Annotated in this window: 90 protein-coding genes, 1 other RNA gene and 2 pseudogenes; 57 read left to right on the plus strand and 36 right to left on the minus strand. The window is 61.3% G+C overall.

Going from position 1 to position 110,025, the window contains the following annotated elements; translation table 11 throughout:
• Nucleotides 1-377 precede the first annotated feature (377 nt).
• Nucleotides 378-1,304, plus strand: a complete 927-nt coding sequence (locus NPX02_RS08850; protein WP_260293164.1) for a DMT family transporter — start codon at nucleotides 378-380, stop codon at nucleotides 1,302-1,304.
• Nucleotides 1,305-1,383: 79 nt separating this feature from the next.
• Here the strand turns inward: NPX02_RS08850 and NPX02_RS08855 are convergent, their stop codons facing one another.
• From NPX02_RS08855 to aceE, 5 genes and pseudogenes are all read right to left on the minus strand, one after another.
• Nucleotides 1,384-1,524, minus strand: coding sequence for a hypothetical protein (locus tag NPX02_RS08855; RefSeq protein ID WP_260293165.1), 141 nt, complete (start codon nucleotides 1,522-1,524; stop codon nucleotides 1,384-1,386).
• A gap of 697 nt (nucleotides 1,525-2,221) precedes the next feature.
• Nucleotides 2,222-3,175 (minus strand): annotated as a pseudogene (gene lipA, locus NPX02_RS08860) (lipoyl synthase); the annotation flags it as partial.
• A 17-nt stretch (nucleotides 3,176-3,192) separates the two neighbouring features.
• Nucleotides 3,193-5,277, minus strand: coding sequence for a dihydrolipoyl dehydrogenase (lpdA, locus tag NPX02_RS08865; protein ID WP_260293167.1), 2,085 nt, complete (start codon nucleotides 5,275-5,277; stop codon nucleotides 3,193-3,195).
• Between the two features lie 33 nt (nucleotides 5,278-5,310).
• Nucleotides 5,311-6,651 (minus strand): annotated as a pseudogene (gene aceF / locus NPX02_RS08870) (dihydrolipoyllysine-residue acetyltransferase); the annotation flags it as partial.
• Nucleotides 6,652-6,670: 19 nt separating this feature from the next.
• On the minus strand, nucleotides 6,671-9,358 hold the full coding sequence (gene aceE, locus NPX02_RS08875; RefSeq protein ID WP_260293169.1) for a pyruvate dehydrogenase (acetyl-transferring), homodimeric type: 2,688 nt from the start codon (nucleotides 9,356-9,358) through the stop codon (nucleotides 6,671-6,673).
• A 509-nt stretch (nucleotides 9,359-9,867) separates the two neighbouring features.
• Between aceE and NPX02_RS08880 the strand changes: the two genes are divergently transcribed.
• On the plus strand, nucleotides 9,868-10,578 hold the full coding sequence (locus NPX02_RS08880) for a GntR family transcriptional regulator (protein WP_260293170.1): 711 nt from the start codon (nucleotides 9,868-9,870) through the stop codon (nucleotides 10,576-10,578).
• A 393-nt stretch (nucleotides 10,579-10,971) separates the two neighbouring features.
• Here the strand turns inward: NPX02_RS08880 and NPX02_RS08885 are convergent, their stop codons facing one another.
• Nucleotides 10,972-13,980, minus strand: a complete 3,009-nt coding sequence (locus NPX02_RS08885) for an ATP-binding protein (protein ID WP_260293172.1) — start codon at nucleotides 13,978-13,980, stop codon at nucleotides 10,972-10,974.
• 118 nt (nucleotides 13,981-14,098) lie between these two features.
• Nucleotides 14,099-15,055 carry a diguanylate cyclase gene (locus tag NPX02_RS08890; protein ID WP_260293173.1) on the minus strand — a complete coding sequence of 319 codons (957 nt, stop codon included), beginning with the start codon at nucleotides 15,053-15,055 and terminating at the stop codon, nucleotides 14,099-14,101.
• 560 nt (nucleotides 15,056-15,615) lie between these two features.
• Between NPX02_RS08890 and NPX02_RS08895 the strand changes: the two genes are divergently transcribed.
• The 5 genes from NPX02_RS08895 to NPX02_RS08920 all read left to right on the plus strand — a co-directional run bounded on the left by NPX02_RS08895 (nucleotide 15,616) and on the right by NPX02_RS08920 (nucleotide 24,772).
• Nucleotides 15,616-16,866, plus strand: a complete 1,251-nt coding sequence (locus tag NPX02_RS08895; protein ID WP_260293174.1) for an efflux RND transporter periplasmic adaptor subunit — start codon at nucleotides 15,616-15,618, stop codon at nucleotides 16,864-16,866.
• Complete coding sequence (locus NPX02_RS08900) at nucleotides 16,863-19,964, plus strand: efflux RND transporter permease subunit (protein ID WP_260293175.1); 3,102 nt, start codon at nucleotides 16,863-16,865, stop codon at nucleotides 19,962-19,964. Before NPX02_RS08895 ends, NPX02_RS08900 begins: the two co-directional genes overlap by 4 nt.
• Nucleotides 19,961-21,103 (plus strand): exonuclease SbcCD subunit D, encoded by a 1,143-nt coding sequence (locus NPX02_RS08905; protein WP_260293176.1) that lies wholly within the window; start codon nucleotides 19,961-19,963, stop codon nucleotides 21,101-21,103. The genes NPX02_RS08900 and NPX02_RS08905 overlap by 4 nt, the downstream gene beginning before the upstream one ends.
• On the plus strand, nucleotides 21,103-24,195 hold the full coding sequence (locus NPX02_RS21355; protein ID WP_335342543.1) for an SMC family ATPase: 3,093 nt from the start codon (nucleotides 21,103-21,105) through the stop codon (nucleotides 24,193-24,195). Before NPX02_RS08905 ends, NPX02_RS21355 begins: the two co-directional genes overlap by 1 nt.
• Nucleotides 24,196-24,433: 238 nt before the next feature.
• The gene (locus NPX02_RS08920; RefSeq protein ID WP_260293177.1) at nucleotides 24,434-24,772 is read left to right on the plus strand and encodes a hypothetical protein; all 339 of its coding nucleotides are present in this window, start codon (nucleotides 24,434-24,436) and stop codon (nucleotides 24,770-24,772) included.
• A gap of 327 nt (nucleotides 24,773-25,099) precedes the next feature.
• Here NPX02_RS08920 and rssA read toward each other — a convergent pair whose 3' ends face one another.
• Nucleotides 25,100-26,020, minus strand: coding sequence for a patatin-like phospholipase RssA (gene rssA, locus NPX02_RS08925; protein WP_260293178.1), 921 nt, complete (start codon nucleotides 26,018-26,020; stop codon nucleotides 25,100-25,102).
• A 387-nt stretch (nucleotides 26,021-26,407) separates the two neighbouring features.
• Here rssA and NPX02_RS08930 point away from each other — a divergent pair, with 387 nt between their 5' ends.
• Nucleotides 26,408-28,525 carry a TonB-dependent receptor family protein gene (locus NPX02_RS08930; protein ID WP_260293179.1) on the plus strand — a complete coding sequence of 706 codons (2,118 nt, stop codon included), beginning with the start codon at nucleotides 26,408-26,410 and terminating at the stop codon, nucleotides 28,523-28,525.
• A gap of 204 nt (nucleotides 28,526-28,729) precedes the next feature.
• Here the strand turns inward: NPX02_RS08930 and NPX02_RS08935 are convergent, their stop codons facing one another.
• Nucleotides 28,730-29,731, minus strand: a complete 1,002-nt coding sequence (locus NPX02_RS08935; protein ID WP_260293180.1) for a DUF6976 family protein — start codon at nucleotides 29,729-29,731, stop codon at nucleotides 28,730-28,732.
• Between the two features lie 2 nt (nucleotides 29,732-29,733).
• Nucleotides 29,734-30,483 (minus strand): hypothetical protein, encoded by a 750-nt coding sequence (locus NPX02_RS08940; protein ID WP_260293181.1) that lies wholly within the window; start codon nucleotides 30,481-30,483, stop codon nucleotides 29,734-29,736.
• Between the two features lie 498 nt (nucleotides 30,484-30,981).
• On the opposite strand from NPX02_RS08940, the gene NPX02_RS08945 reads away from it, so the two are divergent.
• Nucleotides 30,982-31,512, plus strand: a complete 531-nt coding sequence (locus NPX02_RS08945) for a BON domain-containing protein (RefSeq protein ID WP_260293182.1) — start codon at nucleotides 30,982-30,984, stop codon at nucleotides 31,510-31,512.
• Between the two features lie 89 nt (nucleotides 31,513-31,601).
• Here the strand turns inward: NPX02_RS08945 and gcvA are convergent, their stop codons facing one another.
• Entirely contained in the window at nucleotides 31,602-32,474 is an 873-nt protein-coding gene (gene gcvA / locus NPX02_RS08950; RefSeq protein WP_260293183.1) for a transcriptional regulator GcvA, read from the minus strand.
• Nucleotides 32,475-32,629: 155 nt separating this feature from the next.
• On the opposite strand from gcvA, the gene NPX02_RS08955 reads away from it, so the two are divergent.
• From NPX02_RS08955 to NPX02_RS08965, 3 genes are all read left to right on the plus strand, one after another.
• A complete protein-coding gene (locus tag NPX02_RS08955) occupies nucleotides 32,630-32,860 on the plus strand; it encodes a hypothetical protein (protein ID WP_260293184.1) in 231 nt (76 codons plus the stop codon).
• A 53-nt stretch (nucleotides 32,861-32,913) separates the two neighbouring features.
• Complete coding sequence (locus tag NPX02_RS08960) at nucleotides 32,914-33,585, plus strand: cysteine hydrolase family protein (protein WP_260293185.1); 672 nt, start codon at nucleotides 32,914-32,916, stop codon at nucleotides 33,583-33,585.
• A 309-nt stretch (nucleotides 33,586-33,894) separates the two neighbouring features.
• Nucleotides 33,895-34,620 carry a DUF169 domain-containing protein gene (locus NPX02_RS08965; protein WP_260293186.1) on the plus strand — a complete coding sequence of 242 codons (726 nt, stop codon included), beginning with the start codon at nucleotides 33,895-33,897 and terminating at the stop codon, nucleotides 34,618-34,620.
• A gap of 134 nt (nucleotides 34,621-34,754) precedes the next feature.
• Here the strand turns inward: NPX02_RS08965 and NPX02_RS08970 are convergent, their stop codons facing one another.
• Both NPX02_RS08970 and NPX02_RS08975 read right to left on the minus strand, forming a co-directional pair.
• Nucleotides 34,755-35,132 carry an EF-hand domain-containing protein gene (locus NPX02_RS08970; RefSeq protein ID WP_260293187.1) on the minus strand — a complete coding sequence of 126 codons (378 nt, stop codon included), beginning with the start codon at nucleotides 35,130-35,132 and terminating at the stop codon, nucleotides 34,755-34,757.
• Nucleotides 35,133-35,142: 10 nt separating this feature from the next.
• Complete coding sequence (locus NPX02_RS08975; protein ID WP_260293188.1) at nucleotides 35,143-36,336, minus strand: hydrogenase small subunit; 1,194 nt, start codon at nucleotides 36,334-36,336, stop codon at nucleotides 35,143-35,145.
• Between the two features lie 350 nt (nucleotides 36,337-36,686).
• Between NPX02_RS08975 and NPX02_RS08980 the strand changes: the two genes are divergently transcribed.
• The 6 genes from NPX02_RS08980 (at nucleotide 36,687) to NPX02_RS09005 (ending at nucleotide 43,355) form a co-directional block, all read left to right on the plus strand.
• Complete coding sequence (locus tag NPX02_RS08980) at nucleotides 36,687-39,269, plus strand: acyl-CoA dehydrogenase (protein WP_260293189.1); 2,583 nt, start codon at nucleotides 36,687-36,689, stop codon at nucleotides 39,267-39,269.
• 296 nt (nucleotides 39,270-39,565) lie between these two features.
• On the plus strand, nucleotides 39,566-40,105 hold the full coding sequence (locus NPX02_RS08985; RefSeq protein WP_260293190.1) for a DUF3750 domain-containing protein: 540 nt from the start codon (nucleotides 39,566-39,568) through the stop codon (nucleotides 40,103-40,105).
• A 199-nt stretch (nucleotides 40,106-40,304) separates the two neighbouring features.
• Nucleotides 40,305-40,721: a rubrerythrin family protein gene (locus NPX02_RS08990; protein WP_029132750.1), complete on the plus strand. Its 417-nt coding sequence runs from the start codon at nucleotides 40,305-40,307 to the stop codon at nucleotides 40,719-40,721.
• A 371-nt stretch (nucleotides 40,722-41,092) separates the two neighbouring features.
• Nucleotides 41,093-42,424 (plus strand): heterodisulfide reductase-related iron-sulfur binding cluster, encoded by a 1,332-nt coding sequence (locus NPX02_RS08995; RefSeq protein ID WP_260293191.1) that lies wholly within the window; start codon nucleotides 41,093-41,095, stop codon nucleotides 42,422-42,424.
• Nucleotides 42,425-42,441: 17 nt separating this feature from the next.
• Nucleotides 42,442-42,729, plus strand: coding sequence for a ferritin-like domain-containing protein (locus NPX02_RS09000; RefSeq protein WP_260293192.1), 288 nt, complete (start codon nucleotides 42,442-42,444; stop codon nucleotides 42,727-42,729).
• A 35-nt stretch (nucleotides 42,730-42,764) separates the two neighbouring features.
• A complete protein-coding gene (locus tag NPX02_RS09005; RefSeq protein WP_260293259.1) occupies nucleotides 42,765-43,355 on the plus strand; it encodes a DUF3501 family protein in 591 nt (196 codons plus the stop codon).
• A gap of 76 nt (nucleotides 43,356-43,431) precedes the next feature.
• Here NPX02_RS09005 and NPX02_RS09010 read toward each other — a convergent pair whose 3' ends face one another.
• Entirely contained in the window at nucleotides 43,432-43,827 is a 396-nt protein-coding gene (locus NPX02_RS09010; RefSeq protein WP_260293193.1) for a phasin family protein, read from the minus strand.
• A 456-nt stretch (nucleotides 43,828-44,283) separates the two neighbouring features.
• On the opposite strand from NPX02_RS09010, the gene NPX02_RS09015 reads away from it, so the two are divergent.
• From NPX02_RS09015 to NPX02_RS09050, 8 genes are all read left to right on the plus strand, one after another.
• On the plus strand, nucleotides 44,284-44,904 hold the full coding sequence (locus NPX02_RS09015) for a hypothetical protein (RefSeq protein WP_260293194.1): 621 nt from the start codon (nucleotides 44,284-44,286) through the stop codon (nucleotides 44,902-44,904).
• A 226-nt stretch (nucleotides 44,905-45,130) separates the two neighbouring features.
• Nucleotides 45,131-45,331, plus strand: coding sequence for a cold-shock protein (locus NPX02_RS09020; protein WP_260293195.1), 201 nt, complete (start codon nucleotides 45,131-45,133; stop codon nucleotides 45,329-45,331).
• A gap of 98 nt (nucleotides 45,332-45,429) precedes the next feature.
• The gene (locus tag NPX02_RS09025; RefSeq protein ID WP_260293196.1) at nucleotides 45,430-45,693 is read left to right on the plus strand and encodes an RNA recognition motif domain-containing protein; all 264 of its coding nucleotides are present in this window, start codon (nucleotides 45,430-45,432) and stop codon (nucleotides 45,691-45,693) included.
• Between the two features lie 500 nt (nucleotides 45,694-46,193).
• Nucleotides 46,194-46,391: a DUF1059 domain-containing protein gene (locus NPX02_RS09030; RefSeq protein WP_260293198.1), complete on the plus strand. Its 198-nt coding sequence runs from the start codon at nucleotides 46,194-46,196 to the stop codon at nucleotides 46,389-46,391.
• Between the two features lie 104 nt (nucleotides 46,392-46,495).
• On the plus strand, nucleotides 46,496-48,181 hold the full coding sequence (locus NPX02_RS09035; RefSeq protein WP_260293199.1) for a tetratricopeptide repeat protein: 1,686 nt from the start codon (nucleotides 46,496-46,498) through the stop codon (nucleotides 48,179-48,181).
• A 332-nt stretch (nucleotides 48,182-48,513) separates the two neighbouring features.
• Nucleotides 48,514-49,449, plus strand: coding sequence for a carbon-nitrogen hydrolase family protein (locus NPX02_RS09040; protein ID WP_260293200.1), 936 nt, complete (start codon nucleotides 48,514-48,516; stop codon nucleotides 49,447-49,449).
• A 9-nt stretch (nucleotides 49,450-49,458) separates the two neighbouring features.
• On the plus strand, nucleotides 49,459-49,647 hold the full coding sequence (locus NPX02_RS09045) for a hypothetical protein (RefSeq protein WP_260293201.1): 189 nt from the start codon (nucleotides 49,459-49,461) through the stop codon (nucleotides 49,645-49,647).
• 58 nt (nucleotides 49,648-49,705) lie between these two features.
• Nucleotides 49,706-50,161 carry a GFA family protein gene (locus tag NPX02_RS09050; protein ID WP_260293202.1) on the plus strand — a complete coding sequence of 152 codons (456 nt, stop codon included), beginning with the start codon at nucleotides 49,706-49,708 and terminating at the stop codon, nucleotides 50,159-50,161.
• A gap of 55 nt (nucleotides 50,162-50,216) precedes the next feature.
• Here the strand turns inward: NPX02_RS09050 and NPX02_RS09055 are convergent, their stop codons facing one another.
• Together NPX02_RS09055 and NPX02_RS09060 are read right to left on the minus strand one after the other, a co-directional pair.
• Entirely contained in the window at nucleotides 50,217-52,322 is a 2,106-nt protein-coding gene (locus NPX02_RS09055) for a nitric oxide reductase activation protein NorD (RefSeq protein ID WP_260293203.1), read from the minus strand.
• A gap of 1 nt (nucleotide 52,323) precedes the next feature.
• Entirely contained in the window at nucleotides 52,324-53,130 is an 807-nt protein-coding gene (locus NPX02_RS09060; RefSeq protein ID WP_260293204.1) for a CbbQ/NirQ/NorQ/GpvN family protein, read from the minus strand.
• Nucleotides 53,131-53,369: 239 nt separating this feature from the next.
• Here NPX02_RS09060 and NPX02_RS09065 point away from each other — a divergent pair, with 239 nt between their 5' ends.
• Nucleotides 53,370-55,208 (plus strand): PAS domain S-box protein, encoded by a 1,839-nt coding sequence (locus NPX02_RS09065; protein WP_260293205.1) that lies wholly within the window; start codon nucleotides 53,370-53,372, stop codon nucleotides 55,206-55,208.
• Here the strand turns inward: NPX02_RS09065 and NPX02_RS09070 are convergent.
• Nucleotides 55,181-55,768 carry an ANTAR domain-containing response regulator gene (locus tag NPX02_RS09070; RefSeq protein ID WP_260293206.1) on the minus strand — a complete coding sequence of 196 codons (588 nt, stop codon included), beginning with the start codon at nucleotides 55,766-55,768 and terminating at the stop codon, nucleotides 55,181-55,183. The genes NPX02_RS09065 and NPX02_RS09070 overlap by 28 nt on opposite strands.
• A gap of 599 nt (nucleotides 55,769-56,367) precedes the next feature.
• On the opposite strand from NPX02_RS09070, the gene NPX02_RS09075 reads away from it, so the two are divergent.
• The 3 genes from NPX02_RS09075 to NPX02_RS09085 all read left to right on the plus strand — a co-directional run bounded on the left by NPX02_RS09075 (nucleotide 56,368) and on the right by NPX02_RS09085 (nucleotide 61,366).
• Complete coding sequence (locus NPX02_RS09075) at nucleotides 56,368-56,586, plus strand: hypothetical protein (protein ID WP_260293208.1); 219 nt, start codon at nucleotides 56,368-56,370, stop codon at nucleotides 56,584-56,586.
• Nucleotides 56,587-56,602: 16 nt separating this feature from the next.
• The gene (locus NPX02_RS09080) at nucleotides 56,603-58,870 is read left to right on the plus strand and encodes a sensor domain-containing protein (RefSeq protein ID WP_260293260.1); all 2,268 of its coding nucleotides are present in this window, start codon (nucleotides 56,603-56,605) and stop codon (nucleotides 58,868-58,870) included.
• Nucleotides 58,871-59,341: 471 nt separating this feature from the next.
• Nucleotides 59,342-61,366: a methyl-accepting chemotaxis protein gene (locus tag NPX02_RS09085; RefSeq protein WP_260293209.1), complete on the plus strand. Its 2,025-nt coding sequence runs from the start codon at nucleotides 59,342-59,344 to the stop codon at nucleotides 61,364-61,366.
• 102 nt (nucleotides 61,367-61,468) lie between these two features.
• Here the strand turns inward: NPX02_RS09085 and hspQ are convergent, their stop codons facing one another.
• The gene (hspQ, locus tag NPX02_RS09090; protein WP_260293210.1) at nucleotides 61,469-61,777 is read right to left on the minus strand and encodes a heat shock protein HspQ; all 309 of its coding nucleotides are present in this window, start codon (nucleotides 61,775-61,777) and stop codon (nucleotides 61,469-61,471) included.
• Between the two features lie 86 nt (nucleotides 61,778-61,863).
• Nucleotides 61,864-63,267: a class II fumarate hydratase gene (locus NPX02_RS09095; RefSeq protein ID WP_260293211.1), complete on the minus strand. Its 1,404-nt coding sequence runs from the start codon at nucleotides 63,265-63,267 to the stop codon at nucleotides 61,864-61,866.
• 174 nt (nucleotides 63,268-63,441) lie between these two features.
• Between NPX02_RS09095 and NPX02_RS09100 the strand changes: the two genes are divergently transcribed.
• Nucleotides 63,442-63,909, plus strand: coding sequence for a DUF4863 family protein (locus NPX02_RS09100; RefSeq protein WP_260293212.1), 468 nt, complete (start codon nucleotides 63,442-63,444; stop codon nucleotides 63,907-63,909).
• Nucleotides 63,910-64,491: 582 nt separating this feature from the next.
• Here NPX02_RS09100 and NPX02_RS09105 read toward each other — a convergent pair.
• Together NPX02_RS09105 and NPX02_RS09110 are read right to left on the minus strand one after the other, a co-directional pair.
• On the minus strand, nucleotides 64,492-64,998 hold the full coding sequence (locus NPX02_RS09105; protein ID WP_260293213.1) for a hemerythrin domain-containing protein: 507 nt from the start codon (nucleotides 64,996-64,998) through the stop codon (nucleotides 64,492-64,494).
• 128 nt (nucleotides 64,999-65,126) lie between these two features.
• A complete protein-coding gene (locus NPX02_RS09110) occupies nucleotides 65,127-65,588 on the minus strand; it encodes an Rrf2 family transcriptional regulator (protein ID WP_260293214.1) in 462 nt (153 codons plus the stop codon).
• A gap of 150 nt (nucleotides 65,589-65,738) precedes the next feature.
• Here NPX02_RS09110 and NPX02_RS09115 point away from each other — a divergent pair, with 150 nt between their 5' ends.
• Nucleotides 65,739-66,488, plus strand: a complete 750-nt coding sequence (locus tag NPX02_RS09115) for an FAD-binding oxidoreductase (protein WP_260293215.1) — start codon at nucleotides 65,739-65,741, stop codon at nucleotides 66,486-66,488.
• Between the two features lie 103 nt (nucleotides 66,489-66,591).
• On the opposite strand, the gene NPX02_RS09120 is transcribed toward NPX02_RS09115, so the two are convergent.
• The 9 genes from NPX02_RS09120 to NPX02_RS09160 form a co-directional block, all read right to left on the minus strand.
• Nucleotides 66,592-67,233 (minus strand): V-type ATP synthase subunit D, encoded by a 642-nt coding sequence (locus NPX02_RS09120; RefSeq protein WP_260293216.1) that lies wholly within the window; start codon nucleotides 67,231-67,233, stop codon nucleotides 66,592-66,594.
• Between the two features lie 17 nt (nucleotides 67,234-67,250).
• On the minus strand, nucleotides 67,251-68,630 hold the full coding sequence (locus NPX02_RS09125; RefSeq protein ID WP_260293217.1) for a V-type ATP synthase subunit B: 1,380 nt from the start codon (nucleotides 68,628-68,630) through the stop codon (nucleotides 67,251-67,253).
• Between the two features lie 10 nt (nucleotides 68,631-68,640).
• Nucleotides 68,641-70,440 (minus strand): V-type ATP synthase subunit A, encoded by a 1,800-nt coding sequence (locus NPX02_RS09130; RefSeq protein WP_260293218.1) that lies wholly within the window; start codon nucleotides 70,438-70,440, stop codon nucleotides 68,641-68,643.
• A complete protein-coding gene (locus tag NPX02_RS09135; RefSeq protein WP_260293219.1) occupies nucleotides 70,437-71,081 on the minus strand; it encodes a V-type ATP synthase subunit E in 645 nt (214 codons plus the stop codon). The genes NPX02_RS09130 and NPX02_RS09135 overlap by 4 nt, the downstream gene beginning before the upstream one ends.
• 2 nt (nucleotides 71,082-71,083) lie before the next feature.
• Nucleotides 71,084-71,434: an ATPase gene (locus NPX02_RS09140; protein ID WP_260293221.1), complete on the minus strand. Its 351-nt coding sequence runs from the start codon at nucleotides 71,432-71,434 to the stop codon at nucleotides 71,084-71,086.
• Between the two features lie 9 nt (nucleotides 71,435-71,443).
• Complete coding sequence (locus tag NPX02_RS09145; protein WP_260293222.1) at nucleotides 71,444-71,887, minus strand: ATP synthase subunit C; 444 nt, start codon at nucleotides 71,885-71,887, stop codon at nucleotides 71,444-71,446.
• A 103-nt stretch (nucleotides 71,888-71,990) separates the two neighbouring features.
• Entirely contained in the window at nucleotides 71,991-73,868 is a 1,878-nt protein-coding gene (locus NPX02_RS09150; RefSeq protein ID WP_260293223.1) for a V-type ATP synthase subunit I, read from the minus strand.
• 10 nt (nucleotides 73,869-73,878) lie between these two features.
• On the minus strand, nucleotides 73,879-74,922 hold the full coding sequence (locus NPX02_RS09155) for a V-type ATPase subunit (RefSeq protein ID WP_260293224.1): 1,044 nt from the start codon (nucleotides 74,920-74,922) through the stop codon (nucleotides 73,879-73,881).
• A gap of 18 nt (nucleotides 74,923-74,940) precedes the next feature.
• Nucleotides 74,941-75,264: a V-type proton ATPase subunit G gene (locus NPX02_RS09160; RefSeq protein ID WP_260293225.1), complete on the minus strand. Its 324-nt coding sequence runs from the start codon at nucleotides 75,262-75,264 to the stop codon at nucleotides 74,941-74,943.
• A 202-nt stretch (nucleotides 75,265-75,466) separates the two neighbouring features.
• Between NPX02_RS09160 and NPX02_RS09165 the strand changes: the two genes are divergently transcribed.
• The 6 genes from NPX02_RS09165 (at nucleotide 75,467) to NPX02_RS09190 (ending at nucleotide 79,482) form a co-directional block, all read left to right on the plus strand.
• Nucleotides 75,467-75,838 (plus strand): hypothetical protein, encoded by a 372-nt coding sequence (locus tag NPX02_RS09165; protein WP_260293226.1) that lies wholly within the window; start codon nucleotides 75,467-75,469, stop codon nucleotides 75,836-75,838.
• Nucleotides 75,839-75,918: 80 nt separating this feature from the next.
• Nucleotides 75,919-76,389 (plus strand): c-type cytochrome, encoded by a 471-nt coding sequence (locus tag NPX02_RS09170; RefSeq protein ID WP_260293227.1) that lies wholly within the window; start codon nucleotides 75,919-75,921, stop codon nucleotides 76,387-76,389.
• 3 nt (nucleotides 76,390-76,392) lie between these two features.
• Nucleotides 76,393-76,773 (plus strand): hypothetical protein, encoded by a 381-nt coding sequence (locus NPX02_RS09175; RefSeq protein ID WP_260293228.1) that lies wholly within the window; start codon nucleotides 76,393-76,395, stop codon nucleotides 76,771-76,773.
• Between the two features lie 104 nt (nucleotides 76,774-76,877).
• Nucleotides 76,878-77,291: a c-type cytochrome gene (locus NPX02_RS09180; RefSeq protein WP_260293229.1), complete on the plus strand. Its 414-nt coding sequence runs from the start codon at nucleotides 76,878-76,880 to the stop codon at nucleotides 77,289-77,291.
• A 385-nt stretch (nucleotides 77,292-77,676) separates the two neighbouring features.
• On the plus strand, nucleotides 77,677-78,855 hold the full coding sequence (locus tag NPX02_RS09185) for an acetyl-CoA C-acyltransferase family protein (protein ID WP_335342544.1): 1,179 nt from the start codon (nucleotides 77,677-77,679) through the stop codon (nucleotides 78,853-78,855).
• A 36-nt stretch (nucleotides 78,856-78,891) separates the two neighbouring features.
• Nucleotides 78,892-79,482, plus strand: coding sequence for a trimeric intracellular cation channel family protein (locus NPX02_RS09190; RefSeq protein WP_335342545.1), 591 nt, complete (start codon nucleotides 78,892-78,894; stop codon nucleotides 79,480-79,482).
• Between the two features lie 178 nt (nucleotides 79,483-79,660).
• Here NPX02_RS09190 and NPX02_RS09195 read toward each other — a convergent pair whose 3' ends face one another.
• A complete protein-coding gene (locus NPX02_RS09195; RefSeq protein WP_260293231.1) occupies nucleotides 79,661-80,014 on the minus strand; it encodes a hypothetical protein in 354 nt (117 codons plus the stop codon).
• Nucleotides 80,015-80,268: 254 nt separating this feature from the next.
• Here NPX02_RS09195 and NPX02_RS09200 point away from each other — a divergent pair, with 254 nt between their 5' ends.
• On the plus strand, nucleotides 80,269-80,667 hold the full coding sequence (locus NPX02_RS09200) for a hypothetical protein (RefSeq protein ID WP_260293232.1): 399 nt from the start codon (nucleotides 80,269-80,271) through the stop codon (nucleotides 80,665-80,667).
• 5 nt (nucleotides 80,668-80,672) lie between these two features.
• The gene (locus NPX02_RS09205; protein WP_260293233.1) at nucleotides 80,673-81,275 is read left to right on the plus strand and encodes a TlpA family protein disulfide reductase; all 603 of its coding nucleotides are present in this window, start codon (nucleotides 80,673-80,675) and stop codon (nucleotides 81,273-81,275) included.
• Nucleotides 81,276-81,348: 73 nt separating this feature from the next.
• Here the strand turns inward: NPX02_RS09205 and NPX02_RS09210 are convergent, their stop codons facing one another.
• On the minus strand, nucleotides 81,349-81,732 hold the full coding sequence (locus tag NPX02_RS09210; RefSeq protein WP_260293234.1) for a glutaredoxin family protein: 384 nt from the start codon (nucleotides 81,730-81,732) through the stop codon (nucleotides 81,349-81,351).
• Nucleotides 81,733-82,193: 461 nt separating this feature from the next.
• Here NPX02_RS09210 and NPX02_RS09215 point away from each other — a divergent pair, with 461 nt between their 5' ends.
• The 3 genes from NPX02_RS09215 to NPX02_RS09225 all read left to right on the plus strand — a co-directional run bounded on the left by NPX02_RS09215 (nucleotide 82,194) and on the right by NPX02_RS09225 (nucleotide 87,276).
• Nucleotides 82,194-84,014: a PAS domain-containing protein gene (locus tag NPX02_RS09215; protein WP_260293235.1), complete on the plus strand. Its 1,821-nt coding sequence runs from the start codon at nucleotides 82,194-82,196 to the stop codon at nucleotides 84,012-84,014.
• Nucleotides 84,011-86,455, plus strand: coding sequence for a sensor domain-containing protein (locus NPX02_RS09220; RefSeq protein ID WP_260293262.1), 2,445 nt, complete (start codon nucleotides 84,011-84,013; stop codon nucleotides 86,453-86,455). The genes NPX02_RS09215 and NPX02_RS09220 overlap by 4 nt, the downstream gene beginning before the upstream one ends.
• 338 nt (nucleotides 86,456-86,793) lie before the next feature.
• On the plus strand, nucleotides 86,794-87,276 hold the full coding sequence (locus tag NPX02_RS09225; protein WP_260293236.1) for a GNAT family N-acetyltransferase: 483 nt from the start codon (nucleotides 86,794-86,796) through the stop codon (nucleotides 87,274-87,276).
• Nucleotides 87,277-87,636: 360 nt separating this feature from the next.
• On the opposite strand, the gene moeA is transcribed toward NPX02_RS09225, so the two are convergent.
• The 4 genes from moeA to NPX02_RS09245 form a co-directional block, all read right to left on the minus strand.
• Nucleotides 87,637-88,902 (minus strand): molybdopterin molybdotransferase MoeA, encoded by a 1,266-nt coding sequence (gene moeA, locus NPX02_RS09230; RefSeq protein ID WP_260293237.1) that lies wholly within the window; start codon nucleotides 88,900-88,902, stop codon nucleotides 87,637-87,639.
• 547 nt (nucleotides 88,903-89,449) lie between these two features.
• A complete protein-coding gene (locus NPX02_RS09235) occupies nucleotides 89,450-90,175 on the minus strand; it encodes an energy-coupling factor ABC transporter ATP-binding protein (protein WP_260293238.1) in 726 nt (241 codons plus the stop codon).
• Entirely contained in the window at nucleotides 90,172-90,873 is a 702-nt protein-coding gene (locus tag NPX02_RS09240; RefSeq protein ID WP_260293239.1) for an ABC transporter permease, read from the minus strand. The genes NPX02_RS09235 and NPX02_RS09240 overlap by 4 nt, the downstream gene beginning before the upstream one ends.
• 6 nt (nucleotides 90,874-90,879) lie before the next feature.
• A complete protein-coding gene (locus NPX02_RS09245; protein ID WP_260293240.1) occupies nucleotides 90,880-91,686 on the minus strand; it encodes an ABC transporter substrate-binding protein in 807 nt (268 codons plus the stop codon).
• Between the two features lie 640 nt (nucleotides 91,687-92,326).
• On the opposite strand from NPX02_RS09245, the gene NPX02_RS09250 reads away from it, so the two are divergent.
• From NPX02_RS09250 to NPX02_RS09315, 14 genes are all read left to right on the plus strand, one after another.
• Nucleotides 92,327-92,806, plus strand: coding sequence for a 4Fe-4S dicluster domain-containing protein (locus tag NPX02_RS09250; RefSeq protein ID WP_260293241.1), 480 nt, complete (start codon nucleotides 92,327-92,329; stop codon nucleotides 92,804-92,806).
• Between the two features lie 15 nt (nucleotides 92,807-92,821).
• Nucleotides 92,822-94,672 carry an aldehyde ferredoxin oxidoreductase family protein gene (locus NPX02_RS09255; RefSeq protein ID WP_260293242.1) on the plus strand — a complete coding sequence of 617 codons (1,851 nt, stop codon included), beginning with the start codon at nucleotides 92,822-92,824 and terminating at the stop codon, nucleotides 94,670-94,672.
• 118 nt (nucleotides 94,673-94,790) lie between these two features.
• Nucleotides 94,791-96,047 carry an NAD(P)/FAD-dependent oxidoreductase gene (locus NPX02_RS09260; RefSeq protein WP_260293243.1) on the plus strand — a complete coding sequence of 419 codons (1,257 nt, stop codon included), beginning with the start codon at nucleotides 94,791-94,793 and terminating at the stop codon, nucleotides 96,045-96,047.
• A 246-nt stretch (nucleotides 96,048-96,293) separates the two neighbouring features.
• Nucleotides 96,294-96,566 carry a sulfur carrier protein ThiS gene (gene thiS, locus NPX02_RS09265; protein ID WP_260293244.1) on the plus strand — a complete coding sequence of 91 codons (273 nt, stop codon included), beginning with the start codon at nucleotides 96,294-96,296 and terminating at the stop codon, nucleotides 96,564-96,566.
• Nucleotides 96,563-96,898 carry a hypothetical protein gene (locus NPX02_RS09270; RefSeq protein ID WP_260293245.1) on the plus strand — a complete coding sequence of 112 codons (336 nt, stop codon included), beginning with the start codon at nucleotides 96,563-96,565 and terminating at the stop codon, nucleotides 96,896-96,898. Before thiS ends, NPX02_RS09270 begins: the two co-directional genes overlap by 4 nt.
• Nucleotides 96,899-97,447: 549 nt before the next feature.
• An RNA gene (gene ffs, locus NPX02_RS09275) (signal recognition particle sRNA small type) lies at nucleotides 97,448-97,544 on the plus strand.
• Between the two features lie 192 nt (nucleotides 97,545-97,736).
• Entirely contained in the window at nucleotides 97,737-99,452 is a 1,716-nt protein-coding gene (gene dnaX / locus NPX02_RS09280) for a DNA polymerase III subunit gamma/tau (RefSeq protein ID WP_260293246.1), read from the plus strand.
• A gap of 452 nt (nucleotides 99,453-99,904) precedes the next feature.
• Complete coding sequence (locus NPX02_RS09285) at nucleotides 99,905-100,228, plus strand: YbaB/EbfC family nucleoid-associated protein (protein ID WP_260293247.1); 324 nt, start codon at nucleotides 99,905-99,907, stop codon at nucleotides 100,226-100,228.
• A gap of 13 nt (nucleotides 100,229-100,241) precedes the next feature.
• Nucleotides 100,242-100,838 carry a recombination mediator RecR gene (recR, locus tag NPX02_RS09290; protein ID WP_260293249.1) on the plus strand — a complete coding sequence of 199 codons (597 nt, stop codon included), beginning with the start codon at nucleotides 100,242-100,244 and terminating at the stop codon, nucleotides 100,836-100,838.
• 77 nt (nucleotides 100,839-100,915) lie between these two features.
• Nucleotides 100,916-101,227, plus strand: a complete 312-nt coding sequence (locus tag NPX02_RS09295) for a hypothetical protein (protein WP_260293251.1) — start codon at nucleotides 100,916-100,918, stop codon at nucleotides 101,225-101,227.
• A gap of 610 nt (nucleotides 101,228-101,837) precedes the next feature.
• Nucleotides 101,838-106,676 (plus strand): NAD-glutamate dehydrogenase, encoded by a 4,839-nt coding sequence (locus tag NPX02_RS09300; protein WP_260293253.1) that lies wholly within the window; start codon nucleotides 101,838-101,840, stop codon nucleotides 106,674-106,676.
• A gap of 311 nt (nucleotides 106,677-106,987) precedes the next feature.
• On the plus strand, nucleotides 106,988-107,260 hold the full coding sequence (locus tag NPX02_RS09305) for a hypothetical protein (protein ID WP_260293255.1): 273 nt from the start codon (nucleotides 106,988-106,990) through the stop codon (nucleotides 107,258-107,260).
• Between the two features lie 469 nt (nucleotides 107,261-107,729).
• Nucleotides 107,730-108,437 carry a response regulator transcription factor gene (locus NPX02_RS09310; RefSeq protein WP_260293256.1) on the plus strand — a complete coding sequence of 236 codons (708 nt, stop codon included), beginning with the start codon at nucleotides 107,730-107,732 and terminating at the stop codon, nucleotides 108,435-108,437.
• Nucleotides 108,431-109,918, plus strand: coding sequence for a sensor histidine kinase (locus tag NPX02_RS09315; RefSeq protein WP_260293257.1), 1,488 nt, complete (start codon nucleotides 108,431-108,433; stop codon nucleotides 109,916-109,918). Before NPX02_RS09310 ends, NPX02_RS09315 begins: the two co-directional genes overlap by 7 nt.
• Nucleotides 109,919-110,025: the final 107 nt, after the last annotated feature.

Consider the following 110,025-nt stretch of genomic DNA (forward strand, 5'->3'; position numbering starts at 1 on the left):
CGAGTTTGGGCAGGCGCTGAAAAAGGGGCCGGATTCGAGGAAGCAAGCCATCACGTGAGGCCAGCAAGGCAGGCCAATCGCACCCTGAATAGTTGCCATTAGAGTTCGTAATTAATCCTATTATGATAATTCGTTTTAATAATACATGATGGCGGCGTATAAGATAGTTTTAGGACCTGGAAAGAAATCACTGTTACGGATTGCGCCGGCCACAGGTTTTATTGAAGAGGCCGTTTGCCTTCAAGGCACGGCAAGGCGCGCATAGTCGTTCTATGTAAGTCTTGCCGTAACGCCGAAGGCGGACGAAAAGACCAACAAGATGTGATAGTTATTTGTTGACAGGTCCTTAACTCCAACGAATGGACTCAGGCCCGCCCATGCTCACCCACTCCGTCAGTCTCTATTTCGCGGCCGTCTTCATCTGGGGCTCCACCTGGTATGCCATCAAGTTCCAGCTCGGTAGCGTGCCTCCCGAACTGTCGGTCGCCTACCGCTTCGCCCTGGCGGCGCTGATCCTGTTTGCCTGGTGTTGGCTGCGCGGCCTGCCGCTACGCTTCGAACGGCGCGAGCATCTGTGGATGGCGCTGCAGGGGCTGATGCTGTTCTGTCTCAACTACCTGATCTTCTACTGGGCCACCGCCGAGCTCACCAGCGGTCTGATCGCGGTGATCTTCTCCACCATCGTGTTGATGAACATCGTCAACAGCGCGCTGTTTTTCCGCAAGCCGATGGATACCTCGATGGTGATCGGTGCCCTGGTCGGCCTGCTCGGCATCACCTTGGTGTTCTGGCCCGAGGTGGCCAGTCTGCAGCAGAACGGCGGCGCCCTGAAGGGCTTGCTGCTGAGCCTGCTGGGGACCTTTATCGCCTCGCTGGGCAACATGCTCTCGGCCAGGAACCAGCAGCGGCGGCTGCCGGTGATCCAGAGCAACGCCTTCGGCATGACCTATGGTGCGCTGATCCTGTTCCTCTACGCCCTGGTGCAGGGGGTGGAGCTGGTTTACGAGCCGTCGCTTCCCTATAACCTGTCGCTGCTCTATCTGGCCCTGTTCGGTTCGGTGCTCGCCTTCGGCAGCTACCTCACCCTGCTGGGCCGCATCGGCCCGGAGAAGGCGGCCTATGCCACCGTGCTGTTTCCCCTGGTGGCGCTGGGCATCTCGACCCTGTTCGAGAACTATCACTGGAGCCTGATGGCCGGCGCCGGAGTGGCGCTGGTGGTGCTGGGCAATGTGCTGATCATCATGCCCAGGCGGCTGCTGCGGCGCTGGATCAGGCGGCCGGGGCTGCAGGAAGAGAACCCGTAGCGCTGATGCGTCGCACCGCACAGGGGGCGGCAGTTTTAGTCGCCGGAAAGTGGTGGGTGATGGCGTGGGGAACTGTCGGTTACTGATCCAGGGAGTCGAAATACTCCTGCACCTCCTCGTCGTCCAGGTCATCCAGGTTGTCCAGATCGATATAGCCATAATCGAACTCGTCCTGTTCGAAGCAGGCCTCGGAAAAGCCGTGGGCGAGGGTCTCATTCATGGTTTCATCTCCCGTGCTGATGGCATCGGGTTCAGGTTAATGAATGAATGGGTCAGCTTGATGACAGCAGGGGAGAGGTCAGAAACCCCGTTGGGGTTCGCAGGCTCACCCCAACCTACGCGACTAAAGCAGCTGTTTCGGAACACGGGGGTAGTCATAGGGCGCCCCATGGGCGCCGTCGGCGGGCACGGCCCGCCCTATGGTTCTCGAGCATCGCCGGCATAGCCTTGTTGGGGTTCGTTCCTCACCCCAACCTACGAGTTACATCAATGACGGCAAGCTTAGTAGAGTGGGCACGCTTTTTGTGCCCACCCTTCTACGCGACTCAGGTCCGTAAACGGTACATTGCATCCTCGGCTCCGTTATCGGTACATCCCTGTACCACTCCTCACCCATGCTCACGGGGTGATTGGCCTGTCTTGTTGGTCGATCTTGATGGCGCCTCGAATCCGGCCCCTTTTTCAGATTCAAGCCTGCCCTTGTTTGAGCGAAGCGAGTTTGGGCAGGCGCTGAAAATGGGGCCGGATTCGAGGATACAAGCCATCACGTGAGGCCGGCAAGGCAGGCCAACCGCTTACAGGCCAGGTGAGTAGTTACGAGAACATTAAAGCAGGTCGGCGTCGTGCCAGGTGACCACCTGGGGAACGCTGTCGGGATTGCGCGGCCGGTCCGTGTCACGGGTCGGGGCCGGTTCCACCAGTCCGGCGGCTTGGGCGTCGGCGTGGTAGGAGGAGCGCACGAAGGGGCCGCTCGCCACGTGGGAGAAGCCGAGTGCCTCGCCGTAGCGTTTCAACTGATCAAACTCGGCCGGGGTGACATAGCGGCTCACCGGCAGATGGTGGGGGCTGGGTTGCAGGTACTGACCCAGGGTGAGCAGTTCGCAGCCGTGGCTACGCAGATCCTGCATCACCTGGCTGATCTCCATCACGGTCTCCCCCAGTCCCAGCATCAGGCCCGATTTTGTCGCTACCTCGGGGTTTTCCCGCTTGAATTTCTGCAGCAGATCGAGCGACCACTGGTAATCGGCACCGGGCCGTACCGATTTGTACAGCCTCGGCACCGTCTCCAGATTGTGGTTCAGCACATCTGGGGGCGTTTCGCCAAGGATATTCAACGCCGGTTCCATGCGGCCGCGGAAGTCGGGTACCAGGATCTCCACCTTGATGCCCGGATTGGCCTCGCGCACCGCCCGGATGCAGGCGGCGTAGTGGCCGGCGCCGCCATCCGCCAGATCGTCCCGGTCCACCGAGGTGATCACCACGTAGCGCAGGCCCATCTTTTTCACCGCTGCGGCCAGCCGCGCCGGTTCCCCCTGGTCAAGGGCCAGCGGCCGGCCGTGAGCCACGTCGCAGAAGGGACAGCGGCGGGTGCAGATGTCCCCCATGATCATGAAGGTGGCGGTGCCGTGATGGAAGCACTCCGCCAGGTTGGGGCAGGCCGCCTCCTGGCAGACCGTGTGCAGCCCGGTCTCCGCCACCAGCGCCTCGACCCGGCGCCGCTGCGCCGGGTCGGGGAGCTTGATGCGCAGCCACTCCGGCTTCGGCAACGGGGTGGCGGCGGGCACCACCTTGATCGGGATACGCGACACCTTGTCGGCATCGCGCAGCTTCTCGCCCGCCACCACCTGGCGTTTTACCCTGGAGTCTGTCATTTGGCTGGCCTGTCTGGTTACTTTTTGCGTTTCGGAATGAACAGGTCGGTAATGCTGCCCTCGAACGCCTCGGCCGCCATCGCCACCGTCTCCGACAGGGTCGGGTGCGGGTGTACGGTAAGACCGATATCGGAGGCGTCACAACCCATCTCGATGGCCAGACAGACCTCGGCGATCAGATCGCCGGCGTTGGGGCCGACGATGCCGGCACCGATCACCTGGCCGCTCTCCTCGTCGAAGATCATCTTGGTCAGCCCCTCATCCCGTCCCAGGGAGAGGGAGCGGCCGCTGGCGGCCCAGGGGAAGGCCCCCTTGCCGAACTTGATCCCCTCTGCCTTGGCCTCCGCCTCGGTCTTGCCGACCCAGGCGATCTCCGGATCGGTGTAGGCGACCGACGGGATCACCCAGGCGTCGAAGAAGGTGCTGAGTCCGGCGCACACCTCGGCCGCCACCTTGCCTTCGTGCACCGCCTTGTGCGCCAGCATCGGCTGGCCCACCACGTCGCCGATGGCGAAGATGTGCGGCACGTTGCTGCGCTGCTGCTTGTCGACGTGGATGAAACCGTGGTCATCCACCGCCACCCCGGCGTTTTGGGCGTCGATCTTGTGGCCGTTGGGCGAGCGGCCGACGGCGACCAGGATGGCGTCATAGAGCTGCGGCTCGGGGGCCTTGGCACCCTCGAAGGTGACCCGCAGTCCCTCGTCCAGGGCTTCCACTTTGCTGACCCGGGTCTGGGTGAGGATCGCCTCGTACTGCTTCTCCAATTTCTTGTGCAGCGGCTTGACAATATCCTTGTCGGCCCCGGTGATCAGGCCATCGAGCATCTCCACCACGCTGATCCGGCTACCCAGGGCGTGATAGACCGTGGCCATCTCCAGGCCGATGATGCCGCCGCCGATCACCAGCATGCGCTTGGGGATCTGTTTCAGCATCAGCGCGCCGGTGGAGTCGATAATGCGCTCGTCATCCGGCAGGAACGGCAGCTTCACCGGTGCCGAACCCGCGGCAATGATGCACTGGGTGAAGCCGACGGTGGTGGTCTGGCCCTCGGCGTCGGTGACCTCGATATTGCTCTGGTCGATGAACTTGCCGTAGCCGTTGACCACCTGCACCTTGCGCTGTTTGGCCAGCCCCATCAGGCCGCCGGTGAGGCGGGTGACGATGCCGTTCTTCCAGTCGCGCAGGGCGTCCAGGTCCACCTCCGGCTCAATGAATTTGAGGCCGTGGTTGCGGAAATCGCGGGCCTCCTCCAGCACCTTGGCGGCGTGCAGCAGCGCCTTGGAGGGGATGCAGCCCACGTTGAGACAGACGCCGCCGAGGCTGCTGTGGCGCTCGATCAGGATCACCTTCTTGCCCAGATCGGCGGCGCGGAAAGCGGCGGTATAGCCGCCGGGGCCGGCACCCAGCACCACCACGTCGGCCTGGATGTCGGCGTTACCGATATAGGTGGTCGGCTCCTGGCTGGCCGCCACCTTGGGGGCGGCCGGGGCCGGGCCGGTTCCGGCCGACGAAGCCTTGGCGCCGGCCCCGCCGGGACTGGCCACCTCCAGGGTGAGCACGAGATCGCCCTGGGAGACCTGTTCACCCACCTTGACATGCACCGAGTGCACGGTACCGCTGCTCGGGGAGGGCAGTTCCATGGAGGCCTTGTCGCTCTCCAGGGTGAGCATCGGGGTGTCCATACTGATCTTGTCGCCGGGCATCACCAGCACCTCGATCACGTCCACATCCTGGAAGTCGCCGATGTCGGGTACATAGACGTCCTGCAGCACGGTCTTGCCGGCATCGCCCGGTGCCGCGCCATGGTTGGCGTTTTTCTGCAGCAGCGGTTGCGGCTCCTGCACCGCCACCTTGGGTTCCACCGCCTTGTCCAGGCTGAGGATCAGGCTGCCGGTCGATACCGTGTCGCCCAGCTTGACGAAGAGTTCCTGCACCGTGCCGGAGAACGGCGACGGGATCTCCATGGAGGCCTTGTCGCTCTCCAGGGTGATCAGCGGGTCGTCGATATTGACGGCATCACCCACCGACACCAGGATCTCGATAATCTCCACATCTTCGAACTCCCCGATGTCGGGGACATGAATCTGTTCAATGTTGCTCATGATCTTAATTCCGTTTGTTGTGGTGTTGGGAGGTCAGAGCAGCAGCCGCCGCACGTCGTTCATCAGCATGCCGAGGTGACGCACGAAGTGCGCGGCCTGGGCGCCGTCGATGACCCGATGGTCGTAGGAGAGCGACATCGGCTGCATCAGCCGGGGGATGAACTCGCTACCGTTCCACACCGGTTTCATCTGCGAGCGGGTGAGGCCGAGAATAGCCACCTCCGGCGCATTCACGATCGGGGTAAAGGCGGTACCGCCGATGCCCCCGAGGCTGGAGATGGTGAAGGTGGCGCCCTGCATGTCGCCCGGTTTCAGCTTCTTGTCCCGCGCCTTGGCGCTCATCTCCATCAGCTCGGCGGAGATCTCGAAGATGCTCTTGCGGTCCACGTCGCGGATCACCGGCACCACCAGGCCGTTGGGGGTGTCCACGGCGACACCGATGTTGATGTACTTCTTCAGGATCAGGTTTTCGCCGCTGCCGTCCAGGGAGGAGTTGAAGGTGGGGTAGGCCTTCAGGGTGGCGGCGCAGGCCTTCATGAAGAAGCTCAGCAGGGTGACCCGCACCCCCTGTTTTTCGGTTTCGGCCTTGAGCGATTTGCGGAACGCCTCGACCTCGCTGATATCGGTCTCGTCGTGGTGGGTGACGTGGGGCACGTTGAGCCAGGACCGGCTCAGGTTGATGCCGGTGAGGCGCTTGATCTTGCTCAGCGGCTGGAACTCCACCTCACCGAACTTGGAAAAGTCCTGTTCCGGGATGGGCGGGATGCCGGCGCCGGTCCTGGCAGGGGCGGTCGCGATGGCCTGCGGCTCATCGAACTGACCGCTGGCCAGGGCCTGCAGTACCCGCTGTCCCGCATTGGAGAGATCCTCCCGGGTGATGCGGCCCTTGCGGCCGGTGCCCTGCAGGGTGTTCAGGTCGATGCCCTTTTCGCGGGCGATACGCCGTACCGCGGGGCTGGCGTGGGTGCGCTCGAATGAGACCTCACGGAGGTCGGCGGCCGGCTCGGTGACCGGTGCGGCACGGCTGGGGGCCGCGGCGGCAATCGGGGCGGCGACCGGGGTGGCAACCGGCTCAGGGGCCGGCGCCGGTGCGGCTGCCGCGGTGGGTTCAGCGGCCGCGGCGGCCCCTTCAACCTCCAGCAGCAGGATCAGGCTGCCCTCGGAGACCTTGTCGCCCAGCGCCACCTTGATCTCTTTCACCACGCCGACATCGGCCGAGGGGATCTCCATCGAGGCCTTGTCGCTCTCCAGGGTGATCAGCGGATCATCCACGGCAATGCGGTCGCCGGGGGCGACCAGGATCTCGATCAGTTCAACGTCGCTGAAGTCGCCGATGTCCGGCACACGAATTTCTTTAATAGTCACGTCTGTTTCTCCTTGTTCTGGGCGCGGCTTAAACGCTTACCGGATTGGGCTTGTCGGCATCGATGCCGTACTGCTCAATCGCCTGGCTGACCAGTTTGACCGGGATGGTGCCTGCGTCGGCCAGCGCCTTGAGGGCGGTGATGGCGACATAGTGGCGATCCACCTCGAAATGGCGGCGCAATCCCTCGCGGCTGTCGGAGCGGCCGAAGCCGTCGGTGCCCAGGGTGTGGTAAGCGGCCGGGACGAAGGGCCGGATCTGCTCGGCAAAGTTCTTCATGTAGTCGCTGGCGGCGATCACCGGACCCTCGCGATCCTTCAGGCACGCCTCCACGTGGCTGACCCGAGGAGCCTGCTGCGGATGCAGCCGGTTCCAGCGCTCCACGTCCTGGCCGTCACGGCACAGCTCGTTGAAGCTGGTGGCGCTCCAGATATCGGCGGCGATGTTGAAGTCGTTCTTCAGCAGCTCGGCGCCGGCGATCACCTCGTTGAGAATGGTGCCGCAACCCAGCAATTGGACGCGGGGGTTCTTCTTCTTGCCCTTCTTCTCCACCTCGCTGCTCTGCAGGTGGTAAAGGCCCTTGAGAATGCCCTCCTCGGCGCCTTCCGGCATGTCGGGGTGGCTGTAGTTCTCGTTCATGGTGGTCAGGTAGTAGAAGACATTCTCCTGCTCCTGGAACATGCGCCGCATGCCCTCGTGCACGATCACCGCCACCTCGTAGTGGTAGGTGGGGTCGTAAGAGATGCAGTTGGGGATGAAGCTGGCAAACAGCTGGCTGTGGCCGTCCTGGTGCTGCAGACCTTCGCCGTTCAGGGTGGTACGGCCGGCGGTGCCGCCGATCAGGAAGCCGCGTGCCTGCAGGTCGCCGGCGGCCCAGGCCAGGTCGCCGATACGCTGGAAGCCGAACATGGAGTAGTAGATATAGAACGGCATCATGGTGACGCCGTGGCTGCTGTAGGCACTGGCGGCGGCGATCCAGGAGGACATGGCGCCGGCCTCGTTGATGCCTTCCTGCAGCAGCTGGCCCTGCTTGTCCTCGCGGTAGGGCATGATGTCGCCGGAATCCATGGGCGTGTAGAGCTGGCCTTCGGGGGCGTAGATGCCCATCTGGCGGAACATGCCCTCCATGCCGAAGGTGCGTGCCTCATCCGGCACGATCGGCACCAGGCGCGGGCCGATCTCCTTGTTGCGGGAGATGGCGACCATGGCCCGCACCAGCGCCATGGTGGTGGACATGGTGCGCTGACCGGTGCCCTTCAGCAGCAGGTCGAACATGGAGAGCGGCGGGATGGTCAGGATATCGCCCTGGGTGCGCCGCGCCGGCAGGTAACCGCCCAGTTGCCGGCGCTGGCCATGCAGGTACTGCATCTCCGCGCTGTCGTCGGCCGGCTTCAGGAAGTTGGCCTGCAGCACATCCTCCTCGGAGATGTCGAGCTCCAGACGGGCGCGGAATTTTTTCAGCTGGTCGTTGCCCAGTTTCTTCTGCTGGTGGGAGATGTTCTGGCCCTCGCCGGCCTCGCCCATGCCATAGCCCTTGACCGTCTTGGCCAGGATCAGGGTCGGCTGGCCGACGGTGTTGACCGCCTCGGAGTAGGCGGCGAACACCTTTTGCGGATCGTGACCGCCACGGATCAGATCGTGATAGATCTGATCATCGGTCATGTGCTCCACCATCTTCTTCAGTTCGGGGTACTTGCCGAAGAAGTATTCACGCACATAGGCGCCGTCCTTCGCCTTGAAGCTCTGGTACTCGCCGTCCACGCACTCTTCCATGCGCTTGCGCAGCAGGCCGTTGTGGTCCTGCGCCAGCAGCTTGTCCCAGGAGGCGCCCCAGATCACCTTGATCACGTTCCAGCCGGTGCCGCGGAAATTGCCTTCCAGCTCCTGGATGATCTTGCCGTTGCCGCGTACCGGGCCGTCCAGGCGCTGCAGGTTGCAGTTGATGACGAAGATCAGGTTGTCCAGCTTTTCGCGCACCGCCAGGGCGATGGCGCCCTGCGCCTCCGGCTCGTCGGTCTCGCCGTCGCCCAGGAACACCCATACCTTGCGGTTGGATTTGGGGATCAGACCGCGGTTCTCCAGGTACTTCATGAAACGCGCCTGGTAGATCGCCATGATCGGCCCCAGGCCCATGGAGACCGTGGGGAACTGCCAGAAGTTCTTCATCAGCCAGGGATGGGGGTAGGAGGGGAGGCCCTTGCCGCCGGTCTCCATACGGAAGTTGTCCAGCTGTTCCTCGCTGATACGCCCCTCCAGGAAGGCGCGGGCGTAGATGCCCGGTGCCGCATGGCCCTGGAAATAGATTAGGTCGCCGCCGTGCACGTCGCTGGCGGCGCGCCAAAAGTGGTTGAAGCCGGTCTCGTAGAGCACCGCCGAGGACTGGAAGCTGGCGATGTGCCCGCCGGGAGCGGCCGGCTTGCGGTTGGCCCGCACCACCATGGCCATGGCGTTCCAGCGGACGATGTCGCGCAGTCGGGCCTCGACGGCCGGGTCGCCGGGGAGCTTCGGCTCGCGGCTGACCGGAATAGAGTTCAGATAAGGGGTGCGGGAGCAGTCCGGCGGCTCGACCCCGGCCGCCGTGGCCTTGTCGATGGTGCGCTTGATCAGGAATTTCGCACGCTCCGTGCCCTCCCGCTCCAGCACCACATCGATCGCTTCCATCCACTCCAGGGTCTCCTGGGGATCCACATCCCGGTACTCGCTCGAACGATTGATCATGGCTTCTCTTCCTCTACTGGTCAGTGCTTGTTGGAATTATTAGTATGCGTTGTTAGTAATATCAATGGTCCGACCATTAAAAGGTAAGTTATTTTATATGTCAAATAATTTTATTGTAGATAGAACAATCATTTAGGAAGTTACTGGAGCAATGGAATTTATTATTTATAAAACAAATATTTATTATTGATTTATTATCGGTGACATTTATTGTTAAAACAATGGTCAGACAAATAATTGGTCGTATATAATGCGAATAATCCTGACTTATGTCTGTCGGGAGGTGGTTAAGGCCCTCGACTCCAGGAGTCGGTCGGGCCCTTAGGGCTCGCGCAAGAATAATTTCTCAGTACCGACGACGTCACTGGGCCACGCTGGCAAGGCACGCTTTGCAGGCAATGGCCGTTCCCTTGCCAAAAAGCGTAACGCCGCCAGCGGGGTCCAGAGGCGACCGAATACCGAAACTTATTTTGCGCGAGCCCTTAACACTGATCTACTGGAGAAGTGCCATGCTGTTGCAACCCATCAAACCCGCCCGGGTCTCGGACTCGATCGTCGAGCAGTTGAAGACCCAGATTATCAAGGGGGCGTTAAAACCCGGTGACAAGCTGCCGGCGGAACGGGAACTGGTGGACCAGCTCAAGGTGTCCCGCCCCTCGGTGCGCGAGGCGCTGCTGAAGCTGGAGGCCCAGGGCCTGATCTACAGCCGCCAGGGGGAGGGGACCTTCGTCCTGGACGCCCTCGGCACCACCATCACCAACCCGCTGGCCAATCTGCTGAAAGACAACCCGGAGGCACTCTCCGATGTGATGGAGTGCCGGCACGGACTGGAGGAACTGGCGGCCAGTTACGCGGCCGCGCGGGCCACCGAGCGGGACCGGTCGGTCATCCGCGAGCGCTTTCAGGCGCTGCAGGCGGCCCATGAGTTGCGGGATCTGGAACTGGAGGCACAGGCGGATGCGACCTTCCACATGGCCATCGCCGACGCCTCCCACAATGTGGCGCTGATCCATCTGACCCAGAGCCTGTTCGACCTGCTGGGCGACATGGTGCTGCACCACTGGGAGAAGATCTACACCATGGAGGAGAGCTATCAGGCGATCCATGCCCAGCATGGGGAGATCTACCAGGCGATCTGTTCCGGCGACTCCACCCAGGCGCGGCATGCCGCCCACGAACATCTGGCCTATATCGGAAAATGCCTGCGTGGCGCCGGCTGACGCTTTATCCTTAACTCATCATCGAACCCGGGAAAAGTCTTGTAGTCTTGCCTGGTTAGCCATCAGACTCCTGGGATCGGATACCGTTTATAACGTCGCGAGGAGTGGTGCAAGGACGCACCGTTTACGGACCTAAGGATGGAATGGACGCAGATAACAGCTCGCTCCTTCAGTAGGTTGGGGTGAGCGGAGCGAACCCCAACAGACGGTGGATCTGTCTAACGCCATTCGTTGGGGTTCGCAAGCTCACCCCAACCTACGGCCTGGCCATCAATTCCACCTGTGCATTGCATCCTCGGCTCCGTTATCGGTACATGGCATCCTCGGCTCCGTAAACGGTACATCCCTGTACCACTCCTCCTGTACCACTCCTCTTGCACCGCTCCTCGCGGCTCAACAGGGTTTTTCAGCCTCCAGTTCGGCGATCAGTTGTTGCAGTAGTTTCAGCGCCGCCGGGTAGTCGAATGCCCGCAACTGCTGCACCAGCAGGCTGATCGTTTCCGGGTGAGTGGCGTTGTCGATCTCCCGCTCGATCAGATCGACCGTGCCGCTTTCGACCAGATCGTACTGACCCAGTCGCTCCTGCAGCCGCAGTATCAGCGGCAGCAGATCGATGGTGGTGTGATCGATCGTCGCACCGTTTTGCGGGCTGCGCTCCTCTGCCAGCTGTTCGGAGAGGATGCTGATACGCTTGATCACCCGATCCAGTTCGTTCTCCAGCGCTTGGTAATTGGTGGCGAGCTGATCGGTTTCGCCGCTCGCCAGGGCGGATTCCATGGTGACGCAGCGATGGTACAGCCCCAGGGTCGCCATGTTGCCGGCGGCACCCTTGAGTCGATGCAGGGCCTGGGCCAGGCATTGCCAATCCTGCGACTCCAGGCAGTGCCTGATCTGCAGCAGGTCGGACTGGAAGCTCTCCTCCGCCTGCAGCAATAGACGCAGTACCCGGTTCTCATCTCCCTCGAAGCGTTTCAGCAACAGCGCCAGATCGACGCACTGCAGCGCCTGCGGCTGCGCTGGCCTGCTTTGCTGCGGTATCGCCACTTCCTGGTCGCCGCCGGTCAGCCGCGGGGTCTGGCGCAATACCCGGATCAGCTCATCGCGGTCGATCGGCTTGGCCAGGTAGAAATCCATGCCGGCGGCCAGGCACTGTTCGCGGTCGCCGGTCATGGCATTGGCGGTCATGGCGATCACCGGTATTGTTTTCAGCAGAGGGTGATTGCGTATGCGGCGGGTGGTTTCGAAGCCGTCCATGATCGGCATGTGGATGTCCATCATCACGGCATCGAATGCCTCTGCACCCTGATCCTCCAGCAGGCTCAGGGTCTCGCGTCCATTGTTCGCCACGGTAACCGAGATATGCAGCTGATCCAGCAGTTCAATGACCACCTGCTGATTGAGCAGCGTATCTTCGGCCAGGAGGATATGCATGCCGGTCAGCACTTCGATTTCACCCCGCTGCCAGCCGGCGTGTTTTGCCCGGGCAGGAGGCTGGTCCGGGTTGAACAGTCCCAGCAAGGCGCTCTCCAGCCGGTCCTGAGTCAACGGTTTTTGTACCGCGGCAACGGTAGCTTCCGTGTGTTCGTCTTCATAATGGTACAGCAGCAGCGTTTGGATTCCCCGGTCTGCCGCACCCTTGTACAAACCTTCTGTCAGGCTGACATGGTTTGGCCCGACAGCCGATGTGTCGACCAGAAGTGCATCGGGGGTGTCGGGCAGGAGGGCGTCGCCCAGGGCGTCCTCAAACGCCTCGATACGGTTGAAGTGATGGGTCCGGCAGTGGAAGCTTTTGAGATACCTGAGCACGGTGTCGGTGATGACCGGATCGTTGCAGATCAGGACGATGCTTTTGTTCTTCAGTTCGCTGTGGCCGCTCTCAGGGCTGATGTCGGGCGGCTCCAGGCGACCGAAGCAGGCGCTGAAGCTGAAGCGGCTGCCTCCCTCCGGTCGCGTGGCGACCGTAATCTCTCCACCCATCTTTTTCACCAGTCGCTGACAGATGCTGAGACCCAGTCCGCTGCCGCCGTAACGGCGCGTGGTGGAGGCGTCCGCCTGGGTAAAAGGGTGGAACAGCCGCTCGATCTGGTCCGGGGCTATCCCCGGCCCGGTATCTTCGACGGCGAACGCCAGTGTCAGGCGCTCCGGGTCCCGCTCCTGCACCCCGACACGCAACAGCACCTGTCCTTCCCGGGTAAACTTCACGGCATTGTTTATCAGGTTGGTCAGCACCTGTTTCAGGCGCAGGCTGTCACCGATGATCTGGTCATCGATGTCGAGTGAGATGTCATACACCAGTTTCAGCCGCTTCTGCGCCACGGCCGGAATCATCAGGTCGGCAATCTCTTCGAGTACCTGATTCAGGTTGAACGGGCTGGCTTCGAATTGCAGCTCACCGGCTTCGATTTTTGAAAAGTCGAGAATGTCGTTGATGATCATCAGCAGCGAGTTGGCCGCCGCACTGATGGTGTTGAGATAGAGTTGCTGCTTCTGGGTGAGGGGGGTCGACTGCAGCAACTGGCACATACCGAGCACGCCATTCATCGGTGTGCGTATCTCATGCGACATATTGGCGAGGAATTCACTCTTGGCCTGATTGGCCGCCTCCGCCAGCTCTTTTGAGTGACGCAGCGCAAGGGTCTGCTGATCGACACGCTGTTCCAGATTGGAAACCAGGTCGTTCAATGTTCCGGCCATACTGTTGACGCCATCCTGGATCTCACCCAGCTCATCATGGACAGGGGCCGGGATACGGGTATCGAGGTGACCCTGCTCGATCAGCTTGAGCGCCTCCAGTGTCCGGTCGATGCGTTTATAAAATCGTTGGTAGAAGATGATTGAAAGCAGGGCTACGCCAACCAGGGGTGTCAGCGTCAATAACAGGGCAAGCACGGCAAATAGATCGCGCTGGGCGAACATTTCCGATTCGCTGATGCTCAGGATGACGATCCAGCCCCATTCCGAACGCTCGAACACCGCGAACATGGACTCGCCGTGCGCTCGGAAGCTGAAGTTCCCGGTCTGTCGATCCGGCGCGATCTTGCCGATCAGGCCGACGTCGGGCAGGGCGTCTCCGTTGGGGCGTGATTTCAGCAGCGGATGGCCGGTCCGGTCCAGGATGATCAGGCCGCCGGTGTCGCCGAAACGGTACTGCTGCAGTTCGGCAATCAGTTTGTTGCCCTCCAGCTTCAGATACTCGTCCTGGGAGATGATGCCGGCGCGCTTGAAGCCGCGGGCGCTCTCCCGGATGGCGGTATCGATATTCCCTACTTCCCGGGTGAAGCTGTGTTCATACAGATTGAATATAATCCGGTTGATGATCCAGAAGCCGCCGGTGGCCAGCGGCAGCATCAACATGACGACCATGCCAAGGATGAACAGGATGAATTTCAGTCTGATATTCATGCGCTAAACGGACTCCGGCTGATTTGCATGAACGGATGCGGGTTGGCATGCCCTTGCCAATGTGCGAGCGGTTAGCTATCTGTATATCCGATCATTCGCCTCACGACTGTGACGGGGGTCATGCACCGGCCGGATCCAGGTCATAGTCGGTTTCACCATTGAATACCTTTCCCATGACGCAGTTTCTGCCGGCGCTCTTTGCCGCATAGAGCATCTTGTCGGCCAGCTGTACCAGAGTTCGTGGCGTGCTGCGTGAGTTGGGCGTGGTGGTGGTTACTCCCAGGCTGACGCTGATATAGGGGTGGTTGGTGCTGCTGTAGGCGTGCGGAATCAACAGTTTCGCCACCTGGGCGCGCATCTCCTCGGCCAGATTCAGTCCGACACTGTGATCCGTTTCCGGCAGTACCGCGATGAACTCCTCGCCGCCATAGCGAAAGACGCTGTCGGCGGGCCGCTTCAGCGGTATCGGCAGTGCCCGGGCGACCCGGCTCAGGCAACGGTCTCCCGCCAGATGACCGTAATGATCATTGAACTGTTTGAAGTGATCGATATCGAGCAGGATGATCGATAGCGGTTCCTGGGAGCGACGACAGCGCGCCCACTCGCGTTTCAGTATCTGTTCAAAGCGGCGGCGATTCGGCAGGTTGGTCAAGGCGTCGATCATGGCCAGTTTTTCCAGCAGATCGCTGTTATGTTTCAGTTGGATATGGTTCCTCACCCGCGCCCGGACAATCGGTGTGCGAAAGGGCTTGGTGATGTAATCGACGGCACCCAGCGTGAGTCCGCGGGTCTCGTCCTCCATTTCATTTTTGGTGGTGATAAAGATGATGGGGATTTTGCGCGTCGCATCGTCCGCCTTGAGTCGGCGGCAGACTTCATACCCGTCCATATCGGGCATGACGATATCCAGCAGGATCAGATCCGGTAACTGATTGCGGGCCGCTTCGATGCCGGGTCCGCCGCTGTTGGCCACTTTTATGTTGTATTCCGATTTGAGTACCTGGGCGAGGTGTTCAATATTGATTGGACTGTCGTCGATAATCAGAACCGTTTTATCCCTATGTACTTCTGTCATCATAGTGGGCTGCAACCTGTGCATGAAATTGATTGATCTCCCCTATCCTCCCTCCACATAGGATAGTAAAAATATGTGACAGAGGGAGTGGTCGGGCGAAATAGGAAATAATTTATCCGTGAATGGCACTAGGTTAAGGCAGGAGTCCATTTTTTTGTCATTCCGGCGCAGGCCGGAGGAGTGGTGCAGGGATGCACCGTTTACGGACCTGAGGATGGAATCCATAAATTCACCGCGGATGCGGGTTCTGGATCCCGGCATGCGCCGGGATGACGGGGGCTCTGGGCTTAACTTAGCACCATTCATTTATCCGTCAACCGGTCTGTTTGTGTGGGGCGGTTCGTGACGGGGTTGCCGTGCCGCGTGGATGGCCGCCGGATGGGTCATCGACGGGTAAACCGACACGGCCTCGTGGTGGGGCCGGAACCGATGCGCAAACGGGGTGTCTTTTCATGGGTAAGGGAAGGGCATAGAATGGCCGGCCGGACGCGCTTGTATCTGCAGGCCGTCCCCATCCGCTGAAGTGTCACATTATAAAAATCTGTCTGTTGAGTATGATGATGCGCAAGCTCTTGCCGTTGCTATTGCTGGTCCTGTTTTTCGGCGCCACACAGCTGATCTCTCACTTCAAGCCGGTTGCGACAAAGCGTGAGGCTCCCCCCACGCCGGTGATCGTGGTCGAGACTGCGCGGGTGGTGCCGCGCGATTATACCCCGGTGATCCACTCCTTCGGCCGGGTGCAGCCACGCACCGAGGGTGAACTGGTGGCCCAGGTATCGGGACAGATCATCGCCGTCAGTCGCAATTTCCGCGATGGCGGTTTTTTCGAGGCGGGCGAGACCCTGCTCACCATCGATCCCCGCGACTACAAGATCCAGGTGGATATCGCCGCCGCCGAACTGGCCAACGCCCAGGTGAATCTGCAGGAGCAGCAGGCACTGGCGGAGCAGGCCAGAAAGGATCGGGCGATCCTCAACCAGCGCGGACAGGCGTCGGATTATGCCCTGCGTAAACCGCAGATGGCGGCCGCCCGTTCCCAGATCGATGCCGCCCGGGCCAAACTGGCTCAGGCCAGGCTGGCGGTGGAACGCACCGAGATCAAGGCACCTTACGCCGGGCGGATCCTCTCGCGCGGCGTCGACCGCGGCGTGGTGGTCTCCGCCAACCAGGCGCTGGCGCGGATCTATGCTACCGACCGGGTGGAAGTGCGGTTGCCGCTGAAAAACAGCGAGCTGGGTTATGTGGAGCTGCCGGAAAATTATCGCAATAACGGCGCCGGCCAGAGTCATCTGCCCGCGGTCGGGATCATCAACAATCTGGGCAGCGCGCCGGAGCAGTGGCCGGCCACCCTGGTGCGTACCGCCGGGGCCATCGATGAGCAGAGTCAGCAGCTCTATGTGACCGCGCAGATCGACAACCCCTATGAAGAGGACAGGGACGGGCGGCGTCCACTCAAGATTGGCCAGTATGTGACCGCCCAGATTCAGGGTCGCACCCTGACCGATGCCATTGTCATCCCCAACTCGGCCATCTATCAGGGCAGCTATGTCTATCTGTTCGACCAGGGGGTGTTGCAGCGCCGGGAGATCACGGTGGCCTGGCAGAACAGCCGCGAGGCGCTGATCGGCAGCGGTCTGAAAGCGGACGAGCAGCTGGTGCTTACGCCCCTCGGCCAGGTCAGCAGCGGCACGCCGGTAAAACGCATGGGCGGCGACGTTGCGGAGCGGGGACCGGGGACTGCTGAACGGGCCAGCCGATCCGTGGAGCGGCAGGCCGAAGCCGCCGGCACGGCCGGCCGGACCCACCCATGATCGCCTGGTTTGCACGTAACCATGTGGCCGCCAACCTGCTGATGGTGAGCCTGCTGGTCATGGGCCTGATGTCGCTCTATCAGCGCATCCCGCTGGAGGTGTTTCCGACCCTGGAGGCGCAGCACGTCGATGTGGTGATCAACCTGCGCGGCGCCACCCCGGAGGATGCGGAACAGGGCATCGCCATCCTGGTGGAGGAGGCGGTGCAGGACCTGGAGGGGATCAAGGAGATCGTCAGCCGCTCGGCCGAGGGCACCGCCAGCATCGGCCTGGAGATCGACAGCGGTTACGATCCCCGGGAGCTGCTGGCGGATATCAAGAGCCGGGTCGACTCCATCAACAACCTGCCGGTCGAGGCGGAGAAGCCGGTGGTCAGCCTGGTCACCCGCCGGCGCGAGGTGATCACCGTGGCCGTGGCCGGTGACTACCCGGAGAAGGAGATACGCAACCTGGCCGACCGGGTGCGCAACGATCTGTTGCGAATCCCCGGCATCACCCAGGTGGAGCTGGATTCGGTGCGGGCTTATGAGATCGCCATCGAGGTAGCGGAAGACAGCCTGCGCCAGTACGGCATCAGCCTGCGCGAGGTGGCCGATGCAATCTCCCGCAGCGCACTGGATCTGTCGGCGGGCAACATCAAGGCCGAGGCGGGCGAGATCCTGATCCGCTCCAAGGGCCAGGCCTACCGGCGCGACCAGTTCGACGACATCATCGTGCTGACCCACCCCGACGGCAGTATCGTGCGGGTACGCGACCTGGCCCGGGTCAATGACGGCTTCGAGGAGGCCGCGCTGCGCAGCCGTTTCAATGGCAAGCTGGCCGCTTTCGTGGATGTGTACCGGGTGGGCGGGCAGAGTGCCATCGACGTGGCCGACAAGGTGAAGGCTTACGTGGCCGAGCGCCAGGCCGCGCTGCCCCAGGGGGTTGAGATGACCACCTGGCGCGATCGCTCCCGGATTGTCAAGAAGCGCCTGCGGACCCTCACCAACAACGCCATCCAGGGCGGTGTCCTGGTGCTGCTGCTGTTGACCCTGTTCCTGCGCCCCTCCATCGCCTTCTGGGTGTTCATCGGGGTGCCGGTCAGCTTCATGGGGGCCTTCGTGGCGATGCCGTTTTTCGATGTCAGCCTGAATGTGTTCAGCCTGTTCGCCTTCCTGCTGGTGCTGGGTATCGTGGTGGATGACGCCATCGTCACCGGCGAGAATGTCTACACCCATCTGCGCCACGCCGAGAGCGGGCTGGAAGCGGCGATCCGCGGCACCCGCGAGGTGGCCATTCCGGTCACCTTCGGCATCCTCACCACCATCGCGGCGTTTCTGCCGCTGGCCTTCATCGAGGGGCACCGCGGCCTGCTGTTCGCCCAGATCCCCATCGTGGTGATCCCGATCTTCCTGTTTTCGCTGATCGAATCCAAGTTCGTCCTGCCGGCTCACCTCAAGCACATCAAACTGCGTTCCGAGCGCGGCCGGCCGGGGCTGCTGGAGCGTTTCCAGCAGGGCTTCGCCGATGGTTTCGAGCGGGCGATCCTGCGTTATTACCGGCCGCTGCTGAAGACCGCCCTGGACAATCGCTGGGCCACCCTGGTGCTGTTTGCCGGCATCCTGCTGATTATGGTCACCCTGGCCACCACCGGCTGGACCCGCTTCACCTTCTGGCCGCGGGTGCAGAGTGAATTGGCGCGGGCCTCGCTCACCATGCCCACCGGCACCCCGTTCGAGGTGACCGACCGCTATGTCCGCAAGATCACCGATGCCGCCTTTGAGTTAAAGGAGAAGTACCGGGATTCGGACGGGCTGGATCTGGTACTGGATATCCAATCCACCACCGGTGCAAGTGGTTCGCGCGGCTCCGGCTCCCACACCGGGCTGGTGATGTTCGAGATCGTGGCGCCGGAAGATCGTACCTCGACGGTCACCAGTATCGAACTGGTACGCGAGTGGCGCAAGATGATCGGGGTGATTCCCGGCGCCGAGAACCTCACCTTCCGGGCGGAAATCGGGCGCATCTCGGACCCGATCGAGATCCAGTTCTCCGGTCTCGATTTCGCCACTCTCTCGGAAGTGGCGGACCAGACCAAGGCGCAGCTGGCGCTCTACCCGGCGGTGTTCGATATCAGCGACACCCTGTCGGACGGCAAGGAGGAGCTGCAGATCGAGTTGAAGGCCGAGGCCCACGCCCTCGGCCTGAGCCGATCCGACGTACTCAACCAGATCCGCAACGCCTTCTTCGGCTTTCAGGTGCAGCGTATCCAGCGCGGCCGGGATGACATCCGGGTGATGGTGCGGTATCCCGAGAGCGAGCGTAAATCGGTGACCAATCTGCAGGATCTGCGCATCACCAGCGCCACCGGCCTGAGCGTGCCGCTGGGCCAGGTGGTCACCCTGAAGCCGGGCAAGAGCCCCACCTCCATTATCCGCATCGACCGCTACCGCACCGTCAAGGTGGCCGCCGACATCAACAAGGCGACCGCCAACATGACCCTGATGCAGGGTGAACTGACCGATTACCTCGACAACCTGCTGTTGCAGTACCCCGGGGTCAACTACAGCTTCGAGGGCGAGCTGCGGGAGCAGCAGGAGTCGTTCGCCTCCATGGGTATCGGCCTGGGGATCATGCTGTTTGTGATCTATGGCCTGCTGGCGATTCCGTTCAAGTCCTATGTGCAACCGCTGGTGGTGATGTCGATCATCCCGTTCGGTGCCATCGGTGCCCTGGGGGGGCACTGGATCATGGGCATGGATCTCACCATGCTCAGCCTGCTGGGGATGATGGCCCTGGTGGGGGTGGTGGTGAACGACAGCCTGGTGCTGGTGGATTTCATCAACAACCACAAGCGCTCCAACGGCCTGCATGACGCCATCCTGAACGCCGGGGTGGCGCGCTTCCGTCCGGTGATGCTCACCTCCCTGACCACCTTCATCGGCCTGATGCCGCTGCTGTTCGAGCAGTCCACCCAGGCCCAGTTCCTGATCCCGATGGCGATCTCCCTCGGCTTCGGCATCCTCTTCGCCACCTTCATCACCCTGCTGCTGGTGCCGGTGAACTACCTGCTGATGGAACAGGGCATGGCCGGCTGGCACCGGCTGATGGGCCGATGAGGCTGCTGCATACCGCCGACTGGCACATCGGCCGTCAGTTCCATAACCTGTCGCTGCTGGAGGACCAGCGCCATGTCCTGGGGCAGATCACCGATCTGATCGAATCGCGACAGGTGGACGTGCTGCTGGTGGCCGGTGACATCTACGACCGCTCGGTGCCGCCGGCCGCCGCCGTGGCGCTGCTGGACGAGGTGTTGAACCGCATCTGCCTGGACCTGGGGGTGCCGGTGATCATGATCGCGGGCAACCACGACGGTCCGGAAAGGCTCGCCTTCGGCGCCCGCCACCTGAGTCGGGCCGGACTGCACATCGTCACCCACCTGTCGCCGGAGCCGGAGCCGATCCTGCTGGGTAAACCGGGCCGTGAAGTGGCCTTCTACGCCCTCCCTTATGCCGATCCGGCCAGCGTCCGCCAGCTGTTCGACAACGACGTGGCCAGCCATGATGAGGCGATGGCATTCCTCACCCGGCGGATCCTGGAACACCATGCCGGGCGTGGCCCCTGCGTGCTGTTGAGCCACTGTTTCCTGGCCGGGGGCGAGGTCTCGGAGTCGGAACGGCCGCTCTCCATCGGCGGTGCCGAGTGGGTCTCAGCGGACCATTTCAAAGGCTTCGATTATGTGGCCCTGGGCCATCTGCACGGGCGCCAGTGCCGCGGCGCGGAGCATATCCGCTACGCCGGCTCGATCCTCAAATACTCCTTCTCCGAGACCCGCCATCACAAGTCGGTGACACTGGTGGATCTGGATGATGCCGGTGCGAGTCACATCGAGCAGGTGGAGCTGCAGCCGCTGCACGACATGCGCATCCTCGAAGGTGAACTGGATCCGCTGCTGGCACAGGGCCGGGATGACCCGCAGCGCGACGACTACCTGCTGGTGCGCCTCAACGATCGCCACGCCATCCTCGATATCATGGGCAAGCTGCGGACGGTCTATCCCAACGTGCTGCACCTGGAGCGTCCGGGACTGATGGTCGGTGGAGCGCAGCGCAGCCTGCAGCGGGACCAGCTCAAACGTGGTGAACTGGCCATGTTCCGGGACTTCTACCGCCAGGTCCGGGGAGAAGAGCTGAGTGCGGAGCAGCAGTCCCTGATTTCCGGACTCCTGGAACAGATCCACCGGGGAGATGAGGCCTAGTGCGCCCCCTGAGCCTCACCCTCTCCGCCTTCGGGCCGTTCCAGGCGTCCGAAACCATCCCCTTTGAACGGCTGGGCGAGAGCCCGCTGTTCCTGATCAACGGCCCCACCGGCTCGGGCAAGACCACCCTCCTCGATGCCATCTGTTTTGCCCTCTATGGCCGCACCACCGGCAATGAGCGGGAGGGGAGCCAGATGCGCTGTGACCATGCCGCCGCCGATACCCTGACCGAGGTGATCTTCAGTTTCGAGCTGGCCGGCCGTGGTTACCGGATCCGCCGGGTGCCGGAACAGCAACGGCCCAAGGCCCGCGGGGAGGGCACTACCACCCAGGCGGCCGAGGCGCAGCTCTGGGCCATCGATCCGGCGGGGGAAGAGCAACTGCTGGTCCCCGCCAAGGTGACCGAGGCAACCCGGGAGATCGAACAGCTTACCGGACTCAGCGTGGAACAGTTCCGCCAGGTGATGGTGCTGCCCCAGGGCAAGTTCCGCGAGCTGCTGCTGGCGGAATCGAAGGCGCGGGAGGAGATCTTCAGCCAGCTGTTCCAGACCCGCATCTACCGCCAGCTGGAGGAGCGGCTGAAGGCGCAGTCGGCCGGGATCCGGCGCGAGGTGGAGCAGGGCAGGCATGTCCAGCAGGGGATCCTGCGGGGAATCGGTCTGGAATCCCGGGATGAACTGGATGAGGCACTACGCGACCTTCAGCCCGCGCTGGCGGAGGCCGCTGACGCGCGCCAGGCGGCGGAGCGGCAGCATGGCCAGGCGCAGCAGGCGCTGCAGCAGGCCAGGCACCTCCAGGAGGGATTCGGACGGCTGGATAAACTGCTTCAGGCGCAGGCCGAACTGGTGCGGCACCAGCCGGAGATCGAATGCCTGCGGCAGCGGCTGCTGTGGGCGGAGCAGGCCGAAAGAATCAAGCCCCGGTGCGACGGCTGGCTGGCCGCGCATGAGACGCTGAAAGCGGCGGCAAGCAAGCGGCAACGGGCGCAACAGGTGCTGGATGATGCCGTCAAGGTGCTGACCGGGTCGGCAGCGGCACTGCAAGACAGCGAGCGGCTGGACGGCTTGCTGGATAACGCCAAGCAACAATTGACCAACCTGCAGGGATATCAGCAGCGTGCCGTCCAGCTGGCGGAGGCGACCCGTCGCTTGCAGGAGACCCAGGCCGTCGAACAGACGGCCCTGGAGGTACAGCACCGGCAGCAGGCGGAACTGCAACGGATCAGCCGGCAGCGCGAGCAGCTGCACAGCGAACGGAGTCAACAGCAACAGTCCCTGAACCAGTTGACGGACGCCCCGCTGCAGCTCAAGCAGATCAGCGATCAGGTGCGGGACCGGCGCGCGCTGGATGAGCTGACCCGGCAACGCGACCGGCAACGGCAGAGCCTGGAGGCGGCCGAACAGGAGGGCAAGCGGCTGGCCGCCGACCATCTGCAGCGGACCAACCAGTGCAAGCGGGTCGAGCTGGCCTGGCATCAGGGGCAAGCGGCCCTGCTGGCCCGGGAGCTGGAGCCCGAGCGGCCCTGTCCGGTCTGCGGCAGCCGGGAACATCCGGCGCCCGCCGAATCGCCCACCGAATCGCCCGCCGATCTGCCGGGCGATCTGTCGAGCGATCTGTCTAGTCAGGCCGCCCTGGAGCAGGCGCGCCAGGCCGTACAGGCGGCCCAGGAGCGGCTGAACGAGGCCCGCGATGCCTACACCCGAAAAAAGGGCGAGGCGACGGGGCTGGAGGCCCGCATAAGCGAACTGGAGCAGCGGCTCGGCGCGGCGGTGGCCGAATCCCTGGCGGCGTTGCAGGACCGGCAGGCGCACCTGCAGCAGGCGTTGGAGACGCTGCAGTCGGTTCGGCAACGCTTGCAGGCACTCGACGCCGACGAGAGCCGGCTGAAGCAGGGCGAGGCGTCACGACGTGCGGATCTGGAAACCGCCAACGAACGGCTGGCGGCGGCGCACGCCGCCGTGGCCGCCGCCGCCAGTGAGCTGACGAGTGCTGGGCAGGAGCTGCCGACCGCCTACCGCGAGCCGGGTGCGCTCGAGCGGGCGATCGCCGAGAGCGGGGCCGAGGTGGAGCGGCTGAGCGCCACCATTGCCGCCGTGCGCTCGCAATACCAGCAGGCCACCGAAGCGCACGCATCGGCGCGGGCCACCTGTCAGTCAGCCGACGAGTCGCAGCTGACGGCGCAGGCGGCGCTGCAGCAGGCGGAAACACAATGGACCGAGGCGCTGGGCGCCAGTCCCTTTGCCGATCAGGGGGCGTTTGAGCAGGCCCGGCTCGAAGCGCGGGAACAAACGGCACTGCAGCAGGCGCTGCAGGAGCATGAGGCGTCCTGCCAGCAGACCGCCGGGGCGCTGCGGCAGCAACAGGCCGCCCTGGAGGGACACTCCGCACCGGATATCCCGGCCCGGGAGCGGCAACTTGCAACGGCCACCGAACTGAAGGAGCAGGCCGATCAGGCGTGGCGGCAATTGGACAGTCGCCAGGGGCAGTTGCAGGGTGCGGCGCAGAAGCTGGCGGAGAGCGAGCGCCAGTGCGCCGCGCTGGAGCAGCAGTACGCACTGATCGGCACCCTGAGCGAGGTGGCCAATGGCCAGACCGGCGACAAGATCAGCCTGCAGCGCTTCGTGCTCAGCGTGCTGCTGGATGATGTGCTGGTGGAGGCGAGCCGGCGCCTGCAACTGATGAGCAAGGGGCGCTACCAGCTGTTGCGCAAGAGCGAACGTGCCAAGGGCAACCTCGCCTCGGGCCTGGAGCTGGAGGTGGAGGACGCCTATTCCGGCAAGTGCCGCCCGGTGGCCACCCTCTCCGGCGGGGAGAGCTTCCTGGCCGCCCTCTCCCTGGCGTTGGGACTCTCCGACGTGGTGCAGGCCTACTCCGGGGGGATACGCCTCGACACCCTGTTCATCGACGAGGGCTTCGGTTCGCTCGATCCCGAATCCCTCGACCTGGCGATCCGTGCCCTGATCGACCTGCAATCCTCCGGCCGCATGGTCGGCGTCATCTCCCATGTGGCCGAGCTGAAGGAACAGATGTCGCTGCGCCTGGATGTCAGCAGTAGCCGTGCGGGGAGCCGGGTGACACTGGTGGCTCCCTGAACGGCTCCCTCATCGGCCGAGGGCCAGGCACCGACCGCTGCGCAGAACTGATCTACAATGGGATAACCGATTGGATGGGGTTGCGTAAGGGGTCGGAGTCAAATTTGATCAAGGAAACGGGGCATCTCATACGACAATGTCCATCAAATTTGACTCCGACCCCTGTCCTGTACCGACCCCTGTCCTGAGATTGAAGTAGTACCAGGCGAAACCCGAAGGCGATGACAGAGGAGCAGTCATGAACAAGAGATGGGTAGCACTTCCCCTGCTGGTATTGACGACCGGCGCGGTGATAGCCGCCGGCGGCGTCAGCGTGATCAGCGTCAATGGCGCCAATGGCGCCTGGATCGGCTATAGCGACGGCAGCGTGCGCTTCTGTACCGGGGGTGGCGGCACCGCCATACCGTACTGGCAAAACTGCACCATCGCGGTCGAGGCGAACGGCTCTGCCGTGACCGATATCGGCAACAGCGACCAGCGTGCCTGGATCGGCCATGCCGATGGCCGCCTGCGCTACTGCAAAGAGAGCGGCAGTGACCAGAATCCGGTGGCCGAGTGTGTCGATGTGAAATCCTGAGCGATCATCGCCGCGGGGGCGCCGCTCCTACTGGTGAACCGCCCACCTGGCCCTGCCCTTTACCCATTAAGTGGGCTGGACTGTATCCGGACGTAGGATGGGTGGAGCGCCCCCCATGAACTCTCCGCCGGCTCCGTCTCCGGCGCGCAACCCTTCGCGCATCTGCTCCGCATCCGAAGATGGGTTACGGCGCGTCCGACCACCGCGAACAACCGTCAACAAGGGTTCCGCGCCTCCACCCATCCTACACGTGTGTTCATGGGCATTTGTGGGTAAAGGGTAACCTGGCCTGTAGGAGGCTTGCCCCGGGCCGATGGGCCGGCACACTCAGCTGTTTAGGACATGCCGGAGAGTAGTTTCCATGCGTTGCACGCTTTCATAGCCCTCGGCAATCGCCTCGCCGGCACGGTCAAACTCCAGCAGGCCGAGCTGGCCCAGCCGTGGCGACAGCAGGACATCGGGCGGGTCGCCCGCCATCCGGCTTTTGGTGATGCGGTCCTGCATGATGTTGATCGAACTGGCCATGACCTCGAATAGTCCCGGTGCCGTCTCCCCGCCTCTTTTCTCGCGGGTCCATTTGGCCAATGTCGATTCGAGCATGCCGGAGTTGAGTTTCTTCAGCAGCTGATTGAACAGGTCCCGCTCCTGGCCGCCGAAGAGCTGTTTCTGTTGTGCCCGGGTTTTCAGGTGGCGCCCGATAAGGTCACTGTTGAGATTGGCCGCAATGATCACATCGGCACCCATCGCCCGGCACAGCGAGATCGGTACCGGATTGGTCAGGCCGCCGTCCACCAACCAGCGGTCGTTCAGGTGAATGGGGGAGAACAGGCCGGGCAGCGCGATCGAGGCACGCACCGCGGTGGGCAGCGGGCCCTCCTGCAGCCATACCTCACGACCGCTGGCCAGATCGGTGGCCACGGCGGCGAAGGGCAGGGGCAGCTCCTCAATATTGGCATCCCTGAGCTTGTCCTCAAACGACGCCATCAGGCTGTCGCCTTCAATCAGCCCGCCCGCCATCTTTACATCCAGCAGCCGTACCACATCCCAGAAGCTGAGTCCCTTGACCCACTGCTCCAGGGCGTCGAGATGGCCGCCGCAGTAGGCGGCGCCCACCAGTGCGCCGACTGAGCAACCGGCGACGATATCGGGTTTGATTCCCTGCTCCTCCAGCGCTCGAATCACGCCGATGTGTGCCCAGCCACGGGCTGAACCACTGCCCAGGGCCAGGCCGATCTTCATGTTTTTCATGGCCTCTCTTCCCGATCACCGAACTCCCATACAGGAAAGATTACACGGAGAGTGTGGAATTGGGTACTGCCGTTGACCCGCTTCCGCTTGCTACTATTGGTCAGGCCCGCCGGGAGCATTACACGTTCGTCTGGAGATGCCAGCCCCGCCACCGCGAATTCAGAACAATTGTGTAATACGCCCAACCCCCCAGACTCCCGGTCCTCATTCCATCCGCATGCGGCCTTCTTAGACTTTTGTTGTATTGAGCAGCTCCTTGCAGCGGGCTTAATGTTCACCGGTCACGATATAACCATACAAAATATATGTTATTGGTCGTCGGAATCGGGGTGTTCTGGCCGTCGGCTGGCGGCGTTGATTGCGGCGAATTAATTTAACGGAGGAAGTGTGTTGCGAAGAATAACGCTGAATGTGAGCGGGTTACTGCCGGTACCCCTGGCCTTATTGCTGGCGGGCGCCGCTGTATCGGCACAGGCACAGGATGCTGATCTCCTGAGAGATATCACGGTCCAGGCAACGCGTGTGGACAAGTCGCTCTACAAGGTGCCTGCGTCCGTCGGCTACGTGGACGCGGATGATATCCAGTTTGGCAGGCAGCAATTGGGACTCGACGAATCCTTGGTCAAGATCCCGGGATTGTTCATGCAGAATCGCTACAACTTCGCGCAGGACCTGCGTATCTCCATTCGCGGTTTCGGTTCCAGATCGTCGTTCGGTATCCGCGGCATCAAACTCTACGTGGACGGGATTCCGGCCACCCTGCCCGATGGTCAGGGCGGGGTTGACAGTATCGACATCGGCTCCCTGGATCGTATTGAAGTGGTTCGCGGTCCCGCTTCCTCACTCTACGGTACCGCCTCCGGCGGTGTTATCAACATGTATACCGAAGATGGTCCCGAGGACCAGCCGTTTATTGAGGCGCGCACCAGTTTTGGCTCGTACAAGTTTCGCAAGCATCAGCTCAAGGCCGGGGGGCAGGCGGATCGGCTCAACTACCTGGTGAACTTGTCCAGGCTGGAGCTGGATGGCTACCGGGATCACAGCAAGACCGAAAACGTGCTTCTGAACACCAAGTTTCGTTACGATATCGATCCGAGCTCCGATGTGACCCTCACCTTGAATGCCGTCGACTCGCCGGAGGCGGATGATCCCGGCGGGTTGCGCAGAACCGGCAATGCCTTCAATGTGGATATCTCCACGCCCAGTGCCGCGCAGCGCAACAATCTGCGCTTCGATGCCGGGGAGTCGGTCAAGCAACAGCAACTGGGACTGCTCTACAACAAGTCGATCGGTGACCGGCACCAGTTCACGCTTCGCAACTACTACGTGTTTCGTGATTTCGATGCCAAACTTCCGTTCGGCTATTTTGGCGGCCCACTGGTGCCTTCGGGAGGTATTATTGACCTGCAACGCTTTTTCGTCGGTGGCGGCGGTCAGTACAGCTATACGGACGTGCTCTCCGGAATGAAAAACCGCTTTACGGTGGGACTGGATATTGATAACCAGATGGATGAGCGGGTTAACTTCACCAATATTATCGACAGCAATGTGATCGGGCCCAAGTCGCTCGACCAGGACGAGGATGTCTTTAGTTGGGGGCTCTTCATGCAGAATGAACTGGCCCTCAGTGACTCGTTGGAACTGACCCTGGGGGCTCGCTATGACGAGGTGGAGTTTGACTTCAGCGACCACCATTTTGTGGATGGTAGCGATGATTCAGGAAACATCACGTTCAGTGAGATAAGCCCGCGAGTCGGCCTGATGTGGAGTCTCGGCAACGCGCTCAATGTCTACGGCAATCTGGGTACTTCGTTCGAGACGCCCAGCAGCCGTGAATTCGCCAATCCCACCGCGGCGGGTGGATTCAATCCGGATCTGAAGGCACAGACCGCGGTCAACTACGAGCTGGGTATCAAGGGTGCGCTCTCTCCCCGAAGTGACTACGAGCTGGCGCTGTTTCGCATCGAGACCGACAACGAATTGATCCTGGCGGGGCAGAATCCGGGCGGATCGGATTTCTACACCAACGCCGGTGAGACCTTGCGCCACGGCCTGGAGGCCAGTGTCAACCTGCAGCCAATGCCGGGGGTGAATTTGTCGCTCGCCTATACCTACTCAGACTTTGAATTCAGCCGTTTCACAGATGCTGGCGGCACCTCGTTCAAGGACAACAGGATTCCGGGTATCCCCGAGCACGCCGCCTTTGCCGAGCTGGCCTACTATGCCCCTTCCGGTTTTTATGCCATCTGGGATACCCAGTATGTGGACAAGGTGTTTGTGGATAACGCCAACTCCGACAGCGCCAGCAGCTACGCCGTCTCGAACCTGCGCCTTGGCTATAGCCGGTATTACGGCGATACCGAGGTCACCACATTCCTGGGGATCAACAACATTTTTGACAAGCAGTATATCGGCAGTGTGCGGGTGAACGAGGCCAATAGCCGTTACTTTGAACCGGCACCCGAGCGGAATCTGTTTGCGGGTATCGCGGTGCAGTTTAATTAGGGTTTGCGCAAGGTAACTTCACCCGGTCTATAAGTGATTGGCCTGCCTTGTTGGCCGATCTTGATCCAGCCATCGTGTGAGGCCGGCAAGGCAGGCCGATCACTCCGTGAGTAGCTACCGCGCAAGAATAATTCCGTAGTCAAGTAGGGTGGGCACGTTTTTTGTGCCCACGCGGATGAAACGGCACAGAGTCAGCGCCGTCACCTACTGATCTTCCACCGTCAGATAAACCAGCGTCTGATTCAACAGTTGATAGGCAATTTCACCAAATGTGAAAGGGCCGGTGATATTGGCTGTTCGTTTCCCCTCCAGGTCCATATAGAGATAGTTGAGTATGCAGTTACAGGAGAACACCCAACTGCCGCCCGCGTCGGGCGTGACCGCCATGAATTCATCAATATAGTCAACCACTGGTGCGGCCAGCTTGTAATCCACGCCACTGAACACCGGGGCGTAAAACTCCACCATGCCCCGCTCGCTGTCCGAACCCTTGATGCTGACATTGACCATGGCACCGCTGTAATCCGCGACCAGCGGCAGGCGCGTATCGATCTCTTGTTGCCGCAGATAATCGGCGAAGTTTCCCGTTGCGCCATCAATCAGACAGTCCCCCGCGCTAAAACCGGAATCAGCAAAGCGGAAGGTGTGTCCTTCACCCTGCTGGAAGAGGTTGACGATATCCAGTTGCGCCATTTTTGTTTCCGGGAGTCTGACGTGCATCGCCACCGCCCGGTTGTCCCAAGGCTCACCATCCAGGCCATTGATCACCTTTGGGGTGACTGACCCAGCGTCATCCAGGTGATGCCCGGATACCCAGCCGATAATCGGTTTTAAGAAAATATCCTCGTAGTCCGGCGCATTTTTTGCGTAGGACGAAAGAATCTCACTGCCGCCGGGAAGGATAATGAGAGAGAAGCCGTTATCCGGTGCCTCGTTCACCAGTGCCGGCAAATTGTGTGTGCTGTAACTTCTGATATCGATCCTGCTCCCGATGCCGGAGAGATCATTGATATACAGCTTGTCGCGGGTCACCGTGCCGCCGCGCTGATCCATGAAGTAGGGTATGGTTCCACCAATCCAGTTGCCCCGGGGCAACTGTTTTAGCAGCGATTCATCACCGGCGATGGCCAGCGCACGGCCGTCGTCGATCAACTCAACGGCCCGTTGTAGTGAGACCAGGCCTTGAGATCCGCTTGTGGCTTGCATTATCACATCTGCTCCATCTGTTGTCGCGCCCGGCTGAAGGGTTTGAGTTGTCCGAGTTCATGTTGCAGGGATCGCTGGTGCCGGACAAAGTACTTGCGCAGTTCCCGGCGGCGCATGTTTCTGACCTCGTCCGAATCAGCATTGACATACTGGCTGCGCACCCGGCTGATCAACAGTTTCAGGCCCAACTGGCGTATGTTGATCTCGCTCTCATTGCTGATGACCCGGTGCCATACCGGGTCCTCGGCGATTGGGATGTCGCTTTCCGGTTCGGGCGTTGTGATGGTGGCTGTATCGCGAATGTCCGGAGCCCGGGGCGCGGGCTCCGGCTTCTGTACGGTGCCGCCATCCAGTGAGTGCTTCAGCCGCCAGACATCCTCCAGGTCCACGTTCAGCAGGCCGCAGACCACGCCATAGGCTGTTCGCTCGCCGAGCAACTCCAGTATCCGTTGGGTAAGCGCGCGGGTAAACGGCAGGCCCTTCCTGCCAATCCAGGGGCAGTCATGATCGGCGCTCTGTTCACTGATTGCGGTATGGATATAGGTTCTGAATCCGCCCATCCCCAGATGCTGCCAGACCTGCTCTTCGCCGGCAGCGGCCCGGCCGCCAGGGATCGGTTTGAACCAGCGGTTCCGCTCCCGTTCCCCGATCCAGATATCGACCCGCTGACGGTTGATATCCTGTTTTGCCCTGGTGATGCACCACGGCGCCTCTATCCCCAGAATGCGTTCACAGAACACAAGATCAAACATGGTTCCTCCCTGTGTTTATGATTGTCATGGCAAGAGCCGGTGTTGCAAGCGGGCGGCCCTCTCCCTGTCCACGGGTGGGTTCCAGCCTTCATCGCCCGAATAAACCACCTATTCCCGTATGGTAACCCCGCATCAGCCTGCAACCATTCAACTTTAGGTGAAGAGGGGGCCACAGGCTTGAGACCGGGTTATCACATTGCTACCGGGGCCTGTCGAAGTCCGGAGGTTTGAATCCTTTCGCGTTCAGTGTTGTCGCCAAACACCGACATTATTTATCCCCTGATTCAACAGTTTGCCGGCAAGCCCCCGCCGATGTCGCCGTGTGGCAACAAAAAACGGCGAAACTGCATGAGGGGGCGCCATGGGAGTGGTTGCAAGCCATTGTTGTTGTTTGATTACCTGGATTGGCATGGCACTTGAATGGGTGGTGTCAGTGGCACAGTTTGCCTGGTACTTTTGGCATGGTGGTTCAAGAGAACCACACAGGAGGAAGTGAATATGAATACCATTAACAGATGCGGATTACCTTTGGTCACGGCATTCATGGTCGGTCTGGCGTTGACGGCACAGGGGACCGGTGCCACCGAGAACTCGACGGCTCCGGCTGAGCGTGCCGAACAGCCTGAAAATCCTGCCACACAGTTTACGGAGATCGACAGTAACGGTGACGGACTCCTAAGTCAGGCCGAGTTTTCTGCCCTTGAGTTCAAGGAGGGATCGTTTAACGCCGCCGACACGGACGGCAACGGTTCACTCGACCAGTCGGAGTTTGTCAAGGCACGCTCTATCAGTGAGCGTCTGGCGGTGAAGGAGTATGCAACCGACAGCTGGATCACCACCAAGGTAAAAGCGGTACTGATCAAGGAAGACATGCTCGAAGGAATGACGATCGGAGTGGAGACCAGGGACGGCGTGGTGCAACTTTCAGGGTGGGTGAAGAACCGCGACCAGATGGAAAAGGCCCAGTCCCTGGCCAGTGAGGTGAAGGGTGTGCGCCGGGTTGAGAACGACCTGAAGATTGAGGGGTGATCGACTCCTCAAATACACGCTTTGCCGATTAACGACCGATTGAGGCGACGACGGGAATCCCGCGCAAGCGGGATTCCCGAATCATCCGGTTAGTCCGTTACCTGGCTCAACAGCCAGTCCCTGAACAGCGCCACCTTGGGGTCGTCGACGCGGCTCTCGGGATAGACCAGGAAGTAGCCGTTGCTGCCGGTGGCATTGATCTCCAGCGGCATTACCACCCGGCCGCTGGCCAGCTGCTGCTGGATCAGGTGGCGGCTAACGATGCCGTAACCCAGCCCGGCCTCCACGGCATCCAGCATCAGCGGCGAACTCTGAAAACCGATGCCTCTCTCCAGATCAACCGCTTCGATACCGGCGGCGGCGAACCACTCCTGCCAGTCGGTTACCTTGGGCCTGACGTGCAGCAGCGGCAGCCGCCTCAGATCATCGGCCGATTTCGGGCCCCGGCCCTCCTCCAGCAGTTTCGGGCTGCACACCAGCACCAGCTCCTCGCGAATCAGCAAGTGGCTCTTCAGGCCTTGCCACTGCCCCTTGCCGTAACGCACCGCCAGGTCCACATCAGAGTGGCTGAAATCCACCAGTCGCATGGAGGTGGTGATCTCCACCTCCACCCCCGCATGGCCGGCGTAGAAGTCGTAGAGGCGGGGGATCAGCCAACCACCGGCAATGGCCGGGGCGACGTTGATGCGGATTACCTGATCCTGGCGGCTCATGATTCTTCGGGTTGCCTCGCCGATCTGCTCCAGGCTCAGGCGGATGACCGGCAGGTAGGCCTCGGCCTCCGGCGTTAACTCCACCTGGCGCGTGCGGCGTCGGAACAGCCGTACCCCAAGGTACTCTTCCAGGCTCTTGATCTGGTGGCTGACCGCCGAGGCGGTGACATGCAGCTCGGCGGCCGCCTGGCTGAAGCTGAGGTGGCGGGCGGCGCATTCGAAGGTGCGGACGGCGTTCAGTGGCGGCATGGTCATGGCTTCATATAGATGAGAAAAATTCACCAATAATTGAAAATTGATCGTTTGTCTAGTGCTTTGTGTATGAATACAGTTCAACTCATGAAGGATCCATCGGGCCATTCCCAATCCTTCGTCCAGTGTTTTGAACTGTCCAGGAGGTCATCATGAACCAGCGTCAGCTACAGCCAGCAAGATCCTGCCGTGACGCGGCGGGAACCACTATCCGCCGTTCCCTGGACGGCAGTATCGATATGCGTTTCTACCGCCACCGCGCCCACTGCCTGCGATCCGAGGCCGCCTGGGATATCATCAGCCACATGAGCCGGGTGTTGCCGTTTTTCCGCCGTGATGACGCGATGCCGCGTCCCGCCCGGACAGACTGCACTATGCTTTAATTCTGCACAGGGATTCTGCAGGGGATTTCGCACAGGCACCAAACGGGGGGAGTATGGGCTGGAAAACCGATTATCGTTCGTTCTATTACCAGGGCGCGCCGGAACCCGAGGATCTGCTCCTCCCCCCCGGGGAGACGGCGCTGCTCACCATCGATATCCAGAATATCTACCTGCAGCTGGCGGACGACCCCACCGAGCGGGCGCGCTGGGCGCCGTTCCAGCAACGCATGCGGGAGATCGTCATCCCCACCGTACAGGGGTTGCAGGCCCGTTTCCGCGCCCGCGGCATGGATGTGTTGCATGCCCGTATCGCCTGCCTGCTGGAGGATGGCCGGGACCGCTCCCTGAGCCAGAAGAAACCGGGCTGGAACTACCTGCTGCTGCCCAGGGACGAGCCGAGTTCGCAGTTTGTCCCGGAACTGACCCCGCCGCCAGGCGAAGTGGTGGTGACCAAGACCACCGACAGCGCCCTGACCGGCACCAACCTGCGCCTGGTGCTGCACAATATGGGGATCAGGAACGTGGTAATGACCGGCATCTTCACCGATCAGTGCGTCTCCTCCACGGTGCGCAGCCTGGCCGATGAGAGCTTCAATGTGATCGTGGTCGAGGACGGCTGTGCCGCCGGCACCGAGGAACTGCATCGGCGTGAGTTGGAGATCATCAACATGATCTATTGCCACGTCCTCTCCAGTGCCGAACTGGTGGAGATCATGGGCCTCTGACCCTACCGCATCAGCCAATGATAAACCGCCACCAGTGCTCTTCCAATGAGGGCGGCGAGTCTCTCCTATACTTCTACAGACACTAAGGGCCCGCGCAAGAATATGTTCCTGTATTCGGTCGTCCCTGAACCCCGCTGGCGGCGTTACGCTTTTTGCCAAGGGAACAAGCCATTGCCTGCAAAGCGTGCCTTGCCAGCGTGGCCCGGGAACGCCCTCGGTACTACGGAATTATCCTTGCACGGGCCCTAAGGTGTGTCTATATAGGTGGATCAGCCTCGCCTCGTTCGACGAACTGTCAGGGAGAGAACTATGTCGCAACAGACAAATCAACAACTGGCGGAGGAGCTGACCAGCGCATTGGCGCTGCAGCATCAACCGCTGGCGATCAGTTTTACCCAGGCGCCGGTACCCGGCGTCGAACCGTTCGCGGAGGCCATACCGGAGCCCACCGAAGATGGCCGCAGCGGACGTGTCCCGGCCGGTTGCGTATTCTGGATGAAGGCCGCCGAGCGCACCTTCAGTACGGTGGCGGAAGACCATGGGAACTGCAGTGTCGGCAGTGTCACCCACGGATTCAAGACGCTCGAAGAGGTCGGTAACCTGTCCGATGTGGGTGCGCTGGTCGGGGCCGGCTGGGTGGCACCGGAGATGTTCCCGCAGATTCCGGTGGTGACCGAGCGTTTTCGTTATGTCACTTACGGGCCGTTAAAGGATTCACCGAGGCTGCCGGATGTGGTGTTCCTGCGCATCAATGCGAAGCAGGCCATGACCCTGTCGGATGCCATCCCGGGCCTGCGTTTCGAGGGCAAGCCGCAGTGTCATATCGTCGCCATTGCCAAGGAGCAGGAGATGGTGGCGGTAAGCGTCGGCTGTATGCTCAGCCGCGTCCGGACCGGTCTGCCGAACAGCGAAATGACCTGCGCCATACCGGGTAGCCGGCTGGCCGAGGTGACCCAGATGATCAAAACGACCGCGGTCATCGATGGCACCGTGGCGAACTATGCCAGTGAGGATTCCAGGCGTTTTCGCCTGTGACGTTGTTCGATTGATGCGGTGGCAGGCTCGGCGCATCTGATTCGCCGGAGGAACACCCTTGGCGCGAACGGTTTCTGGCGTTCGGCTCTGCTCGGGTTCAAGCTAATGACCTCTCGACTCCAATTCCCGATCCTTCACCAGCGACCGGTGCGGTTGCGGCTGCGTTTGTGCCGTTGCAATCGCTGGTTGAGGGCGGAGGTCATCTCATCCTCGTTCAGATAACCATCTCCATTATTGTCGATCTCCTCGAAGCGGAGCGGGGGGAGATAACTCCGGGGTTGTTCCGCCGTTTTGCGCCGGTGCTCCACCCCGGCGAGAAAGCGTTGGTACTCGTCGCGGCTCAGCACCCCGTCCCGATCCAGATCATGGATGGAGAACGGGCCGGGGCCGGGCTGAACCTCTGGTGGTGTGACGGCCGGGGGGGCAGCAGAAGCCCCGCCGAGGCTCAAGGTGCCGGCCAGAAACAGTACCGCCGCCAGTGGGGCAGGTCGTGACGCGCGTGATCCGTTCATAGTGGCTCCCTCATTTTTTCGACCCCAGATACTTTCCCAGGATATTCAGCTGGTCATCGGAAAAATCCAGGCGCTTGTGTGAGCGGATACTCCCGGAACGGAGCAGCTCGGGGATCTGATCCCCCGGGGTCTCGAACCCGGCCGGGTCGGCCGAATGGCAGTAGATGCAATTCTCTTCATAGAGCTGCCGGCCGGCATCTCTGGCTACTGCGGGCGGTTCGTTGCGGGGCGGGGCGGGGGGCAGTATCTCATCCAGGCTGACGTAGAACCCGCCAGCATCCCAGAACCCCGGTTCCGAACAGCCCAGGCAGGGGTGGCCTGCATCGATGGGCGAGCTGGTCCCCTCATTCCACTTGTAAACACTGCAGGCGTTGCGGGTGACCGGACCCCTGCAGCCCAGCCTGTACAGGCACCAGCCGTTACGCGCGCCCGCATCGTCGAATCGTTCGGCGAATTTCTGTTCCTGGTAGTAATGGAATCGGGGGCAGCGTTCATGCACCGTGTGGGCATAGAAACTCAACGGTCGACACCGCTCATCCAGTGCCGGGAACTGGTCGAAGATCAGGTAGTGTGCCAGTACGCTGCTGATGGCGATAGGGATGGGTGGGCAGCCGGGCAGGTTGATCAGCGGCCGGGTGTCGATCCGCCCGCTCTCCATCAGTTCGGCCACCCCGGTGGCGCCGGTCGGGTTGGGACTGGCCGCCGGCAGGCCGCCGAAGGCGGCGCAGCTGCCGATGGCGATTACCGCCGCCGCGCCGGCGAGGCACTCCTGCAGCAGTTGCAGATTGCTCTTGCCGGCGATGGTGGAGTAGACACCGCCATCCGCCACCGGGATGGAACCATCGACAATCAACAGATAGCTGCCGAAGCTGTTCTTCATCGCCTCCAGCCGGGTCGCTTCCGCCGCCTCGCCGGCCGCGGCCTGCAGGGTGTGGTGATAGTCCAGCGAGAGATAGTCGAACATCAGTGACTCGATGGTGGGGGCGTGGGCGCGGGTAAAGGACTCGGTACAGCCGGTACACTCCTGAAAGGAGAGCCAGATCACCGGCGGACGTCTGGCGCTTCCCAACCGCTCTGCCAGCTGCGTTGCGGCTGCGCCGGGCAGGGCAAGCAATGATGCCACGGCGGTGCAGAACTTTAGCAGCGATCGCCGGCTGATCCGGCGCTGATCCAGCGACGCGCCCAGGGAGATGGGTTTCGACATGGCAATGTTTTCCGAACGGTGTCACGGGTTACAACAACCGAATGATGGGGAGATCCGGCGTGCGGGTTGGTGTTTGTTCTGTCGGCAGAACAGATTCTACGTCACGCCCGGCAGAATGGAATATACCCGTCGGCGCCATTTTCACACCGGGTGACTTGGGTCAATCAGCGGCCGGAAGTGTCTGTGCCGGCTGGGTGGTTGTCGATAAAACCGCCAGGTAGTCTCTCCTGATCGTCCGGTTGATTCGTTATTCATTTACTGCCTATTTAATCTGGCCTACTCTAGGCTTAATGGATCGCGCACCGGTGTGCGGTAGATATCACTCAAGTCTGATCTTCAGGGGGAAGGGGATGTTGGCAACGCTTTTCTGGTTTCTGCTGTTTCCGGTGGTGGCGGTTACACTGGCCTATCGGCGGGAAAGTCTCAAACGCTCCACCCTGGTCATGGGCGGACTGCTGCTCGCCTATACCCTGTTCGGTGATGGTGGGGCTTTCTGGTTGCTGCTGCTCTGGCTGCTCTTCCTCGGCTTGCTATTGCTCAACGTCGAGGATTTTCGGCGCACAGCGATCTCGCGCCGGCTGCTGGCCTTCTATCGGCAGATCCTGCCGCCCATGTCCGCCTCCGAGCGCGAGGCGCTGGAGGCGGGCACGGTCTGGTGGGAGGGGGACCTCTTCTCCGGTGCGCCGGATTGGGAGAAGCTGTATCAGATGCCGGCACCCCACCTGAGCCGTGAAGAACAGGCGTTTCTCGACGGCCCCACCGAGACGCTCTGCCGGATGTTGGATGACTGGCAGATTACCCACGAACTGGCGGACATGCCGCCAGAGGTGTGGGCCTATATCAAGCAGGAGAAGTTCTTCGCCATGATCATACCGAAACGGTATGGCGGGTTGGAGTTCTCCGCCCTGGCCCAGTCCTGCGTACTGCGCAAACTGGCCAGCCGCAGCCTGGTGGTCGCCTCCACGGTGGGGGTGCCCAACTCCCTGGGACCGGGCGAGCTGCTGCTGCACTACGGTACCGAAGCGCAGAAGGAGTACTATCTGCCGCGCCTGGCGGCCGGTGACGAGATCCCCTGTTTCGCCCTCACCTCGCCCCGGGTCGGCTCGGATGCCACCGCCATTACCGATACGGGGGTGGTCTGCCGGGGCGAGTATGAGGGGCGGGAGATCATCGGTATCCGGCTCAACTGGGACAAGCGCTACATCACCCTGGCGCCGATCGCCACGGTGCTGGGGCTCGCCTTCAAGCTTTATGATCCGGACCACCTGATGGGGGGCCGCGACGCCTACGGCATCACCGCCGGTCTGGTGCCGACCCGCCTGCCCGGCGTCACCATCGGCCGCCGCCACTTCCCGCTGAATATCCCGTTTCAGAACGGTCCCACCCAGGGCCGGGACGTGTTCGTGCCGCTGGACGCCATTATCGGTGGACCGGAACGGGCCGGGGAGGGGTGGAAGATGCTGGTGCAGCAGCTCTCGGTGGGCCGCGGTATCACCCTGCCGTCCAATGCCGTCGGCAGCGGCAAGGCGGCGGTCTACGCCTCCGGTGCCTACGCCAGGATTCGCCGCCAGTTCGGCCTGCCGGTGGGCAAGTTTCACGGGGTCGGTGAGGTGCTGGCACGGATGGCCGGGCGCACCTATATCATGACCGCCGCGGCCGATGTCACCATCGGCGCTATCGATGCCGGGGAGAAGCCCGCGGTCCCCGCGGCCATTCTCAAATACCACAACACCGAAATGGGGCGTGCCATCGCCAACGATGCCATGGACGTACAGGGCGGCAAGGGGATCATGCTCGGTCCGAAGAACTACCTGGGGCGCAATTACCAGGGCATGCCCATCGCCATCACGGTGGAGGGGGCCAATATCCTCACCCGCGGCCTGATCATCTTCGGTCAGGGGGCGATCCGTTGCCATCCCTATGTGCGGAAAGAGATGGAAGCGGCCGGGGCCGACGGCGAGGCGGGGCTGCAGGCGTTTGACCGGGCGCTGTTCGGGCATCTCGGTTATGCCGTCGGCAATGCCGCACGCTCCCTGGTGATGGCCCTGACCCAGGCGCGCTATGTGGAGGCGCCGACGCAGGACGGAACACGCCGCTACTACCAGCACATCTCCCGGTACAGCGCCTCCTTCGCCCTGGCGGCGGATGTGGCGATGCTCACCCTGGGGGGAGCGCTGAAACGCAAGGAGCTGCTCTCGGCCCGGTTGGGGGATGTGCTGAGTGCCATCTATCTCGCCTCGATGGTGCTGAAGCATCACGTCAATCAGGGTAGCCCGGAGGAGGATTTACCTATTGTCGAGTGGGCCTGCCGCTCGCTGCTTTATGACGCCCAGGAGCAGCTGCACGGGCTATTGCGCAATCTGCCCAACCGTTGGGTGAGCACCCTGTTGCGCCTGTTCGTCTTTCCCCGGGGCCGTACCTACTCCGCGCCATCGGACGAACTGGGACTGCGGATTGCCGAGCTGATCATGAAACCCTGCGCCAGCAGGGAGCGGCTTTGCGAGGGCATCTATCAGACCGTCGAGCCCAACAATCCGTTGGGCCTGCTGCAGGAGGCGCTGGAACTGGCCGAGTCGGTCAAGCCGCTGGAGCGCAAGGTGTTTAATGCCCGCCGGGACGGACTTTTCGAGTCCGAGGACACCCCCTCGCAGATCAATGAGGCGGAGCGCAAGGGTATCCTGACCGCTGACGAGGCCGCGCAACTGAGAAGTTTCGATGCCAAGGTGATGGCGCTGATCGATGTGGATGATTTCGCCGCTGCCGAGCTGGCTGTCCGCAAAACCGCTGCAACGGCCGGGGCCGCGCGGGCCCCGGTGAAAAAACCGCTGGCGAAAAAGAAGGCCGGCAAGAAAAAAGCCAGCAAGAAGCGGGTGGTGAAAAAGGCGGTTGTCACTAAGCGTACCACCGAACCGGCGGAAAAACAGGGCGACTAAGGGCTCGCGCAAGAATAATTTCGCAGTACCGAGGGCGTAACTGGGCCCCGCTGGCAAGGCACGCTTTGCAGGCAATGGCCGTTCCCTTGCCAAAAAGCGTAACGCCGCCAGCGGGGTCCAGTTGCGACCGAATACCGAAACTTATTTTTGCGCGAGCCCTAAGGACCCGCGGGGCGGCATCGTCGGGGACAATGCTCCCGGTGTCCCGTTGAAAAAGCGCTAAACTGTACACTGATCAAACCTCTATTCATGCCGCCCCACGGTTACTGTCTGGTGGAAAAGGGAAACGGCAATCGATGACTAAACGGCAGCGATTATTGGCGATTATTCTGCTGGGACTGGTGTCGGCGGGGTGTTCTTCCCCCAGGGACTGGCGGACTGCCAGCCGGGAACCGGCGGGCATCGCCCCCGCCCCCGCGGTGACCCCTGAAGCGGTCCTGCAGGTCTACGGTGCCGATGCCTGGGGCTGGCGCGGCTGGTTTGCCATTCATACCTGGATCGCCGCCAAACGGACGGGTGCGGACACCTATACGGTGTACGACGTGGTCGGTTGGCGGGGCCGTAGCGGTCAACCGGTGATGCGGATCGCCCGGGACGTTCCGGACCGCTACTGGTATGGAGAGCGTCCCCGCGTCATCAAGGAGCACCGGGGGAAGGACGTCGACCGGCTGATCGATGCGGTGGAAAAGGCAGCGCGCGACTATCCCTGGAAAACCACCTACCGGGCCTTCCCGGGCCCCAACAGTAACACCTTCACCGCCTGGATCGCCAAGCGGGTGCCGGAGCTTGGCCTGAAACTCCCGTTGTCCGCGATCGGCAAAAGTTACGTCGACTAGGCGTCGCGTGCGAGCCCTGAGTGCTTCATGAGCAAAGCGAAGCGGTCCCCGCTGTTTAGCAACGATAGCACTTATAAATAGAAAAAAACGATAAATAAGTAATATAAAATCAATTAGATAAACTAAATTTCATCATCTATCCTTTCTACACGTACTGAGGTGAGTGCGTGAATAGCAGAACTATGACGAGGAGAAAGATATGGAACTGAAAGGTAGTAAGACTGAACAGAACCTGAAGGATGCATTTGCTGGTGAATCCCAAGCCAATCGTCGCTACCTCTACTTCGCCTCCAAGGCGGATGTCGAAGGTTACAACGATATTTCCGCACTGTTCCGCTCTACTGCTGAAGGTGAAACCGGACACGCCCATGGCCATCTGGAGTACCTGGAAAGCTGTGGTGATCCGGCAACTGGTATGCCGATAGGCGGCACCGCGGACAATCTGAAAAGTGCGGTCGCCGGTGAAACCCATGAATACACGGATATGTACCCCGGGATGGCGAAAACCGCGCGTGATGAAGGCTTTGACGAGGTGGCCGACTGGTTCGAGACCCTGGCCAAGGCGGAACGCTCCCATGCCAACCGTTACCAGCGAGCACTGGACGAGATGGACTGATCTCGCATTCGGAACAGGACCGGGATGGGTCCAGTCCCGGTCCTCCTGTACCACCCCAGTTTTGATCTCAGCCCGTAGGTTGGGGTGAGCGGAGCGAACCCCAACGGACGATGGTTGCGTTCAACACCACATGTTGGGGTTCGCAGGCTCACCCCAACCTACGGCTTGGTCATCAAGCTTGGTAGGGTGGGTACGCTTTTTGTGCCCACGCGGAAGGTACGGCACGGGGCAAAAAGGTGGGCACAGACTACGTGCCGACCCGACGCGACTGCCTGATAAATGTTTTTATGGACTGGATGCAGATTGGACTTGCATTGGAACAGAGTATCTACGGGCTAACACCGTTATCAGGATTTCAGGAGGCGGACAACATGGCAGTAAAAGAGGGTAATCTGGAGGCGCCGACACGCCACCCGATCGATTGGAAGAATCCCGATTTATATAATGAATCCTCGCTCATGGCCGAGTTGGAACGGGTTTATGAAATCTGCCATGGCTGCCGTCGTTGTGTCAGCCTCTGTAACGCCTTCCCCACGCTGTTTGACCTGGTCGACGAGTCCCCGACCTACGAAGTGGACGGGGTGAAAAAGGATGATTACTGGGGTGTGGTGGATCACTGTTACCTGTGTGATCTCTGCTTCATGACCAAGTGTCCCTACACGCCACCCCACGAGTGGAACGTGGACTTCCCGCACCTGATGCTGCGCGCCAAGGCGGTGAAGTACAAAAAGGGCGAGATGAAGCTGCGGGACAGGATTCTCACCAGCACCGACGCGGTCGGCTCGATCGCCGGCATCCCGGTGGTGGTGGATGTGGTCAACGCGGCCAACAAGGCGAAACCGACCCGCAAGCTGCTGGAGTCGGTGCTTGGGGTGCACGCGGATGCCCGGCTGCCGGAGTTCCACTCGCGGACCATGCGCAAGCGCCTGGGACGGAACGTGGGCGCTTCCGCCGACGCCGGGCCGGCCGGTCCCACGCAGGGCAAGGTCGCGCTGTTCGCCACCTGTTACGGCAATCGCAACGAACCGATTATCGGCGAGGATCTGGTGGCGGTTTTCGAGCACAACGGGATTCCGGTGACGCTGGCACGGAAGGAGCGGTGCTGCGGTATGCCGAAGCTGGAGCTGGGTCATCTGGAGGCGGTGGAGAAGGCGATGCAGGCCAATATTCCGGTACTGGCCGAGCTGGTGGATGAGGGCTGGGATATCGTCGCCCCGGTTCCCTCCTGTGCCCTGATGTTCAAACAGGAGCTGCCGCTGCTGTTTCCCGACAATCCCGCGGTGAAGAAGGTCAGCCAGGCGATCTTTGACCCGTTCGAATACCTTTTCCTGCGCCACAAGCACGGCAAGCTGAAGACCGATTTCAGCCAGCCGCTGGGCAAGGTGGCCTATCACGCGGCCTGCCATCAGCGGGTGCAGAACATCGGCGCGAAAACCCGTGATGTGCTGGCGCTAGTTCCCGATTCCACGGTCGAGGTGATCGAGCGCTGCTCCGGTCATGACGGCACTTATGCGGTGAAGAAGGAGTGCCACGAGATCTCGATGAAGATCGTACGACCGGTGGTCAACCGGGTAAAACAGGCGACTGCCGATCATTATGGCAGTGACTGCCCGATGGCCGGCCATCACATCGAACACGGCATGGGTGACGGCAGCCGGACCGAGCACCCCATGAGTCTGTTGAGAAAAGCCTACGGCATATAATTCCAAGGAGATAAACCATGGCAAATGAAGGCTACCACGAACCGATAGCGGAACTCTCGGTGGAGACCCGGGACATGCACCGCGCGATCATTTCGCTGATGGAGGAACTGGAGGCGATTGACTGGTACAACCAGCGAGTCGATGCCTGCAGTGATCCGCAACTGAAGGCGATCCTGGCGCACAACCGGGACGAGGAGAAGGAGCATGCCTCGATGGTGCTGGAGTGGATCCGCCGCAACGATCCGCGATTCGAACGTGAGCTGAAGGATTACCTGTTCAGCGACAAACCCATTACCCACGAGTAGTGGTGCAAAAGGATGGAATGAACATTAGCGAGGAGATGTCAGACATGGGCAAATTGTCACACGAAAATCTCTACAGCCTGGAAGAGTATGCCCGTATCCGCCCCGAGTTCCGGGCCCAGGTGATGGCGCATAAAAAGGACCGGCGGGTCGCCATTGGTGAGCACGCCGCGCTCTATTTTGAGGATGCCCTCACCATGCAGTACCAGGTGCAGGAGATGCTCAGGATCGAGCGGATCTTTGAAGCCAGGGGGATTCAGGATGAACTGGATGTCTACAATCCACTGATCCCGGATGGGCAGAACTGGAAGGCCACCTTCATGATGGAGTACGCCGATGTGGAACAGCGGCGGCGTGAACTGGCCCGGCTGATCGGCGTGGATCAGGCGCTCTGGGTTCAGGTGGAGGGTTTCGACAAGGTTCACCCGGTGGCCAATGAAGACCTGGAACGCACTACCGAGGATAAAACCTCATCGGTCCATTTCGTGCGCTTCGAGCTCACCCCGGAGATGGCGGCGGCGGCCAAGGGCGGCGCCGCCATCCGCGCAGGCATCAGCCACCCGGCCTATAGCGCGGAGACCGTGCTGGATGAAAATGTGCGCAACTCGCTGGTGGGTGATTTGCACTAGGGAGAGGCTTTAACCCATAAAAAAACCGCCACCCGAAAGTTCGGGTGGCGGTTTTTATTCGATCAGAAAGCGCTGATTAAGCGGCTTTCTTTGCAGCGGCAGGGGCCTTCTTGGCGGCCGGTGCCACGGCAGCGGTCGCCACCTCAATGCTCTTCTCGGCGATTTTCTGCGCCTCGGTTGAGAACTGGCTACCGATACTGGCCACAGCCTGTGAATCGGCAATCACTTTTTCGCCGATCAGCTTGAAGGTCTCGCCCTGCTTGGTGAAGAATGCTTCCAGTGCCTTCTGGTCGGTGATCTCGGAAGCGGAACGCAACTGCTCAAGGCAGATATCAGTATATTCGCGTACGCTGCCCAGCTGGATTTCGGCCAGCTTCTCGAAGTTGTAGATATACAGCTTGTTCAACTCCTGGACCGGAGAGAGAACAGTCTGAACCTGTGCGGTAAACTTTTCAAAGATTTCGTTTGTCATGACAATGGCCTTCCTTAGTAGAGGGGGATTACCTAGATGGTGCGATGCAGCATAACACTGGAATTGTTGCAGTGCAATAATTATTGGGTTAATTTTTTGTGAACTGGTTATTTGTTTAAAATTAACTACTCACGGGGTGATGGGCCTGACTTGCCGGCCTCAGGTGATCGCTTGTCTCCTCGAATCCGGCCCCATTTTCAGCGCCTGCCCAAATTCGCTCCGCTCAAACCAGGGCAGGGTGGATTTTGAAAATGGGGCCGAATACGAGGCGCCATCAAGATCGGCCAACAAGGTAGACCAATCACCTACAGACCGGGAGGGTAGGTATGTCTAAAAAATTCACGGATGACCACCCCGTTTTCGGGCATTTAGGCATCAGGACCGATTGCTCTTCCCATTGCGGAGACAGGGAAACTCTAATATCGTGCTCCGCAATCGACCATTCAGGAGTAACCCATGTCCGCTAATCCGCAGATCCCCCTCACTGATGTCAGAGGCATTGGCCCCAGCGCGGCGGTCAGGATGAGGCAGAGTGGCATCCAGACGGCCAACCAGCTGGCCGGGATGTCCATCGCTGAGTTCAAACAGCGCTGTCCCACGCTGGAGAAGCGGGGAGAGGCCTTCGTAAAAGGGGCGCGCAAACTGCTCAAGCGGATCGGCGGGTCCGATATTGCACGTGACCCGGCACCGACCGGTCAGCCGGGTGATCCGGCACGAAATGCCGCTGCCGGCCGGCCGTCCAACGCAACCGGGGCAGCGCTGCCGACAGAAGGGCGGAAAACGCCCAAGGCGGAAAAGAGCCCCCTGCAAGCGACAACCGCCGACGCCATGACGCCCGTGGATGAGAAGCCCCAATTGGAGAAGAAAGAGAAATTGAAAAAGGAAAGCAAGTCGGACGCGCAGGAGAAGAAGGAGAAAAAGGAGAAGAAGGCGAAAAAGGGCGATAAGAAGGAGAAAACCGAAAAGCAGCAATCGGACAAGAAAAAGAAGTCGCCCAAGAAAGACAAGCTGGATAAAAAAGACAAATCATCCGACAAAAAGAAAAAGAAAGAGAAGAAACGTGATAGAAAGGATTAGCGGCTTGGGTTCTGAGCGGAACCGGGGTGGCGGGGCGATCGGGAGTATCTGACCGAAATGTCAAAATACTCCTGGCTAATCTTATAGACATGGCCTATAGTGTCTCCAGCTACAGATTTTGTTATCAGCAGTTTTGGTCGTTCCATTCTTGTTACCCCCTCAATTCCTCGTTTCATTACCTGTAAGCAGCAAGCACATTGTTTAATTTATTTCAGGTAAAAGTTATATGGCTACAGGTACTGTAAAGTGGTTTAACGAGTCCAAAGGTTTTGGGTTTATTTCTCAGGATGATGGCGGCCCCGATGTATTCGTACATTTCAATGCCATCCAGGGTTCGGGTTTCAAGACCCTGGCCGAAGGCCAGCCGGTCACCTTTGATGTTGAGAAGGGTCCCAAGGGCCTGCAGGCGAGCAAGGTTAGCGCCTAAGCCTCACCTTATCGGCTAAACCGATATGCAGAACCCCGCTTCGGCGGGGTTCTTTATTACCGCAGTAACAGTTTGCATGATGCAAAGGGGGAACCTCATTGAAAAAGATATTTATCGGGAATCTGCCATCCGATACCAGCGAACAAGATATCCAGACCCTGTTTTCCGAATTCGGTACGGTGCGCGCATCCAAGCTGGTTATGGATGTCTTTTCCGGCCAGTGCAAGGGCTTCGGCTTTATTGAGATGGAAGGCCACGAGGCGCGTGCCGCCATCGCCGGACTGAATGGTAGAGAGTTCAACGGCAAGTCGCTGAAGGTCAACTTCGAGACCCCCAAACCAGGTGGCCGTCGCCGCCGCTAAATGGTGGGCTGTCCCGAGGGAATCCTGGGGAAGCGCAAGCTGGAATACCGATTGAACAAACCTGTTGATCCGAAGGTGATCCACCCTCGGGCCAAATGGGCGAGATAGCGGAAATGACGGGGCGCCGCCCGTTCAAGAGCGACGCCCTTTACCCGGAACGAATTAACCAACACCCATACACAAGTACTTGATCTCCAGGTACTCCTCGCTACCGTATTTGACCCCCGCGACCGATACCCGATGCCTTGACCCCACTGAACGGGGAACCTCGGCGTAAATGATCCCCTCGCTAATCCCCCTCCATGCCGTATCCAGGGTTTCGTCGGACCTGCCAGTTGCGACCGATTTCCCGCGCATAGGATACCGAACCGGGCGGGTCGGGGGAGATTCTGACTATACTCAATCTGTCGTTACGGGATTGGCGCCGTTCCGACAAGCGGGGCGGCCGGCCCCAAACCGCCGCCTCAAAACCCTCACGACGGTGTTGGGAGGTATTGATCATGTCAAGATACTATATAGATTGCCGCGACTACCCGAGCGACTCGAAATGCACGGTGGCGCTTTCCGCGGACACCAAGGAAGAACTGCTGGAGGCGGCGGTGCAACACGCCAGCCAGGTGCACGGCCACCAGGACAGTCCGGAACTGCGGGACCAGATGCTCAAGATGTTCAACGAAGGGGAGACGCCGGCAAGCTGACGGCGTAACCCCCGGGATGGGCCAGGGACGGCCCGCCTCCTGCCGGTCCGTTGCGGACAATTCTCAGACAAACCGGATAGCGAATCACGAAACGGGACAGCTGATTGAGTCCATCCCAACCAGAAGCGTTCAACCTGGGTGCCTGGCGGGTAGTGCCGGCAGACAATGAGCTGTGCCGTGACGGCAAACGGGTCCCGCTCGAACCGAAAGCGATGGGACTGCTGCTGTACCTGGCGGAGCTTGCCGGGAATACGGTGAGCCGTGAGCAGCTGTTTGAGGCCTTGTGGCCGGGCGTCGTCGTCAGTGACGACACCCTGACCCAGGCGGTGATCAAGCTGCGCAAGGCGTTGGGCGATAGTGCGAAAAATCCCCGCTATATCCAGACGGTAGCCAAGCGCGGTTATCGTCTTTGTGTCACGGTTGACCGCTCCCCGCCCGCGGCGCCAGCCGCGCCGTCGAATCGCCAGCGCTCCGGTTGGGCGTTGCTGGTGGTGACACTGGTCATTCTGATTGGTGTGCTGGGTTATCGCACGCTCTACATGCCGCAACCGATGAGCGGGCTGCCCGATGTCTCCGCGCTTAAGCCGGTGCCTGCCGAGGGGTTGCCGACGCTGACGGTGCAGCCTTTTCAATTACTCGGGGAGGATGCCCCACAAGCCTACCTGGCCCAGGGTCTGACATTCGACCTGATAACCGATCTGTCGCGTCTCTCCGGTCTCTGGGTAATCGGGTCCCGCTCCATTCTGGGACAGAAGGATGACGGGAAGGGGGCGCTGCCGGTGCGCTATCGGGTCACCGGTGAGGTGCAGCGTGCCGCGGACGAACTGCGCGTGCAGGTCCATCTGCAGGACATGCAGAGCGGTCGTCAGCTCTGGTCGGAACGCTATCATCAACCGATCGACAACCTGTTCCAGATCCAGGAACAGATCAGCCGGCAAATCGCCGCGACCCTGTCGCTCAAGGTAAGTGAAGCGGAGCAGCGGCACCTGGCACACCGCTATACCCACAGCGTACCGGCCTACGAGCTTTTTCTGCGGGCCCAGTCGCTACTGCTGGTCAGATTGCGGGAGGAGAATGAGAAGGCCCGCACCCTCTACCGCCAGGCCATTGCACTGGACCCTTCGTTCGCCCGCGCCTATGCCGGTCTGGCGCTCAGCCATGCGGCGGATTACCGCAATCAGTGGATATCCAGCGGGAGCGTTGCCCTGGAAAAGGCCCGCGGCATGGCCAGGACAGCACTGCAGATCGACCCCGACATTCCCGAAGTTTATTGGGTGCTGGCCTATGTGAGTGCCCAGCAACGGCAGCACGAGAAGGCGATCGGGTTGCTGAAAAAGGCGACCTCCCTGGATCAGTCATTCGCCGATGCCTATGCCCTGATGGGCGGGATCAATACCTATCTGGGTCGATCGGACAGGACCCCCGCGCTGATCCGCACCGCCATCCGCCTCAACCCGGATGCCGGTTATCTCTATTACCTGCTGCTCGGTCGCGCCTATTTCTATCTGGGGGATTGGGAGCAGGCACTGATCAATCTCAACGAGGCGCTGATGCGCAATCCCGCCAATCTGGAAGGGCATATTTATCTGGCCGCCGTGCTGGAGGCGTCCGGCGATCACGCCGGGGCACTCTGGGAGGCGGATGAGATACTCGCTCTGCAGGATGACTTCAATGCCGATAGTTGGTTGCAGACCTATCCGATGACCGACAAGGGGCAGGCCCGGCAATTGCGAACCGCACTGGCGTCATTGGGTCTGGTGGAAACGGCCGTGCGTGTGCAAAAGCCGTAATCGGTCTCTGCAACGACGACAAGCCACGGTTCGTTTTCTTCTTTACTCCTTGCGAAACCTATTGAAAAACAACTGAAAACTGTTTCTTCGTGATTTCTTAGGGAATCATTCGGGACTTTTCGGGCGTCTCCGTCTATACCCTGAATTAAGGCAGCGCAGGCTCGCCCGGGTTGTCCTGAATTAACCCAGAGGAGAGACGCCATGATGAATACAGCACAGCAAGCGCGGTTTGATCCCATCACTTGTAAACAGGCCCCCGTCCGGCAGTGGGACAGGACAGTGGCGGTGTGGCACCGCTGCGGACCGTGGTTATCCAACGGAGGAGAGCGGCCATGAGTAAATTGGCGATAGTACAGATACCACCGGTATTTCTGGACCGGGCCAAAACCCTGGAGCTGGCTGTCGGGCAAATCGCGCTGGCGGCCTCCCAGGGGGCGGAACTGGTGGTTTTTCCCGAGGCCTTTATCCCCGGTTATCCCGCCTGGGCCTGGCGTCTCCGACCGGGCGCCGACTGGGGAGCGTGCGAGGCATTGCACGGTCGTCTGCTGGATCAGTCGGTGGACCTGAAACGGGGCGATCTGGAACCCCTCTGCGCGGCGGCGCGCCAGCATCAGGTAACCGTGATGTGCGGGATCAATGAGCGGGACAGTGATTTCAGCCGCGCCACCCTCTTCAACAGCTACCTGGTGGTCGGCCCGGAGGGGACGGTGCTGAACCGTCATCGCAAGGTCATGCCCACCAATCCGGAACGGATGGTATGGGGCTTCGGCGACGCCGCCGGGCTGAATGTGGTGGATACCCCCTGTGGCCGGGTGGGTGCGCTGCTCTGTTGGGAGAACTATATGCCGCTGGCGCGTTATGCCCTCTATGCCCAGGGCGTGGAGCTCTATGTGGCCCCCACCTATGACAGCGGCGACGACTGGATCGGCAGCCTGCGCCACATCGCCCGCGAGGCAGGGTGCTGGGTGGTGGGTAGCGGGACGCTGTTGCGGGGAGAGGATCTGCGGGTGGACGTGGCCGATCTGGCTGCTCTCTATCCTGATCCCGATGAGTGGGTGAATCCGGGGGACTCGGTGGTCATCGCCCCGGGTGGCGGGGTGGTGGCCGGACCGCTGCGGCGCGAGTCGGGTATCCTCTACGCCGAGGTGGATGCGGCCAAGGTGGGGCTGGCCCGTCGTACCCTGGACGTGGCCGGTCACTATGCGCGGCCGGATCTCTTTCAGCTCAAGGTCAACCGGCAGCCGCAGCGCCCGGTGGATTTCTCCTGAGTCCGGGCCGTGATAAACCGGCGCCATTTCAACGGCTGGCTGGCCGCCATCCTCTGCGCTGGATGGAGCGGTGCGGTACAGCCGCAGACCACCGCCGGCACCCCGCTGCGCGTGGCCGCCCTGCAGATGGAACCCAGGTTGGCCGATCTGCAGGCCAATCTGGCCCAGGCGGAACAGTTATCTGTACAGGGGCAGTGATCGATGCTGGCGATAGTGCCGGTGTCAATTCAGTTCCTCTGGGTATGAGGAGAACATCATGAATGCGACAACGACCTATCATGCAAGCTGCTTTTGTGGCGGGGTAGCGATGACCCTGACCGGTGAGCCGGAAGTGATGGCCTACTGCCATTGTGACTCCTGCCGCCGCTGGTCCGCCGGCCGGGTCAGTGCCTTTACCTTGTGGAAACCGGAGAGCCTGGCGATTACCCGGGGTGCGGAACAGATAGCCAGTTATGAGCAAAATCCCCGTTCTGATCATCGGCAGGTGGTCAGCAAACGCAAGTGGTGCAAAGTATGCGGCGGGCATCTCTATACCGATCACCCCACCATGGGCTTGATTGATGTCCCGTCAGCGGTGATTGATCATTTTCATTTTGAGCCGGCATTCCATGTGCACTATCAGGAGTCCGTACAACCCATTCGGGATGGGTTGCCCAAGTTCAAGGATTTACCCAAGGAGGCCGGCGGCACCGGGAATCGGCTGGCTGAGTGAAGTGCGGTTTCACCCCAGCGTTTTTTTCCGTGTGGGCGCGGTCGACTGACGCCGTTCAGCGGGTCAACCGCCGGTAGATGTCGGAGACCTTCAGCGGCAGCGCGCGCACATCGTCCACCACGCTGTAGGCGGCCGGGCCGTAGAGGTGGGGCAGGTAGTCCCGCGCCTCCTCGTCGATGGTGATGCAGTAGGGGTGGATGCCGCCGCGCCGCGCCTCGATCAGGGCGCGGCGGGTATCCTCGATACCGTATTGACCCCGGTAGCCGTCGTAGTCATCCGGCTTGCCGTCGGAGAGGGTGACGAGCAGGCGGGTCTTGGCCTCGGTCTGCTGCAATACCCGGGTGAGGTGGCGGATGGCGAAGCCCATGCGGGTATAGTCCTGGGGTTCGATGGCGCTGATGCGTGCCCGGATCAGTTCACCGTAGGACTCCTCGAAGTGCTTGATGTGGAACAGCTCGCAGCGCTTGCGGGTCATGCCGGAGAAGCCGTAGATGGCGTAGCGGTCACCCAGGCTCTGCAACGCCTCGCACAGCAGCAGCAGGGATTCGCGCTCGGCGTCGTTGATCCAGCCCTTGGTGGAGCCGCTCATGTCCACCATGAAGACCACCGCGATGTTACGTTCGTTGCGCTGCATTTTGGTGAGCAGGCGCTCGGTCATCTCGAATCCGAGGTGGGCATCCGCCAGCGCCTCCACCAGGGCGTCGATATCCACCTCATCCCCTTCCGGCTGGCGTTTCAGCAGCCGGTTCTCGTGGCGCATCGCCTCGAAGGTCTTACGCAGGTGCTTGATCAGGCCGTGGTGCTTGGCCAGGGTGCGGGCCGCGAAATCATCATACAGCGGGGTGATCTCGCGCTCCCGCACGGCACACCAGTTTTTCCGATAATGGCGGCGCTGGAAGTCCCACTCGTCGTAGAGGTGAGCCCCCTCCTCGTGATAGCTGCCGCGCCACACGTCATCGGCATCACGCTTCGGATCGCGCAGCAGGGCCGGGTCATAATCACCTGGCCCGGCGGGTTGCAGGTAGTCATCCGGGATCTCCCCCAGGTCGAGCAGGATGGAGCGTTGCAGCGCCTGCACCTCATCGGGCAGCGGCGCCGGCATATCGTCCAGCAGGATCTCGACGCGGAAACCCTCCGGCACGGACGGGTCCTCCTCGCGCTGTTTGGTAAAGCGGGAGGGTCGCTGCTCCCGCTCACCGCGCGGCAGCTCCTCCAGCAGGCTGTTCAGCGCCACCTTGAAGCGGGCCCGCTCCTTCTCCATGCGGGCCGGCATGCAGGCGCGCACCGCCTCCAGGTCCAGGAGGATCGGCTGTCCGGCGGACGGGTAGGGTGTGAGTCGGCCGAGTTGCTGCCGGGCCAGCGCCAGCACATCGGTAGCCTGGGTTTCCGGTGTCTCAAGCCGCGCCAGTAGCCCTGTCCACTCGGCCGGCAGGGCCGCCTCACCGAGCGCCTGGCTGATCTGTTCCAGCTGCCGATGGAGCCCCGGCAGGGCGCGTCGCAGACACGCCTTCAGGCGCAGCAGCTCCATGGCGTGATAGAGCGCCAGGAGCCCGGGATCGGGAGCGTTGAGGGACAGCAGCGGGCGGAAGGAGCCAAAGCGGATCTGCGCCCAGAGCAGGGCGCAGGTGACCTTGTAGTGCTGGAAGTTTTGCTCCGGGGTCGGCAACCCTGCCAGCAGTGGCGGCAGGAACAGGGTCTCGCTGTCGGTATGGATGGTGTCCGCCGCGCTGAGCTTGAGCGGCCGCCCGGAGAGGCCCCGGAGAAAATGGCTTAGCACCCCCTCGTGTTCCTGCAGCAGGGCGCCGCGTGACCGGGCCTGCTGCTGCCCGGCAAATTGCCGGTACTGTTCGATCACCCGCAGGGCCGGGCGCAGTCCCTCGGCATCGTAGCGATCCATGCTGTGGAAGATCCAGGCCTCGAAGTCGTCCGGCGCCATCAGCGCCTGCGCCGCCACGCCGCGACAGGCGACCTGGTAGCCCAGCTCCACGTGGGTACTGGCGATGCGTCGGATCCAGCTGATCAGGCGGGCCTGGCGCTCTGCCGGGAGGGCTGCGATAGCGGCGGCCGGTTGCGCCGTGTCGCGGAACGAGAACTCCACCTCCAGCAGCTGGTCCAGCAGCTGGCGCACCGCGGATGCCGGGAGCGGGGCGGTGGAGGCCATCTCAGAACAGGGAGGAGGAGAGTTCGTTCACCGAGGCGAGCATCTCCGGGTCGTCGGTGAGGGCCTGGGCGATCGCCCCCTGGCAGGCGGAGACCGGATTGACCCCGGCCACCATCAATTTGGCGGCGTGTACCAGCAGGCGGGTGCTGGCCCCCTCTTCCAGACCGCTGCCCTTGAGGTTGCGGGTCATGCCGGCAAATTTCACCAGCCGTCCGGCCAGCTCCCAGTCCAGTCCCGATTCGCGCACCACGATCTCGCTCTCCAGCGCCGCCCCGGGGTAGTTGAACTCCAGCGCCACGAAGCGCTGCCGGGTACTCTGTTTCAGGTCCTTGAGCACGCTCTGGTAGCCGGGGTTGTAGGAGATGGCGATGGCGAACTCCGGATCGGCCTCGATCAGGGTGCCGAGCTTCTCTATCGGCAGCACCCGGCGGTCATCGGCCAGGGGGTGGATCACCACCATGGTGTCCTTGCGCGCCTCGACGATCTCATCCAGGTAACAGATGCCGCCCGCCTTGACCGCCTGGGTCAGGGGGCCGTCGATCCAGTTGGTCTCGCCGCCCTTGATCAGGTAGCGCCCCACCAGGTCGGAGGCGGTCAGGTCGTCATGGCAGGAGACGGTGATCAGCGGTCGCTTGAGCCGCCACGCCATGTACTCCATGAAGCGGGTCTTGCCGCAGCCGGTCGGCCCCTTCAGCAGCAGCGGCAGCTGGTTGCGGTAGGCCGCCTCGAACAGCTCGATCTCGTCGCCGGTGGGCTGGTAATAGGGCTCATCCTCGATCCGGTACTCATCCAGTCTGAAGGTGCGCATCCGTGGGTACTCCTGGGTTACTGCGTCAGCACTCAAGTCTGCTGGGGAAAGGTGGGGATATCAACAAGCGGAAAGTAAGGATTTTCCGCCCGGGCACCCCGTGCCATACGGTGGTCAGTGGCGTTGCCTGCCGAAGTGTGATGAACCTTTTACCGGGCCGGTGCATAATCCCGGGTTATCGACAAGCCGGATCATGATCGACGGGCATCCAGGTGGAGGGGTGGTATGGAGCAGAAGGGGTGAACAGCGGTGACACAGCAGTAGAGCGCCAGGACCGGTATGTGCGCAGTCTGGCGTTTGCGGACATCGGCACCTGGGACTGGAACATCCGGACCGGCGAACTCTACTGGAGTGAACGTATCGGACCGCTGTTCGGTTATGCCCCGGGCGAGCTGGAAACCACGTACGAAAACTTCCTGGCGGCGGTGCATCCGGATGACCGGCAGGCGGTGGTCAATGCCGTCAATGCCTGTATCGAACGGCGTGACAACTACGAGATAGAACACCGCGTGGTCTGGCCCGACGGCAGCGTCCGTTGGGTACTGGAGCGGGGGGATGTGCAATGTGACGAGGCCGGTGTTCCGTCGCACATGCTGGGTGTGGTGCAGGACATCACCCGTCGCCGGGAAGCGGAACATGCCTTGCGCGAGAGCGAGGCACGTTTCCGCAGTCTGGTAGAGAGTACCAGTGACTGGATCTGGGAAGTCGATCCTCTGGGTCGATACACCTATGTCAGCCCGCAGGTGGAGCATATTCTTGGTTATGCGCCGGACTCACTGCTAGGGAAAACGCCGTTCGATCTGATGCCGTCGTCCGAAGACCTACGCGTGCGAAGAGCGTTTTTTTCTCTGGTTGAGCGGCGGCTGCCCATCAATCGCCTGGTCAATACCAATACCCATGTCGCCGGCTACGAGGTCATACTGGAGACCAGCGGAGTCCCTTTCTATGATGGCAACCGCCGGTTTGCGGGTTACCGTGGCATTGATCGCAATATCACGCTGCGCGTGGCCGCGGAAAAGGCACTGAAGGAACAGACCCTGCGCAATCGCCTGATCCTGGAAAACAGCCATGACGGGTTGGTCATTTTGAATCTGGACGGCTCCATACGAGAGGTAAACGGCGCCTATTGCCGTATGGTGGGGCACGAGCGCAATGTGCTGTTGCAGATGACGCTGAGCGATCTCGAGGTCAGCGAGACGGATACCGAAGCGGCGCGGCACATCAAGAAGATTAGCGAACACGGGCACGACCATTTTGAATCGAGCCACCGTTGTCGGGATGGCCGTGTGATCGACCTGGACATCAGTGCCACCCTGGCAAAGGTCGGCGATGATCAGTTTATCTTCTCATTCGTCAGGGATATCACTGAACGCAGGCTGAAAGAGCAGAAACGGTTGCACGAGATACAGGCGCAGCGCGATACCCTGGTGCGGGAAGTGCATCACCGGATCAAGAATCACCTGCAGGGAATTGTTAATCTGCTGCGGAACCATATCCGGGATAAACCGGAGTTGGCGGAAGTGATGGAGTCGGCAATCGGTCAAGTCGAATCCATCGCACTGGTGCATGGCCTGCAAAGTCGCTTGAACCAATGGCGTGTTGAATTGCCTGTGCTGTTGGAATTGATCAGCAAGGCGGTCGGTAACGTGGCATCGGCCGCGGTTCAACTGGAAATCGATGAAGTCACACCGGATATCAGTGTCAGGCCGTCTGACGCCGTGCCGTTGGCACTGATTATTAATGAACTGTTGCTGAATGCAGTGAAGCATAGCGGATCGACGATGGCAATGCGGTCGGCAATAAAGGTGAATCTCCTGGTAGAGAGTGAACGGGTAATTCTGCGTGTGAGCAATTTCAGCGCTGTACCTCTGCCCGCGGGTTTTGATCTACAGCAGGGGATAGGTCTGGGTACCGGACTGACCTTGGCCAGGGACCTGCTACCTCATCGAGGGGCAACACTTTCCGCGGCGGCGAATGGAGATAGGGTGACTTTACAATTGGCCCTGGAGAGTCCCGTGGTCAGGCTGGAACAGAAGCTGGATGCAAAGGACTACCCCACACCGAACCGATTGATGTAGTCGGTGGCATCCAGTATCTCACGTGCTATCTCTTTCACCTTGCGACGTTCCGACCGAGCTTGATCGCGGATCATATCAAACGCCCGGTCGCGGTCAATGCGGTGGCGTTCGGAGATGATGCCGACGGCAAAGTTGACCACGTTGGCGGTATCCAGCGCCCGGGTCAGACGTCCCTCCGTGGCTTGCAATCTCTGCAGATCAGCGGCCCGCTTCAGAGCGGTTTCGATGGCCGGTATGGCCTTGGCCACATCGATCGGCTTCACCAGATAACCCAGGGCCCCCTGCTCCAATGCGGCATTGAGTGTCTCCTGATCGTCATAAGCGGAGAGGTGGATAACCGGGATGTCCTGATCATGCAGATGCCGTGATACATCGATGCCGGAGATGCCCGGCATGCGGATGTCCAGGATGGCAAGATCCGGAGAATCGCTGGCGGCCGTCTCCAAGGCTTCCTCCCCGGTTGCCGCGACCAGTACGGTATAACCGGCATCTCGCAGGCCACGACTGAATGTGGCCAGTACCAGTGCATCATCATCAACCAGAAGAAGTTTTATTGTCATTGGGCATCCCCTGAACTGCTTGCGACTTGTTTTGCCACGTTGTTATTCCATGGTTCCTGTCAGGCATTGGATCACCTTTGATATGTAGGATGCGTTCCTCTGTTCTCTACATTACATACAGTTGGGAGACCTATATCTCCAGCGCTTGCCAGGTTGGGAAAAAAGATCACATGGGACTTGCAGCGCTTCCCTACAGCCAGTTCAAGGTTGCAGTGAGGAGCGCGGAAAAACCTTGCTCTAGATCAATTTCCAAAATAGTCATTAATATCCCTGGGCATCTCAAGCCCATGCTCCTCTCACACTAAAACGGTAATTAGCGGGTTTATATTCGTTCTATATGATGGTATAAAATAGCGCGTTTGTATTTCATTGTTCCTGAAATATAAATTTATAAAGCTTTCAGTGTTGAGCCGCTCTTCGCGTAGCGTTGAACATAATAATAGAAAGCCAGGCCTTTCCCCCGCCTTTAAAATCATTCGAATTACCAAAACGGTCAGCCATTGATTGCTGTTGCCGACGAGTTTCTGGCGTTCTCATCGTGCCGTCAGCAGCGCGGTCTTTGGGCTGTATGCGTTATGAATTCAGGTTGGAATATAGAAATGTCCATCAATATTCGCGGATTTCATTTAAATGAGAGGGCTGAATTGGCCGAAAATGATCCCGAGAGGTTCGACAATCTGTTCGGAGGGGCACCCTCGGTGGGAGAAGTGCTGCTCGCAAGGGAAGCACGGCCATCTCGCGCTGAGATAATCACCGCCAACATTCCTGTGGATCACGGTCGAACCCGCATTTGTCGCAGAGGTGGCGGTGAAAACTGATGATGTGCTGACACAGATGCCGCACAATCCGGCGCACGTTGTACCTGGGGAACTTCAGGAAATTCGGCCTGAATCACCGAGGGAACACTACCTGGAGAGCATCCTCAATGGTTCAGGGATGATTGCAATCATCGCCCTGGACACCGATTTTGTCGTCCGATACCACAATCCATCAGCCCGGAAGCTGCTTGGCTACGAAGCGTCTGAGCTGGATGGCAGGCGGCTCAGCCAGGTTTCTGTCCTGGGACTTGACGATGTCGAGCGGTTCGGGGCTATGCACCAGGGTCTTGATAGTGACGGCGAGTACCACTACTCGCTGGGATATCAGTTACATGGAAAAAACCGGCAGATCGAGTGTGCTATATCCGCTCTTTATGATCATCGGCAGGAGTTGCATGGTTTTATCCTGAACGCACGGGATATCACTCGCCGCGCGAAACAGCAGGAGCGGATTACCCGCAAGGCGGCGGAGGAGCAGTGTTTGGGGGTTTTGCTGCGGCTCTCCCTGGAAGACAGGGATGTTGAGTCATTTCTTCAGCAATCTCTGGAATCCCTGCTGCAGTCGATTCCCTGGCTCAATTTGCTGCCAAAAGGGGCTGTCTTCCTGGGCGAATCCCATCGGCAGCAGAAGACCCTTCGCCTGGTGGCCAGCTACCACCTGACCGATGCCGTGACCCAAACCTGTGAGCGGATCTCTTTCGGTTGGTGTATCTGCGGGCGTGCAGCGGCCCGGAAGGAACTGCTCTACATCCCCGATACCGATGATGCCAGGCATGATGTACGCTATCCCGGCATGGAACCGCATGGACACTACGCGGTTCCTATCCTGTCAAACCGGGACATCCTGGGCGTGCTGACCCTCTACCTGCCGCCCGGACATGGGGAGAAGGAAGGCGACAAGACCTTCCTGAGACGGGTAGCCGATGTGTTGAGCATGGGCATCTCCAAGCGGCGTGCGGAGCAGACCCTGGCATTCCAGGCGCAATTCGATGATCTTACGGCGCTGCCGAACCGCAGCCAGATGATTTGCCACATCGACCAGGCTCTGGTCCGGTCCCGCCGACACGGCCATGTCGGCGCGGTGTTGTTCATCGACCTGGATCATTTCAAGAATATCAATGACTCCCTGGGCCATACGGTGGGTGATGAGGTATTGCGGCAGGTCTCCAGTCGCCTGACAAACACCTTGCGCAAAGAAGATATGGTGGCCCGATGGGGGGGTGATGAATTTGTAGTCCTGCTGACCGAGTCCGGCCGCCAACCGAGAGATGTGGCCCGGCAGGCCCAACTGGTGGCGGAAAAGATACGTGACGCACTTTCTATTGCCTTTGTCGTCGGCGGCTATCCTCTGAATGTTTCAACAAGTATCGGCGTGGCCCTGTTTCCGGATAACAACGAAACGACCACCGAGATACTGCAGCAGGCCGATACCGCAATGTACCGAGCCAAGGCGGAAGGACGGAACTGTGTCAGATTCTTTCTTCCGGTGATGCAGATGCTGGCCAACGAGCGCCTTGTGGTTGAGCAGGATCTGCGCTGGGCGCTGGCGCAGGGAGAATTGCAACTCCACTATCAACCCCAGGTGGACGCATCGGGATGCCTGGTCGGCGCCGAGGTGCTGTTACGATGCCCGGATCGGAAAGGGGGCTTTCATCGTGTTGATCTGTGTATCGATGTGGCGGAAACCACCGGCCTGATTCTGCCTGTCGGCGAGTGGGTATTCCGCGAGGCGTGTCAAAAGCTTAAGGCCTGGACGGATAGCGGGGTTGCGGGCGGATTGCGGCATCTGTGCATAAATATCAGCCCAAAGCAGTTTCTGCAAAGGGATTTCGTCTCCCTGATCCAGCGCATAATCGACGAAGCCGAAGTGGCTCCCGGATGTCTGGTATTGGAGATCACTGAGAACATCCTGATAGATGCGAAAACGGATGCCGTCGAGACCATGGATGCGCTGAAAGGGATCGGCATCCGTATTGCCATGGATGATTTCGGCACCGGTTACTCATCGCTTGCCTATCTGACCCGGCTACCGCTGGATATCCTGAAGATTGATCGCTCCTTTGTCACCGGTATCAGCCTTGATGAGAGAAACGCCGCCGTGGTGGAAGCGTTGATGGCCATGGCGCGCCAGCTCCGTTTGCAGGTCATTGCCGAAGGCGTCGAAAATGATGATGACCTGGGCTTTCTGATCCTTAAGGGCTGCGAATATTTTCAGGGATTCTATTTCAGTCCGCCGCGGCCGACTAGCGAGTTCAATGCTTACCTGGAGCAGCGGTCCTTATGACACCCAAAGCCAGCGGTTGCCTTGGCTGATGTTGACGTCAAAACAGCTGTGGAAGAAAAACTGGAATCCGTTAAAGGAACGCTGCCACAGGCCGATATAGTGGAACCATAAATGGAAGTGACCCCAGCGGTTGCTGTCAGTTTCCGTCGCCAGTGTCACCCTTCCCTTCGTGATGCGGCGGTGTATTGCTGAGTTGGCGGATCAATCCGTATTCAGCCACGGGTAATGTTTCACATCGCCAGATTTTCAAGGCCGTTCCCCCGCCTTGCGATAGCGCAAACCGACATGCTGTCGTTATCGTCTCTGTTTCCCATGGTTCCACGGGTACGGGCAGTTCTCCGTATGCCGTCAGCTCCTGGCGAAACACCCCGTTGGTCCTGTGATAACGTTCTCAAAGCTGCTTGAGCGAACCAGGGGCTAACGACAAAATAATTACATGACGTTCGATGATCCAAAAATGGAGAGTGTGAGATGAAGGCTATTCTACTTCCGGCCATGGTTCTGATGGAGCGGTTGCGATACCCGTTCAAATTCGGTTTGATCTTCCTGGTGGTCCTGGTCCCGCTGGTGTTGTTGTCGATCAATCTGATCACCCAAATCAATGAAGGGGTTGAAGTGGTCAGGCATGAGCGTCAGGGATTGGCGTATATAAGAGCCATTCGCCAGCCAATAGAACACATCCAGCAGCATCGCGGGATGACCAGCGCATTTCTCAACGGGGCGGACAGCTTTCGTGACCGCATCCTGAGTAAACGCAGCGAAATCGACCGTCTCATGGCGGATCTGGCGGCGCTGGACAGGGAGTTGGGAAGTGCGCTGGAGACGGCCGGAAAGGTGAGTCTGCTGCTGCAGAAGTGGGAGGCGATCAAGGCTACCTCGATGCAGCAGGAGTCCGCACTGGCGATCAACGCACACACCGGACTGCTGACCGACATGATTGATCTGATGAGCCGGGTGGCCGACGTTTCCGAGATTACCCTGGACTCGAGGCTGGACACCTATTATCTGGGTGACGCGGTGGTCAATAATCTGATTAACCTGACCGAAAATATGGGACAGGCGCGGGCGGTCGGTTCCGGCGCGGCTGCCAGGGGCAGCCATAGCCGGCAATCTTTCGTCCGGCTGTCGGTACTGGCGAATAACATCAATGCCTACGCCAAGCGCTCGGCGGCGGGGCTGGATGCCGCCATCAAGGCAAACAGGGGGATCGGCGTGACATTGAGCGACGCGGTCGCCGCCAACAATCGGGCGATCGCGGAGATGCAGACGCTGCTGGATAAGGTACTGCAGGATCAGGAACGGATCGACGTCGACGACAAGACCGTATTTGATACGGCCACGGTTGCCATCTCCGGGAGTTACCGGCTGTATGATGCCATTGCCGCTGAGCTGGACCGCCTGTTTGTCGAGCGCATCGAGTCTGAAATCGCGGTAAAGAACGCCACCGCGCTGACCGTGATCTCGGTATTGGCACTGGTCATCTACCTGTTTGCCGGACTCTATTATTCGGTAGTCGGCAGTATCAACCTGATTGGCGCTGCCACGCGTCAGATGGCCCGGGGCGATCTGAATACGCGGTTGAGTCTGGATACCCGGGATGAGCTGCAACGGGTGGCCACGGATTTCAATGACATGGGGGCGGCGTTTAAAGGGGTGGTATTGCAGATTGCCGATGCAACCACCCAGTTGGCAACCATGGCGGAACAGACCTCGGTGATCACCGAGCAGACCCATCAGGCGCTGCAGACCCAGCTGAGCGAAACCACCCAGGTGGCCACGGCGATGAACGAGATGAGTGCCACGGTGCAGGAGGTGGCCTCCAGTACCGGCCGCACCTCTCAGGCGGCCAGCGAGGTGAACCGCCAGGCGGTGGAAGGGCAGCAGGCGATGCATGAAACCATCGCCCGGATTCAGGAACTCTCCGAAAAGGTGGAGGGCGCCGGGGCGGTCATCCAGCAGCTGGAACAGCACAGCGTGGAGATCGGCGGCATCCTGGATGTGATCAAGGGTATCGCCGAACAGACCAACCTGCTGGCCCTGAACGCGGCCATCGAGGCGGCCCGGGCCGGCGAGCAGGGGCGTGGTTTTGCGGTGGTGGCGGACGAGGTACGCAACCTGGCGAGCAAGACCCAGGTCTCCACGGAGGAGATCAACCGGATGATTGAAAAGCTGCAGGCCGGTTCCGCGCAGGCGGTGGCGGCGGTTGACAGCAGCCGGCAGCTGGCCCGCTTTGCCGTGGAACAGGCCTCCCGGACGGGGGAGGCGCTGACCAACATCAGCGGCTCTATCGAGCGGGTGAATGACATGAGCACCCAGATCGCGAGTGCCGCGGAGGAGCAGAGCGCAGTGACCGAAGAGATCAACCGGAATATCGTACAGATCAACGAGATGACCGAACAGACGGCGGTGGGAGCCCAGCAGACCTCGTCCGCCAACAGCGATCAGACGCGACTGGCCGCGGAGCTGCAGGGCCTGGTGGGTCGCTTCAGGGTGTAGGTGATGCCGGTGTGAGGAACGAACCCCAACTGTCTGGCGCACACGCAGAGAACCCGTTGGGGTTCGCAGGCTCACCCCAACGGGTTGAAAGCATAATCGGCGCTAGTTCGGTTGTTCGGACAGGTAACGGTCACCGGTAAAGGCGGTAAAAACTCTTTTGATATCCGGGTGTTGGATCGGTTCGTGGCGGCCGTCCGGCTCCAGGTTGCACTGGGCGACGTAGGTCTCGAAGTCGGAACCGTCCACCAGTACCCGATACCAGGGCTCGTTCTTGGGTGGGCGGCTTTTGGCCATCTGCTCATACCACGCGTCGGTCAGCATGAATTCGGCATCCACATCGTAGATTACCCCACGATAACCAAACAGTTTGTGGTGAACCAGTTGTCCGACGTTCAATTTTGCATATTTCATCTCATTCTCCCCGGCATGGGTCGCATGCGGATGATGCTTCATTATCTCTAAGACCCCGCTGTCGGGCGTTCCGTTTCATCGCCTTGTCATTTCTTTTTCGCTGCCACTCCCTGGATTCCACCCAGGGTGAGCAGCACCGGGTCGAGGAGTTTTTCCAGTTCGCCGCGACTGAGGGAGGTCTGCTCCTCCGCCACATCCACTACCGCGCGTCCCTCCCGATAGGCCTGTTTACAGATGGCGGCCGCCTTTTCATAACCGACCAGCGGATTGAGCGCGGCCACCAGAATCGGGTTCATGGAGAGGCGCTGTTTCAGGTTCTCCTCCTGGACCTTGAAGTCGGCAACCGCCTTTTCCGCCAGCAGTTTCGCAGCATTGGCGAGCAATTCGATGCTCTGCAGCAGGTTGTAGGCGATCAGCGGCAGCATGGTATTGAGTTGAAAATTGCCGGACTGGCCCGCCATGGCGATGCTGGCGTCATTGCCGATCACCTGGGCCGAGACCATCATCACCGCCTCGGGTATCACCGGGTTGACCTTCCCCGGCATGATACTGGAGCCCGGTTGCAGGGCGGTCAGTTCGATCTCGCCCAGTCCGGCAAGGGGACCGCTGTTCATCCAGCGCAGGTCGTTGGCGATCTTGTGCAGGCTGATGGCGGTGACCCGCAGCTGTCCCGACAGCTCCACGGCGCTGTCCTGGCTGCTGAGTCCCTCCATCAGCGAGGGCTTGGCGGTCAGCGCCAGGCCGGTGTCCTGGCTCAACCGCTGCAGGATGCGCCGGGAAAACTCCGGATGGGCGTTGATCCCGGTGCCGACCGCGGTACCCCCCAGGGGCAGTTGCCACACCCGCCGCCGGCACTCCTGGATACGTTCGATGCCCTGGTCCACCTGGCTGGCCCAGGCGTTCAGTTCCTGATCCATCCTGATCGGCATGGCATCCATCAGATGGGTACGTCCGGTCTTGCAGACGCCGTCCAGGGTTTCGGCGCGCTGTTTTATCCGGTCCGAGAGTTGCTTCAGGGACGGCAGCAGCTGCTGCTCCAGGGCGAGGGCGGCACTCAGGTGGATGGCGCCGGGGATCACATCATTACTGCTCTGGCACATGTTCACATGATCGTTCGGGTGCACCGGCGTGCCGCCGCGGCTGGCCAGCGCGGCAATCACTTCGTTGAGGTTCATGTTGCTGCTGGTGCCGGAACCGGTCTGGAATACGTCGACCGGGAACTGTTCCATGGGCAGCTCTTCGAGCAGCCGGTCGCAGGCCTTGACGATGGCATCCGCGAGAGCCGGATCGAGCAGGCCCAGTTCCCGGTTGGTCGCGGCGGCGGCCCGTTTGATCAGCACCCCCGCCTGGATAAAACGCTGCGGCAGGCGGATGCCGCTGACCGGGAAATTGTCCACGGCACGCTGGGTCTGGGCCCCATAGAGGGCATCGCTCGGCACCCGCAGTTCGCCCATGCTGTCTCTTTCGATGCGATAGTCTGATTGCGTCATCCTGCGGCTCCTCGCTGAAATGGTGCGTGTCTACCACTAGTATGAACCCGATTTCTGAAAATGCCGCGACGAACCGGTGGTACCACGCCCAGGGCAATCAGCGACCGGCTTTCACATTCAACCCAAACCGTCTATCCTCAGGACGTTTCGACCTTCGCAAAACAGGATAGCCAGATGAATGTAGAACAGTTTCAACAGTTGTTAAAACCGATCACCAGCCTGGTTGACGGGATGCCGGTCGATCAGGGGCTGGAGGCCGCCCTGGAGGCCAAGTTCCCCGCCGGGAGTGAACTGTTCAATGCCATCGACCGGGCCTGTCATGAGGCGATTGCCGCCGGCTGGATGTGCGCGCAGGGCGGTGAGGGGAGGCGTTTCGGCCGGGTGATCGAGCCGTCCGACGAGACTGCGCGCCTGAGTGTCGATGTGGTGGATCTGGTCGATATCGCCGGACCTCATCACCGCCATCCGTTGGGCGAAATCTGCATGGTACTGCCGGTGACGGAGGGGGCGCTGTTCGACGGCAAACCGCGCGGCTGGTGTGTTTATGAGCCGAATTCCCAGCATCGGCCCACCGTGACCCAGGGCCGGGCGCTGGTGCTCTATCTGCTGCCCGAGGGGCAGATCGAGTTCACACGCGGTTGAACCCAGGAGTCTGCTGGGCTTGACCGATCGTAGCGAGGGAAAGCCGGTTTATTCCTGGAAGAACAACGTTAAGTCCGACAGACTCCTAGAGATAGTGCAGTCACTCTGGCGCCAAACCACGGATACACACAGATGGGCACGGATGGGGTAGATCACGCTACGTGTGACCCTGCGCGTTCATGACCTCCGGTGTACGGTAGCCCGCCTGTTGCGATGTTTCAGTGTAACTGCTCACTCGGGGGGCATCAAACTTCCTCCCTTGCACCACAGAGGCACAGAGGACACAGAGGTTAACTGAACAATACATCGCCGCGGATACCGTAGGGTGCCGGTGAGCTTGCGAACCGCATGCCGCCCCCATGCGATGCGGTTCGTTTTACTCACCGCATCCTACGATTTCGCGGGAGAATCTTGTGGATTCACTGTGCTCTCTGTGTCTCCGTGGTGCGGACAGGAGCGAGTAGTTACGTTTCAGTAACTAAAAATCCGTGTTTATCCGTGTCCATCCGTGGTTCATTCCCAAGGTTGAACCCGCTCCGCTATCCCTGTCGTGAGCGGCAGGGATGGTGAACACGGTGGCCCTCAGGCGGTTTCGCGGGGAATATCGTAAAGCGGGTACAGCGCCTCTTCCTCGGTCTGGATCCGGGCGACCAGGGCGCTGCCGATCTGCTCCAGGTCGCCGATGAATTGTGCCTCCATCCCAGCATTCCAGGGCCAGACATCGTAGCGCTCGATGAACTGGTTCACCGCCTTGCCGATGTGGCGCATTTCCCGGCGCATCCCGCTGACCAGCCGGCACTGTTCGCTATCCGCGGGCAGGCTGCGGGTCAGGTAGACGTAGAGCTTCACGTTCTCCAGCAGGATATGTTGGTGGAACAGGCTCTTGAACTGGTTGAGTTCCGCGCGCACCTCTTTGAAGTGTTGCGCCCGCGCGCTTTTTTCCACCCGCTGGTAGTGTTCCAGCAGGATCTGGTGATCCTCAATCAGGGTTTCGATCAGATCGGCATCATAAGTTATGGTGGTATTGGGTGCGGTAACGGTCGAGGACGCGGCTTGCGGACTCCTCTTCTTCTTGAAAAAGCTGAACATGTATCCACCTGGCTATACGCGCTGATGTGATCGAGCCGCCATCTCTGACGCTATGTCATCGGAGTTTATACCATTGGATGCCGCTCCAGGGTGATGAACGGGGCAAAACGGTATTTGTGTGACCAGTGTCAGGTCGGTGGTCCCCGGCCGGCAAGGGTCTGGTCCGGCAGCAGCCGTTCGAGTTGCCGCTTGTTGCTGATCAGGTCAGCCAGGGTGTATTGATCGAGCACGGCATAAAAGGCGTTCAGGGCTTCGTTCAGCATCCCCTTCATCCGGCAGGCCGGACTGATGCGGCAGTCACAGTCGCTATCCGTGAAGCATTCGACCAGCGTGGTGCGCTGTTCGGTATCGCGTATCAGGGCGCCGATATTGATCTTCTCGGGAGCCCGCGCAAGCAGAAAACCACCCCCCTTGCCACGCAGGGTCTCGATATAGCCGGCCTGTCCCAGATGGTGTACCACCTTCATCAGGTGATTGCGCGAGATTTGGTAGACATCGGCCAGTTCAGCAATGGTCGCCCGTTGTCCCGGCCGCAGACCGATGTAGATGAGTACCCGAAGTGTATAATCGGTGAACGTGGTTAGCCGCATATCCGGATTGGGTCCATAAGATGTATTTAATATATTGATTATCGACCAGTGGCGTGATATATAAAAGATGTATTTGATATATTTTTTATGGAGCAGATTGTCGGCACCCGATTGTTGTAGGCAACGGGTGGCGGCCGGAGGAGTTTTGTCATGGTCAGTCCCCGCTACCCGGTGATTCTGAAAGAGAAGAGAGTGCTGGCGCCCAATACGCTCGAGCTGACCTATATACGCGAGGACGAGGAGGCCATCCGCTATCTTCCAGGGCAGTTTTTCTCTATCGATTTCTTGCATCAGGGTGAAGAGAAGACCCGCAGCTACAGCGCCGCGGGTCGGGTGGCCGATCTGAAGAACAACCGGGAGTTCCGCTTCGCCATCTCAGCGGTGCCGGACGGTGCCGCTTCTCACTATTTCTTTAATGCCAGTCCCGGTGAGCGGGCGAAAATGAGCGGCCCGTTCGGCGCCCTGGTGCTGCCGCGTAGCGACCCCGCCCGCTATCTCCTGATCGGCACCGGCACCGGTGTGGCGCCCTATCGGGCGATGCTGCCGGAACTGGAACAACGCATGGCGCAGAATCCGGAGCTGAACGTGGAGCTGGTGATGGGGGTCCGCCGTCCGCAGGAACTGATCTATGGCGAGGAGTTCGAGGCGGTGGCGGAACGCTACCCCGGGTTCCGTTTTCACGCCTGCTACAGCCGGCACATGCCGGAGACACCCAGGCCCCATGAGCGGACCGGCCGGGTGCAGGTGCTGTTCGAGCCGCTGGCTCCCGAGCCGCAGCGGGACCTGGTCTATATCTGCGGCAATCCCGACATGGTCGACGAGGCCGGCTCCTGGTTCCTGGCGCGCGATTTTTCACCGCGCAGCGTGAAGCGTGAGAAGTACAAGTTTTCCACCTTCTAAGAGATACCTTCCTCAGGAATCGTAGGATGCTGGTGAGCTTGCGAACCGCATCGTTTGCGGAAAGACTCGATGCGGTTCGTGTTACTCACCGCATCCTACCTTGCTACCAACTGCCGCTGTTCTGCTCCTCCTTTTCACGCAGCCGCTTGATCTGAAACAGCACGTTGCGCTCCTCCTCCTCCAGTACCGATTCGATATAACGGATGGTCTCCCGGTAACGCGGGATGATGTTGTACTTCAGGGCATTGACCCGTTTCTGCGCCTTGCGCTGTTCCGCCATCAGGCGGCTCAGGGCCATCTCCGATTCCCCCAGGCGGGTCAGCAGCAGGGCGGTCTCCGTCAGCTCCTTGCGGGTCTCGTCAAAGCTGGTGTCGGTGCCGAGCAGCCCGACCGGTTCCATCGGCAGGCGCTCGCTGGAGATGGCGGGGTACTCCACCCCCATGCTGCGTTTGGGGATGATGTTGATCCGCAGCGTCGGGGCGATTCCCAGCCCCGCCTGCTGCAGGGCGCGGCTGCCCATGCGCAGATGGGCCATACCCAACCAGTGGTAGGCGGATTTGATGGCGGCATGGGTCTCCCGGCGCAGCTGCTGGTACTCACCCACCCGCTCGTAGACCAGCCGGGTCAGCAGCTCCCGTTTCCGTTCCAGCAGCGCGTGACCGTCCTCCAGGAAGCGCACCTGCTTCTTCAGCTCCAGCAGGGTGTTCTTGGTCGGCGGGACCTTGATCAGCTGGTGTCGACTCATCTGCTTCGCTCGTCTCCCTACTTGTCGGAGCGGTGGTACCTGGCCAGGTCGGTCTCGCTGACCCGGGTGAGCATGTCCTTGGGAAACATGCTCAGCAGCTCCCAGGCAAGGTTGAGCGTCTCGATGATAGAGCGGTCCTCATCCTCGCCCTGGCCGATGAACTGGCTGTCGAACGCCTCTGCAAAGCGCAGATAGCGGCGGTCCCGTTCCGACAGCTCCTCGGCGCCGATGATGGCCGCCAGGTTGCGTGTCTCCAGCGCCTTGGCATACAGGGCGTAGAGCTGGTTGGCCACCCGCGGATGGTCTTCCCGGGTATCCCCCTTGCCGATGCCGTCCTTCATCAGGCGCGACAGCGAAGGGGAGATGAAGACCGGCGGATAGACCCCCTGGTTGTGCAGCTCCCGACTCAACACGATCTGCCCCTCGGTGATGTAGCCGGTCAGATCGGGGATCGGGTGGGTGATATCGTCCGAGGGCATGGTGACCACCGGCACCAGGGTGACGGAGCCGTGGCGGTCCTTGATCCGGCCCGAGCGCTCGTAGAGCTCCGCCAGGTCGGAGTAGAGGTAGCCGGGGTAGCCCTTGCGCGACGGTACATCGCCCTTGGCGGTGGCCACCTCGCGCAGTGCCTCGGCATAGTTGGTCATGTCGGTCAGCACCACCAGCACGTGCCGGTCCAGGTCGAAGGCCAGGTATTCGGCGGCGGTCAGCGCCACCCGCGGCAGCGCCAGGCGTTCCACCGGCGGGTCGTCGGCCAGGTTGATGTACATCACCACGTTGCCCAGCACCCCGGAGTCGGCAAACTCCTCCTGAAAGAAGCGGGCATCCGCGTAGGAGACCCCCATAGCGGCAAACACCACTGAGAAGCTGCTCTCCTCATCCACCAGCCTGGCCTGGCGCACGATCTGCGCGGCGAGCCGGTTGTGCGGCAGGCCGGAGGCGGAGAAGATCGGCAGCTTCTGGCCCCGCACCAGCGAGTTGAGGCCGTCGATGGAGGAGATGCCGGTCTGGATGAATTCCCGGGGATAGGTGCGCGCCGCCGGGTTGATGGCGGAACCGTTCACGTTGCGCCGGACATTGGAGAGGATCGGCGGCCGGTTATCCTTCGGTTTACCCAGGCCGTTGAAAATGCGGCCGAGGATCTCCGGTGCCAGGTTGATCTCCAGCGGCTGGTCGAGAAAGCGCACCCAGGTGTTCTCCAGGTCCAGGTCGCCGGTACCTTCGAACACCTGGATCAGCGCCTCCGCCTCGCTGCAGCGGATCACCTGGCCGTGGCGCAACTGGTTGCGGTGATCGCGGATCAGCACCTGGTCGCCGAAGGCGACGGCGGGCGCCTGGCGCACCACCAGCAGACTGCCCTGGGCGGATGAAACGGTACGGTACTCTCGGGCACTCATTGGCGGGCACTCATTGGGTGTGCTCCTTGAACTTGGCGTATTCGAGGCGGATCTTGGCGAAGGCCTGCCGGAACTCCTCCATCAGGGTGCGAATCTGGTCGCACTGCTCACTGCTGTAGGTCTGCTTGGCGCGCCGTGCCCGGGCCATCAGCGGCAGGTCGGTCAGCTCCTGCACCGAGATGCCCAGTTCGATCAGTTCCGCCCCCCGGTCATAGATGGTCAGCATCATCTCCAGCAGCAGGAACTGCTTCTCTGGCGAGGCGAAGGTGTCCACTGGGTCCAGGGCGCTCTGCTGCAGCACGCCCTCCTTGATCAGGGCCGCCCCCTCCAGCTCCCAGCGCTGGGCGGAGGAGAGCGCCTCCGGTCCCACCAGGTTGACGATACGCGCCAGCTCAGCGTCCCGCGCCAGCAGCCCCAGTGCCTGTCCGCGCCGCCGCTGCCAGTCCGGGCTGATCTCCCTGTGCCACCACTGGGCGGCCGTGGCGACATGCTCGGAGAAGCTGCCGACCCAGTCGATGGCCGGATAGTGGCGGGCATCCGCCAGCTCCTTGGAGAGTGCCCAGAAGGTCTGGATGATCTCCTTGGTGTGGGCGGTGACCGGTTCGGAAAAATCGCCGCCGGGGGGAGAGACCGCACCGATCAGGGTGACCGAGCCCGTGGCACCGTTTTGGGCTTCGACCCGGCCGGCGCGCTCATAGAAGGCGGCCAGGCGGGAGGCGAGGTAGGCCGGATAGCCATCCTCCACCGGCATTTGGCCGAGCCGGCCGGAGACCTCGCGCAGCGCCTCGGCCCAGCGGCTGGTGGAGTCGGCCAGCAGCACCACATCGTAGCCCTGGTCGCGGTAGTACTCGGCCATGGTGATGCCGACGTAGATCGACGCCTCGCGGGCCACCACCGGCATGTTGGAGGTGTTGGCCACCAGCAGGGTGCGCTCCATCAGGCGGTGGCCGGAGTAGGGGTCCTGCAGTTGCGGGAAGGTCTCCAGCACGTCCACCAGTTCATTGCCGCGCTCGCCGCAGCCGACATAGATGACGATATCGGCGTTGGACCAGCGGGCGATCTGTTGCTGAACCACCGTCTTGCCGGCGCCGAAGGGGCCGGGTACGGCGCTCTTGCCGCCCTTGAGCAGTGGAAAGAAGGTGTCGAGAATGCGCTGGCCGGTAATCAGCGGCGAGAGGCCGTGGTCGCGTCGCCGGTAGGGCCGGGGGGTGCGCACCGGCCAGTTGTGATAGAGCTTCAGTTTGCGGCTTCTGCCGTCGCTCAGTTTCAGCTGGCCGATCGGATCATCCAGCCGGTAATCCCCCTCGGGGGCCAGTTCCAGCAGCTCGCCCGACAGGTCGGGCGGCACCAGGATCCGGTGCTGGATAATGGCACTCTCCTGGACCCGGCCGATCAGTTGTCCCGGGGAGAGGGTGCTGCCGATTTCACTGGCCGGTTCCGGAACAAAGTGCCAGAGCCGTTCCCGGTCCAGTGCGGGCAGATGGATACCGCGGCCGATATGGTCGCCCGACGCCAGCAACACCTTGTCCAGCGGCCGTTGCACGCCGTCGAAAATGCTGCCCAGCAGTCCCGGGCCCAGCTCGACCGAGAGCGGCCGGCCCAGGCCGATCACCGGTTCACCCGGTCGCACTCCCTCGGTCGATTCGTAGGACTGCACCAGGGCGGTCTCGCCCTTGAGCGCGATCACCTCGCCGAACAGTCCCAGCTCGCCGATCTTTACCTGCTCGCCGTTGCGGATGCCGGGCAGCCGTATGGTGAGGATCGGGCCGTTGATTTCGCGGATTATGCCCTGTTTTTCGCTCATGCTCATCGCCTGCCGCCCAGGTTGTCGTGCAGGGTGCCGGCGGGAAAGAGGCGCTCCAGGATGAGCTGGTGCAGGCGGTCGGCCAGCCGCTCCTCCCGTCCCTCGAAACTGTTGTCGAAGCGGATCAACCCATCCTCGCTGCTGACGATCACGCCACCGATACAGCTGACGGGTGTGGGATCGAGGGCGAGCTGTTTATCGGCGGCGGCAGCCCCGGCAAACTGTTCCCAGACCGGCCGCAGCCGGCCCAGGTCGCGGGCATTAAAACTGGCCACCAGCTGGCGCCGCTCGAAGGCGCCGGCGGCACGGGCCAGGAGTGCCTGCAGCAGCGGCAGATAACGTGCCTCATCTTCCACCAGGGCGAGTATCCGGTCGCGCAGCTGGTTTTTCACCGCCACCACCAGATTCCAGCGCAGATGGTCCATCTCCTTCTGCAGTCGCAGCTCGTTCGCCTGCACCTGGCGCCGGAAGGTGCGCTCGGCGCGCGATTTGGCCAGCAGCACTTCGCGTTCTTCCCGCAGATGCAGGCGCTTGTGCGCCTCCTGCAGGATATTGTCGCGACTGCGCCCGGCCCGTTCGCGGTACTCCACGGCGAGCCGGTTGGCACGTTCGAATATGGCCGATTCAAGTTCCTTTACCTGTTCCATGACTACTCCTGAGAGAACTGCGCCGCGCCGCCGAGCAGCAGCTGCAGCCGGTCGTCTATCTCACACTGGAAGTTATCCGCGGCGGCCAGCGAGGGGATCTGGGTGACGACGATGTGCCCCCCCTCCGCGCGGACCCGTTTCAGCAGCGGGCTGTCGCATCCGGCCAGGGCCGGGCCGAGAATGATGAACGCCTTCTGGCGGTTGTCGAGCAGTGTCTCCAGCAACTCGTCGAGTATCCGCTGGGTCGGGTCGGCCCAGGTCTCGAAACCGATCAGCCGGAAGCCCTCGGTCACTGCCGCCTCCCCCATGAACAGCATGCGGGTGGGCGTCGCTTCGTCGCCATGCGGATCCATTGTGCGCCTCTACAGCTTGTCCAGCAGCAGGATACTCACCACCAGACCGTAGATGGCGATACCCTCGGCCAGACCGAGATAGATCAGGGTGCGGCCGAAGATCTCCGGCTTCTCGGCCAGTACCGCCAGCGAGGCGGCGCCGATCGGCCCCACCGCAATACCTGCCGCGATGGTGCTGAAGGCGGTAGGTATGCCGACCCCGATAATGCCGAGGCCCATGCCGAGGGAGATCTCGCCCGCCGCATCGGCCAGCGCCGGGGCGGCCGCCACCTCCTGGATGCCGAAGAAGACCAGCAGTGCCTGGGCGCCGACGAACAGCAGCAGGTTGCCGCCGAGGGCCGGCTTGAACCAGCGCCGGGCGCCGAGCGCCTTGTCCGGGTGCAGCTCGATGAGTACCCCGGTGATGATGAGACCGAGGATGCCCAGGGTCATCAGTGTAATCAGCCAATACATCTTCTACTCCTTGTCGGTAACGTTTGATCGGTGGGTGTTGGGTGACGGGTTTGCTGGGCACGCCACGCTCTGCTCATGCCACGGGTACTATCCAGTGGTCGGTTCATTTCACCCCCTGCAGGGAGAGCGTCAGCGGCTTGAACTCCTGCCCGTCTCCGGAGAAGAAGCGGGAGAACCCCTCGTAATACTCCAGTCGCAACGCCTGGATGGTGACGATGGCCCCCTCCAGGATCAGGATGAACAGGTTGCCGCCGATCACCATCAGCCAGTGTCCCGTCCCCTCCATCATGTCGGCGAGGGTGAAGACGGCGATGGCCAGTGCCACATGGTTCAGGCTGAAGGCCGCCACACGCAGGAACGACAGGGTGTTGGAGATATATCCGGTGAGGGTCTCGAAGGTCTCGATACCGGCCACCAGCATGCGCTCTCCCGGCGGGGCCTGGGTCTCGATCAGTTTGAAGGCCAGCAGCGCCAGCAGCGCCGCCAGGCTGAGGCCGGCCGGCAGCAGACCGAACTGCCCGGTGTTGACGAAACGGTAGATGCCCGTCAGTACGCTGAGATACAAGGTGACGCTGACCACCCCGTTGGTCGCGAACAGGGCGTGACTGATCTCGCCGGAGACCAACTGGTTATGGATATACAGCAGGCTCATGAGCACCATGAAGCCGATGCCCCAGAAGAGGGCCATGCGCAGCATATACAGCGGATCGGACAGGGGCGGGATCCAGACCGCCTGAAACAGGTGTTCGTAGCCGAACAGGCTGCCGTAGAGCAGACCGAACAGGCTGGTCGAGAGGCCGGCGCAGATGGCAAACGGGGTGAAGCTCTTGAGTCTCTTTCGGCCCAGCCAGGCCGCCAGGATGATCACCCCGCCGTGCCCCGCGTCACCGAACATCATGCCGAACATGGCGATGAACGAGACGGCGAAGATCGGCGTGGGGTTGATCTCGCCATAACGCGGCACGCCATACTGTTTGACCAGGGTGGAGAAGGCGCGGGTGAGCCAGTTGACCGGCAGGTAGGTGGGTACGTCCCGGTGATTTGTCCGCGGCGGGGTGGTGGCGGTGATCCGGAACGGGCCGTCTAGCCGGCGGTGCAGGGCCGACTCGGTCCGTTTCAGTTCACGTTCGGGTATCCAGCCGGAGATGATGCCCAGCTGGCCCCGGTTGCGTGCGGCATCCCCCATCGCCACGAAGGGTTCGGCCATGATCAGCCGATCGCGTGACTGCTCCAGTTGTGCGCGCAGCTCGTCGCCGCAGGTCTGCATCGCCTGGCGGCGCGCCGCGCGTTCGCTGGCGAGCGCCTCTCGGCGCTGCCGCAGATCGCCCTGTATGCGCTGCGGTTCGTCATCCAGTTCCGGGGGAATCTCCAGGGCGTGGAAGCCGGCGGTATCCAGCACCGACCTGAGCTCCTGTTCCCGGGCGCCCTTGGGGCCCAGGATGATGACATGGGTGTGGTCGGTGTTCTCCATGTAATTGAACAGCAGGTAGTCGGCCAGGGCGATGGCCTCGCGCAGTTTCGGCACGTTGACGCTGGGCAGCATGCCGATGTGGAGATCGAGAAATAGCCGCTCGCCGCGCAGCCGCGAAAGGTCGAAATTCAGCGCGGCGAAGTTATCCAGGGTCTGTTCCAGCTGCTCGAGCATGTGCTCCTCGTCGGTGAGGCGCCGGAAATGCTCTTCAAACGAGGAGCAGCGCTCCCAGACTTCGCCCAGCCAGGCATTGGTGGTGGCCAGCTCCTGTTCACCGATGACACGGGTGTGGGCCAGCGGCCGCAGCGGTCCGAGGGTGATATGGGATTCGATCTTCTGCAGCCGGGTGCGGGCCTGGTGATAGAGTTCCCGGTAGCGTGTGCCGGGGACGTCGGGAAACTGTTCGCTGAAGTTGTCACCGCCGCCGGGACTGAACATGCCCAGCTCCGCCAGGGTGAGCGCGGCCAGCGGCAGGTCATCCGCCAGCAGCTGGATCAGTACCTGTTTCATCGGCAGGGGCCTAAACACCGGGCACCTCGCGGCCGAGGTCGGCGGCCTGGCGAATCAGCTGCGGGTCCAGGGCCAGCACCCGCCCCTGGATGATGGCGAACACCCGCCGCAGGTCCATCTCCCGCAGCATCATGTAGGCCAGGGATCGGGTGACGGCCGAGGGGCTGAACTGAAGGCATTTTCGCGCCTGCCGGTTCAGGTCGTCGGTCAGCGCCTGCTCCACCTCCATGATCTGCCTGAGGCCGGAGAGCCGGCTGTTCAGTGGCTCGGGCAGTGCCTCCAGGATCCGCGCCATCTCCTGCAGATTGACCAGTTGTTTCAGCAGGTCGGTGTGGAGATGGCGTCCCGAGGGGATCAGCAGATAATAGGTTTCGCTGGGGGAGAGCGCATAGTTGAGGCGGTAGCGCAGCAGCCACGGCAGGTTCTGTCGGTCGATCAGCGAGCCGATCAGTTTCAGCAGCGGGGCCTGATCCGCGGCGTCGCAGCGCCGCGCGTGCCTGAGCAGGCCGGTATAGTAACGGTGATCGATCGTGGCATCGAGGGAGAAGGACTCGTTCTTCTCTTCGTAGACCCGGCGCGCCTGGCGGGCGATGGCCTCGTAGGGGGTCTGCTCCAGCTGGCGCAGCAGCTCCGGCACATTTTCCGTACGCAACAGGGTCTCATGGGGCAGGCTGATCAGCGGCGGCAGGCTGTGCAGGCTCTCGCGTATCTGATCATAGGGGAGATGGTTCAGCTTGCCCCGGATCAGTGCCTTCAGGTTAAGGAGTTCAAACTTGCGTGACCAGTAGACCAGGATATCCCGGGCGGTGCCGCCGAGCGGCCGCAGCAGGATCGACAGCTCCTGCATCAGGCTGTGGATCAGGCCCCGTTCAATATGGCGGTTGAGCTCCGCCTCACTCAATCCACGCTCGCTGATCCCGGCCAGACCGAATTCACCCTCCAGCCGCGGCAACGGCTCCTGCAACATGGCCTCAAGCGTCGCGTCATCGATCAGCCGTCTCGCCATGACGCTGGTGCGGGTCTTCAGATAGGTCTGGCCGGCGCTCGTATTCATGAGTTTTCCTGCCTTCTCCTAGCCGTCGGCCAGTGGATCGGTGAGCAGTTGAAAGGCGGCCTCCAGCGCCTCGTCCTCCCGTGCTTCCGCCAGATTGCGCAGCTCGACATGGTGCTCGTCGAAGCGTTTCTTCAGTTCGTTATTGGTCTGGCCGGCCCGCTGTTCCGCCTTTTCGATGAAGGACCTGTGCAGTTGCGGTATGCGCGCCTCGAACCGCTCCTCTTCGGCGTGCGCCTCCTGCAGCGCGCCCTGGATGATCCGGTCGCGCTCCTCATCCGCTTCGCGCACGATGGTCTCAGCCCTCCGTTCGGCGTCCAGCAGGCGTTGTAGTGTCTGGTCCATGAGGTTCCCCGTTTTATTCTGATTAACAGTTTAGCAACTACCGATGTAGTTGATATTGCGGCAGATCAGATGGCGGGCCGGTTTTCAATCCCTCAAATGACAGGGCGGGAAACTTACGATGGGATTAATGGTCATATAACTGGTCGCTGTGGTAGCCGCACCGCCTTGACAGTCAGGATGAAAAAGGGGATTGTTCCGCGTCATGAATCATCTGCTGAAAAAACGGTTTGTCCTTGTGCTGGCACTGTTTGTCAGCCTGTTGCCGTTCAGATTCAGCTATGGGCTGACGGCCACCGTGCCCGATCTCCAGCAGAAGATGCATCAGCACATCATGCAGGTCGATTGCGCACAGCCCGGTGACAATACCCATTGTCTCGATATGACACTCGTCTCAGCGGCCGATGGGAATTGTTGCGGCGACCAGTGTGACAGCTCGTTCGGGGCGCAACCCGGCGTCGCTGTCGAATATGGCCTGCTGATTTTCTCGGACCGGCAGTTCCAGGCTGCCAGCAATGTCTGGACAACCGGCCCCATCCCGCCCACGCTGCTACGACCCCCTCCAGCACGCTCCTGAACCCGGCTTTGCAATCCCTGGCGCTGAACGCCGGGGTATCGTTTCATACGGCCCACGGGCCATGCTCTGGAGAGCGTGTTTTGAAAATCCGAATTATTGTTGCGGGGCTTCTGTCCCTGTTGCTTGTCGCCTGTTCCGAGGAACCCGCCACCAATGCCGCTAGCGATCAGCAGGCTTCGGCGGCAGTGAAATCCTGGTACCGATTCGATCAGGTCAGTGCCGGCGCCCGGGTGTTCCAGGAGAACTGCGCGGCGTGTCACGGGAAGCTGGCCGAAGGGGCTGACAACTGGCGCAAGACCGGTCCGGACGGCAAGTATCCGGCACCGCCGCTGAATGGCAGCGGACATGCCTGGCATCATCCCCTGAAAATCCTGTTCCACACGATCAAGAACGGCTCCCCCGGCGGCCAGGGCAATATGCCGGCCTGGGCGGGCAAACTGACCGACGAAGAGATTATCGCGGCTATCGCCTGGTTCCAGTCCAAGTGGCCGCAGGAGATCTATCAGAGCTGGGTGCAGCGTGATGCGGCGGCACAGGCCAACCGGGGATAAGTCATGAGCAGAGATCAATTCATCAAAATGCGCGGTGCCTGGGATACCCGGCACTGGATCACCGTTCCCGGACTCTCCCACGAGGCCGATGGCCTGCAGTTGGAGCAATCCCTGGTGGCACTGGAGGGGGTGCAGGGGGTGCAGCTCGTTGCCGGCAAGCGGCGTATCCGGGTCACCTATGACCAGACCCGGGTCGATTTTCAGCAGATACTGGAGCGCATGGAGTCGATCGGCTTTCCGGCCTCCGACAGCTGGTGGTCACTCAGAAAGGCGGCGTGGTTTCAGTACCTGGATCGCAATGCCCGGGAGAACGCCAATGCGCCGGAGCCTCCCTGCTGCAGTAATCCAAAAGGGATCTCCACGGGGCGGAAACAGAAAAAGTAGGACGGGCCATTCAATCCACCGCACCGCGAACCTGCCGGTAGGCCTAAACCCGTTTGTATCTAGCCGGGCCGCGACTTTTCCGGCCTATAACGAAGGTATTTGGTATGTTCAAGAAGCTATGCATTGTTTCACTACTGACGGTCAGCCAGTGGGTATTTGCGGAAACCGGTCAGCCGCCGTCAGCGGATCAGGTGGCGGCGGGCAAGGCGCTCTATGGGCGATACTGCCTGGCGTGTCATGGGGAGAATGGGGTGGGTGAGCCACCCATACCAAGCACCATCCGGGCGCCGGGCTTTTTTACCGCCATGCCGCTCAATGAGGCTTCCCATGCCTGGCACCACACGGACGAACAGTTGGTGGAGACCATTCTGCAGGGGTTGCAGCGCACCCAGCGGATGCCGGCCTGGAAGGGAGTTATCTCAGTGGATCAGGCCACGCAGCTGGTCGCCTACCTGAAGAGTCTGTGGAGTCCCCGCATCGTCGCCTGCCAGGGGCCGAAACACATGAGTTGCATGTAGCCGGCGCCTCGTCGAGACATGAGCCCCGTGGAAACCCGCTTGCCAGGGCGGCTTCCGCTCCTCTAGAGTAGTCGGGTGCGACCGGTCAGTGGGTGCGCCGATCGTCGCCGGGAGATAGATTACGGGTAACTACTTGCGGGGTGATTGGCCTGCCTTGCCGACCTCACGTGATGGCTTGCCTCCTCGAATCCGGCCCCATTTTCAGCGCCTGCCCAAACTCGCTTCGCTCAAACAAGGGCAGGCTTGAATCTGAAAAAGGGGCCGGATTCGAGGCGCCATCAAGATCGGCCAACAAGGCAGGCCAATCACCTGCAGACAGGGTGAGTAGCTACGATTACGGTTTGTTACCCACCGGACTATTGAAAGGACTATGGATATGGGCACGATGAAAGAGATTGTGATACTGAGCGCGGTGCGCACCGCGGTGGGTAGTTATGGCGGTGGCCTGAGGGATGTGCCGGTGGTGGACCTGGCCGCCAGCGTGGTGCGTGCCGCGGTGGAGCGCGCCGGGGTAGCCCCGGCCGATGTCGGGCATACGGTGCTGGGGCATGTGATCCATACCGAACCGCGGGATATGTATATCTCGCGTTACGCCTCGGTTCGCGGCGGCCTGCCGGTGGAGACGCCCGCCTTCACCCTGAACCGGCTCTGCGGCAGTGGGCTGCAGGCGATCGTGTCGGCGGCCCAACAGATCGAAACCGGTCACTGCGAGGTGGCCGTGGCCGGCGGGGCGGAGAACATGAGCCGGGCCGGTTATATGACGCCCAGCCTGCGCTGGGGCGCGCGCATGAGCGATGCCCAGATCGTCGATATGATGGTGGGGGCGCTGACCGACCCGTTTGAAGGGGTGCACATGGGCATGACCGCGGAGAATATCGCTGAAAAATGGGGTATCAGCCGCGAGGAGCAGGATATGCTGGCGGTGGAGTCCCATCGGCGTGCCGCCCAGGCGTGGGAGAAGGGCTATTTCAACGACCAGATAGTGCCGATCGAGTTGAAGAGTCGCAAGGGCACCACCCTGTTTGAGCGGGATGAGCATTTTCGTGCCGACGCCAGCCTGGATGGGATGGCGAAACTGCACCCGGTATTCAAGAAGGATGGCAGCGTCACGGCGGGCAATGCCTCCGGCCTGAACGATGCGGCCTCGGCCGTGGTGCTGGCCAGTGCGGAGTATGCCGAGTCCAAAGGGCTCAAGCCGCTGGCCCGGTTGGTGGGGTACGCCCATGCCGGTTGTGAGCCGGCCTATATGGGCATCGGACCGGTACCCGCGGTAAAGCGCCTGCTGGAGCGGACCGGTCTCAGCGTGGCGGACTTCGATGTACTGGAGGTGAACGAGGCGTTTGCCGCCCAGGCGATCGCCGTGTGTCGCGATCTCGGTCTGCCGATGGATCTGACCAACCCCAATGGCAGCGGCATCTCACTGGGTCATCCGATCGGCGCCACCGGCAGTATCGTGACCACCAAGGCGGTCCATGAGCTGCAACGCAGCGGCGGCCATTACGCCCTGGTGACCATGTGCATCGGTGGTGGGCAGGGGATCGCCGCTGCCTTCGAGCGGATCTGACTCCTGAACCTGGGCAACATCATCAACTGGATCGGCCTGTTCGGTATTGCCGTATTTGCCGTATCCGGTTCGTTGGAGGCAGCCCGAAAGGAGATGGATATACTCGGGTTCCTGCTCATTGGCAGCGTCACCGGACTGGGGGGCGGGACGCTACGCGACTTGCTGCTGGGGGCCACTCCGGTGTACTGGGTCCAGCAGCCGGAGATGGTGATGATCTGCCTGGGCGCCTCGGTGGTCACCTACTTTGCGGCACCCTACCTGGCCTCCCGCTACCGGGTACTGATCTGGATGGATGCGATCGGCCTGGCCACCTTCTGCATCACCGGCACGGCCATTGCGCTCAATCAGGGGGCATCGCCGCTGATCGCCGTCTGTATGGGGGTGATGAGCGCCACCTTCGGCGGCATCATTCGCGACGTACTCTGTGCCGAGTCCCTGGTGCTCTCGTCGCGCGAGCTCTATGTCACGGCGGCGGTTGCCGGTGCCTCGGCCTACCTGCTGCTGCGCGTGGCCGAGGCGGGGGAGACGGTCGCCACCCTGGGCGCCTTCGCGGTCGGCTTCGGCCTGCGCTCGGCGGCTATCCTGTTCGGACTCAAACTGCCGCGGTACCGCTGTCCCGACGCCTGAGAAGCGGCTAACCGCTTAGGGTTCGCGCAAGAATAATTTCGCAGTACCGAGGGCGTAGCCGGGCCACGCTGGCATGGCACGCTTTGCAGGCAATGGCCGTTCCCCTGGCAAAAAGCGTAATGCCGCCAGCGGGGTCCAGTGGCGACCGGATAGCGAAACTTAATTTTTGCGCGAGCCCTTAGGCCAGCCGCCGCGGCTCCTCGTCGCTCAACTGATACAGTTTTGCGGCGATACCCATGCTGAAGATGGCGAAGTTTTCGATATCGCCCCACTCATCGGCCGAGCCCATCTCTTTTTCCTGAGCATCCAGCACCACGCGGATGCGGTAATGCCCCTGCCGGCGCGCGGTCGGCGGGTTCACCTCGGCGGTAACGTAGAGACAGGGCTGTTCTTCGCCCTCGTCAATCAGTGCCATGATGTAGCGGTATTCCGTGGGATCATCGGTTTTGATATCGCTTAGGATATTGACCAGAAAGGAACCGAGTTGGTAGCGTCGCTGGGGAATGGCGGTCAGGATGTGGGGTGTAGTCATACGGCGACTCGCTTGGCCGGTGGAAGAAACTGCCATCCATTATGGCGGATAAAAATCGTTGTTGCTTGTGTGGCCGGAAAGGCTCCCGGTATGATAATCAGCAATTGATGAAATAATAACCATGAATTTCTGGTCCTTATAAGACAGATGCGGAAAAAAAATGCAAATCACGGTTGCTGCCCACCCGGCGCGGCCGCTCAAGCGGGCAATCGACTATGCGATTATTGAAACGTTCGCTTTGGATATGGCCAATATTGCTGATGCTGGTCCCGGTTGCCGGTTTGGCCGATCGGATCGAGGGGCGTCTGAACGGTCTGGCCTGTGCGTCGAAGGGGGAAATGTGCCCGACGGACAAGGATGATCCCCACGTGCTGCTGGAAAGGGACTTTGTGATCCAGACCGAGGATGGGAAAATCTTCTACATCACCAACATGGACTGGAAAACCAAGCTCCGCTACGTGCTGCGCATGGTGCGCGTCGTGGGGGAGTTCAGTGACCGGTCGTCGGCCATTACCGCGGATGAGTTCTGGGTCAAACATGAGGACGGATACCGGCTGGAATGGAGCCTGGAGCGGATGAGGGAGAAACAGCGCAGGGCTCAACAACTCCAGCAACAGCGAGAGCCGGGGCTGGAACAATGGCAGTTGCGGTAGCGACTATGAAAACGCCGGCAGAACCCCGTCGCGCCTGTACCCCCTCCACCCGGAAAGCGACCCCGTGGCCGGGATTTTATGGTCTGGGTCTGTTGTTGCTGCTGCTGATTCAGGGTGTGGCGCCGCAGACTGGTCACGCCTCCAGCGATCCGCTGCGTTTCTTTCAGCTGACACCGATAGCCCCCGTCACACCCGCACCCCCATTGGTGTTGTCGGCGCTTGACGGAGTGACGCATCGACTGAGTGACTATCAGGGCCAGGTGGTTGTGATTAATTTCTGGTCCAGCTGGTGTACCCCCTGCCGCCGGGAGATGCCGTCACTGGAACAGGCCTGGCAGCGGCTGCGGCCGTTTGGCGTGACGGTGCTGGGGGTAGCGATGCAGGACGATCCGGAGGTGGTCGGGCGGTTTCTGCGGAAGAGCGGGGTAACCTTTACTATCCTGATGGATCCGGATGGAAAGGCGTCGCAGCGGTGGCCGTTCTCCGGCATACCGGCTACCTTTGTGCTGGATCGGCAGGGGCGGATCGTCTACCGTGCCATGGGGCTGCGCGAGTGGGATAGCGACGAGATCATTGACCGGCTAATCGAGCTGGCGGAGACGGAATAGTCAGGCTGAAAGGGGTTTGTGGTCGCTCTGCGCACCCGCCCCGACCGGGTGCGAACCGGAGGGGCAATACCCGTTATTGGGCGTCGGGGGCAGGTTGCAGGTATTGCTGCTCCAGGTAACCTATGATCTCGGATGACTCATACAGCCAGCGGCTGCCGCCCTGTTCATCTTCGATGCGCAAGCAAGGAACCTTGATCCTTCCTCCGCCCGCCAGCAGCGCCTCCCGGTGCTGTGCATCGCCCTTGGCGTCACGGGTCTCTATGTTCAGGGTGTGTTTTCTCAGAAAACGGCGCACCTTGACGCAGAAGGGACAGGCCTTGAACTGGTAGAGGGCGAGTTGTGCGGTGTGCCGGTCGAGCGACTCCTGCAACTCCGGCGGGCGCTTGACGCCGCGCGGTGCCGTGAGGGCGTCGATCAACAGGATCAGTCGTCCAAGGATCCAGCGAATAACTGCCATTCATTTCTCCGGTCACTGTTGATCAGGGCGGCATCCTATCATGGGGTGCCGCCGATTCAACCATGGAATAAACGGGATTTTCCCCGTGCCGGGCCTGCGCCGATACCGGGGGAGAGGGAGCCGCGGCAGATAGTCGCGGAACCGGTCTTCCCGCGTGACGTTCGGTCACGTCCGACAGACGGCCAGCCCATCGGGATGTCGGGAGAATCCCCGCATATATGGAGGCGATCATGCGGCGTTCATGCTAGGCTCTTGCCAGTTGTTGATGACGGGTAAAAGCGTGTTCAAAAAAACACGGGGCAACCTGGATGAAATTCTAACCTGACTCCTATAACATCCGAATGAAGTTTTTGCCAGGGAGGTATGGAATAGCCAACGGGTTTGTCGCTGAGTTTTTATGATACTTTGTTTACCGCACCCCTATGCATCTTGAGAAAGTGACCGTTTTGCCAAGGTCGGATTTGTCCAGCCTGAAATGGATGGTTCTGATCGGCGGTGTGGTTGCCATACTCACTGTGCTGGTTGTCTCCGTCTATCTGCACCATGTACTGGAGAGAGAAGCGGTCCAGAACTGGAGGGAACAGAGTCTGCCTCTGGCTGCGACCCTGGCGGGGAGGGTGGAGCAGCAGATAGACAGCGCCGCCTCGGCACTACGGCTGGTGGCGGGGTTACCGCAGTTCCGGCAACTGCTCGATCCCGGCGGGATTCAACGCGCCATTGGCGGGGTGGCAGAATCCGCCGAGCCGGAGAAGCGCCGCATCCTGCAGCGCCTGCTGAAGGAGAATGCTGATTTCTCGGTCCTCTTCATGCTGGCGTCCAACGGGGATCACTACCTGGCCGAGCCGTTCGAGGTGCAGCGCGGCATCACCAAATTCAACATGCGAGACCGGGACTATTTCCAGGAAACGCAGCGGCGCGGCGAAACGGTGCTCTCCAGCAGTTTTGTTGGCGCCGATGGCAAGCTTGCGGTGGCGATCAACACCCCGATAAGGGATGCACAGGCCGGAATCGCAGCCCACCTGGGAGGGGTGTTTCACCTGGATCATCTATCCCGCTTGATCCGCAGTATCGACAGCGATGCGTTCGACGAGCTGTTCTTGCTCGATCGGAACGGTAGTCTGGTGGGGCACGACAGCCAGCAGTGGCTGGAACCCGACCGGCGGGAGCTGTTTCTGCAGCGGCCGGAAATAGGCCGGTTGCTGAAGGCCGCCCGGGCCGAGGGTGCCGGGGCGATTGGCTATCAGGAACTGAAGGATCCCGACCTGGGTAGGGTACTGCACGCCTTCACGGTACCGCTGGCCTCGGGTTGGCGCATGGTTGCCCTGCGTGACCGGGAATCCCTGTTGCGCGAGGTGCAACCCCGCTCCAATGTCATCACCGCGACCACGGCGCTGATCCTGCTCGGGATTGCCGGTTTCGGGCTGGTGTTTGCCAATAGTGTCGGCAGGCGCTGGGAGCTGGCCGCAACGGCGCTAAGACTGTCCAAGAGTGAACTGGAAGAGGAGGTGGCGGCACGCACCTACGAGCTGGTCGCCTCGCACGAGCATATCGAGCTGCTGCTGGCCTCCACTGGTGCCGGAATTTTCGGAATCGATCTGCAGGGGCGCTGTACCTTCTGCAACATGGCCTGTGTCGAGACGCTCAACTATCGGAGCGAACAGGATCTGCTGGGGAAACCGCTGAACGACATCGTGCATCACTGCCAGTGTGACGGCACCCCCTACGGCGCGGATGGTTCGCCGATACTGAGCGCAATCCACAGCGACAAGCGCGTGCATCGGGAGCACGAGGTCTTCTGCACCTTTGAGGGCGAATGCCTGCCGGTGGAGTATCGCGCCTATCCCATGCGTCGACAGGGCGAGGTGGTCGGGGCGGTGGTCACCTTTAATGACATCAGCACCCGCATCAATGCCCAGGAGGCGCAGGCGGACAGTGATGCCCGTTTTCACTCGCTGTTCGCCCAGTCCAACGATGCCATCTTCCTGATGAATCCCGAGACCGGACACTACCTGGATGCTAACCGCGCCGCCGAGCGGCTTACCGGGCGCCGGGTCGAGGAACTGCTTACCCTCACCACCGCCGATGTCTGTCCGGCGGGTGCCGATCAGCGCCGTAGCGAGGCGATGACCCTCCACGAGACCCGTGACATGGGCGAGGTAGTGTATGTGCGGCCGGACGGAATTGAACGCACCGCTCGGTTGAGCGTGGTGCCGACCTCCGGCGGGCTGGTGTTCGGCATCGCCCACGATATCACCGACCAGCGTGCCTCCAGCGGGCGCTGAAGCAGAACGAGGCACATCTTCGAGCCCTCTCCGAGGCGGCGTTCGAGGCGATCTTCATCTCCGAGGAGGGGATCTGCCTGGGGCAGAACCTGGCGGCGGAAAAGCACTTCGGCTATACCCTGAACGAGGCCCTGGGTCGTTCCGGCCTGGAGTGGATCGCCCCGGAATCACGGGCGCTGGTGAAACAGCATATGCTGGGCGGTTATTGCGAGCCCTACGAAGTGCTGGCACTGCGCAAGGATGGCTCGACGTTCCCGGCGGAGATCCGTGGCCGCGCCATGCCCTATCAGGATCGCATGGTCCGGGTCACCGCGCTGCGCGACATCACCGACCGTCGTGATGCCGAACAGCGACTGCAGCGCAGCAACACCCTGCTGCACGCGGTGATCGACCAGGCCCCCTTTGCCATCACCCTGGGCGAGGGTACGAAAGAGGACTGGTCCCTGACCCTGGCCAATCGGGAGGCGCAGCGGATTACCGGTGCGCTGGTGGAGCAGCAGCGCAAGATTCACTTTGTTCACGGCGGGCTGGTTGATAGGGAGGTCCGTACCTGGAACATGCTGCACGCCGACGGTAGCGCCATCGAGGTGCAGGATACCCCGTTGGTGCGGGCGATGGAGGAGCAGCGGGTCACCCGCAACAAGGAGATGATTATCCGCCGGGCCGATGGGCTGGAAACCGTCGTGCTAGCCAACGCCTCCCCCATCTATGGCGACGACGGCAGCCACATCGCCGCTATCTTCACTTATCCCGATATCACCGAGCACAAGCGCACCGAGGAGACCATACGTACCCTCTCCCAGGCGATGGAGCAGAGTCCGGTATCGGTGGTGATTACCGGCCTGGACGGGGTGATCGAATATACCAACCGGGGCTTTGAACGCTCCTCCGGATATACCACGGAGGAGATGCGGGGGCAGCATACCCGATTGCTGGGTTCGGGCCACACCGCGCCGGAACTCTATCAGGAGCTCTGGGCCACCATCGCCAGTGGCAAGTCGTGGCAGGGCGAGTTCCAGAACCGGCGCAAGGATGGCTCGCTGTTCTGGGAGTATGCGCATATCTCACCCATCTTCGACAGCCAGGGGCGGATTCGCCACTACCTGGCGGTGAAGGAGGATATCACCCTGCGCAAGGTGCAGGAGGAGAAGATCCTGCACCAGGCCCATTATGACAGCCTGACCGGCTTGCCCAACCGCTTCCTGGCCCTGGACCGTCTCTCCCAGATCGTGCGCGGCGCCCAGCGCGAGGATCATCAGGCGGCGGTGCTGTTTCTGGATCTGGATGATTTCAAGAAAGTGAACGACACCCTCGGGCATGAGGTGGGCGATCAGGTGATCGAGGAGGCGGCGCGCCGGGTGCGCTGGGTCATACGGGAAGAGGATACCGTGGGACGCCTGGGCGGAGATGAATTCATCGTGCTGCTCTCCCATCTGCATGAAAAGCGCGATGCCCAGCGGGTGGCGGAGAAAATCCTGGCCGCGTTCAGGACCGTATTCTCCCTGAACGACCGGGAGATTCTGCTGACCACCAGTATCGGGATATCGATCTACCCGGAAAATGGCGACACGGCCAAGATACTGCTGCGCAATGCGGACACGGCCATGTATTACTCCAAGGCCGTGGGTGGGAATGCCGCCAACTTCTATACCGATGCGATGAACCTGGATGTGTCGCGCCGGGTGGAACTCGAGGAGCAGATGCATACGGCACTGGAGAATGATGAGTTCTACCTGCTGTTCCAGCCGATCGTGAACATCTACACCCAGGGCATCGTTGGCGCCGAGGCGTTGCTGCGCTGGAACAACCCGAAACTGGGCCAGGTGGAGCCGACCGAGTTCATCGAGATAGCGGAACGCACCGGACGCATCGTACAGATCGGCGAATTTGTGTTGCGCCAGGCGGTACAGCAGGCACGTCGCTGGCGCGACCGCAATGAACAGGGTTTCAGGGTGGCGGTGAATGTCTCACCGATGCAGTTCAAGGAGGGGGACTTCCTGCCCATGGTGGAGGCGATCCTCAAGGAGTACGCATTGCCGGGCAGTTTTCTCGAGATTGAAGTGACCGAAAATGTGCTGTTGAGCGAGAAGATCAACTCGGTGGAGATACTCAATGGCCTGCGGGACATGGGCATCGCCATCTCCATGGATGATTTCGGTACCGGCTATTCCTCCCTCAGTTATCTGCGCCATTACCACTTCGACACCCTGAAGATCGATCGCAGTTTTGTCCGCGACATCACCACCGACCCGGATGACCGGGAGCTGGTGGTGGCGACCATCTCCATGGCGCGCAGCCTCGGCCTCAAGGTGATCGCCGAGGGGGTTGAGACGGCCGAACAGTTGGCCATACTGCAGACCGAGAAGTGTGACTTTGCCCAGGGCTACTATTTCAGCAAGCCGATTAGCGGCCTGGCACTGGAGCGGTTTTTCCTGCGTTGAGTATTGGAGGGGTCGGAGTTAGTCCGTCGTACTAACTCTGGGCAGGGCGAGGATCTGCCTGCTTGCTTGCCGGGACGCCGTAACCCCATCCCTGGGGGCTTGGCGCGGCCATCCATGGCCGCGGGCACCCGTCAATGACGTGAATGGATTCACTAATGCCGCGAGGGCAGGGATGCCCAGGAGCGGCCAAGCAGTCAAATCCTCTCTTTCAAGACCGGTTGGGGTGAGCCTGCGAACCCCAATGGGGTTTCATGCGTGTGCGCCATGATGTTGGGGTTCGTCCCTCACCCCGACCTGGGCGGCAGCGCATCCACCACTGAGTACATTGGGTGATGATCATGATTGAAATCGTACAGGCCGACCTGTTGCAACCCCGCCACGCCGCCGCGCTGGTGACGCTGCTGGATGCCTACGCCCGCGACCCGATGGGTGGCGGCCAGCCGCTGCCCGAGGCGGTGTGCCGCGATCTGCCCGCGGCATTGGCCGAACGGTGGGATGCGGTGGTGTTTCTGGCCCTTGACGGAGAGCGCCCGGTGGGGCTGGTGAACTGTTTCGAAGGCTTCTCCACCTTCAACTGCAAGCCGCTGCTCAACATCCATGACGTGGTGGTGCTGGAGGATTACCGGGGCCAGGGCATCGCCCGGCGGCTGCTACAGCAGGTGGAAACCGAGGCGCGGGCGCGCGGCTGCTGCAAACTGACCCTGGAGGTGCTGGAGGGCAACCGGACCGCCCAGGCGGTGTACCGTAACGCCGGCTTCGCCGGCTATGAACTGGACCCGGACAAGGGGCGGGCGCTGTTCTGGGAGAAACGGCTGGGTTGATGGTGAGCCCGTTTGGGTTGGTTACTCGTACCAACCTTGGGCTACAAACCATGCCGCTTGGGATAGGATGCCGGTGAGGCACGAACCGCATCAAGCCTTACCGCAAATGATGCGGTTCGCAAGCTCACCGGCATCCTACGTCGCCGACACGTACCCTTGGCACCGTAGCCCGTAGGTTGGGGTGAGCCTGCGAACCCCAACGAGGTTTCATGCGTGTGTGTCGAGATGTTGGGGTTCGTTCCTCACCCCAACCTACGGGACTGCGAAGGAACGAGTAGGATGGGTGGAGGAGGTACGACGTAACCCATCATTCATTCGCCGAATAGCCCCCGCGATTTCCCTCGCTTCCCGCGTACCCGGTCAATACCGCAGCAGGTCGAACGGCTGCACCTCCACCAGGTCGCCCGGCTGGATATTGCCGGTCTCGTCGGACAACCGGATCAGGCAGTTGCCGTCGCTCATCGAGCTGAGCACGCCCGAACCCTGGCGCCCGGAGCTGCGCACCACCAGTTCACCCTGTTCATCCAGCGACAGGATGCCGCGCTGAAATTCGGTACGCCCCGGCAGTTTGCGCAGCGGCGAGCCGGCCTTTACCCGGAGCGTCGGCGCCAACTGTTCCCGTTTGCCCTGCAGGCGCTGGATCGCCGGCCGGACAAACTGCAGGAAGGTGATCATCACCGCGACCGGATTGCCCGGCAGGCCGAAGAAAGCGGCGTTGCCGATATGGGCAAAGGTGAGCGGGCGGCCCGGTTTGATCGCCACCTTGGCGAAATGCACTTCCCCCAGCTGCGGGATCGCCTCGGCGATAAAGTCCGCCTCACCCACCGAGATACCGCCGGAGGTGAGCACCAGATCCGCCTCGCGGGCGGCCTGGGTCATGGCCGCCTGGATGGCGGCCGCCTCGTCCGCGATCACCCCCATGTCGATCACATCGGCCCCCAGTTCGCTGAGCATGCCGAACAGGGTGTAGCGGTTGCTGTCATAGATCTGCCCCTCTTCCAGGGGCTGGCCGATACTGCGGATCTCATCCCCGCTGGAGAAGAAGGCGACGCGCAGGCGGCGGTACACGGCGACTTCCGGGATACCGAGCGAGGCCAGCAGGCCCAGCTGTGCCGGGCCGATTTCGTCTCCCGGCTGCAGGATCACGGCGCCGGCCTGGATATCCTCTCCCGCCTGGCGCACGTTGGCGCCGGGTTTGCCGCGGGCGTCGATGACCGCCTCGTCGCCATCCCGCTCCACCCACTCCTGCATGATCACGGTATCGGCCGTCTCCGGGACCTTGGCCCCGGTCATGATGCGGATACACTCTCCCCGGTTCAGTTCCCCCCGATAGGGTTGGCCGGCAAACGCACTGCCCACCACCCTTAGCCGGCGCTGCCCATCCAGGGGTATATCCTTGCCGTACAGGGCATAACCGTCCATGGCGGAGTTGCGATAGGCCGGCACATTGATTGGGGAGGCGATGGGGCGAGCCAGTATGCGCCCCAGGGCACTGCGCAACGGGGCCGCCTCGATCCCCTCGACCGGGCGGAGCCTGGCCGCGATCATCCGCAGGGCGCCGCTGGCGCTGATTGAGCTGTCGGTGGCGTCCATGCAGCAGTCGCTGGGTTTGTTAATATCGGTCATGATCGGTATCTGCGGTCTGGTGTGTAAAACGGTTGTGATGGGTAGGCTAAATTACCGGATAACGAAGCTGAAAACCAATCTATTCTGAAACAGACCGGCAATTCCATATATGGTGTTAAGCCGTCATTTAATTATTCTGGGCTGACTAGAATGGTACTTAACTTAAGCCAAGAACCACCGTCATCCCGGCGCAGGCCGGAGGAGTGGTGCAGGGATGCACCGTTTACGGACCTAAGGATGGCATCCAGACTGCTTAATGGTGGCGGTGTTCCTGGATTATTTGCTTCGCTCACCCTTCGGGCCGACTTTCAGTCGTTCAACGCGCTTCGCGCTTTTGTCCGGCCTGCGCCGGAGAAGTGGTGCAGGGACGCACCGGTTACGGACCTAAGGATGGAATGACGAAAACTCTGCAATTCACCTTACGATAAGTGCCATTCGGGTCTGACTAGAAGGAACCACGGATAAACACGGATTCACACGGATAGGAGACCAGATCTCTGAATCTGTGTTTATCTGTGTGAATCCGTGGTTCTCCAGAGTTGATGGCTCATAACCCGGTAGTCCCCTTGTGCAGCTCCACCACGGTCGGTTTTTCCGGCTGCAGCGGTTTCATGGTCAACTCGCCGCCATAGAGGTGGATATGGCGACTCAGATTGAGCCACCCGACCTGGGGTTCGTGGCTGGTATAGATCACCCCAATCTGCTGTTGCTGCAGCCGGTTGATCAGGTCGTAACAGATGCCGCGCGAGCGTTTGTCCAAATTGGAGACCGGTTCGTCCAGCAGCATCAGGCGCGGGGAGAGCACCCAGGCGCGGGCGATGGCGACCCGCTGCTTCTCGCCACCGGAAAGTTCGTGGCAATTGCGCTGCGCCAGATGTTCCAGGGAGATCAGTTCCAGCGCTTCGCCAACCCGGGTGGTGATCACCTGGCGGCTCAGCTTCTTGCGCTTCAGGCCGTAGGCGATATTGTCGTACACCGAACAGTCGAACAGATAGGGGTGCTGGTGCAGGTAGCAAATCTGCTCGCGCAGAAAGCGGTAGCTTTGCCGCCATTTCCGGCGGTTGCCGGCAAACTGAAATCCCGCCTGGTGGGGTTTCAGCAGTCCGGCGAGAATGCGCAGCAGCGTGGTCTTTCCCGACCCGTTCTGGCCGGTCAGCAGGGTCAGTTCGCCAGCCCGCAGATCCAGCGATATATCCTTGAGAATGGTGCGCTCACCACGGCTGAAGGAGAGCCGTTCGAGCTTCAGCCAGGGCTGGGGGGTATCAGGTATCATTGGATCACCTCACCCTTGCCCTGCACCTGGCCGAGCAGGATGTTCAGAAACAGCGCCAGGGAGAGCAGCACCAGGCCGAGCGCGATACCCTCCGCGAAGCTCCCCTTGCTGGTCTCCAGCGCAATGGCGGTGGGGATGTTGCGGGTGTAGTTGAGGATGTTGCCGCCCAGCATCATGGAGCTGCCCACTTCGGCGATGATGCGGCCGAAACTCGCCACCAGTGCGCCGATCAGGCCAAAACGCGTCTCGTGCAGGATGGTCAACAGTGCCCGCAAGGGACTGGCGCCCAGGGTCAGGGCCGTCTCCCAGGCGCGGCGGTCCGAGGCCTGCAGGGCGGAGTGGGCCATGGCCACCAGCAGCGGAAAGCAGAGAAAGATCTGGCCCAGGATCATGGCGTCCTGGGTGAACAGCAGCCGCCAATCGCCCAGTGGTCCCGCCTTGGAGAGCAGGATGTAGAGCGTCAGCCCGACCACCACCGCGGGGATGGAGAGGGCGGTATTGAATACCGACACCAGCAGGCGTCGGCCGGGGAATGAGAAGTAGGCCAACAGGAAGGCGGTCAGGATGCCGAACGGGGCGGCATAGAGCAGGGCACGCACCGAGACGCTGAAAGAGATGCCGATAATGGTCCAGAGCGCGCTATCGCCGGTGAACAGCAGATAGAGGGCCTGGTAACTTGCAGCGCTCAGTGATTCCATTGGTGCCTATTTCAACAGCAGGGGGATAAACAGTGGTTCACCGTGCAGGCGGTAGTCGCGGATCAGTTCCTGGCCGGTCGGTGAACCGATCCAGTCGATCAGTTTCATGGCATCGGCATAGTTGGTTTCCGGGTGCTTGGCCGGATTGACCGCAATAACGCCATAGGGATTGCTCAATTTGTTATCACCTTCGTTGAGCAGGGACAATTCCACCTTGCCCTTATAGGCCAGCCAGGTACCGCGGTCGGTCAGCGAGTAGCCGTCCAGTTCGCTGGCCATCTGCAGGACCTTGCCCATGCCCTGTCCGGCCTCGATATACCAGCTTCCTTCGGGCTGGATATTGGCGGCCTTCCACAGCTCCTGCTCTTTTTTGTGGGTGCCGGAGTCGTCGCCGCGGGAGATGAATCTGGCCTGGGAAGTGCTGATCTTCTGCAATGCCTCGGCCACCGATTGAGCGCCCTTGATAGCGGCCGGATCGCTGTTCGGGCCGACGATGACGAAATCATTGTACATGAACTGGATGCGGTCGGTGCCGAAACCATCCGCGACGAATTTCTCCTCCGCGGCCACGGCGTGGACCATTACCACGTCCACATCGCCGTCGCGCCCCATCTTCAGCGCTTTGCCGGTGCCCACGGCGATCACGTGAACCTCGATTCCGGTCTGTTTTTGGAAGGCGGGCAGCAGGATATCCAGCAGGCCGGAGTTCTGGGTACTGGTGGTGGTGGCCATCCGCAACGGGGCGGCCAGGGCGGCCAGGGCAAGGGACCAGAGCAGACAGAGGCTGATCAGCAGGCGCAATTTTTTATACATGGTCGTTTTTCCTTTTGGTGTCGTTGGGTGTGTCATGGAGCGATCGCACGGCGGCGACGCCGCTCGGTTCCACCGGTGAGTGACGTGCAACGGATCTCCGGGGGTGCGCGAATCACCCGCCGTGCGGTTACAGGTGTAATCATTCTGAACGCAACTCACAGCGCTATGTTTTATAGCACATAGCGCACGGCTCCAACAATATTCGTCTGACCGAGCTGCCGGGCCTCTCCGCTCCCGGCGTGGAGAACACCGGGGCCGGGGATTCGCGCATTGGTCTGGCGTCATCGCGTATGCGTTATGTACTAAAAAACATAACGAAATAAACGGCTTAGGACTCCCATCCCATACTCGCTAATTTGGGTTGCTTCTTCTATATTCACTAGACCACCAAGAAAGAATCGGCAGGGATTAGGAGAATAAGGAGGATCACCACCCAAACAATAAGACTAAAGTATGAGAACGGATTGATTGGTACTGGTTTTTCGTCGTGTGTTGTGGGTTTTTAAATGCAATCAACAGTGACAACCGAAGTGAACGAGACGCCTCCCGGCAATCGGGTTCAATCGGGCCCGGCAATTCGGCGACGCCAGACAGACTCGCTTTTTAGCACCAAGCATAAAACTATTCAGAGGAGGCAATGATGCAGAGGTCACTCTATATCTCGCCGGACAAATGCACAGGCTGTCTACAGTGTGAAATGGCCTGCTCCTTCGAGCATGAAGGCACGTTCAACCCCGCAAAATCCCGTATCAAGGTATTTACTTTTCACTCCGAGGGCCGTTTCGTCCCCTACACCTGCACCCAGTGTGATGAGGCCTGGTGCAAGAGCGCCTGTCCGACAGAGGCGATCAGTCTGGATGCCGCAACCGGCGCCAAGATGGTGAATGACGCACTCTGTGTCGGCTGCAAGGTCTGCACCATCGCCTGTCCCTTCGGCACCATCAATTACAATTCCGTCACCGGAAAGGTTATCAAGTGCGATCTGTGTGGCGGTGATCCCGCCTGTGCCAAGGCCTGCCCGACCCAGGCCATCACCTACATCGATGCGGAGGGTACCGGCTACGACAGGATGCGCGCCTGGGCCTCCCGCACCGATAACCAATCCGCGGCACGAGCATAGACAAGGGAGCAGATCATGAGCTGGCAGAAAAAAATCCTGCGTGTAAACCTGACCGAAGGCACCTGTACGCCTGAGCCGCTGAACATGGAGTGGGCAGCGGATTACCTGGGGCAGCGGGGCTTGGGTACAAAATATCTGGTGGAGGAGGTCGACCCGAAAGTCGATCCCGTATCGCCGGACAATAAACTGATCTTCGCCACCGGTCCGCTGACCGGCACGGCCGCTTCGACCGGTGCGCGTTACTCGGTGGTTACCAAGGGCGCCCTCACCGGGGCCATCGCCTGTTCCAACTCGGGAGGCTACTTCGGCGCGGAACTGAAGTTCGCCGGTTGGGACATGATCATTTTCGAAGGCAAGGCGCCGAAACCGGTCTACCTCTATATCAACGATGATCAGGCCGAGCTGATCCCGGCGGACGAGATCTGGGGCAAGAGCGTCTGGGAGACGGACAAGATCCTCCATGACCGGCATCAGGACCCGCAACTGAAGATCTCCGCCATCGGCCGGTCCGGAGAAGAGGGCGTGATGTACGCCTGCATCGTCAATGACCTGCACCGCGCCGCCGGACGTTCCGGAGTCGGCACCGTGATGGGGTCAAAAAACCTCAAGGCGGTCGCCGTGCGCGGTACCATTGGGGTCTCGGTCAAGGATCCGCAGCGCTTCATGCAGACCGTCACCGAGAAGAAAAAGATCCTGGCGGGGAATCCGGTGACCGGACAGGGCCTGCCCACCTACGGTACCCAGGTGTTGATGAACGTGATCAACGAGGTGGGTGCATTGCCCACCCGGAACTCCTCGGCGGTGCAGTTCGACGGCGCCTCCAAGATCTCCGGCGAGGCGATGCATGAGCCGCGTGCCAGTGACGGCAAAACCAATCTGGTGACCAACCAGGCCTGCTTCGGCTGTACCATCGCCTGTGGCCGTATCTCACGGATCGACAAGGAGCACTACACGGTGAAGAACCGCCCCGAGTACTGGGGGGCCTCGGGTGGCCTGGAGTATGAGAATGCCTGGTCGCTGGGTGCCGATTGCGGGGTGGATGACCTGGATGCCCTCACCTTCGCCAACTACATCTGCAACGAACAGGGGTTCGATCCGATCACCTTCGGCGCCACCCTGGCAGCCGCCATGGAGCTCTACGAGAAGGGGGTGATCACCGACGCGGATACCGGCGGCGTGAAGCTGAACTTCGGTTCCGCCGAGGCGCTCACCACCATGGCGGAGCAGGTGGGTAAAAATGAAGGTTTCGGCAAGATCCTCGGTCTGGGTTCCAAGCGGCTGTGCGAGAAATACGGCCACCCGGAGCTCTCCATGAGCGTCAAGGGCCAGGAGTTCCCGGCCTACGATCCGCGCGGCATCCAGGGCATGGGGCTCACCTATGCCACCAGTAACCGGGGCGCCTGCCACTTGCGCAGCTACACCGTGGCGTCGGAGATCCTCGGCATCCCGGAGAAGACCGATCCACTGGTCACGGGAGGCAAGGCGGGACTGGTGAAGGCGTTCCAGGATGCCACCGCGGCGGTGGATTCCAGCGGACTCTGTCTGTTCACCACCTTCGCCTGGACCCTGGAGGACTTCTATCCCCAGATCGATGCCGCCTGTGAGGGGGAATGGACCCTGGAACGTCTGGCACAGACCGGCGAACGGATCTGGAACCTGGAGCGCCAGTTCAACCTGGCGGCCGGTTTTACCGCCCAGGATGACACCCTGCCGAAGCGGATGCTGACCGAACCGGCCACCAGCGGACCGGCGAAGGGAAAGGTGAATGGGCTGGACCAGATGCTCCCCGAGTACTACGAGCTGCGTGGCTGGAGCAAGGAGGGCGTGCCGACTTCGGACACCCTGCAGAATCTCGGTCTTTCATAAACCATCAGGGGTGAAATAGGGGAGAGTAGCCCGCCGCTGCTCTCCTCTGTTTTGTCCAGGGATGGACTTATCCAGCGATATGCGGGAGCGGCGCTTACCAGCCAAGGAGTATTGATTCATGCGACATGTCATTATCGGTGCAGGCCCGGCAGGCGTAACCGCTGCCGAAACCCTGCGAAAACAGGACCCGGCCGCGGAGGTGGTGCTGATCGGCGACGAGCCGGAACCCGCCTATTCGCGAATGGCCATACCCTACTACCTGTCGAACAAGATCGGAGAGCGGGGCACTTACCTGCGTCACGATCCGGATCACCTGGATAAACTGGGCATCGGCCAGATACAGAGTCGGGTGACCCGGGTGGACAGCGCGGCAAAACAGCTGCAACTGGCCGGAGCGGACCCGGTCGGTTTTGACCGGCTGCTGCTGGCCACCGGCTCGAATCCGATCAAACCGCCGATTCAGGGGCTGGATCAGCCCGGAGTGCACCACTGCTGGACCCTGGAGGACGCCCGCAACATCGTCAAGTATGCCGCGCCGGGATCGCGCGTCGTGCTGATGGGTGCCGGTTTCATCGGTTGCATCATCATGGAGGCGCTGGTCGCCCGCGGCGTCAAACTGACGGTGGTGGAGATGGGCGACCGCATGGTGCCGCGGATGATGGACCAGGCCTCCGGAAACCTGATCAAGCAATGGTGCCTAAACAAGGGGGTGGACGTACACACCTCCACCCGGGTGCTGGGTATCGAGGCGGGACGCAACGGCGGCACCCGCTTCCGTCTCGCCTGCGAGCCGGTGGATGACATCGATGCCGACCTGGTGGTGGTGGCCGCCGGGGTCAAGCCGGCAACCGGTTACCTGGAAGGCAGCGGTATCGAGATCGGCCAGGGCGTGGTGGTCAACGACTTCCTCGAATCCTCGGTGCCCGGCATCTATGCCGCCGGGGACACCTGCGAGGGCATGGATTGGGGCACCGGCCAGCGCGCTGTCCATGCCATCCAGCCGGTGGCTGCTGAAACCGGTCGTACCGCGGCGCTCAACATGTGTGGCCAGCCCACCCGCCATCACGGCAGCATGGCGATGAATGTGCTGGATACCCTGGGTCTGATCTCGGTATCCTATGGCCAGTGGATGGGGGTCGATGGGGGGGATGAGGTGCACCGGCTCGATGAGTCGGCCTACCGCTACATCAAGCTGCAGTTCCAGGAGGACCGGCTGGTGGGGGCCATTACCCTCGGGATGACGGAACATGTCGGCGTGCTGCGTGGTCTGATACAGACCCGGCTGCCCCTGGGCAGATGGAAGCAGCACCTGATGGAGGACCCGACCCGGATCATGGAGGCATACCTCGGCGCCACCCAGATGACGGTGGGCTGAGTCCGGCGGTCGACCGGTAAATTTTGTGGCAGCGGTAGGGTGGCTAAGCCAGCGGGACGCATCCACCAAAAGTTGTAGGGTGGATAGGGTGCAGTTTGGATATGTTGTAGGGCGGATAATACTCGGAGGGGTCGGAGTCAAGCTGAGCAGCTTGGCGAGCCCGCTGCGCCGTTTCGTGCAGCTTGACTCCGACCCCGGGTATTCTTGCGCGAACCCTAAGTGACGGCCACGGCCGGTATCAAATCTATGGCAGAGACAATACAAGCGACTATGAAGGTTAATTTCAAGCTATACGCCTCCCTGGGGCAGTACCTGCCTCCCGGCGCCGAGGACCACCAGATTGCCCTGGACGTGGATGTGGGAATTAGCCCCGCCCGACTGCTGGACCAGCAGGGCGTGCCGCAGGCGGAGGTTCACCTGGTGCTGGTCAACGGCGTATTCATCCCGCCCGGTCAACGGGACAATCCCCTCACGGACGGCGACGAACTGGCGGTCTGGCCGGCGGTGGCCGGCGGGTGACGGGCAGCGTTGCCAAGACGGCGGAGGGGGCGACAAACAGGCCGGTCTCCAGCCGATTGCAGCGTGACATGGGACTCACCCTGAGCGACTTTGTCCGTTCACTCCCGCCCGCCATCGCGCCCCTGACCCACCGGCAGGAAGGACGTGTCTTCACCATCACCCATCCGCACGGTTCGATCATCATCACCCTGGGAGCGACCGGGCAGCGACGTATCGCCTCCCTGAGCCTGCCGGTGACCCCGGTGGGGTTCGAGTTCGTCGGGCTGGATGCCTCCGACTGTGATCAATTTCTGCAGCGCTTCGATCGCTATTTTCATCGCGGCGGCGGTTGATTGTCGCCGCCGGGACGTCGTTCTAAGCCGCAGGTGACCAGTCTGTAGGATGCGGTGAGTGAAACGAACCGCATCGTATGGGGTTCCGGCATTGGTGCGGTTCGCAAGCTCACCGGCACCCTACGGGTCGACGTCGGCGGTTGGGGTTATGAGTTTCGTAGGGTGGGTTAGCGGCGCACAGGCACCACACTTCCAGACCTCGACAACACCCTGGCGCCGCGTAACCCACCGATCCCCCGACCGCCAAACGATGGGTTGCGGCGCGCGCACAGTGCAACGCAAACGGCCATCCCCTGCGCAGGGCGCGCCTGACCCACCCTACAAAACCTATTTTCATCGTGGCGGCGGTTGATCGTCGCCACCGGGACGCTGTTTGCAAGGGCAGATGACCACCGATTCAATTTGAATGGGGCGCTTGTACAGCTGGCGTACCGGTTCGTGGCAAAGAAAGGCGACATCGAGGTTGACCCCCGCCGGGCAGACCCGGATAATCCCCAGCTCGATTCCCCATCCAGGCGGTGGTGGAATCACCCAGGTAATGGCGGCCTGTATCGGTCCCCTCGCAACGAAAAACTGTTAACCCGGTCAGGCCCGGAAGGGAGCAGCCGCAGCAGTGGACTCGTGTGCCGGGGTGTGGCTGGTGCGGGCTGCCACCATTTACCGCATCGCCTGGATACGCCGGCACCTCCCAAACCGAAATCATCCCCCGAGCCAGCCACCATCCTAATCCAGGAAGCACCCGTCATCCCAAAACCACTTCCGGGTGTGAATACCGCCTGCCATTGAGGTACACTTCCCGCTCTGGTCAAATCCAACAAGTAGAGCTCGCAGGGAATCCATGTCATATCAGGTGCTAGCCCGCAAGTGGCGTCCGCGGATATTCAGTGAACTGGTGGGGCAGGCGCATGTGGTGCGCGCACTCAGCAATGCCCTGGACAACGACCGGCTGCATCACGCCTACCTGTTCACCGGCACCCGGGGCGTCGGCAAGACCACCCTGGCGCGGATCTTTGCCAAATCGCTCAATTGCGAACACGGCGTCGGTTCCACCCCCTGCGGACAATGCAGTATCTGCCGCGAGATCGACGAGGGGCGCTTTGTCGATCTGCTGGAAGTGGACGCCGCCTCGCGCACCAAGGTCGATCAAACCCGGGAGCTGCTGGAGAACGTCCCCTATGCGCCGGTCCGGGGCCGCTACAAGGTCTATCTGATCGACGAGGTCCACATGTTCTCCGACAGCAGCTTCAATGCCCTGTTGAAGACCCTGGAGGAACCGCCGCCGCATGTGAAATTCCTCCTCGCCACCACCGATCCCCAGAAGGTGCCGGTCACGGTCCTATCGCGCTGTCTGCAGTTCAACCTGAAACGGCTGCCGCTGGATCAGATCCAGGCATATCTGAAGGAGTTGTTGAATCGCGAGGGCATTCAGCACGAGGATCGGGCCCTGCTGCTGCTGGCCAAGGGGGCGGACGGCAGCATGCGTGACGCCCTCAGCCTGCTGGATCAGGCGATCGGCTTCGGCGGCGGCAAGGTGCTGGAGAATGATGTGCAGGCGATGCTCGGCAGCATCGCCCAGGACCGGGTGCATGACCTGCTGGACGCCCTGGCCGACCTGGATGCCAACCGGGTGATCGCGCTGGTGGGCGAACTGGCGGAGATGGCCCCGGACTTTGCCGGCGTGCTGCAGGACCTGCTCTCGCTGCTGCACCGAATCGCCCTGGTGCAGGCGGTGCCGGACGCCATGGACAACAGCGCCGGCGATGAGGCCCAGGTGCGCACCCTGGCGGAGAAATTGTCGCCCGGGGATGTGCAGCTGTTTTACCAGATCGGGCTGATCGGGCAACGCGATCTGCCGCTGGCGCCGGACCCCCGGGCCGGGTTTGAAATGGTGCTGCTGCGTATGCTGGCCTTCCGCCCGCAGGGGGATGGGGAACGCCCGGCCAAGGGTCCGGAACGCGACGGGTCGGATAAAAAAAAACGCTCTGAAACGGCTCCGCCAGTCGCTGTAACCGCTGCCGCAAGGGCCGCGATCAGGCCGGACGCCCAGGCGCCCGGCAACAGCGCCGCCGCCCCGGAGCGCGTGGCACCCGCCCCGGAGCGCGTGGCACCCGCCCCGGAGCGCGTAGCCGTGGCGGCCGCGGCCATCCCGGAGCGTGCCGGGAATCCGGTTGAATTTCGCCACTGGCATCAGGTGGTTGATCTGCTCTCTCTGGGGGGCATCGCCAAACAGTTGGCCAACAATTGTGTCTATGATTACTGGGACGGCGTGACCCTCAGCTTGAAACTGGATCAGGCGCACCAGCACATGCTGGTGGGCAGTACCGAACAGCGGCTGCATGCGGCGCTGCAAGCCCATCTCGGGCGCGAGCTCAAGCTGAAGATCACTCCGGAGAGCGTACAGGCGGCGACCCCGGCCAAGATCCAGGCCCAGGCCGTGGCCGACCGGCAGCAGGCGGCCGAGGTGACGATACGCGAAGACCCCATGGTGCTGGCCCTGGAGGCCGGGTTCGGTGCGGCCGTGATCCCGGGTTCGGTACGCCCGGTGGATGAATAAACTGAACGTCGGTTTTCCTGATTACCCACTTGGCTCAGCCATAGTCAGGAAAATATTAGCCGCGAATGAACGCGAACGCTGTGAATTTCCAAGTGCCTCTTCCCCTTGCCGGGAGGGGATGGTTCATTCTCAGTTAGAGACCTGTTCTGTTATTCATGGGTCAGACAAGAATGGCACTTACTTAGGCAGTCTATTCCCGTGAAAGTAAGTGAATCGTCATTCCGGCGCAGGCCGGAATCCAGAGAAGCGACCACCATTGGTGGATATGGATCCCGGCCTGCGCCGGGATGACGGGAGTTTTAAGCTTAAGTAAGTAGCATTCGGGTCAGACAACTTATTTTGTTATTATTAGCGTCTATTCGCGTTCATTCGCGGCCTTATTAACTAATTCCGAACCTGACTGACATTAGGTGTAATCAGGTCGGTTTTTTACTTTATCGAGGAATATCGGAATGAAAGGCGGTTTAGGCAACATCATGAAGCAGGCCCAGAAGATGCAGGCCGATCTGCAGAAGGCGCAGGAGCGCTTGGCCAAAGAGGAGGTGACCGGTGAGTCCGGCGGCGGCCTGGTCAAGGTCACCCTGAACGGCAAGCACGAGGTGCGCCGGGTCGAGATCGACGAGTCGCTGCTGGGTGATGACAAGGAGATGCTGGAGGATCTGGTGGCCGCGGCGATGAACGATGCCGTGCACAAGGTGGCCGAGAAGACCCAGAACAGCATGAGCGACGTCACCTCCGGCATGGGTCTGCCGCCCGGTTTCAAGCTGCCGTTCTAGGCTGGCTCTGACCATGTCCAATCGTCCGCTGCTGGAACAGTTGATGGAGGCCCTGCGTTGCCTGCCCGGGGTGGGGCCGAAATCCGCCCAGCGGATGGCGTTCTATCTGCTGGAGCGTGACCGGGAGGGCGGCCGGCTGCTGTCGAGGGTGCTGGGCGATTCGATGGAGCGCATCGGCCACTGCAGCCGCTGCCGCACCCTCAGCGAGACCGATATCTGCAGCCTCTGCGGCAACCCGCGGCGGGACGACAGTCAGCTCTGTGTGGTGGAGACCCCGGCCGAGGTGGTGGCGATCGAACAGGCTACCGATTTTCGCGGGCGCTATTTCGTGCTGGGCGGACACCTGTCGCCGCTGGACGGGATCGGCCCCCGGGAGATCGGTCTGGACCTGTTTGACCGGCGGCTGGCCGAGGGCCACATCCAGGAGCTGATCCTGGCCACCAATCCCACCGTCGAGGGCGAGGCCACCGCCCACTATATCGGTGAGATGGCGCGGGCGCGGGGGGTGCGGGTGACGCGGATCGCCCACGGCGTCCCCCTGGGGGGGGATCTGGAGTACGTGGACGGGGGCACCCTCTCGCACGCCTTCAGCGGGCGCCGGGAGTTTTGAACTATGCGGGTGGTGTTCCTGTCTATCCATCCAATGGGCGGCCTCCAGGCTGATCACTCCCACTGTTCGGTATCCGCATGATCAACGCCATCGGCAGCGCCTCTTATGATCCCGCCATCGCCCGCTCGCTGGTCCCTGTCCAGCCGGCTGCTCGGGGCGATGACCCGTCGCGCCGCGCCGCTCCGCCGTTGCCACCCCGGGCCGTCGTCCCGACCGGCGAACTGCGCACCGGACTGGAGGGCCGGGCCGGCCTGATCTACCAGCAGAACCTCATGGACGACGGCATCAATGGCAAGAACCGCCAGGCCATCCGCGCCTATCGCACCCTCGAAGACGCCGAAGAGCGGGAGAAGGTGAGCCGTATGCTGGGGGTGGATGAGTACGCCTGATGCGGTGCCGTTCGGGCGGGCCGGGCCATTCTGCCGGCATGCGTTACTATCCCGCAGGGGTCGGAGTCAAGCCGCCCGGACCTGCAAGCATTTCCCACCACCGGTATGCGGCTTGACTCCGACCCCTTCATGTCCGGTATTAAAGCGGCACCTCTCCTTTTGCCTGTAAACCACCAATACTATCTCAAATTGATAAAGTACTTTTGCAGGGTGGATAAGCGACAGCGCATGCCATCCTCCGGTCCGTAAACGGTACATCAATCGTAGGGTGCCGGTGAGCTTGCGAACCGCACCAAAAAAGGGACGGATTATCCCGCAGGGGTCGGAGTCAAGCCGCCCGGACCTGCAAACATTTCCCACCGCCGGTATGCGGCTTGACTCCGACCCCTTCATATCCTCACCCGATAAACCCTTTAAAGTCAGGGTAGTTGACGTTGCACTTCCCCTTTCGACTGTAAATTACGAGCAGGCCATATCTTTTTCGGATAATTGTCTGGATAAAGTTCCATGCCTGCGCTACGTTTAGTATCAGTTGTGACGAAACAAAAATAATTCATCGCCGACATCAGCTTCGACATAAACAACTCGCCAATCGCACTGGAACCAAGACATGATGAAACACAAGGGGAATCCCCTGCTGCAGCAATTGCTGGATAACCTGGCCGGATATCCCGATTCCGGATTCACCCCGGAGGAGCGCACCCAGATCGAGCAGATGCTGGGTTTTTATTATCGTCACATCTCGGCGGTGGACCTGGAGTCCTCCACGATCGCTGACCTGGTGGGGGCGGTTATCGCCCACTGGCAGTTGCTGAAGGCGCGCAAGGGAGATGAACCCTCGGTGCGGGTCTATAACCCCAACTTTCAAGAGCACGGCTGGCAAAGCCCCCACACCATCATTGAGGTCGTCGCCACCGACCGGGTGTTCCTGGTGGATTCGCTCTCCATGGGTCTCAATCGGGAAGGCCTGACGATTCACCTGACTATCCATCCCCTGGTACGCACTGTGCGGGACAGCGCGGGACGCCTGCAGGAGATCAGGGCGCCAGGAGAGAAGGGGGGCGAGAAGGAGGGCGTGGTGGAGTCCCTGATCCACTTCGAAGTGGAGCGGCAGCTCTCCGCCGATGTGCTGCATGGGCTGGAAACGATGATTCGCGATGTGATCCGTGACGTCACCCACGCCAATACCGACTGGCAGGAGATAAAACAGCGGGTCAACGCGATCAGCGAAATCCTCGACCGGGATAAACTGCCGATCGATGCCACGAAGCAGTTTGAAGCCGGTGAGTTTCTCAAATGGATCAATAACGAGCATTTCACCTTCCTGGCCTATTGCGAATTCGATCTGGTCGGTGCGGGGGAGGCCCCGGCGCTGCAGCTCAACAGCACCTCGCAGTTGGGGCTTTTTCGCGAATCCTGCCTCAATGACCAGCAGGCGGGGGCGGTCATACCGGTGGCCGGTGAATCCGCTATCGCCAGCCAGGAATTCCTGGTGGTGACCAAGTCCAATGCCAAGTCCACGGTGCACCGCCCGGCCTACATGGATTTTATCGGCATCAAGCGTTTCAACCGGCAGGGCGAGGTGGATGGGCTCTATTGCCTGCTGGGCCTGTTTACCTCCGTGGCCTACAACAGCCCGCCGAAGGACATACCGCTGCTGCGGCAGAAGACCCGCGAGGTGATTAGACGCGCCGGTCTCTCCGCTTCCAGCCACTCGGGCAAGGCGCTGGACAACATCCTTGCCACCTTCCCGCGCGATGCACTGTTCCAAACCCCGGTGGATGAGCTGGAACGGCTGGCGATGGGCATCCTCGGTCTGCAGGAACGGCAGCGCACCCGCCTGTTCGTCACCCGGGACCTGTTCAAGCGCTTCTACTCCTGTCTGATCTACCTGCCCCGGGAACGCTACTCAAGGCGGTTGCGGCTGGCGGTCCAGAAGGTGCTGGTGAACGCACTGAACGGGACCGAGGTCGAATTCAGCACCCAGTTCACCGAATCGACTCTGGCGCGTATCCATCTGATCATCCACACGCCGGTCGGCGAGGAGATGGCGTGCACCCCGGCGGAGTTGGAGTCGCTGGTCATCGGCGCCACCACCACCTGGCGCGATGAACTGCATACCGCGCTCATCGAACAGTACGGCGAGGCGCAGGGTTCGGAGTATTACAAGATCTATGAGAACGCCTTCCCGAGCGGTTTTCGCGAAGACTTCTACCCGCGCACCGCGGCGGCCGATGTGGCGCGGATCGAACAGGCACGGCAGAGCGGGCATCTGGGTCTCCACTTCTACCGCCCGATACTCGAATCCTCCGAGTATGTTCATTGCCGGCTCTACTTTGCGGACAATCCGGTACCGCTCTCGGATGTGATACCGATCCTGGAGAATATGGGCCTGACGGTATTCGGCGAACGGCCCTATCGGGTTCGCCATCGGGGTGGACACGTCTGGATACACGACTTCTCCATGCGCTACGCCGGCGGTCACGAACACCTGACCGACGAGATCAGCCGGCTGTTCCAGGAAGCATTCCTCAAGGTCTGGGAGGGCGATGTCGACAATGACGGCTTCAATCAGCTGGTGCTGGATGCCGGGCTGATGTGGAAGGAGGTGGTGTTGCTGCGCGCCTATTCGCGCTATTTGAAGCAGATCCATTTCCCCTTCAGCCGCTCATATATCATCGAGAGTCTGACCCGCAATGCCGATATCACCCGCTTGCTGGTGGACCTGTTCAATCTCAAGTTCAACCCGGCGCGCAAGGCGAGGACGTCGCAGATCGACGCCCTCCTGCAGAAGATCGACAGCCAGCTCGAAGCGGTGGCCAGCCTGGATCAGGACCGCATCCTGCGCAGCTATGTCAACATCATCCAGTCCACCCTGCGCAGCAACTTCTTCCAGCCGGATGCCGAGGGGCGGCTCAAGTCCTACATCTCGTTCAAGGTTGACCCGCGCCAGGTGAGCGGCATGCCCCTGCCGATGCCGATGTTCGAGATCTTTGTCTTCTCCTCGCGTATGGAGGGGGTGCATCTGCGCGGCGGTAGGGTGGCCCGTGGCGGGCTGCGCTGGTCCGACCGGATGGAGGATTTCCGTACCGAGGTGCTGGGCCTGATGAAGGCGCAGATGGTGAAGAACACGGTGATCGTGCCGGTCGGTTCCAAGGGCGGCTTTATCGTCAAACGCCCCCTGGATGGCCTGGAGCGCGAACAGATGATGGAAGAGGTGGTGTACTGTTATCGCACCCTGCTCAAGGGGATGCTGGATATCACCGACAACCTGACGGACGGCAAGGTGCTGCCGCCGGTCGACGTGGCGCGCTACGACGAGGATGACCCCTATCTGGTGGTGGCGGCGGACAAGGGGACCGCCACCTTCTCCGACATCGCCAACGGCGTGGCCGCCGAGTACGGCTACTGGCTGGGGGATGCCTTCGCCTCCGGCGGCTCGGTCGGCTATGACCACAAAAAGATGGGCATCACCGCGCGTGGCGCCTGGGAATCGGTCAAACGCAATTTCCGCGAGCTGGGGGTCGACATCCAGAGCAGCGATTTCCGCGTGCTGGGGATTGGTGACATGTCGGGTGACGTGTTCGGCAACGGCATGCTGCTGTCCCGGCATATCAAACTGGTGGCGGCGTTCAACCACCAGCACATCTTCCTCGATCCGGATCCCGATCCGGAGCGCTCGTACAAGGAGCGCAAACGGCTGTTCAAGCTGCCACGCTCCAGCTGGACCGACTACGACAAGAACCTGCTGTCGGCGGGTGGCGGCATCTTCCCGCGCAGTGCCAAGTCCATCACCCTGAGCGATGAGGTGAAGGCGATGACCAGTGCCAAGGTGGACCGGATGACGCCCACCGAACTGATCAACCTGCTGCTCAAGTCCCCGGTCGATCTGATCTGGAACGGCGGCATCGGCACCTATATCAAATCCGAACAGGAGAGCCACGAGGACGTCGGCGACAAGGCCAACGACGCACTGCGGGTAAACGGCAGCGAGCTGCGCTGCAAGGTGGTGGGCGAGGGCGGCAATTTGGGCGTCACCCAGCTGGGGCGGATCGAGTTTGCCAACAAGGGCGGGCTGATCTATACCGACGCCATCGACAACTCGGCCGGCGTCGACTGCTCCGACCATGAGGTCAATATCAAGATCCTCCTGGGCCAGGTGGTGGCCAATGGCGACATGACCGAAAAACAGCGCAACAGACTGCTGGTGGAGATGACCGACGAGGTGTCCGAACTGGTACTGGCGGACAACTACGCCCAGACCCAGTCGATCAGCATGGTGTTCTCCGAGGCGCCCGAGCGTCTCAACGAACATGCCCGCTTCATCGACTTCCTGGAAAATGAGGGACGGCTCAATCGCGCACTGGAGTATTTGCCCAGCAAAAAGGTGATCGCCGAACGCCAGGCGGAGAAGCGCGGCCTGACCAAGCCGGAAGTGGCGGTCCTGCTTGCCTACAGCAAAATGACCTACTTCGATGCCCTGATCCACTCCGATATCCCGGATGATGAATTCCTCGAAATCGAGCTGATGGACTACTTCCCCAAGGCCCTGGGCGAGCGCTTCAGCAAGGAGATGCGCTCGCATCAGCTGAAGCGGGAGATCATTTCCACCCACCTGACCAACAGCATCGTGGATCACATCGGCCCCGGTTTCGGCTTCCGCGTGCGCGAGGAGGTGGGGACCAATATTGCCGGGGTCACCCGCGCCTATCTGTCGGCCAGCAAGATCTTCTCCACCGATCAGCTGTGGCGCGAGATCGAGGCATTGGATAACCAGGTGGCCGCCTCGGTGCAACTGGAGATGATGCGCATGATGGCCCGCCTGCTGGAGCAGAGCGTGCTGTGGATACTGCGGTCGCGTCAGAAGATCGTGGTACGCGACCTGGTGGATTACTTCCAGGAGGGGGTCCAGGAGCTGCTGGAACAGATGCCGAAACCCCTCGCCTCCAAAGATCGGCTGACCCTGAACCGGCAGATCAAATATTATCTGAATGCCGGCGTGCCCCGCGAGGTGGCGCAACAGGTGAGCCGCACCGTGATGCTGGCATCGGCCATGGATCTGGTGGAGGTCGCCAGGCAGCGAAAGCGGCAGATCCAGGTGGTCGCATCCCTCTATTACAACCTCGGTTCCACCCTGGAATTTCACTGGGTGCGTGACCAGATCGCCAAGCTGGCGGAGCAGAGCCACTGGCACAGCATGGCCAAGACACGCCTGATCAATACCCTGAACCGGCACCAGCGGGAGCTCACCGCGCAGATACTGGCCACCACCGTGAAGAAACAGAAAAACGCCAGGAAGATGATCGAGCAGTGGGCCGAAGAGTACCGCTTCGCCTACGACCGGCATCAGCGAACCATAACCGACCTGAAGGCCCGCACCTCGGTCGACTTCGCCATGATGTCCGTGGTGGTGGCGGGGGTCGGTGCTCTGCTGAAATCGGACCTGTAAACACACAACGGCGATGGAGGACCGCCCCGGCGCGCAATCGCGGCGGGGCGCCACTCCTACAAGTCGGTCGTCCACCAGGAATGTGGGCCGGTCAGTAGGAGGCCCGCCCCCGGGCCGATCGGTCGGCGCACCACGGTCGATCACGGCCATCCCCGACCCACCGGCCCAACCGTTATCAAATCGTGAACTTTCCGTGATCCAAGCCGGATCTCCCTCCTGTTTAATTACCTCAAGCCAGCCGCCGGGAGCGAATCCGCGTCGCTGCTGGCAATCGTGCCGAAGGGCGAACAACACCTCTCAGGGAGAAGATCATGTCAAACAAAACCACCGCACTAAAAATCTGTACCATGGCCATCATGTTGTCCGCCGCCGGTATCGCCACCGCGGCTGAAATGGTCAAGGACGGCTCCGGGCAGCCGGTCATGGGTGTCACCCAGCCCATGATGGCCGACAAGATGGACAAGATGGACAAGATGGACAAGATGGAAAAGAAACCGATGATGGACGACAAGATGGACAAGAAAACCATGATGGATGACAAAATGGAAAAGAAGCCCATGATGGATGACAAGATGAAGAAGTAGGGGGTAACCGCTTGGTAGGGTGGGTACGTTGTTTGTGCCCACGCTGACAGGTTTGAATGTGCTATCACCAGTGCCAACCCGTTCTCACCGCCCGGAACAATCGGGTAGGTTGGGTTAGCCCTACCCTTTACCCATAAGTGGGCCGGAACCGCATCCGGGCGTAGGATGGGTGGAGCGCCCCTATGAACTCTCCGCCGGCTCCCTCTCCGGCGCGCAACCCATCGCGCACCTGCATCCGCATCCGAAGATGGGTTACGGCGCGCCCAGCCGCCACGGACAGCCTCCAGCAACGGTGGCGCGCGCCTCCACCCATCACGCGTGTTCATCGGCATTTGTGGGTTAAGGGCAGGGTTCTCCCGAAGGGCGTGACTCAACACAGGGGTATTGGGACACTTCTTTCAGCCATTAGCCACCCCTCGGCAGGCCATGTATCATGTATCCAGCGTCAGCGGCAGAGCGAACATCACCCATGACCCATCGCGTACTGATCATCGAAGATGACCCGGACATCGCCCGGCTGGTTCGCATGCACCTGGATGACATCGACTGCCAGGCGGATATCATCGGCGATGGCAGGGAAGGGGTCAGCCGATTCAACCACGGCCACTACGACCTGGTGGTGCTGGACCTGATGCTGCCGGGCATGGACGGGCTGGCCGTCTGCCGCGAGATCCGCAAGAGCGAGGGTTACGTACCCATCTTGATGCTTACCGCCAAATCCTCCGAGCTGGACCGCGTGCTGGGCCTGGAGATGGGGGCCGACGACTACCTCACCAAGCCGTTCAGCGTGCTGGAGCTGCAGGCCCGCATCAAGGCACTGTTTCGCCGCACCGAGGCGCTGACCAGCCAGCGGGCGAGCCAACCGGAACAGGCGGTCATCGACCGCGGCGATATCGTCATCGATGTCACCCGTCACCAGGTACAGGTACGCGGCGAGCCGGTGGAGCTGACCGCCCGCGAGTTCGATCTGCTGCTGCACTTCGCCAGCCATCCCGGCTCGGTTTACTCGCGCATCCAGCTGCTGGACTCGGTGTGGGGCTACAACCACGAAGGCTACGAACACACCGTCAACACCCACATCAACCGGCTGCGCACCAAGATCGAGCCCGATCCGGCCAACCCCCGGTACATCCTCACGGTCTGGGGTGTCGGCTACAAGTTCGCCGAGACATGCTGAGGACGCTCTACGCCAAACTGGCGGCCGGACTGGTGGTGCTGTTCATCACCATCGGGCTGCTGTATGCCGTCATCAGCACCACCGCCACCAAGTACTACCTGCAGGAGGTGAACCAGTCCTTCAACAAGGAGCTGGCGCGCAACCTGGTCATGGACCGCAACCTGGTGGCCGAAGGGCGGATCAACCAGGAGGCGCTGAAGGAGACCTTCCATCAATACATGGTGATCAACCCCAGTATCGAGATCTACCTGCTGGATCTCGACGGCAAGATCCTCGCCTACTCGGCCGATCCCGGTAAGGTGAAGCGCAACCATGTCTCCCTGGCGCCGCTGAAGGCGTTTCTCGAAGGATCGGAAGCCTACCCCCTGCTGGGTGACGACCCGCGCAGCCATGACGGCCAGAAGGCGTTCTCCGTCACCCCGGTGCCCACCACCGCCCACCCGGAGGGCTACCTCTACGTGGTGCTGCGCGGCGAGGAGTTCGACTCGGTGGACAAGACAATCCGCGAGAGCTACTTTCTGCAACTCAGCGGCTGGGCCGTGGTGGTCAGCCTCGGTCTGGGCCTGCTGGTCGGCCTGATCGTGCTGCGGCTGCTGACCCGCCGGCTGCACCGCCTCTCCAGCCTGATGGCGGCCTTCCACCAGAGCAACTTCATCTCCCACCAACCCTACCTGCTGGAACAGAAACGACCGAGTGACGAGGTCGACCGGCTCGGCCTCACCTTCGACCAGATGGCCACCCACATCCAGAACCAGCTGGAACAGCTCAAGGAGCAGGACAGCCTGCGGCGCAAACTGGTGGCCCAGGTCTCGCATGATCTCCGAACCCCGCTCGCCTCCATGCTCGGCTACCTGGAGTCCCTGGAGCTGAAGGGGAGCGACATGGCCGAGGCCGAGCGCCGGGAGTACACCGCCATCGCCCTGCGCCAGGCGCGGCGCCTCTCCCGGCAGGTCGACGAACTGTTTGAACTGGCCAGCCTGGATGCCCGCGAAACCCAGCCCCATTGCGAACCCTTTGCCGCCGCCGAACTGGTGCAGGACGTGGTGCAGAAATATCGCCTGCGCGCCGAACAACAGCGGATCGAACTCGTCATGAACCCACCCCCGGCGCTCCCCTTCGTCTACGCCGATATCGGCCTGACCGAGCGGGTGCTGGAAAACCTGATCGAAAACGCCTTCACCCACACCGACAGCAGCGGCGCCATCTCCCTCACCCTGGCGGCGGAACAGCAGGGCGTCGCCGTCACCGTCCAGGACACCGGCTGCGGCATCAACCCGGAAGACCTGCCGCACATCTTCGACCCCTTCTACCAGTCCGCGAAAAAACGCACCTCCGGCGAACACGCCGGCCTGGGCCTGGCCATCGCCAAGCGCATCATGACCCTGCAGCAAGGGGAGATCCGGGTGGAGTCCACACCCGGCAGCGGCAGCATATTTACCTTCATTCTGCCGCTGGCGGTGGAGTTGATGCCGGGGGAGTGATGAATGGGCAACGGGTGCGACTTCTCGACTGGATAAACCCGATAGTTGCAAAAATCAACCTGTAGGAGCGGCGCCTCGCCGCGAAATCGGCCCGGGGGCGGACCTCC

It is taken from the genome of Sedimenticola hydrogenitrophicus, from assembly GCF_025175675.1.
GTDB classification, from domain to species: Bacteria; Pseudomonadota; Gammaproteobacteria; order Chromatiales; family Chromatiaceae; genus Sedimenticola; species Sedimenticola hydrogenitrophicus.

Coding starts and splice junctions, on each gene's coding strand:
- NPX02_RS08850 (WP_260293164.1), top strand. CDS start 378: ATGCTCACCCACTCCGTCAGTCTCTATTTCGCGGCCGTCTTCATCTGG.
- NPX02_RS08855 (WP_260293165.1), bottom strand. CDS start 1,524: ATGAATGAGACCCTCGCCCACGGCTTTTCCGAGGCCTGCTTCGAACAG.
- lpdA (WP_260293167.1), bottom strand. CDS start 5,277: ATGAGCAACATTGAACAGATTCATGTCCCCGACATCGGGGAGTTCGAA.
- aceE (WP_260293169.1), bottom strand. CDS start 9,358: ATGATCAATCGTTCGAGCGAGTACCGGGATGTGGATCCCCAGGAGACC.
- NPX02_RS08880 (WP_260293170.1), top strand. CDS start 9,868: ATGCTGTTGCAACCCATCAAACCCGCCCGGGTCTCGGACTCGATCGTC.
- NPX02_RS08885 (WP_260293172.1), bottom strand. CDS start 13,980: ATGAATATCAGACTGAAATTCATCCTGTTCATCCTTGGCATGGTCGTC.
- NPX02_RS08890 (WP_260293173.1), bottom strand. CDS start 15,055: ATGACAGAAGTACATAGGGATAAAACGGTTCTGATTATCGACGACAGT.
- NPX02_RS08895 (WP_260293174.1), top strand. CDS start 15,616: ATGCGCAAGCTCTTGCCGTTGCTATTGCTGGTCCTGTTTTTCGGCGCC.
- NPX02_RS08900 (WP_260293175.1), top strand. CDS start 16,863: ATGATCGCCTGGTTTGCACGTAACCATGTGGCCGCCAACCTGCTGATG.
- NPX02_RS08905 (WP_260293176.1), top strand. CDS start 19,961: ATGAGGCTGCTGCATACCGCCGACTGGCACATCGGCCGTCAGTTCCAT.
- NPX02_RS08920 (WP_260293177.1), top strand. CDS start 24,434: ATGAACAAGAGATGGGTAGCACTTCCCCTGCTGGTATTGACGACCGGC.
- rssA (WP_260293178.1), bottom strand. CDS start 26,020: ATGAAAAACATGAAGATCGGCCTGGCCCTGGGCAGTGGTTCAGCCCGT.
- NPX02_RS08935 (WP_260293180.1), bottom strand. CDS start 29,731: ATGCAAGCCACAAGCGGATCTCAAGGCCTGGTCTCACTACAACGGGCC.
- NPX02_RS08940 (WP_260293181.1), bottom strand. CDS start 30,483: ATGTTTGATCTTGTGTTCTGTGAACGCATTCTGGGGATAGAGGCGCCG.
- NPX02_RS08945 (WP_260293182.1), top strand. CDS start 30,982: ATGAATACCATTAACAGATGCGGATTACCTTTGGTCACGGCATTCATG.
- gcvA (WP_260293183.1), bottom strand. CDS start 32,474: ATGCCGCCACTGAACGCCGTCCGCACCTTCGAATGCGCCGCCCGCCAC.
- NPX02_RS08955 (WP_260293184.1), top strand. CDS start 32,630: ATGAACCAGCGTCAGCTACAGCCAGCAAGATCCTGCCGTGACGCGGCG.
- NPX02_RS08960 (WP_260293185.1), top strand. CDS start 32,914: ATGGGCTGGAAAACCGATTATCGTTCGTTCTATTACCAGGGCGCGCCG.
- NPX02_RS08965 (WP_260293186.1), top strand. CDS start 33,895: ATGTCGCAACAGACAAATCAACAACTGGCGGAGGAGCTGACCAGCGCA.
- NPX02_RS08970 (WP_260293187.1), bottom strand. CDS start 35,132: ATGAACGGATCACGCGCGTCACGACCTGCCCCACTGGCGGCGGTACTG.
- NPX02_RS08975 (WP_260293188.1), bottom strand. CDS start 36,336: ATGTCGAAACCCATCTCCCTGGGCGCGTCGCTGGATCAGCGCCGGATC.
- NPX02_RS08980 (WP_260293189.1), top strand. CDS start 36,687: ATGTTGGCAACGCTTTTCTGGTTTCTGCTGTTTCCGGTGGTGGCGGTT.
- NPX02_RS08985 (WP_260293190.1), top strand. CDS start 39,566: ATGACTAAACGGCAGCGATTATTGGCGATTATTCTGCTGGGACTGGTG.
- NPX02_RS08990 (WP_029132750.1), top strand. CDS start 40,305: ATGGAACTGAAAGGTAGTAAGACTGAACAGAACCTGAAGGATGCATTT.
- NPX02_RS08995 (WP_260293191.1), top strand. CDS start 41,093: ATGGCAGTAAAAGAGGGTAATCTGGAGGCGCCGACACGCCACCCGATC.
- NPX02_RS09000 (WP_260293192.1), top strand. CDS start 42,442: ATGGCAAATGAAGGCTACCACGAACCGATAGCGGAACTCTCGGTGGAG.
- NPX02_RS09005 (WP_260293259.1), top strand. CDS start 42,765: ATGTCAGACATGGGCAAATTGTCACACGAAAATCTCTACAGCCTGGAA.
- NPX02_RS09010 (WP_260293193.1), bottom strand. CDS start 43,827: ATGACAAACGAAATCTTTGAAAAGTTTACCGCACAGGTTCAGACTGTT.
- NPX02_RS09015 (WP_260293194.1), top strand. CDS start 44,284: ATGTCCGCTAATCCGCAGATCCCCCTCACTGATGTCAGAGGCATTGGC.
- NPX02_RS09020 (WP_260293195.1), top strand. CDS start 45,131: ATGGCTACAGGTACTGTAAAGTGGTTTAACGAGTCCAAAGGTTTTGGG.
- NPX02_RS09030 (WP_260293198.1), top strand. CDS start 46,194: ATGTCAAGATACTATATAGATTGCCGCGACTACCCGAGCGACTCGAAA.
- NPX02_RS09040 (WP_260293200.1), top strand. CDS start 48,514: ATGAGTAAATTGGCGATAGTACAGATACCACCGGTATTTCTGGACCGG.
- NPX02_RS09050 (WP_260293202.1), top strand. CDS start 49,706: ATGAATGCGACAACGACCTATCATGCAAGCTGCTTTTGTGGCGGGGTA.
- NPX02_RS09055 (WP_260293203.1), bottom strand. CDS start 52,322: ATGGCCTCCACCGCCCCGCTCCCGGCATCCGCGGTGCGCCAGCTGCTG.
- NPX02_RS09060 (WP_260293204.1), bottom strand. CDS start 53,130: ATGCGCACCTTCAGACTGGATGAGTACCGGATCGAGGATGAGCCCTAT.
- NPX02_RS09070 (WP_260293206.1), bottom strand. CDS start 55,768: ATGACAATAAAACTTCTTCTGGTTGATGATGATGCACTGGTACTGGCC.
- NPX02_RS09075 (WP_260293208.1), top strand. CDS start 56,368: ATGTCCATCAATATTCGCGGATTTCATTTAAATGAGAGGGCTGAATTG.
- NPX02_RS09080 (WP_260293260.1), top strand. CDS start 56,603: ATGCCGCACAATCCGGCGCACGTTGTACCTGGGGAACTTCAGGAAATT.
- NPX02_RS09085 (WP_260293209.1), top strand. CDS start 59,342: ATGAAGGCTATTCTACTTCCGGCCATGGTTCTGATGGAGCGGTTGCGA.
- hspQ (WP_260293210.1), bottom strand. CDS start 61,777: ATGAAATATGCAAAATTGAACGTCGGACAACTGGTTCACCACAAACTG.
- NPX02_RS09095 (WP_260293211.1), bottom strand. CDS start 63,267: ATGACGCAATCAGACTATCGCATCGAAAGAGACAGCATGGGCGAACTG.
- NPX02_RS09100 (WP_260293212.1), top strand. CDS start 63,442: ATGAATGTAGAACAGTTTCAACAGTTGTTAAAACCGATCACCAGCCTG.
- NPX02_RS09105 (WP_260293213.1), bottom strand. CDS start 64,998: ATGTTCAGCTTTTTCAAGAAGAAGAGGAGTCCGCAAGCCGCGTCCTCG.
- NPX02_RS09110 (WP_260293214.1), bottom strand. CDS start 65,588: ATGCGGCTAACCACGTTCACCGATTATACACTTCGGGTACTCATCTAC.
- NPX02_RS09115 (WP_260293215.1), top strand. CDS start 65,739: ATGGTCAGTCCCCGCTACCCGGTGATTCTGAAAGAGAAGAGAGTGCTG.
- NPX02_RS09120 (WP_260293216.1), bottom strand. CDS start 67,233: ATGAGTCGACACCAGCTGATCAAGGTCCCGCCGACCAAGAACACCCTG.
- NPX02_RS09125 (WP_260293217.1), bottom strand. CDS start 68,630: ATGAGTGCCCGAGAGTACCGTACCGTTTCATCCGCCCAGGGCAGTCTG.
- NPX02_RS09130 (WP_260293218.1), bottom strand. CDS start 70,440: ATGAGCATGAGCGAAAAACAGGGCATAATCCGCGAAATCAACGGCCCG.
- NPX02_RS09135 (WP_260293219.1), bottom strand. CDS start 71,081: ATGGAACAGGTAAAGGAACTTGAATCGGCCATATTCGAACGTGCCAAC.
- NPX02_RS09140 (WP_260293221.1), bottom strand. CDS start 71,434: ATGGATCCGCATGGCGACGAAGCGACGCCCACCCGCATGCTGTTCATG.
- NPX02_RS09145 (WP_260293222.1), bottom strand. CDS start 71,887: ATGTATTGGCTGATTACACTGATGACCCTGGGCATCCTCGGTCTCATC.
- NPX02_RS09150 (WP_260293223.1), bottom strand. CDS start 73,868: ATGAAACAGGTACTGATCCAGCTGCTGGCGGATGACCTGCCGCTGGCC.
- NPX02_RS09155 (WP_260293224.1), bottom strand. CDS start 74,922: ATGAATACGAGCGCCGGCCAGACCTATCTGAAGACCCGCACCAGCGTC.
- NPX02_RS09160 (WP_260293225.1), bottom strand. CDS start 75,264: ATGGACCAGACACTACAACGCCTGCTGGACGCCGAACGGAGGGCTGAG.
- NPX02_RS09165 (WP_260293226.1), top strand. CDS start 75,467: ATGAATCATCTGCTGAAAAAACGGTTTGTCCTTGTGCTGGCACTGTTT.
- NPX02_RS09175 (WP_260293228.1), top strand. CDS start 76,393: ATGAGCAGAGATCAATTCATCAAAATGCGCGGTGCCTGGGATACCCGG.
- NPX02_RS09180 (WP_260293229.1), top strand. CDS start 76,878: ATGTTCAAGAAGCTATGCATTGTTTCACTACTGACGGTCAGCCAGTGG.
- NPX02_RS09185 (WP_335342544.1), top strand. CDS start 77,677: ATGAAAGAGATTGTGATACTGAGCGCGGTGCGCACCGCGGTGGGTAGT.
- NPX02_RS09195 (WP_260293231.1), bottom strand. CDS start 80,014: ATGACTACACCCCACATCCTGACCGCCATTCCCCAGCGACGCTACCAA.
- NPX02_RS09205 (WP_260293233.1), top strand. CDS start 80,673: ATGAAAACGCCGGCAGAACCCCGTCGCGCCTGTACCCCCTCCACCCGG.
- NPX02_RS09210 (WP_260293234.1), bottom strand. CDS start 81,732: ATGGCAGTTATTCGCTGGATCCTTGGACGACTGATCCTGTTGATCGAC.
- NPX02_RS09225 (WP_260293236.1), top strand. CDS start 86,794: ATGATTGAAATCGTACAGGCCGACCTGTTGCAACCCCGCCACGCCGCC.
- moeA (WP_260293237.1), bottom strand. CDS start 88,902: ATGACCGATATTAACAAACCCAGCGACTGCTGCATGGACGCCACCGAC.
- NPX02_RS09235 (WP_260293238.1), bottom strand. CDS start 90,175: ATGATACCTGATACCCCCCAGCCCTGGCTGAAGCTCGAACGGCTCTCC.
- NPX02_RS09240 (WP_260293239.1), bottom strand. CDS start 90,873: ATGGAATCACTGAGCGCTGCAAGTTACCAGGCCCTCTATCTGCTGTTC.
- NPX02_RS09245 (WP_260293240.1), bottom strand. CDS start 91,686: ATGTATAAAAAATTGCGCCTGCTGATCAGCCTCTGTCTGCTCTGGTCC.
- NPX02_RS09250 (WP_260293241.1), top strand. CDS start 92,327: ATGCAGAGGTCACTCTATATCTCGCCGGACAAATGCACAGGCTGTCTA.
- NPX02_RS09255 (WP_260293242.1), top strand. CDS start 92,822: ATGAGCTGGCAGAAAAAAATCCTGCGTGTAAACCTGACCGAAGGCACC.
- NPX02_RS09260 (WP_260293243.1), top strand. CDS start 94,791: ATGCGACATGTCATTATCGGTGCAGGCCCGGCAGGCGTAACCGCTGCC.
- thiS (WP_260293244.1), top strand. CDS start 96,294: ATGGCAGAGACAATACAAGCGACTATGAAGGTTAATTTCAAGCTATAC.
- dnaX (WP_260293246.1), top strand. CDS start 97,737: ATGTCATATCAGGTGCTAGCCCGCAAGTGGCGTCCGCGGATATTCAGT.
- NPX02_RS09285 (WP_260293247.1), top strand. CDS start 99,905: ATGAAAGGCGGTTTAGGCAACATCATGAAGCAGGCCCAGAAGATGCAG.
- recR (WP_260293249.1), top strand. CDS start 100,242: ATGTCCAATCGTCCGCTGCTGGAACAGTTGATGGAGGCCCTGCGTTGC.
- NPX02_RS09295 (WP_260293251.1), top strand. CDS start 100,916: ATGATCAACGCCATCGGCAGCGCCTCTTATGATCCCGCCATCGCCCGC.
- NPX02_RS09300 (WP_260293253.1), top strand. CDS start 101,838: ATGATGAAACACAAGGGGAATCCCCTGCTGCAGCAATTGCTGGATAAC.
- NPX02_RS09305 (WP_260293255.1), top strand. CDS start 106,988: ATGTCAAACAAAACCACCGCACTAAAAATCTGTACCATGGCCATCATG.
- NPX02_RS09310 (WP_260293256.1), top strand. CDS start 107,730: ATGACCCATCGCGTACTGATCATCGAAGATGACCCGGACATCGCCCGG.
- NPX02_RS09315 (WP_260293257.1), top strand. CDS start 108,431: ATGCTGAGGACGCTCTACGCCAAACTGGCGGCCGGACTGGTGGTGCTG.